Genomic DNA, 86,804 nt, shown 5'->3' on the forward strand with positions numbered 1-86,804 from the left:
TCAACCTTGCGCCATCGTGAAAGGGGGTCCCTTTTGCGCGCCGATAGGGGGTCCCGTTTGCACGCCGATTGACAGCGCTGATAGGGCGCTGAAGGTCCCCGCGACGTATCGGGCTTGCACAGAATCACCGGGACATTGTGGCGCGAGGCCCATGCCGCCGCGATCACGTCCGCGCCCTTGTTCTGGGCAGTCGTCGCCAGCGCCATCGAGGGCACCCGGGCATGGATCGCATCGAGGTAGTCTTCGACCAGCGCAATGTCGGTGAACTGCTGCCCGCCCGAGAACACCACGACCGGACCCGAGGGGGCGAACTGCTCGCGCCGCTGCGCCTTCTGTGCCGCGAGATAATCGCGCGCTTCGATCATCGAGGCGTTGGTCTTCGACGACACCCGCGAGCCGCGGACCGGCGAGAAAGGGCGGCCGGTTTCGACGAGGTAGATCCGTGCGGCATGGTCGCGCATGCATTCCATCGCATCGCGGCATTCGGCAAGGCTGCGGGCCTGCATGGTGAGGTCCTCAAGGTCGGTCGCATAGACCTCGCTCGGGTCGTACTCGCGCAGCTTCTCCTGCAGCCGGTTCGCGAGTCCGTCCTCGCGGTCATCGAGGCGCTTCGCCACGACATGGAAGCTGTTGGCGATGCCCCAGGCGACTTCGCTCGCGAAGTCTTCCATCCGGGTGTCGCGGAACAGGTCGAAGACCGTTGCCAGCATCATTTCGATTGCCGCCTGCGCCACCTCAGGGTCGGGCATTTCGCTGCTGCTCGGTTCGTGCTCGATCGAGAGCTTGGCAAATTCGGTCTGCTCCATGAACGCCCGGGCGTAGTCGGGCGTGGCGACTTCACGCGCATAGTGTTCGGCAAGGTCGGCGAAGTTCGAGAAACGGTCCGTCATGATAACCTCCAAAGGGAATTGTCTCTCATCGGACTGATGAAAGATGCCCATCGGAGGGACGCCGGAGTCAGGCAGTCAGGGACGGCGGCGCGAATGCGCTGCCGCCGCGAAAAGCGGGCGTGGGGGGAGCCGATTTTTGCTCGCAAGACGCCAGTCGCCGCAGGCCAAAATCGGGGGGCACCCGCGATCCTTGACTGCCGCCAATCTCCCAGGCGTCATGCTATGGCGATGCTGATTTCGCTCAGCCACCGAGATGAGAGAGAGATTACGGTTTTGCCCTCGAACCCCCTCGCGGGCGTTCGGGGTTAACCGCAAAACACAGTTCGTCTGCGTCCCGCCATTGCGCACTCGGCAAGGCAGAACTCAGGCTTGAAGCGGGGCGCCCTGGATGCGCCGTCTTCGGCGCGGCCAACACCAAAGACGGACCCCTTGCCGGAGACAGTCAGTCGGCCCGTGGCCCGGTGCATCGCACGGGCTCGGGACGGCGACGGAGGCGGAGGCGAGAGTGCCGGCGGCCCAATGCGAGGAAACTTCGCACCCGCAGGAGCGCAGCCCGTTAGGGCGCGCGGGACCGAGTGCGACAATCCCAACGGGGCCGCTCCATATGATCGGACCGCCGATGCAAGTCGCTCCTGCCGATGATCACCATCACCAATGCCGGAACCACGACGCTGATGATAGGCAGGCAGGCGGTGATGATGATCATGATGGTCATCAGGGAGCCTTTCTGGAGGATATGGTTTGTTAGAAATATGTGTGCTAGTTTCTAACGAAAGGAGCACTCGAATCATGTCCGCCGTGGCCGACAAAATCATGAAGCGCGTTCGCGCGAAGGGGCGGGGGTGGGTCTTCACGCCCAGGCACTTCATCGACTTCGGCACGCGCGGCTCGGTCGACATGGCACTGTCGCGCCTCGCGCAAGCGGGCGAGATTCGCAGGATCGGACGTGGCCTCTACGACTATCCGCGGCTGCACGACAAGCTGGGCGCGCTGACACCGGACGCCGAGATGATCGCGCAGGCCGTATCGGCGCAAAGCGGCGATAAGCTTGCACCCTCAGCCGCTGCGGCGGCGAACAGGCTCGGCCTTTCAACACAAGTGCCGGCGAGAACGAGCTATGCGACGACGGGACGAACCCGCGTGAGCAAGGCCGCAGGCCGCAGTGTTACGCTCAAGCACAGCCGCGCCCCGGTGTTGGGTCATGCCTCGGAGGTTGCCAACGGCGTGGTCCAGTTGCTGGCCGGGCTCGGGCGGGACAAAGTCGATGCCGATGCGATTTCGCAGCTCGCCGCGCGGCTCGACGACAAGGACGTGCAGGCACTGCTCAAGGGCCGCCCGCAAATGCCGGGGTGGATGGGCGATGTCGTACTGAAGATCGGAGCAGCGCATCATGGATGAATTTGCCAGGCGGCCTGCCGATGAACGACGGACGTTCTTTGCCGAAGCAGCTGCGCGCCGCGATCTCACACCGCTCATCGTCGAGAAGGACTTCTGGGTATGCTGGACCCTGCGCCGGCTGATGGGCGCGCCCGAACTCGCCGCGGTCCTGACCTTCAAGGGCGGGACCTCGCTCTCCAAGGCTTTCGGGATCATCAAGCGGTTCTCGGAAGACATCGACCTCACCATCAATCGCACGGCGCCGCTGCTCGGTGAGGTCGCTTCGCCAATGGCGAGCGAGATCAGCGGCAAGGAGCGCGAACGCCGCGGCAAGGCGCTCAGCGCTGCTGCGCAAGAATGGGTCACGACGATCCTGCAGCCGTCGCTCACGCAAGCGATCGAGGAGGCCCTGGGCACCCGCGAGGGCTGGAGCCTTGAGGCCGATCCCGATGACGGGGATCGGCAGACCATCCTGTTCAACTACCCGGCATCCTCGGGTTACGGCCTCGACTACGGCAACGATTATGGCGGGCGCACGGGCTACGTGCAGCCGCGGATCAAGCTCGAATTTGGGGCGAGGGGCGATCCCGAGCCATTCGAGCAGCGCGACATCGTACCCTACGTCGCCGAGGACTTTCCGGGCGAAATGCCTGATGCGGTAACGACTGTGCCGACTTTGGCGCTCGAGAGGACCTACTGGGAGAAGGCGACGATCCTGCATGCGCTGCACCACAGCGGCAAACTAAGGGCAGGTCTCTCGCGCCACTTCTACGACGTGTTCATGCTCGATGCTGCAGGGGTCACTGAGCGGGCATTGGCCGAGCGAGAGCTGCTCTCGCAGGTCGTCAGGAACAAGAGTCTGCTCTTTGCCGATGCCAAGGCCTCTTATGGGACGGCGCAGCTCGGCACATTGCGGCTCTCGGTCACCGACGCAATGCGCGACGAACTCGCGGCCGACTATGCTGCCATGGCGGAAATGTTCATGGAGGAACCGCCAGCCTTCGACGAGTTGGTGTCGCGCCTCGCGGAAATCGAGGAGCGGATCAACGCGGCCGTCTAGCCCGCAGAGGCTGGCGGCAAAGCGATAATGCGGTTGAGGAGACATCCTGGATGGAATTCGACGACCAGATGAGGCGCTTCTTTGGGACCGATGATCTCGGAGCGGTTTCGCCTGAGGCTTTGACCAGCGGCGTCGAGCGAATGCAGGTTGAGTTCGGTCTCGAGACTGACAAGGGCCGCCGGTTCGCGATGTGGTCGCTGCTCTACATGCTGGGTTCCGCGCCGGACCTCGACGTCGCCTTCAAGGACGCGCGCGACCGCGATGCGGCGCGCACATTCATGGACCTGCTCGACCAGGCAAACGACAGGGCAAAAGGTTGAGCAGTGACATCTCTATTTTGCAGAGACCGTCGAGATTGATAATATTTCTTATGTTAAATCAATAACTTAGATGACTTCGGATTAGGCGGCGTCCGCCGATCCGAACGCCACACCGAGCTTCTTGCGCGGACTGGCGACCTTGGGCGCCTTCGCAGGTGCTTCTGGCAAAGCGGCCTTCGGCTTGCGGCCGAGGCCGATCCGGACCGCTAGTTCCTTGCGCTTCGCCGCATAGTCAGGTGCTACCATCGGATAATCGGCCGGAAGGTTCCAGCGCGCGCGGTACTCGGCGGGTGTCATACCGTGGTCAGTGCCAAGGTGACGCTTGAGCATCTTCATCCTGGCGCCGCAGTCGAGACAGGTCACGGCGTCGGGCTTGACCGACGCGCGGACCGAGACTGCGGGGGTGAGCTTTTCCTCGACCGCCTCGGGTGCCTGGCCGAGCGCGGCAAGCGAAGCATAGACCGACTGGATCAGGCCCGGGAGGTCTGCTGCCGAGACCGAATTATTGCTGACATGGGCAGAGACGATGTCGGCAACGTGGTCCAGCAGGGTTTCATCGGCCATGATCGTCAGGCTTCCTCGAATTGGTGATGCCAGACCCTATGGGGCGTCGCGAGGAATTGCCAGTTCATGGACGAGTATTCGCGGGCGCCATGAACAAAAAAATAGGGCCAGCATTGCTGCCGGCCCCGTGAAAGTCTTGGGAGAGGATGCCTGAAAGGCACACTTTATATGGGTCGCACCCTTCCATGCTGCAAGTGCGAAAAGAGCCGGGGCCGTTGAATTTTTCGCACCGGTCAGTGCGAGCGACGAGAGCCAAGGCATAAAAGAGGCGGCCCTGAAATTCAGAGCCGCCGTAAAGTCGAGAACCCTTGGCATTGCTGCGTTCAGGCCCTTCGGGTCGCAGCAACTTGCTGGGATGAATCGAAAATCCGAACTTGTATGGAACCGACATCGCAGCCGAAGGCCCGAAAGGGAGGCGGCAGCGCCGCCTCCCCGGCTCGGCTTAGAGGAAGAGGACTTCCTCGGAGACGATCTCGACCGCGTAGCGCTCGACGCCTTCCCGGTCGGTCCACTTCGAGTAGTGGAGGCGGCCCTGGACCTCGACCAGATCGCCCTTCTTCTTGTGCTTGGCGACCGAAGTGCCGAGGCCATTGAAGGCGGTGATGCGGTGAAACTCGGGGATCGTCTCGGTGTAGCCGGCCTCGTTCTTGACCGTCTTGCCGTCGACCAGCTTGGGCCGGTCGGTGACGAGGGTGAAGGTGGTGATCGCGGTCTCGCCGGCGTGGCGGGTTTCGGGGGCGGACGCGATGCGGCCGATCAGGATGACGAGGTTCTTCATGAGCTTTCTCCGGTGTTGAATTCGGCGGAACCGCCCGCCGATGAACCAGACAGGCGGCGCCGATAGGCCCGGGCCCGCACCGAGCGGCACGCGAGGGAAACCCAAAAGCGAGGAGTGGTGCGGCAAGCCCTGCAAGGGCTTCACGGTCCGCTGCTTTTGGGTTGCGGCCAGGGACTGGCGCCGCAGGGTTCATCGGCAAACGGAGGGCGGTTTCGTCAATTCATGCCGGAAGGGCAGCAAGCTCTGGACACGTCAGCCTTGGCCGCCATTCAGCCCGGCCCCGACCTTGCCCCGCTGCGCATACGCCAACCACACTTTCGCTGGCCGCCGAGCGGCCTCATCGACGGTATTGTCAGAACGAGGCGCACCGCGACTGGCCCCGCCCGCACAACTGCCCCGGCCTCAAACGCGGGTACCGCACCAGTGAAGAGCTCGCGGAGGTCCGAACAGCCGCCCCTCGAAGTGAGCGCTCAGCGCCAGGGCCGCGCGAGCCCCTGCGCGATCAGGTAGTCGCCGGCGTCCACGCCGCCGACCGAGACAGTGGCCAGCGTCCGCCCATATGGATCGGTCCCTTGCCGCTCGATCATAACCCGGCCCCGCGACAGCAGCCGGACGAGCGCCACGCGCGAGGCTTCGCCCGCGGCAAAGTCGCACCAAGCGTAGGACCGGCGCCGGTCCTGGCACTTCGGGCTATCGGGAAGTTCGGGCGCGTCGATATTGGCGATGCGCACGCGCTCGCGGCCGCAACGGATCGTGTCGCCGTCGTGGACCGAAGGCGACAAACACAGGGCGGCGGCAGCGAGGACAACGGGCATAGGGCAGACCCTAGCCGCAGCGCGCCGCAGCGCCAATGCCCCCAACTGTCCGCCCCACACCCTTGGCCCCGATCGTCACCCGCAGGGCCGGCATCCCATGCCGGCGAGCTTGGATGGGCGGCGGTGCGCCAGCACCGACGCGCGCCCTAGCGAGTAGAGCGGGTCGCCCCCAGCCCGCGCGGGGCGCGGGTGCCGGGGTGCCCCTCCTCCGCCTTTACCTCGCCAACCAGCACCAGGTCCGGTATATTTCCGTCATGTCGCGAAGCGCAGGACCGACTGCCGCAGGCAGAACCGTGTCCGAAATCCAAGGAGTCAGAGCGATGGACGATCGAGGGGAAATGCCGAGCGCACTGCAGGTTGCCCGCGCGGTGTCGGTGGTGCTGGGCAAGAAACTAGCCGATCACTCCGCAAGCGAGATCGTGCTGACCCGCGAGGAAGCCGCGCTGTGCCTCGGCCTTGCCGATGGCGTCGTCGAGAACCTCGAGCAAAGCGAGGGCTGAACCCCCTGCCCCAGACCTAGCGGACGTTGAGCCCGAGTTCGCCGAGCAGTTGCCCGGCCTGTTCGCGTGAGATCGTCGCGCCGCGGAACAGCCCCGCGTCAACCAGGCGCAGCCCGCCAAGATCCGTACCGCGCAGGTCCGATCCTTCGAAGCGGGATCCAGCCACCATCGCCTCGCGCAGGCTGCAGTCCTCGAAAACCGCCATCCGGAAGTCGCCCTTGCGCAGGTCGGCGCCGGAAAAGTCGACCCGGCGCAGGGTGTCCTTGCGGAACGAGAACCCGGGCAACTTGGCGCTGACCAGCAGCACTTCCTCGAACTGGACATGCATCGCGCGCGCTTCGGAGAAGTCCGCCCCGGTGAGCTTTGTGCCAATGAACTTCGCCGAGGTCAGCGTCGCGCGCCGCCAGACAGAATTGTTGAAGTCGCCGCCCAAGAACGCGGCTTCGCTGAGATTGGCGCCGATCACGCTCACGAAGGGGGCCCGGCAACCCTGCCAGACCGAGCCTTCAAGCTTTGTCCCGCTGCAATCGGCCTTGCGCAGATTGCAGCGTTCGAACCGCCAGCCCGTCAGGTCGAGCCCGGAAAGGTCAGCGTCCTCAGGTCGCAGTCGACTATGTCCTGCGGCGGGCCGCCGGCCAGCGGGGCGAGATCGGATCGCGTCAGCGTCCGCCCGGAAAGGCCGCGAGGAGAAAACAGATCGTCCATCGCAAGCCCCGTAGCGGGCGAATGGTCTGTATCAACCAGAAACCAGTACCCGCACCTCGCTGGTCCCGCGGCCGGTCGGAGCCACTTCAACCTTGGCGGCAATGCGCTCCTTCAATTCCTCGACGTGGCTGATTACGCCGACGCGGCGCCCCCCAGCGTGCAGGTGTTCGAGCAAAGCGAGGGCCTGCCCCAGGCTTTCCGGATCCAGGGCACCAAAACCTTCATCGATAAACAGGCTCTCGATCCGCATCCCACGCGCCGTCGACATTTCGGCCAGACCTAAGGCAAGCGCCAGACTGACGAGGAAACGTTCGCCACCCGACAGGTTGTGCAGTCCGCGCACTTGCCCCGCCATGTCATTGTCGATGACTTCGATAATCATGTCACCGCCCTCGCCACGCGCCAGGCTGTAGCGCGGCTTCAGATCCGCAAGCCGAGCATTTGCGTGAACAAGCAGGCGATCGAGGGTGAGGCCTTGCGCGAAATTTCGGAACTTCTTGCCAGTCGCGTCCCCGATTAGGCCGTCGAGTGTAAGCCAGACGGTTGCCGCTGAATTTGCGGCCTCAAGGTCTGCGCGCAGGGCGGCAGTGCGAATCCGCACAGCGTCATCTTCGCGCAGCCGCAGTTGCAGCTCACGATGACGCCGGTCTGCGGTTTCGGCATTGTTGCGTGCCACCTGGAGTGCCTCCGTCAGTGCCTGACCAAGGATATCCGGGACCGCGGCCGCCTGATGGCGGGCAAGATCTTCTTGCCGCTGCTCCAGAAGGAGCGCAGCGCTGCTGGCGTCACGATCAATCTGCGCCAGCGCATCGGCTTCGGTATTGAGTACTGCCGATCCGGCTGCCGCAACCTTTGCGACATCCGCTTCGTCGATCGCACCAGCAGCCAGTTCCGCCATCAGAGCTGCGGCTTCACGGGCGATGGCCTCGCCCGCAGAAACTATCTGCTGCTCGGTTTGACGCAAGCGCGCCTGTGTGTCCGACCGAGTTCGTTCTGCCTCGGCACGCCGATCACGAGCCTCATTGCGAGCAGTTTCGAACTCGTGAGCTTCTCGGGCGAGCCTGGCATTTACGTCGCCGACCGCTTCGCCGCCGAGTAGAGCTCGTCTCTGCTCCGCCCTCTGATCCGCTTCGGCCTGAGCTGCCTCATGGGCCTCGCGGGATGTTGCAAGACGTTCCTGCTGCGTCCGCGCGGCAATCAGCATGTCTGAAACCACAGCCCTTGCAGTGGCAACCCGCGCGCCGGCTTCTTGAGCACTCGCAGTTGTCTCCCGCCATTGCCGGCACATGTCGGCAAGCCAGGCTTGGCCGTTTGCAAGGTCAGGCCAATGGCATGTTCCCTTGAGTGCGCGATCGAGCTGGCCCGCAAGCTGGCCAATATCCGAACGCAATATTCCGGCTTCGGCTTCGAGATCGAGATGAGCCTGCTTGCGCTGGTCGAATGCCTCTTTGGCTTTCGACAAATGTTCTTGTGCCTCATCTGCTGCCGCATTCGCGAGACGCTCGGCATTGATCGAATTGTCCCGGCGGGCCCGCGACGCGCGTGCCGCGTCCATAGCATTGTCGAGCGCCAGTCGAGCACTCGCCAAACTCTCGCCCAGATTGCCGGTTTTCACATCAAGTCCGGCTACCGTTGCGGCATCGTCTATCTTTCCACGCAGGTCAGCGACGCGCTGGGTCGCCTCGGCATTCTGGTCTTGCTGCACCTTTGCGTCCGCAATGAGTTCGCGTTGCTGGTCTTCGAGCAGCGTAAACGAAGCCACAAGGCCTGCAGCCTCCTGCTCGCGGTCGGCAACTTCACGTGCGAGAGCCTGTGCCTCCCGGCGCGCGTCTGAAACCTGTTCGCCCAGGACGCCGCTTACCAGCTCAATGTGGTGATCACTCGAACCGCACACGGCACAAGGCTCACCCGGCACAAGGCTTTGACGTAGGCGCAGCGCAGCGTCATCCGCTGCAGTGGCCAAGCGTTCAGCCAACCTCATGGCTTCGCCTGAGCGAGTGATCAGACCGGGAAGTTCATTCGCAATCACCGCCCGGCGAGCAGTGTTGGCCTCAATATCTTCCCTGTTCTTTTGTTGCCGCACGCCGGTTCGCGCAATTGCTGCTGCCGTTTGGCTCGCCGCAGTCGCTGCAGTCGTGGCTTGTTCGATCAGCTGTTCGATCTTGCCCAAGCGGTCACGCTGCTCCGCAAGATTCGCCTCAGTCGTCGTATCCGGAACAGAGCGCTCGGCGGCTTCACGGTCCTGCACGCGCTCCTTGAGCGTGTTCGCGCATTGGATGACCGTGTCTTGTGCAGTGTTCCACGCAGTTTGGGCCTGCAGCAATGCCGCCTCGGCGTCGCCGGATTGTCCCAAAATCTTGGAGAGGCGGGTAGCTTTGGTGGCATGTTCGCCGAAGATTTCGGCAAGCTCATCCTCGCGCCCGGCAATCGCGGCAAGGCTCGCGTTCTCTGCCAGCCAGGTTTTGGAACGCGTCTCCTCTGCCGTAGCCTGATCGAGGGCGTGCTGAGCCTTGGTGTGAGCCTGTTCCGCCTCCTGCGCATTCTGGCCCGCATCGCGAAATGTCGACGCCTGGAGTTCGGCTTGCCGGATTGCTTGCGCGAGCAGCGCATCGAGCTGACTGGCGCGACCGATTTCGTCCTGAAGTACGCGCGTCGCTTCGCGGTGGCGTGCGAGCGCCAGTTCGCTGGCTTGATCATGTGCTTCGGCTTGCTGAACGCGCTCATCATGGCCGGCCAGTTCGGAACGCAAGACGACGAGAGTATGATCAAGCGCTCGTTCGCCTGCTCTCGCGCGCTCCAGTGCCTGCCACTTGGGCGCGAAGACAAATGCAGCCCTATCTCTCAGCAGGGCGGCGCGCCGCGGCAACGCTTCGACTTGCGCATCATGGGCCGTCTTGTGGCTGTCCGCAGCTGTCGCAACCAGCACCGCTAGTTCCTGCCCGCGGCGCTCCCAGCGTTCGGCCTCCTCCAGTTGGCTAAGCGCCGCCCGCAGGTCGGCAAGACCGTCGGCAGCGGCGGCCAGCTCGGCTTCAAGTTCCCCGCGCCCGGCGTCGTCGAGGCCGTTCTGAGCGGCAATATCACGGGTGATAGCAGCGATCTGCTGCTTGTGTTCGCTTGCGCGGGCAAACGCGGCCTTGCCCAGCTCGGCATAGATGCTCGAACCCGTGAGCCGCTCGAGGAGTTCAGCGCGTTCGCGTGCATCAGCTTTCACAAATGCGTCGAAATCGCCCTGCGCCAGGAGCGCAGCCCGGCAGAACTGATCTGCAGTAAGACCAATGACGGCAAGAATGGCAGCTTCGGTCTCGCGGCGGGTTCCGCCTAGCCGCTCGCCATCACCCAGGCGCTCGAAGGCGTGCTCGTCGTTTTTCAAGGTGCCGGTGCGTGCCCGTGCGACAGACCAGCGTGCACGGTAGCGTTGGCCATCCGGCATGGCGAAGTCGACCTCGGCGAAGGCATCGCTTGCACCATGACGCATCAGGGCCCGCGGATCGCGCGGATTGATTCCGTCCCTGCCGATGTTTCCCTGGGCTGGGGCATTGCGCAGTCGTGGCACGTCGCGGAACAGCGCAAGGCAAACTGCGTCAAGGAGCGTGGATTTGCCGGCACCCGTCGGACCGGTGATCGCGAAAATCGGCGAACTGCCAAGCGGCTCAGCCTCGAAGTCGACTTCGAAATCATCGGCGAGGCTCGCCAGGTTGCGGCCACGGATTGCGAGAACGCGCATTAGTCCGTCTCCGCCGAGTTAACCGCCACAAGGAGCTCCTCGAAGGCGCTGGCCAGACTACCGGGCAGATCGGCGCCTGGATGGGCCTTTGCGAACGCCGCGGCGAAGACGTCGGCGGGCAGAAGCTCGTCGAGGTCATCGCCGGTCAACCCCTCGGCCAGATCGGTGGCATCGGCGGCCCGCACTTGCCGAATCCGCGTCAAACGGACCGCTTTGTCCGCGATCGCGGCAAGCACCAGCGCCTGTAAATGGGGATCTGGCCCGTCAACGGCGACCGAGATTTCCAGGAATGGTCGCCGGCCCGGTGGCGTGTCCGGATCAATGACCAGTGCCTCGAGTTCGGCAATGACCGCATCCAGCGAGGCTGCACCATCGGCCGGGACGGTAAGAAAGGGTGCCGGACGCGGAATCGGGACCTCTCGCCAACTGGCCTTGCCGTCCGCGAACTCGACGATTGTTAGCGAATGGCGATAGCCTCGTTCGGTCGCCGAGAGGGGAAAGGGAGAGCCGGCATATCGGACCGGCATTGCCGCGGTAATTGTCTGCGGCCGGTGCAGGTGACCAAGAGCGACATATGCAGCGCGGGGGTCGAACAGGCTGGCTGCTTCAGCTTCCTGGCCGCCCACGACGATGCGGCGTTCGGAAAGTTCGGAAACCTCGCCGCCCGCAACATGCAGGTGGCCGGTCAGGATCAGCGGACGGTCGCCGGCTTCGGCAACGGCCCGGTCCGCTACTTCAGCGTAGAGTGAAGCAAGGCTGTGTTGGCCAAGGTCGCCGGGGCGGCAAAAAGGGATCGCAGCCAGGAGACCTGCGGGTTCCGCGTCGGTTCCGCCAAGTGGAATGAGGAGCGCGTCGATGTCCGGCGCGCCGTTCTGGCGAGGCAGTGCACCGACGAAACGTACGTTCCCGTCCCCAAGCAGTGCGGCAGGAAGGTCGATACGACCCGCACTATCGTGATTGCCGCCAAGGATAATGATTTGAAGATTTGGCCGTCGCTGCGTCGCTGCATTGAGAAAGGTGAAAAGCCGGCGCATCGCAGTGATAGGTGGGTTGGCGACATCATAAACGTCGCCTGTGACCAGCAGAACATCGGCTCCGGTCTCTTCAATCTGCTCAAGAAGCCAAGCCAGGAAAGCGTCGTGCTCATCCTCGCGAGTATGTGCATGCAATTCGTGACCGAGGTGCCAGTCAGACGTGTGGATCAAAGTCAGTGAAGAGCCCATCCGGCAGTTCATCGTCTCGACCCCGGGTATTGGCAAGTGCCAAGGACAATCCAGCCTTTCCACAAAGTCGATGTACTTGCGGGACAATTCAGCGGCCGATAGACTGATCCCAGCGTGCCCATCCGGGGCCGCATCTAACCGAAGGAGATGCGCGAGAGGTCGAACGGGCAGCGTCGATCGCGAGAAATTGGAGCAAGACCCAATGATCCAGCGATACCGTGTGCTCGGCCGCAGCGTGGCCGAAGGCGATGAATTTCAGCCGCTTCTGGCCAAAGCCTACGCGCAAAAGGCCTCGGTCCTGTGCGAATGCCGCAAGGGGACCGACCTGCCGCTCTACATTTCGCACAGGAATGACCGCTACGTGCTGGCGCGCTGGCCAGGCTCGGGTGCGCACCACGCGACCGCCTGCGACCATTACGAGGCGCCCGATTACCTGACCGGCATGGGCCAGGTCCGCGGCGCGGCGATCATCGACGATGAGGCAAGCGGTGAGACCAGCCTCAAGCTCGGTTTTCCGCTCTCGCGAGGGAGCGCCCGGCTCGCGCCAGCGGCACTGACCAACGACAAGCCGACGGTAAAGTCGTCAGGGCAGAAGCTCTCGATGCGCGGCCTGCTCCACGTCCTGTGGGACCGGGCCGAGCTCACCCATTGGCATCCCAAGATGGCAGGCAAGCGCAGCTGGTTCGTCGTGCGGCGCGCGCTGCTCGAGGCAGCCGCGTCGTGCCGGGCAAAGCACGAAGCCCTGCCCCACGTGCTGTTCGTGCCTGAAAGCTTCAGGCTCGAGGACAAGGAGGACATCCGCGCCCGCCGCCGCGCCGCGCTCGAGCGGGTCTACCGCTCGCGCGACGAGATGATGGTCGTCGTCGGAGAGATCAAGGAGATCGTCGCTTCCCACGGCGCGGAGCGGATCGTCCTGCGCCATGTCGGCGACATGCCGTTCGTGATGGACCAGGACATGGCGCGCCGGTTCCACAAGCGGTTCGCGGGCGAACTCGCGCTGTGGCAGGCGCAGCACGGCGCCAAGGGCAAGCAGGACCACCTGGTCATCGCGGGCTCATTCGCGCGGCGGCGCGAAGGCACGTTCGATCTGATCGAAGTGGCGCTGATGCCGGTCACGCCCGAATGGCTGCCCTATGAGACCAGCGACGAGCGCTACCTTCTCACCAAGGCGATCGCCGAGAAGCGGCGGTTCGTGAAGGGCCTGCGGGTCAATCTCGACGTCGACACGCCGATTGCGAGTCTGGTGCTGAAGGACACCGGCGAGGAAGCCTGCGCGGTTCATATCCACGATCGCGACAACGAGGTCGCCGAGCCGCTCGAGGCGTTGCTCGCTGGGCAAGGCGTCGCGCACCGGTTCTGGAAGGAAGGCGAGCCGCTCCCGGCCCGCGTCTCGCGGATCCGGCGAACGTGGGAAGCGCAGGCCGCCGCCTGAGCCCGGCTCAGTCCTCGGCGCGCGGCAGCGGCCGGGTCGGCAGGAGATCAATCCGGCGCGGGCCCGGAGCAGTGGCGCGTAAGGCTTCGAGCCGACCAGGCACTTCGTCCGCGTGCTGGGTGATCTCGATCCGCTGGAGCGAGACGATCGTCCAGACCGCAAGCTCGGGCCGCTCGGTGACGTGGACCGAATAAGCGATCGGCAGCTTCTCGGGGTAGAGCCAGAGCAGCAGGACAGGCAGCGCGGCGAGGTTAGGGCAGCCATCGATCCCCTGCAGCGTCATCACGCCGGTGTCGCGGTCGTAGCGGCAGGTTATCCCGAGCGGCTCGGGATGGCCGACAAGCCCGAGGATGGTCTCCCGCGCCTTGGCGCCGAACACCGCATCGAGTTCGCCCGGCGGCTGCGCGGCCGGGTCGGCGGCGAGATCGGCAAGGAACAGCTCGACCGCAGCGAAACGCGCGGCCTCCTCGCTAGTGCAGGCAAGTTCGAGGGAAAGCATGTGGGACGGCATGGCTCGGGGGCTTTCGCTGGTGCGCGCGCCGCGCCCGGACGGATCATCCGCCGGGACAGACAGAAGAACGGCGCAAACGCGCGGGGTTGAAGGATCAGAGGACGAGGTGGCGCTCGACGTGCGCGCGCTCGCGGGCTCGCTGGAGGTTGTAGACGGGAACGCCGTGCGCCCCGGCAATGCGCAGCGCCTGGCCGGTGCCGCCCGAGGCCTCGCCGTCGGCGGTCCAGCACAGCACGAATTCCGAAGGGCGATCGAGCGTGGGCCCGAGCACCTGGAAGACGTTGCGGGTGTGGAGGTCCTGGACGAAGCGCGAGAGCTCGGCGAAGGCGAGATGGTGCGCGGCGGCGATCTCGCGCGCCCTGCCCCAAAGCTCCGCCCCGAGCGTTCCCACGTGGAAGCTGCTTGCCGAGCCGCGCCAGCCCGGGACCGGCAGGAAGATCTGCGCTGCGCTGCCAGCGCCGCGTTCGAACGCACTGTCGGCACCGATCGCGTGGCCCGAGCGCAAGACGTAGCCGCGCTTCATGAGCGCAAAGGCGGCGCGGGTCATCAGGCCCAGAAACTCGGGCGGCGTCGCGCGCGCGCCGATGCCGGTGTAGGTGCGAAGCATGGTCGGTCTCCCCATAGGAACACCGAAGCCAAGCCCCCTCCCCTCACCGGCCGTCCGCCGGATACCAGTTCAGCACCGGCGGATCAGGTTGGGCGGCATCGAACGCGGCAATCGCGGCGTGCGTGATCCAGCTCGCGGGATCGCGCAGCGCGACATAGGCGCCGTAGAACCGGCCTTGGCACACCACGAACTGAGCGTGGACATCGTCGGTCACGGCTTCGCTGACGAAGAAGCCAGCTGCGCCGCGCAGATGGACCGGCGGGAGCACGCCGAGCATCTCGTCGTGGAACGCTTCGCTCACGCGCGAGAGCGGAAATCGGGCGAGCACGGCGGCGCGTTCCGGGTCGGAAGCCTCGATCATGATTGGTCGCCGCCGACAATCTGGAACGCGGGAATGGTGAGCTCAGCCCGCGCCATCTCGTGCTTGAGGTCGCGCAGCCGGGTGAAGCTCCTGATCCACGACGGGGGAAAGAGAACCCATTCGTCCTCGCTCGCCGTGTAGTCGCGCAAAGGCCCGCTGCCGTCGAACACGACGATCTCGGGAAGGTACGCACCGAGGCAGCCTCCGGACCAGCGGCGAAACGGCAGTCCATGCGTGACGCAGAAGGCGTCGATCTTGGGGATCTGCCCGCCGTTGAGCTCGGTGCCGTAAAGCTCGAGCGGCTCGCCCGTGACGAGCGCCGCGGCATCGAACGGTTCGCCGTCCCATTCGACGCGCAGGTCATAGTCGCCCGCGTGGGCGGCGAAGGCTGCAAGGTGTTCGCGCGGGCATGCGCCGCCGATGGTGATGTGAACGGGAGCGCGGTCGCCCATGGGTCAGGTCCTTTCGCGGGTGTCGTTGATCCGACCCCGCTCAAGTCCCCCTCCCCTCGCGCTCAGCTGCGGCGGGCCGCCCAGCGTTCGGGGGTGCGCTCGACCTCAAGCTCGCTTGAGCATGTCTGGCACAGCGCAAAGGCCTCGGCCGGGGCGCCGGCCAGCCATTGCTCCCAGTCGCTGCGCTCCAGCACGACCGGCATGCGGTCATGGACATCGGCCATCTGGGCGCAGCCATCGACCATCACCATCGAATAGGCCCGGCCCCATTCCACGGTCGGGCGCCAAATGCCGGCGACGGCGAAGATGTCTTCGCCCGCCAGCGAATACCAAGTGCGGGTCATCGCCCCCTTCGCGCCCTCGGCCTCGGCCCAGGCGCTGACCGGGATCAGGCAGCGGCGACGCTCGAAGCTCGCTCGCCAGAATGCGGTGCCAAGCTTGTCCTCACGCGCGTTGTTGACCGGCTTGGGTTTCAGTATCTGCCCGCTCTTGCCCTTGAGCGCGAGCGGAAAGCCCCAGGTCATGACGCGGGCCTCGGCCTCTGCGACGACGAGGCCGGGATAACCCGGATAGACCTCTGCGGCGAAGTTGGCGCCCTCGCCTACCCGCGCGCCGAACAGATGGGCGATCTCCGCGGTTGCCTTGGTCATGCGGTAGAGGTTGCACATGTCCCGATGCTCGGTTGGACGGTGGTCCGTGTCAATCGCCCGGCCGCGCTTCTTGCAAATAAGTTCTCTCTATGTTCCATTGTCCGCATGGAACGAATCGATACGTCTGCTGTCGCGCATGCGATCCTCGACGCCCCGGGCTGGGCGCGCGTAGGGATCACCGCCCCGAGTTCATGCCTGCGCGAGGACGCCGCGCTCGAACTGGCGCGGGTGATTGCCGATGCGGTTACCGCGCCTGCCGGCGAGACGCTCGAGGCGCAGACCTCGGTTCCGCTCTGACCCGAGCGAACCCGGGTCACCCGGCAGGCAAGTCCAGCAGCGGCACCAGCTGCGGGTCGAGCGCAAATCCCAGACGGCGGGCCAAGTCAGCGGCGTGTTGGAAGTCGGCCGCCCTGACATGCAGCGAGCGCGCGAGATCAGCGAGGCTCTCGCCCGGGCGCGGCGCTGACAGGGCATGGAGTTGGCCGCAGGTCTCGGTCACCGCGAACGGCCAGGTCATGGCGATCGCCACCACCTGTTCGGCCAGCACGATCAGGGTGTCTCCGGTCTCAATCGCCTCGTCGCACTGCGAGGCGTCATAGGCATTGCCGGTGCTCGCGAAGGCGTGGTGGCGCCGGGTCTCGAACGCGAAACGTTCGCTGTCGGTCTGCATGATGATGGTCTCCAAGGGGCCCCAGGCAAATGAAGAGGCGGAACGCCGGGCGGGGGGCAGGCCGGCGTTCCGCCTCGGGCCGCGCGGGGGGCGATTGCGCGGCCTTCCACGGGGACGGGGACCCGCGGTTGGGTCCCCGTCAGTGGAGTGGATGGTCGATCAGGCGTCGACGAGGGGCGGCAGCGCGCCTTCGTGTTCCGCGCCGTCCTTGGCCGAGGCGCGGCCGCGCTTGCCCGGAGGGGTCGCGGTGCTGTCGCCCAGGCCATCGTCGTGGCGGGCTTCGCCGGCCTGCTCGCCAGCGCGGTCGTTGCCGCTGACATCGTCGGCGCCGAACATGTCGCTCTCGCCGTATTCGGCCGAGCCGAGCTGGCTGCTGCGGCGGCGCGGACGCTGCCAGGCCACCGCCATCGTGCCATCCTCGCGCGGGAAGGCGGCGATGTAGAGCGGCTGCGCCATCGACGGGTCGTCGATCTTGCCCTGGTAGAAGCTCTCGCCGGTCGAGTTCGAGGACAGTTCGAACAGTGCGCCGACGATCACCCAGCGGCGCTGGTCGTTGAGCGCGACGATCTCGTACTTGGGCGCGCGCGGGTTGCTGGAAGTCACCGGCCGGAGGCCGATGGTGCGGGTGATGGTGAGCGTTTCGACGGAGCCGATCAGCTGGCCGTTGGCGTTCTTGCGGATTTCACCGATGTTCATGGACTGTCTCCTGGTAGGATCGATTGCGACCGAACCCCTTGTCCGGTCACTCTCTTCCCACCCCCCTTCCCTCCCGGCCGTCAGGCCGAAACTGCGGGCTTTGCCCGCAGTGTGATGTTGTTCAACCGCCGAGACAAATCCGGAGAACCACCGCTGCTGAATTGCTCTCTTCCCATAGGCCCACTATTGCTCAGGCAATTGGAACAGGGAGCCGAATTAAATGCCAACGCTGTCGTGGTTAACGCGCGAAAAGGACGTGAAGAGCGCGGATGCCGTGGCTTATCGGCTGCTGGAGCGGGACGACGCGCTATCCTTCGGTGATCCTGCTTCCGGCAACATGCTGATCCAGGGCGACAACCTGGAGGCGTTGAAAAGCCTGCTGCCCTATTACCGGGGGCAGGTGAAGTGCATCTATATCGATCCGCCCTACAACACCCGGTCGGCGTTCGAGCATTACGACGACAATCTGGAGCACAGCCAGTGGCTGGCGATGATCTGGCCTCGCCTGGTGCTGTTGCGCGAGTTGTTGGCCGAAGATGGCAGCATCTGGGTGTCGATCGACGACAACGAGGGACATTACCTCAAGGTCATCATGGATGAGGTGTTTGGGCGGCGGAATTTCATCGCCTCCAATATCTGGCAAAAGCGATATTCCCGTGAAAACCGGGAAGCTATTGGCGATGTGCACGAATACTTGATGGTCTATGCCAAGTCGCCAGAAGCGTTCAAGGCATCGCGGAATCGTATCCCGCTGGATGAGCAGCAGGCCAAGATTTACAAGAATCCAGACAATTCGAAAGAGACTGACCCGGCCAAGCGTTGGCGCGGCTTGCCAATGACGGCGCAGGGGTTTCGTCCCAATCAGATGTACGTGATCACGGCACCTAACGGGACACAGCATCGTCCACCGGAGGGGCGTTGCTGGTCCATGATCGAGCCCGAGTTTGAAAAGCTGAAGGCCCGCGGACGTATTTACTGGGGCAAAGACGGTAAGGCCCAGCCTAGCGTCATTCGCTATCTCTCAGAGGTAGAAGGGTTGGTTCCTTGGACCTGGTGGCCCCACACCGAAGTCGGCCACACCGATGAAAGCAAAAAGGAATGTAACGCTTTGTTCGGTGCAGATGTGAGCTTCGGCACACCGAAGCCCGAGCGACTGCTTGAGCGTATCTTACACATTGCCACTAACCCCGGTGACCTTGTGCTCGACAGTTTCCTGGGTTCCGGTACGACTGCGGCAGTTGCCCATAAAATGGGTCGCCGCTGGATCGGCGTCGAAATGGGCGATCACGCCGTCACGCACTGCGCGCCGCGCCTGAAGAAAGTGGTCGAGGGCGAACAGGGGGGCATTTCCCAGGCGGTGAGCTGGCAGGGAGGCGGCGGCTTTGCTTTCAATCGGCTTGGCGAGGCGGTGTTCGACGAAGACGGCGCGATCAATCCCGGGGTATCCTTCGCGCCGCTAGCCGCCCACATCTGGTTCGCGGAAACCGGACAGCCGATGGCAAGCCCCCATTCCGGGCCGTTTTTGGGCAGCCATGAAGGCCACGGCTATGCCCTGCTCTACAACGGTATCCTGGGCGACAAGAGCGTGTCCGGCGGCAACGTGCTGACCCGCAAGACGCTGGCCATGATCCGCACTTCTGCAGGAGACTTTGCCGGGCCCATGACCGTCCATGGCGAAGCCTCCCGGCTTTCCCCCGAAACGCTGAAGGCAGAGGGCATCGTGTTCAAGCAGACCCCCTATGACGTGAGGGCCCGCTGATGCAGCTCAAGCAATATCAGACCGATACGCTGGGCGTGCTGCGCCGCTTCTTCGAAGATGCACGGCTGCGCGGGCCGAAGGCAGCCTATGAGGCGATCACGCAGGAGCCGGAGCAGGCCAGGCGCCTGCGCGGCTATGGCGGCAAGTATGAGCCGCTGCTGGGGCAGGAAGAAATGCCCTATGTCTGCCTGCGCCTGCCCACTGGCGGCGGCAAGACGTTGCTGGGCGCGCACGCCATTGGCGTCGCCAAGGATGCCTGGATCGAGCAGGATTTCCCGCTGGTCCTGTGGCTGGTGCCGACCAACATGATCCGCACCCAGACGGCAGAAGCGCTTAACAATCCGAAGCACCCCTATCGCCGCGCGCTGGACGACCAGTTCGGTGGGCGCGTGCGGATTTTCGACATTGGCGATTTTACCCGCATCCGCCCGCACGACCTTGCGGCCAACTGCTGCGTCGTCGTCGGCACGTTGCAGACCTTGCGGGTGGAAAGCACCGACGGCCGCAAGGTCTACGCCCATCATGAAGAGCTGGAGCCGCTGTTCAGCGAGGTGCCTCGGCGCAGTGCCGGGCTGGAGACTCTGGGGCCGGATGTTGCCACCAAGGTTGGGGGCCATCCAGACGACATCCGCTTCAGCTTCGCCAACCTGTGCCATCTGCGCCAACCGCTGATGATCGTGGACGAGGCGCACAAGGCCGTCACCGGCCTGTCCCGCACGGTCCAGGAACGCGTGAACCCCTGCGCCATCGTGGAATTCACCGCCACGCCCCATAGGAAGAGCAACATCCTCCATTCAGTCAGCGCGCTGGAGCTGAAAGACGCGCAGATGATCAAGCTGCCGGTACGGCTTGAAGAGCATGAAACATGGGAGGGCGCAGTTACCGGCGCGATCATGAAGCGCGCCGAACTGGCGGAAGAAGCGGCGAGGGACCGGGTGGGCTACATCCGCCCGATCGTGCTGTTCCAGGCCGAGGATAGGAACCGCGAAGTGACCGTCGACGTGCTGCGGCAGCACCTGATCGACACGCACCATATCGATCCCAGGGCCATTGCCGTCGCCACCGGCGATCAGCGCGAACTGGACGGGATCGACCTGTTCAAGCCCGATTGCCCGATCGAATACGTCATCACGGTGGAAGCGCTGAAGGAAGGTTGGGACTGCTCCTTCGCTTATGTCTTCTGCTCGGTCGCCAACATCAAAAGCTCCACCGACGCGGAGCAGCTGCTCGGCCGCGTTCTGCGCATGCCCTATGCCACGCGGCGCAAGGCCGCAGTGCTTAACAAGGCCTATGCCAACCTCGTCTCGAAGTCGTTTGCCGAGGCGGCGAATACGCTGCGGGACCGCCTGGTCGAGATGGGCTTCGAAGAAAGCGAAGCCGAGGCGAACATCGAGGCCGGCCAGGGTTCGCTAGACGAGGGCCTGTGGGGCGAGAAGCGGCGCCCCAAGCCGACCGCCCGGATCGAGGTCGATGCATCGCCGGATGTGCTGGCCGTAGTAAAGGCCGCTGCGCCCGAAAAGGTGAAGATCGAAGCAGCTCCGGGTGGATCGCCTGTGATCACCGTAACGGGTTTCCTGCGGCAGGCGGAAAAGGATGTGATCTACGCCGCCCTGCCGGAAAAGGCGGCAAACGTGGTTCGCGAGGCCATTGCGCAGCACGAGCTGGAGCATGCTCACAACGCCTCTCCGGCTGAGAAGGGTGAGGAATTCGTCGTGCCTCGCCTGATGGCAGCCGTGCAGGGAGAGTTGGTTTTCGCTGATGCTGATGTTCTGGGCGAATATTTCGAATGGTCGCTGGCGGATCATTCGGCGCGGCTGAGCAAGGCGGAATTTGATGTGCGCGACACGTCAGAAGCTTTCGAGATCGACCTCGATGGCGATCACCTGCTCGTCCGGCATAGTGATCAATCTGATCAGTTGATGCTCGACGTGCCAGTCGATGGCTGGACGGCGGGCGGCCTCGTCAACCTGCTCGCTAAACAGGTACGGCAGGCGGACAGAGCGATCAGCCATGGTGAAATGGTAGCCTGGCTGAGCGACGTGGTTGCCTTCCTCACCGGCCCGCGCGGGATCCCGCTCGCCGCTCTGATGCGTTGCCGGTTCATCCTGGCCCGCAAACTGCGCGAGAAAATCGCGGCAATCCGGGCCGAGGTGCGGAAGGGCGTTTATCAAAAATGTCTTTTCGCTCCGGATGCAAAGCCCGAACTGTCGTTCGAGAACGGCTTCTGGTTCCACGAAGGCATGTTTGCAGGCGTACCGTGCTACCGTGGCACGAAATGGCGGTTCAGCAATCACTATCTGGGCTGGGATCGCGTCCCCGCATTTGACGGCAAGGACGATGGCGAGGAGTTCAAGGCTGCGCAGCAACTCGACAGCATTTCGGAGGTGGCGTTCTGGGTACGGAACGTCGCCAAGCACCCCGACGCGTTTTGGCTTCCGTTAGCCGGTGGGCGCACCTATCCCGATTTCATCGCGAAGCTCAAAGACGGTCGATTGCTCGTGGTCGAGTACAAAGGCGAACACCTCGTCGCCGATTCAAACGCAAAGAGGGCCATCGGAGAGCTTTGGCAAAACGCGAGCAATAACTCTGGGATCTATGTCTTTGCCGAGAAGGAAAGGGAGGGAATGACAGTAAAGCAGCAGATTTTGGCGGCGATCGGTTAGACTGGATTGCGGCAAGTCGGCCGGCTCGTTGGACACTCCGGAAAGGCTCCTCTCAGCATCGCAATCCGGGAGCGCGGACGTTTTTGCCAACGTTCCTACCAATCAGCTAGGCACACTAATTCCGGTCGCGCCAACGCAAATATGAGGCACTTGAGTCACTATTTGCGCTTCATCCCGCCGCCCAATTTGCCTACACACGGCGCAGGGGAGCTAGACATTGAGCTTGCACAATTGCCCACCACCAAAGGCTGCGCTGGCACGATGGCTTAAAGACTATCCAAGCGAGATCGACAATTACGGTCACCTTTTGCTTGAGCAAGATTGTGACTGCGACGATGATCTGATCGCCGATTTCGTGACCTATTTTGAATCCGCGCATGCAGATGCGCGCGCATTTTTTCACGAACAGATGGGCATCGAGCTTCACCCCGATGTGGATGGCCCCGCAGCGCATATCACTTATCCCACTTGCCTACCGCCGATAACGCGACGTGGCCTGTTCGGTGAAGTCATGGCCGGCATGCTTACCGAACATTACGATTATGTCGGTTGCCATGACTGGACGATCCCGGTCTTCCTGTTCCGCTACCATGAAGATGCCGAGGCCTATCTGTTCGCCCTTGTCCGCGATCCCGAACGGAAGCGCGAAGTCTATGGCCGTCGCGGATCGGACTTCCTCGCGCTCGCGCTAAACGACGCAGGTGAGATCGAGCGGTTTATCGCTGGCGAGGCGAAATGGCGGAAAAAGCTCCAGCCATCTGTCGTTGCCGAGCTCATGTACGGAAAGAAAAAGAAGAACCCCGAGACCAACGAACTCGAGCATGACGGCAAGGGGATCTGGTTCCAAATTAATCGCGACATTCCCGCGCCGCATGGCCTTCGACAGCTCCAGCGACTGCTTCGCGAAATCGATCCGGACGGCTATTCGGCAGCAATTGCGACTCTCGATCGAGTACTGGTCGCCCGCAATGCCCAACCGCTCCCCCGCACCAACCTCATCCTGATTTCAGGTGGGGATGTGCCGAGCCGGGAGGCGACCCACTCGCTAATACCTTGGGACGCGGTGCCAGAGGACTACACTGCGACGCACGACCTGCAGGTGGTCGAACTAATCCTCAAAGATGGCGATAAACTGATCGACGGCGTCTATAACGCCCTCTGGCCAATCTGATGCCGGCGCACGATCCCCAACGTCTAGAAATCGCGAACGGAGCCCGCATCGGGCTCGCGCTCGAAAACGAGATATCGGCCAACCAGGCACGCTCCTATGTCCGCTGCCTTCAGATCGGCTGGCAGGTCGATACGATCGGCTGGAACAATGCCGACTCGGAAGCCCAGTTGGCAGATGCACGCAGCCTGTTGCAAGCCGCCGAGATCTTCGCCGAAATCGAAGGCCATGACGCTCCGCGCGCGATCGACTGTTATCGGCGTGCCGGCGAAATCCTCGAATGGCTGGCGCGCTCCGCTGACGCTATCAGGAAGATCGCCCCGATCGAATTGCTGGCCGGCGCGGCGTTTCAGCTGGGCGGCTTGCCCGCCATGGCGTCGGGACTGCTGGGTCAACTCGATCTCGAAGAGGAGGGGGCTCGCCTGTTCGCGGACTTTTTCCGCGCCGATTTCGACGCCGTGCTTGTCCATGCGATGGCGTTTTGGGACCAGAACGGCGATTTGACCGATGTTGGGTCTTCGCGCCAAATCCTGGAGCAGGCCGAAGACGATCGACTGTCCTGGTATTTCACGGTCGAACTGGTCCGTGCGCTCGGTCTCTACGCGGATTCGATTAGGCGGGGTGATGATGGCCGCCTCGCCAAAGCCGCCGCCAAGCTCAAGGCACTCGACGCCATGGCCGTACGCACATTCAGCGACGATGTGGCGCTGCTGGTCAGCCTGTTACGGCAGGTCGGCGAGCGTTTCGCCAACGCCAGCATTTATCGTTCGGTCCGCGCCCTTGGCGAACTCAATGTCGAGCGCATGCCGCGCATGCTCGCGTTCGCGCGCGACCAATTCTCACGCGGTCGCGGTATCCTCTGGTCGTCGCAGCGTGCCGGCCTCACGCGCCTGCTCGAAAACTCCTCCTTTGCGCTCTGCACACCCACCGGCTCGGGCAAGACGCTCGTTGCCAATCTCGGCTTGGTGAAGGAACTGCTGCTGCGCGATCATGGCGAGGTCGTGCCGCTCGCGCTCTACCTCGTGCCGTCGCGCGCGCTCGCCGGGGAAGTCGAGGCCAAGCTGACCGCCGAACTTGGCCGCGATCTCATCATTACAGGCCTTTATGGCGGCGCCGACTGGGGCATCACAGATTATTGGCTGAATGCCGACCGGCCTACGGTGCTGATCGCCACCGTCGAAAAGGCCGATGCGCTCATGCGCTATCTCGCGCCCCTGCTGCTCAGCCGGCTGAAGCTGCTGATCGTCGACGAGGCCCACCAGGTACTCCCCGAAGATACCGAAAGCGGCCGGAGCGACTTCGCCGATCACAGCAGCCGGTCGTTGCGGCTCGAGAGTTTCGTCGCCCGATTGCTCACGCAGGCCCCCGACATCACACGGATCGCCTTGACCGCAGTCGCAGGCGGTGCCGCCGGGCCCGTCGCGCGGTGGATGGAAGGGCATGGCGAGGCCGCTGCGATCGGAACACGCTATCGCAGCACCCGGCAGGTTATCGGCGTTCTCGAAACCGCATCGGAACGGCGCAGCACCATGTTGCTCGAACTGATGAACGGCCGTCCGCTTTATGTGCAGGGTCGGGACGCACCGGTGTATCTCAACCTGACGATCCCGCCGATGGCGCAGTTGCCGGCGCAGATGCGCTCGAGCCTCAACCGCTTCAACCAGGTCACCGTCTTGTGGACCGCGCTCCACCTTGCCGCGACCGATCGCCGCATCCTGATCTCGCTCGCGCAGGAACCCGAGCAGACGATGGGCTGGTATGTCCAGTCGTTCGCTCTCCCGGCCTGGCAAGGGCTCCCGGCTTTCGTGCCGCCGGAAGGCATGGGCGGCGCGCTGTTTGCCGAGGCGCGGGCCGCCTGCGTCGATTATTGTGGGCCGGAGTCCTACGAAGTGACGCTGCTCGATCGCGGCATCGCGACCAGCCACGGCCAGATGCCGCAGCGCCTACGCCGCTTGATGGTGGCGCTGATCGACGAAAAGATCTGCCCGATCACGGTCGCAACCGCCACGCTCACCGAAGGCGTGAACCTGCCGTTCGACATCATCTTCGTGACCTCGCTCAAGCGCAGCGCCTACGATAACGTCAAGCAGGAGCCGATCATCACGCCCTACACCCCGGCCGAGTTCCGCAACCTCGCCGGTCGTGCCGGACGCCCGGGCGCGACACGGGGCATGGAGGGTCTGACGCTGATCGCGTTGCCAACCACCATCGCTACCACCGCAAATGGGCAGAAACAGACCCAGCGCAACCAGATGGACGCCCTGCGTGAGGATTATGACGCCCTGCGTGAAAAGCTCCGGCTCGATGAACTGGCTGGCGACGCAACGCTCAGTCCGCTCGCCATGCTGCTCCAGGAGTTGCGCGACAAGGCGCGGGTCTATTTTGGGCATTTGACCGACGAGGGCTTTCTTGACTGGCTGGAACAGGTCAAGCCGGGCGAAGTCAGCGATGATGCCGGAACCGGCGCGAGCGGCGGATTAGCGCGATTGGCAGACACCGTCGACGAACTCGATGCTTTCGTCATGACCGCGCTGGAGGAACTGAGCCTCCTCAATCCTGCGCTCGACGGCGCGCAGGCCGAGGCCAAGCTCGCGATGCTGTGGCAAAAAACCTTCACTGTCGCTGCCGCTGCGCAAGAGGCCTGGCTCGAACTGGCGATCGTGCGGCGTGGACGCGCGATCGTCGAGGATATCTATCCCGATGCCGACGAACGGCGGCGCCTCTATCAATATGGCTTCTCGCCCTATGTCGGGCGACGTTTTGAAGCGATTGCGCCGGAACTTGGTGATCTCTTGGCGGCGGCCGTTGATTATGGCACCGAGACACCAGCCCAGCGCCTAGCGCGGTTCGAGACGTTGGGTGAATTGCTGAAGGAGGATCGCGGCTTCGGATTCCGCGTCCGCGACACCGTCACCGACCAGACCATCCTCGATAACTGGACCGACGTTCTTGGCTGGTGGATGCGCGGTCCCGAGGGGGCCGTGCCCGCCGCCGGTGAACTACGGGCGCGACAGCGCTTCGTCGCCGATAATCTCGAATTTCGTCTGGGGGTCGCGATCGGTGCGGTCGTCGCTCAGAAATGGACCGCAGGTGCCGGTGATCCGCTGGCGGTTCCCTCGCTTGCCGACTGGAAAGAGACTACCGGTCTCCCCTGGTTCGGCTTCTGGGCACGCGAGCTGCTGCGCTGGGGAACGCTCGATCCCTTCGTTGCCTTCGCGTTGGCGCAGTGGCGAGCCAAGACGCGCGAGGATGCCGAAGCACTGAGGCCCTTATTCGAGGATTGGCTAGGCAACGAGGTCGACGCACCGACCTCCGAAGACCTGATCGACCCCCAGCAGTTTCTGGCCTGGGAACGGAGTCTGCCTGCCCGCGAACGGGTGCGCGCCGAGGCCGTGCCGGAGGAAGCCGAGCTGACGGGGACGACCGGCGCCATGAAACGCTACAATGTCCTGCCGATGGCCGGTGCGGACGAAGTCATCTGGCTCGACGCGTCTGGTTACGAGCTTGCCCGGTCGCCTGACGAGTTTGGACTGTATGACCGGTCGGATCTTGCTAATGATTACGTACTCGATGCCGAGGGGCAGGCTACAGTACGCCGCGTATTCGCCCGCTACGGGCGTAGATGATCCCCTCGGCAATGTCTGCGTTTGAGCTAAAAGCTTCAAGCTTGGAGCGCTCTACATGTAGAAGCTGTAACGAGGAGCAATCTCCTGACCATCGGGGACGTACTTTAACACCTCGCCCACTTGCTTCGCGGCAGCGATCGTGATGGGCAGGCCGTTGTCGAACTGGGTGTTGTTCCAATTCATCTTCGTCAAGGCCAGCATCTCAGCCGCCACATGTTGTAGCGGCTGGCCCAGCGCCTGGCACCGTAGCATCAGTGGTCTAGGGACATACATGCCAGGATACGTCCTAAAGAACTCGACGCTGCCACGGGTGTAGAGGAGGGCCTGGTCCTTCTCGAAGCGGAGCAGCGATCCTCGCAACGGCGGATACACACCGAGCCGGTAGAGTCGTGTCATCGACTTCTGCACCCAGATCAGGTCGGCATAGTCGATGTTGCGCTCGTCGATTGCCTTGTGGAAGCCGGCCAACTCATTCCGATCGAACCGCGATGTCTTATGAAGCACGACTCGCGCCGGATAGTGGCCGTGCTGCTGTCGGAACACCTTAAGAGAGTTGCGGAGCAGTTCGTAGGCGTCTTCGGCTGTGAGATGCGGCCGTCGATCCTCCTCGCTCTCCACCATACGACCGCCACGTAGGATCAGACCCTCGCCACGCTCGTCGAACATCTGTGCGGTGCTGGTATGGACATGCTCGCCATCGATCGAGCGGTAGAAGCTGAGCCCGACAAACGATGTCCGCAATTGTCGCGCATCCCGAGCGAGTCGCCAAGGTAGCCCTCCCGCCTTGTAGTAGATTGCGGTCAACAGATTCCAAGCAATCGTGGCCGGGTCTTGCGTCCGGCGGTCACTGTTCTCTTTCAGCTTGCGCGGGATTTTGTAGGCTGGATCGAAGGTCGTGGGCCACAGAAGCTGGATCGGCAGATGTAGCCGCATGCAGGACGCCTTCAGCATACCCCGAAAGTCGAGTTCGGGACCACTTTCGTCCGGACCTTCCTCATCGTTCTCAGACGAAGTCGCCGCTCTGGCGTTATAGGTCCGCTGGATTATCTCGACCGGCAACGCGACCAGTACTACATCCGGCTTCATCGTCCGCTCGGAAAGCACGCCGATCTCGTCGGCGATGCTCTCCACGACGGCCCTTGTCATTTCCCGCTGCCCCGGAATGGCAGCCAGCCTCGCGATCTCCTTTGGCGGCAGAACGCGCTGGAGTTCGTCCGAAGTGACGAACTCGCACCGGAACGCTTCCTCGAAAGACAGGCCAGGGAAGGCCGGAAATAGGTTGGGTTGGCGGCTGGCCTTGGCCTCGAACCCGGATCGACAGCTCTCCAGCCAGCGGGCGGTGCCTTCGACGGTCTCGGCGCTTCCGACGATGCCAACCTTGATGCGCTTCGGCGCGCCTTCCATGCCGGCATCGAACGGACCGTAGTCCATCAGGCCAAACCTGATATCGACATGCCGCATCGCCCCGCCGAACTCGAGGGGCGGATCGGTTAGGTGGCTCAACTTCACGAGGCCGCTTCCGCCTGTGCCCAGTCGAACAGCGGGGAGTCCGGGTCACCCTCCTGCGACTTCCAGAGATCATCAGGAACGCCGACCTCGAGGCACAGCGGATCGAGCGCCGAGAAGCCGAGGAACGGATACTGGTCGGCGTAGAGCGTTGCCGCGCCATGGGTGGTGAGAAAGTGCCTCCACATCACAAACTGTCCCATGACCGCCGCGTTGTTCTCGAGTTCTTTGATCTTCTTCAGCCGCTCTCCCCCGAAAAGCTTATCAGGTTTGTAGCCGTCCCTCGTGAAATGGTAGGTCGGCGTAATCTCCGCATACCACTTGCTTCCAAGCCTGGTGAACCGGTGAAGGAACGCCGAGTGCCGGAAGTAGGCAGGCTGCGTGGGGTCGTCGCGCCGCTTCCCGTATCGCTTTACGACGTCCCGTGGAACGAAGCTCTTCAGGCGCTTGTAGGCATATCGGAGCTTGTCGCGGTCGCGGGGCTTTCGGAAGTAGTACGCACCGCTTTCGCGGTCATGCCAGAGCGTGGACTGAACGAACCGCCCCATGGCCCGGTTCATTAGCGCCACGAAGTCGCGCTGCCGATCCTCGTCCTCGCTATCCGCCCACTCGTCGGAGCCGAACTCCTCCATCGCTTCCGCTTGGCACAGCTTGTTCCAAGGCCAGCGGTCCAAGTCATGGAAGGAAAGTACAGATTTGCTCCGCACGATCCACTCTCCGCCAGCATCGGGATCGATCTCGCGGAGCGCCGCACCGAAGCTCTTGTCTGTGGCATGGTCTGTGGGAGCCCAGTATAGCGTCTTGCCGAACGAAACCCCAAGGAGGTTAACCAGCAAGTCTTCCTGGATGCGCGTACTCGGGGCGACCGCGCCTGGCGCAGTAGCGAGCGCAATTGCCGCTATAGCCTGTTTCGCGTTGCGGTCGAACACGTCGTTGTTTTTGTCGAAGACGACCTTCCGCGCCTTCAGCCGTTCGGGGTCCCTGAACCACTCCTTGATCGATTTCCAGTAGGCAGTGCCGCGCTCCGGCAAGACGACGATGAGCAGAACCGGGGCAGTGCCGTGCAGCCAGTAGGAGATATCGTTCTCGGAGCACGGGATCTCGAAGCTGTCATCGGTCTCCGCCTGAAGACGCTGGCGCTCGGTCGATTTGCCTTGGACCTGCAGCAGGAGATTGCCGACCACCTCCGTTTGTTCGTCCCGAAGCTCGATGTAGCCGTCGATGCCGGCCTCGACGCCGCCGGTCGGGTAGAAGACGTAACCCATCGCATGGACCACGCCGTCAATGTGAGCCATACCGCGCTGGCCTATGATGTCGCTTCGACCGATCTTCTTCATGCTTTCTCCGCTGGAAGCATATGTTCACTTTAGGTTCTTTTTCGAGTCCTGAAACGCAGAAGGTCTATGCTATGCACAGTTACGGCGATAGCGAACCGAAAGGAGCGCCAACAGCTTAGCGACCGCAATGGCAGCAACATCAGCCGAAGTCGGCTAGGTCGCAACCTGTTCTGAAACATGGTACTGGTTGGAAATTCTCGCCACCTTGTTTGCGCTCAATACGCCGCATGCCGCCGCACATTAAACTTGGCAGCGGAGCAGATCAGTCGCTAATTGATGGCGACCGTGCCAGCAGTTCGGCCATCAGCCGGCTGATCGGCGCTTCTGGGTTATGCGGCTCGGCGAGCCTGTCGAGGTGTAATCTCGCAGCCAGATCATCCGGTATTTCCGCAAGTGTGCGGGCGATGCCGATGAGCCCCTTGGAACTGGTTATGTCGCGAAGGCTCGTTCCGCGCCTAAACCGAATTGCAGGCTCGCGGGCCGAATCAGGTCCGCCGAACGCCATGACGAAGTAGGTGTCGAGCCCGGCATCCCACCCAACCGCTACTTCGAACAAATCCGCACGATGGGTCAGCGGCTTCAGCGAATATCGGCTCATCGCGTCACCAGTCGCTCGCCAGCATTACGGTCACGACGCGGAAGCTCTGCTGTGCGTCCCAAGGCGTCTCCGATCCCCAGGCGAACGTGCCATCGTTGGCGTAGACATCGACCTTCCAGAAAATCTTGTGCCCCTGATGCTCGACCACACCGAAATCGCGTTCGCCATGCGGATCGTTGCCGGGATCGATCGGCGTCTCATTGATCAACCGCCGCAGCGCGCACTGGCCCATCATCAGGTTGAACTGCCGCGTATCCGGATCAGGGTCCTCGCCAGCGAGAATATCCGCGAGCGCCCGCGTGAACACGGTTTTCGAGGTCACAAGCGATCCCGCACGGGCCGCATCGTTGAGCGCCGCAATCTCGGCGGTGCGGTCGGTGTCGGCAGGGGCCGTCGTAGCAAGTTGGGTCATCAAACTCTCCTTTGCAATGATCGACCGATGCGCTCCCCCTCCCCTCCGCCTGCTGGTTGACGGCGCTTGAGCGTTCACGCTACGTTCTTTCTCGAAAGGAACTTTGCGATGCCCATCGGCGCCCACACCGACCATTTCGATCTCGACATCGAGCTGCGCGACGCCTCGTGCGACTTGAACGTGCTGCCTGCTCGCCGGGCCATTGCGGCACTCTGCATCGGGGTCGGGGTCGATGACGCCTACTTCTCGGTGCGCGAACTGCGCGAAGCGGTGTCGCTCGTGCATGAGAACGCGCCGGGCGGGCGGGCCAAGCTCGCCGCGATCCTCAGCAACTCGTGCGACGATTTCCAGCGGGCGATCTACTTCTGCCTCGCCGGGCGCGGCGTCGTCGAGATGGCCGATGCGATGGATTGGCTGCTGGCGATGCTGAAAGCGCGCGGTCGCACCGCGGCGTGGCTCAGCCGCTCGCGGGTGCGCCGCAAGGATCTGGTCTCGCCCTATGTCGCCGAGGCACCCGACGGGCCGGTCGTCTCGGCCAGCGCAGACTTCGAACTCGGGCAATCGTGGTTCGTCGAGCGCGGCCCGGAGCCCTACTGAACCTCGGGCTCGTCATCATTGCAGGTGACGACCCGAGAGACGGTGCGCCCCGGCGTGGCCTTGCTCGCCAGCACCACCCGGAACGGCTGCAGCGGGTTTCCTGTCTTCACCACGGCCGTGTCGGTCGCGATATGCTCGGCAACGCGGGTGGCCACGCGGTTGGCATTCTCGATGCTGCACAGACGCCCGCGTTTAAGTGAGCGTTCGGGGGCGGGTTCGTCGGACATGGTGGCACTGGCCTTCTGCTCGTTCACGACGCTGATGGCGCAGCGGGAGGCGGAACGATCGTCCAGGCGCGGCTCATCAGCCTGCTGATCTTGACCCCCATCCCGTCACTGACACGGCGCAGCACGGTTTTCTTGCCAGACTGGACCACCCGGAAGCTGCGTTCGCTCTGCCCGTCGGTGAACATGAGCGGCTCGGCCAGAACCAACATATCGCCGGGCCTGGGCTTGCGGCGCGAGGTCAATGCGAGCCGCGCCCGGCAAGCCTCACGCCAGTTCGCGGCGTGTTCGTTGCCGGGAGGTCCGAGCAGATCGAGGATCGAGGCCGGGCAATCGTAGTGATAAGGGCCCATCGTTTCCGTGAGGTCCTTGTACCCGAACTCCTCGCCGCTACGCGCGCCGGGGTTCCATTTGACCAGGCAGATGATGGCGAAGGTCTCCTTGGGTCCCTCGGCGTCGTAACTCTGGCAAGCGGCGTAGTAGGCGCCCGAACGAACCGTCGACTTGAGCACCCGCAATCCCGTCTCACGGCCCTTGTCGGGGTCGGGCGGATAGGTGCATTGGTTGTCGAAATAGGCCTTCGGCGTGGCGAACGGCGACATCCCGCCCCGTGACATGAACAGCCAACCCATGGGGTTTTCTCCTAGAGCAGCGATTGCTCGCGCGGGTTGATGGAAAGGCCGGTCTCGCGAACGACCAGTGAGCGGAAGGTCTGCGGGGCGGCGAGCACGGCGATGTCGCAGAAGTGGTTGCGGTCCCCGAGGTAGTCCTGGCGTCCCTTGCAGCGGCGGAACATGACCTCGCGGCCCGGACGGATGCAGGGGATCGAGACCTGAACATAGATCTCGTCGCCATGAAGCGTGATCTCGCCCGAGACGGCGGGCCCCGCAAAATTGCTGCGCAGGTCGAACTGGTCGGGATCGAGTCCGAGGTGCCGCGCCGCGACCCGGAGTGCCGAACGGGCCTCGCGGTGGAAGGCGCGCTTGGCTTCGGGATCGTAACCAATTCCGCGACGCGCGAGCGCAACCAGCGCAGGCTTGGACTTCAATTCGTCGATCCTGGCGATGCACTGGCGGCGCAGCGCAGTGTCTTCGGTGAAGGTCTCGTCGGGGGCATGGCCAAGCGCCAGACGGCCGACATGGCGGGCGAGCAGGATGATGGCGGGATCGCGGGCCGGATCGACGCCGGCATTGCGCGCATCCTGCATGGCGTCGACCACGGCCTGGGTTGCGGTCGGTATCGTTGCGAGGCCGTCGGGCTGCAGCGCGCGGCGATAGCGAAAGTCGAGATCGTAGTTCATGGTGGGGGTCTCCTTCGCGCCTCATGGCGCGCCGGGTCCTCACCCCCTCCCCTTCCCGCTCACGCCGCGAGTGGGCACCGATCATCGTCAGGCCGCCTCCTTGAGTTCGCCCGCCAGTGCCGGATCGAACTGGCGCAGCCACTTGACCGCCTGCTCGGCCTTGGCGGCTGCGTGGATGATCGCGGTCTTGTCCCCGCGCAGGATCTTCATCCAGTGATGGATGTAGGAGGCGTGGCTGTCATGGAGTTCGTTGGGCAGGCCGTATTCGGCGCACAGCGTCGCCTGACAGAGTGAGGCGACATATCCTGACAGTCCAGCCCTAATCTGACTTCCGACGCCAATTTTCCGGACGCGTGTCATGCCGCCAACTCCTCGGGCTGGGGTTGCTGGGCGTGCATCCAGTCGGCAGCGGCCTGTGCCTTGCTGGCGGCGGTGAAAATGGCGCGAGGGTCGTCCTTCAGCACGCGCAACCACGATGCCACGTATGCGGCATGATCGGCGCGCGGATGATGGGCAATCCCGAGGTCGGCGAGCACGAACGAAGCTGTCAGTTCGGCGCAGATCTCCTCGATCGCCAGGCTGTCGCGCTTGAACCTCTCGGCAAAATTGCGGTCGAGCCTGTGCTTTGCGCCCGTGGCGTGGCCAGCTTCGTGCAGAAGGGTGCCCATCTGGGCCGATGCATCCCGAAACGCGGAAAAGGTTGGCATGAAGATGTGATCGAGATCGATCCGGTAGTGCGCATCGTAGGTGCCTTCGGTGATAGGAATCTTCAGAGCCGCGACGAATGCCTCGGCATGTTCGAACCGCTCGCTCTCGGGCAATACCGCGACAGGAGCGGGTTCATAGCCCTCGACCTGTGCGAGGTTAAACACGGTGAAGGCCCGGGCGAACATGCGACCGGGTCCGGCTTCGCCATCATCATGATCGTCATCGGCGCGCGATGCGGCCTGCTTCCAGAAAACGACAGTCGTTCCGCGCTCGCCTTTGCGAACCTGAGCACCAAGCGCGGCCCACTGCCGATAGGTTCCCCAAAGGCCACTGGAGTAGCTGCTGGCTTCAGCGGCAATCCAGAGCGCCAGCACGTTCACGCCGCGATAGCGACGGCGGGAGGTGACGTTCTGCGGACGGGTCGTGGCAGCGCCATCATGGTGCCAGGGCATGCGCCAGTCGCCGGCACCGACTTCGATGGCAGAGACAATCTCGGAGGTAATGCGCGAATAGACGTCGGCACGCGGCGTCGCGGGGTGGGATCGGGACATGGCGGGTCTCCATGGCGGGCGGAGGGAAACTCTCTTCCGCTCCTTCAGCCCGTCACCCGCTACACGCCTCCTCTACCTCTCCCGCCCCGCCTGTGGCGGGGCAAATGCTGCTATTGGATGAACCAGCGCCCATGAATGGCGGCGCGTCAATGCCCCATCGGCATCCCGCCAGTCTTCGCGGGCCGCGGGGCAAGCCAGATGAGACACGCGGCAAAGATGAGGATGGCGGTGGTCGCCCAGAAGGTATGGATGAGCGCCATGGTTGTCGCTTCCAGGTCGACCATATTGCTGAGAACTTGCCGTACCTGGTCTGGCGGGAAGCCGAGTCCCGCAAGGCTTGCCTGCGCCGCTTCCGGCTGCAGGACTGCCACCGCATCGCTGCGCGCGAGGCGCTGGGTATCTCCCCAGTAGGAGAGTGTGATCGAGGTCGCCACGGCGGTCGCAATCGTGCGCATGAAGCTTTGAAGGCCGGCAGCCGATGCCACCTCGTTCTCGTCAACCGTGTTGAGCGTCAAGGTCATGAGCGGGAGCATCATGAAGGTGACGCCGAGTCCCTGAACGAACTGCGGCAGACTGAGGGTCCAGAAGTCCGAATCCGTCGTCCAGGTCGTGCGCAGGAGGGCCATCGCTGCGATCCAGGCAACGCCGCCTGAAACGAGGAGACGCGGGTCGAGACGGCTCATCAGATAGGCCACAAGCGGCGCGGTGATCAGTCCGCCCATGGCCGAAAACGATGAGGACAGGCCGGCGGCGGTCGCCGGAAATCCGAGCCAGGCCTGCTGCCATTGGGGAACAATGACAAATCCCGCAAAGTAGCCTGCGAAGGCGAGCGACAGCACCGTGAGGGCGACGCTGAAGCCCCGGTGGCGGAGCACCCGCAAGTCGACAATCGGGTGATCTTCGCCCAGTTCCCAGATCACGAACAGCAGGAAGCCGACAAACGAAGCGATCGACAGCGCCACGATCATCGGATCGGCGAACCAATCATGGTTGCGGCCAAGGTCGAGCACGAGTTGCAGGCAGCCGACCCAGAGGACCAGCAAGCCAAGGCCTACGAAGTCGATGGGCAGGATCTGTCGCTCGGTCTCGATCGGCCTGAGCAGGGCAAATCCCACGACGATGCACAAAATTGCAACCGGTACGTTGATCAGGAAGATCCAGTGCCAGGAAAAATTGTCTGTGAGATAGCCACCGATCATCGGGCCGACGGCGGGGCCCATCAGCAGGGTGACCGACCACAATCCCATCGCCATATTGCGCTTCTCGGGCGGAAAAACACTGAGAAGCAAGGTTTGCGACATCGGCATCAGGAAGGCGCCGAAGATTCCCTGACCGATCCGGCTCGCGACCAGCATACCCATTGTAACGGATATGCCGCAGAGAAAGGAGCAGATGCCGAACCCGACCATGCTGAGCAGGAAAGTGCGCACCGACCCGAAGCGACCGGCGATCCATCCGGTCAAGGGGACGCAGATCGCCTCGGCGACCGCATAGGAAGTGATGATCCAGGCGCCTTGTTCGAGCGTGATACCGAGATTGCCCGCGACGTGCGGGATCGAGACGTTGGCGATGGTCAGGTCGAGGATGACCATGAAATTGGCCAAAGCCAGCACCAGGCCTGCGACCAGTTGCCGCGACGGGGCGATCCCCGCGCTTGAGCGTGAGGGTTCGCTCATTGCAGGTCACTGGCCCGAGACATCGATCTCGACTTCCATCGACAGCCCGACGCGCAAAGGGTGCTGACGCAGTTCGGCAGGATCGAGTTCGATCCGCACCGGCAGGCGCTGAACGGTCTTGATCCAGTTCCCGGTCGCGTTCTGCGCGGGAATGATCGCCATCGACGAGCCGGTCCCGCCGGCGAGGCCGGTGACCTTGCCGTGATAGACGACAACGCCGCCGTAGAGATCGGACTTGAGGGTCACAGCCATGCCGGGGCGAACGCGCCCCAGTTGACCTTCCTTGAAGTTGGCATCGACGTAGAGCTTGTCGATCGGTACGATGGTCATGATCGTCTGGCCGGGGCTCAGGCGCTGGCCGACCTGGATTTGCAGGCGGCTCACCACCCCGGAGACCGGTGCTCGGATCTCGGTACGCTGGAGATCAAGCAAAGCCGCGTCAAGTCGGGCCCTGGCCGCCTGAACCGCTGGATCGGTGTCCACGCTGGAGCCGCGCACCAGGGCATCGTTGGCGGCGAGTTGCCCTTGTGCAACCCGGCGGGCTGAAACGACTTCCGAGATGCCGCCACGTGCTGCTTCAAGCGCAGCACTTGCCGCGGCATAGGCTTTGCGCGCCTGTGTCAGTTCCTCGCCCGAGATCGCGCCGCTGGCAATGACGGCCTCCCGGCGCTGCAAATCGATCCTTGCCTTTTCGAATTCCGCCTGCGCGGTGCGAAGCCGTGCCTGGGCCTGGACGAGACCGGCGCTTGAGGTATCGATCTGGGCCGATAGCGCGCTGTTGGTCGCAACGGTCTGGCCGAATTTGCGGCGAGCAGCGGCAAGATCGGCTTCAGCCTGCGCGACGGCGATCCTGGCATTGGCCTGATCGAGCCGGACCAGGACGTCCCCGGCCTTCACCTGCTGCGTATCTTCGACGAGCACCTCGATGGCCGATCCTGCGACCAGCGGGGTGACCTGCGCCATACGCGCGTTCACATAGGCGTTGTCGGTGCTGACATAGTTGCGGGCGACCAACACATACCACGCACCCCAGGCAAGCGCCGCGATTGCCAGCGCGATGCCCAGGCGCTTGAGCCACATCGTCCGGCGGGTCTTGCGAAAGGCGGACCGTTCCGGATCGACTTCGGCAGCTTGTGTCGCGGTATCGCTCATTGGTCGGTCTGTCCTGATGATTGGGTAGTGGCCGCGCCGAACCCGCCGCCTAGTGCGCGGATCAACGCAAGCGTCGCGCCGCGTTGGTATGTCTCAAGGCCGATGACGGCGAGGCGAAGATCCTGCACGCCGCGTTCGCTCGCGAGCACGTCGAGATAGCTGGCAAGCCCGGCCTCGTAGCGTGTGCGCACCAGGCCGAGTGCATCTTCGTTGGCGGCCAGTGCGGTGCGGGCCGCGCTCAGTCGCTTGTCCGCCGCGTCGCGCTGGGTAACCGCGTCGGCGACCTGCTGGTAGGCGGTGACCACGGTCTGGTTGTAGTTCGCAACGGCCTCATCATAGGCCGCCTCGGCACTGCCATATTGCGCTTTCAGTGCACCGCCCTGAAAGATCGGCAGGCTGATTGCCGGGCCGACGCTTCCAAACAACGAGCCGGAATCGACGAGGTTGCCAAGCCCCAGCGCCTGCAGGCCAATCAGCGCCCTGAGGTTGATCGATGGAAAGAATCCGGCCCGCGCGACCTTGACCCGGCTCGCGGCGGCCTCGACCCGCTCGCGCGCGGCGACGATATCGGGACGCCGGCCGAGCAGGTCGGTGGTGATACCGGCGGGAACCCCGCCGGGCGTTGAAGGCGCCAGTGGCGGACGGGTGATCGACTGCCCCCGATCGGGGCCAGCACCCAGGAGCGCGGCCAGCTGATTGCGCCGGATGCCGATGTTCTCGTCAACTGCGGCCAGATCCTGCTCTGCTCCGGCGACCTCGGCATCGGCACGGCGCAGGCTGGCGAGGTTGTCGAGCCCGTTGCGCTGGCGCTGGACGACAATGTCGCGCATCGCCTGGCGGTTGGCGAGCGTGGCTGCGGCGTTGTCGCGCTCGCGGTAATGGCGACCGAGTTCTGCGTAGGCGGCGGTTATCGCGACCGACAGCACCAGGCGGGCCTGCGCCGCATCGACCACCGCCGCGCGAGCATCCGAAGTCGCTGCAGCAAAGGCGGCGCGGTTGCGCCCCCACAGGTCGAGGTCGAAGCCGAAGCTCAGCGACGTTTGCCCGTAATCCTTCCAGCCATCGGGTAAGAACTGGGCAGGGATGCCGTTGTTGCCGCTCTGGCGGCGCAGGCCGCCTTCGGCCTCGGCACCGATCGAGGGGAGCCGCGCGGCTCCGATCCGCTGCGCCTCGGCTTCGGCGCGCCTGACCCGCGCCATTGCCACAGCGACCTGCGGCGAATTGGCGAGGCCCTCCTCGATCAGCGCGGTCAGTTGCGGATCGCCCGCCAAGCGCCACCATTGGTCGGGCGGCCAGGCCGTGTTGCCACGCGCGGCGAGCGTCTGGCCCGCCTCGATTGTCTCGGCAGTGCGCAACGCGGGCCGGGTTCCGGGATGGGGAACCGGGACGCACGCGGCCAGAGCCAGCACCGACGCTGCGCCGCTATAGATTCGGAACCTAGCCGACATAGGCACCCCGCCCGCTGGCCAGCAATCGCCCTTCGGCATCCTCGATGCGGGTCTCCGCGACACTGATCTGCTTGCCCAGCTTGACCACCCGCCCAATCGCACGCAGCGGTCCCGAGGTGGCGGGGCGGTGGAAATCGACCCGCATGTCGGAAGTAGCCCGCGCCGATCCGCCGAGCGCGTTGATCGTGTAAAGCCCGGTCAGGTCGATCAGCGCGGAAAGGATGCCGCCATGCGCCGATCCGATCATCGGGTTGGAGACGATCTCGTCGCGCCACGGCATTTCAAGGATCAGCGCCTCGTCTGTCAGTTCGGCGATATCCAGCCCCAGCCATTGGTGAAATGGCGCAATGTGCAACATCGTGCGGAGCTGTTCGAGGTCCATTCTTGGTGGTCGCTCGCTCATGCCGCACACTCCTTGCCGTGCGTCCGCACAAGGAAATCGAGGATCGCGTCGCCAAAGGCGTCGTTCTGGTCGCCGACCACCATATGCGTCGCATCGGCGATGTCGCTGTAGGCGGCATGCGGCACGAGCGCGCGGAAATGCGCCACGGCCTCGGGCGACACCAGATCGCTCGATCCGCCCCGGATCAGGTGGACCGGAAGCGCAAGCTGCGACGCGGCTTCGCCCAATTCGGTGCGCCCGAAGTCGCTGCTGTCGCCGCGCTCGGCATGGCGGCGCATGATGCCGTCGATGAACGCTGGGTCCCAATGCCAGTAATAGCGTCCGTCGCCCTTCTGCCGCAGATAATGGGCAAGGCCGGACGAAGCCTTGCGGCTCGGGCGATGGGGGAGATATTCAGAGATCACCCGCGCCGCTTCCTCGGGCGAAGCAAAGCCCTCGCGGGCATGGGCGGCCATGAAGCCGACCACCCGCGTCACCCCGCCCGCTTCCATTTGCGGGGTGATGTCCACCAAGGTCAGAGACGCGAAGCTGCTAGGCGCAACCTCGCCTTCGGCCATGATCCCGGCAAGCCCGCCAAGCGACGCTCCGATCAGCGCGGGTTTGCGGTCGAGCGAACCGGCAATCGCAATCAGGTCGCCCGCGAAATCGACAATGTCATAGGCTCCGTCATCGGCCCAGGCGCTGTCGCCATGCCCGCGCAGATCGAGCGCGATGGCGCGGAAGCCGTGATCGGCCAGCATCGTCGTCACCCGCTTCCACGCCCGCTTGGTCTGCCCGCCGCCGTGGGCGAGCAGCACCGGCATACCCTGCTCGGGGCCTTCGATCAGGGCGGCGATGGCATGGCCGGAATGGCCGGACAGGGTGACGGGCGGATTCGACATGCTTCTATCTTACTGTATGATGCCTTACAGTAAAGGCTGTCCTTTTGGCCAATCGGAAGCTATGAGCCGTGACATGGCGAACACGTCCGACCAGCAGAGCTACCTCACCGAGGCCGATGGGCTGGTGTTCCTGGTTGAGGAGGTTCCGCGCAAGCTGCGCCGCGTGTTCGATTCCTCAACCGCGAAGTTCGGGCTGACCCGAACCCAATGGCGCGCTCTCGCCTATATCTTCCGCACCCCCGGTCTGACCCAGACCGAGCTGGCCAAATGCCTCGAACTGGAACGCGCCAGCGTCGGTCACGTCATCGACCAACTCGAAAAGGCGGATTACGTCGAGCGCCGGGCTGTGGAAGGCAATCGGCGGGTGTGGACCTTGCACCTGCGTCCCAAGGCGGTCGGCATCCTGCCCGCGCTCAGAGCGGAAGCCGATGTGGTCTATGAACGGTTGCTCGCCGGCATATCGGGCGATGAAGTTGCCGTGTTCAAGCGACTTCTGGCCACCATGTCCGCCAATCTGTAACCTTCACGCTGGCTGCGGCCGCCAGCTGGAATGTCGACGCCGCAAGACCAGGACGGCTTCCCCTGGACGCTTGCGGGGGATTATCAGCCTTACTTCGCTTCGGGACCGATCTGCGACAGGATCCCTTCTATCCTTGCCACCTCGGCCTGAAGCGTCACCCGTTGCGGTTCTGGAAGCCGCTTCTCGCGCAGCAACAGCCGCGCCTCGTCAACTCCGCACTGCCAGGCCGGGCGATGCCGTTCGGCAATACAGGCATTGGGGCAGCGGACCGGCTCGCACATGGCGATCATTGGTCCGGTCGCACCCGGTTCCGAAATGCGGTTGAGGCACAGGGCAGTTGCCGGATCAAAGAAGCAATCGGCCAGCGGGCCGACATGCAATGTCCGCGCGAGACTGCCGAGCATCGTGCGCAGGCGTGGCCGGTCGGCAATCATGGAGGGTAGCGGCGCCAACTCGTGGCCAACAGTATCGAGTGCGGCTCGGATCCTGTTCGCGGCAGGTCCGCCAAGGCGCGCACCACCTTGCCGCTCGTCGAAGTAGACGAGGATATCGTCGATCTGGCCAAGCGCGCGCTGGGCTTCGATCTCTCCCCGAAATCCGGACCGGCTGCTGCCGGCATAGCCTTCGAACGCCGCAACGCTGGCGTGCTTGTACTGGATCATACCGGCAATCGTCCCAAAGGGCCGGTTGGCGATGTGCCAGGCGATGGTCCGGCGAAACTGGCGTGTGGTCAGACGCCAGGGCGCGCCATTGGGGCCGGCAGGAATGATCGGTGCCTGCGCCGTTCCGAACCGGTCGTTGAGATGATCGCGAAACCGGTTGAGTTGCCGGACGATCTCGGCAGAAACGTGCGTCTTGGTGTTGGCCCGGAGCGCGAGAACCGGCCACAAGGTCGTTGTCCCGCGCGCTTGCCCCGCCCGCGCGGAAAGCCGTTCGAGGACGGCGATGGCTTCGGCAACAGGTGCGATAGTGACCCACTCGGTCTCCTCGCCGCCGCCGCGCTTGCCCTTGTAAGCGGTGGACTTGATGCGATGCCGCAAGATCGCACCGTCTTCTGCTCTGGTGATGGACAGGCATCCCCGCTCCATCGCCTGGATCTCGCTGTCCCGCATGCCTGACAGATAGGCACAAACGACGTAGGCTGCCGACTGCAGCATGACCTCTTCGAGAGCCAGGACCTTGGCATCGAAACGGGTGCGCCAGGGCAGGCCAGTATCGGGATCGGCCGAAATGGGCGTATCCATCCCGCCGATCTCGGTGCCGAGTTCTGCGATGGCAGCGGCGATGAGGTCCGGCGCCCCGGTGCTCAGGCCAAGGTGCATGGCAGGTTCGGCCTGCGCGTCGATGCCGGCGTGAAGGTGGATCAGATGATAGTTGATCGGCGGCGTGACTTCGCCGGTTTGCGGATCGATCCGCGTTGTGCCGTTGTGTGGGGTGGTCCAGATCGGAATCCCGCGCCCTTGCCGCCGCAAGGCGGCTATATGGGTGTTGAGGCGTTGGCGTTGCCGCGACCGTCGATCCGCGTGATCAAGATCTGCCTCAGCGGCAACCAGACGGTCACGCGTTGCTTCGAGGCGATCGAGTTCGGCACGTGCGGCAAGGATATCTCCTGCATGATAGGTCACATAGCGCAGCGACCAGGCGAGCAGCGGCGTCATGATCGCTTCCGGAATGCGTGGCGTCCGGTTCTCTCCGGCGATATGCTTTGCTCCCGCCACGGAAAACGGGCTGCGCCCGGGCCATGGCTCAAAGGATAGGCGTGCGGTCGTCAGGTGGTGCCGCAACTCGTGCAGATCGAAGATTATCCGCAGCAGCGCTGCCGCGGCAACCGGACGCAGCCCGGCAAGGCGCAAAGAGCGGGCATAGCGATCGGCCAAGGTCTGATCGACCCGGCCGAGATCGAAACGACCCAGTTCGGTCTTCACGAAGTCAAAAAAGCGCAAGATCCGGTTGGCCTCGCCGCGCAGCCCTGCCGGCTCAAGCCGTGAACGGTGGCCGGGCAGATCGACATTGAGCCGTGCATGGAGAATCTGGCGCAGGGCGCCGGCGATGGATGGGTCTTCGATGCCGTCGAAATGTACCGTGACATGGCAGCGCCGGGCGTTGTCGCGAAAGACGCCGGGAGCCAGATCCCAGACTGGATCGCCATATCGCGAGATATGTGCGCGATCGAAGCCGGGCCGCAGCGGTGCGGACAGGAGCACCGGGAGGACATCTCGGTCATCGCGCGCCTCCGCCAGAAGCTGGAGAGCGGTCATGCACGGGCCTCGGGCGGCAGGTAAACCGTGGGAGGTTCGGTCGTGACCTGCGCCCGGGCCCTTGCCACCACATCGTCGCCGAAGGCGGGCAGTATCTGCCGAACGATGCGGTCACGGGCATGGCCGAACTTGGCTGCCCACTCGGCCGCGCTCAAACCGGCTCGCTGATCGTCGACGAAGGAGAGGAATGCGAGGACGGCGGGCAGCTTGCGCGCGGTGATGACCGCGTTGCGACAATCGAGGCAACCCCAGAACGGCGTGGGGCACGCGGTACCGGCGGATGCAAAGGGACTGGAATAGAAGTTGCCGCAGCTGGCGAGCCAGACGTCCTGTTCGCCGTCGAGAAGTGCGCGCGAGACGCCTTCATCTTCCGGAGCGGGGCTCGCCAACTCGCCGCGCAGACGCTCCTCGTCGGGAGGAGGAAGTATCCTTGGACCGGTCAGCGCTTCTTCGAGGGCGTCCGCCACGGTCTGCTCGTGCAGCGGTCTGAGTGCCGGAATATCGGCGTAGTGCCGTGCCGCGATCTCGACGGTATGGCCAACGGCGAAGCGGGCCATGTGCCCTTCGGTCTTGAGGTACCACAGGGCCTTGTGGGTCTTGCGTAGTTGCGAGAGGCGCAGATAGAGCGGGCTGCCGGCATCATCGACAATGCCGTGACGCAGCGTCCAGGCGTCGATCGTCATGCGTGGATGGCGGATACCGGCGGTGATCTCGTTGGTCTGATAATAGACCCAGAGGTTGTCGCTGGAATTATGCACCCTGGCCTTGGCGGAGAGTGCGATGATCCGCCGGATCAGGCCGCCCGGTGTCGATGAACCGCCATCACGGACCCGGATGGTCTTGTGCTCGGCACCGTGGGCACGAAGCTTGGTATAGGCGATATCGACGGTACCGCCCGAAGCATTGCGCAGGCAGTCGATGGTGAGCGACTTGCAGCACTCCAGCTCAAGCCCCGTCTCCAGCGAGAGCAGAACGAGAAGCGGCACGACGTCGTGTGCGGTAAGGTAGTGAGCAGCATGGAGGCTCAGGTTGAACCTTGCGCCGCTCAGTTCGCGGATCCACCGCAGCTTATACAGGCTCTGACATGCGGGATCACGGTGGTGCAGCACGCCGCGCGCTTCGATGGCAGCGTGGGCTTGGCGGTAAGCGCCTTCGATCTCCGGCACCTCGTCGAAACGCGGCCCCGACCGCAAGCGCGCCTCGATCGCAACAAGATCGGCGCGTGCCGCATCGCGGAGTTGGCGAGCGACGTAGGGGCTATAGGCATCGCGTGGACGCGGGCGAACGTGGGGGTGCGAGCTGACATAGCGCAGCCGTTCCCGCAAGCCAGGTTCGACAAGCGCAGGGCTATCGGCCGCAATGCGGCGAAGGACGGAGACGACCTTGGCGACATAGGTCGGCGCGTGTGTCCGCGACTTGCCCTGGGCGGCGAGCCATCGCTCGAACCCGTCGATATGGTCGGCGCGAAGGTCTGCCGGGCCGTTGATCCGTTCGCCTGTCCCGGCAAGGTAGGCAAAGAAGCTCGGTAACTGCGTCACGTATGTCTTGATCGACGAACGCACCAAGATGGGGCCGCGCGGAGCAACCAGCATGAACAGGCCCCGTGCAAAGGCAAGAGCCAGGCCTCGTGGCCGCAAGCTGGTGAAATCCACGAGCAACTCGCCGCCGTATGGCGGATCGATCATGAAGCGCAGCGTGCTGATCTGCGACCATGGATCGGCCTCGGGCGCAGTCGCGGCGGCCTCGAAACTGACCTTGCGCCCTTTGCGTGGAGCAGCGGTCATGATGGAAGATAGCCCGGTACGAGTGCCAACAGCTCTTCGACCGCAGCATCGACGGTATCGGCGCGCTTGGCGAGGTGATCGAGATAGATCGAGGTCGTGGCGAGGCTTGAATGGCCGAGCAATCGCTGGACCTGCTGAAGCGGATCGCCGACCAACTGGCGATAACCTTCCATGGCGCCCACCGGTGCTGCCGCCTCGGCAAGGCGGCGCTGGATCAGCATGGCCAGCATGTGGACCGCGAACGAATGCCTGAGCTGATGGGGGCTGACCCGGACGGGGATGCCGGCATCCATGGAGCGGCGGCTCGCCCGCGCGAAGATCGCTTCCCACGAGTTGGGAAGCACGGGATGCCCGACCTCGGTCAGCCAGAGCACCGCTGCTTCGCAGGGCGTGCCATCGTCAGCGCAAATAACAAGCCTTGCGCGTTCATCCGGTGTGACGACCTCCATGTCCATCGTGCCACCGCCAACCAGCTGCAATGCGCGCGGCCCGAATGAGGGGCGGTGTATGAAGATCGGGCGGTCGATGGCTTCCCAGCCACGGCGCCTTGCGAACTTGGCGACGGCTGCGGCTCGCTCCACGGCGATATAGGCGTCAAACATCGGCAACAAACGGCGCGGCAGCAATATGCCACGCCCCCTGTCCCCCTTGGTGAGTGCCGCCGGAAGTTCGACCCGCCGCTGCCGTTCTGCGCGGGCATCGCCAACCGGAATCTCGGCAGCGAGCAGGTGGGATGCCTCTTCCAGGCGCAGGCCGGTGGTGACCAGCAGATCGGCGAACAGCGCATTGCGCGCGCCATTGCGGTCACGTGCTCCAGGACGCTCGGTTCCCTCTACGGTCAGGCCACGCAGGCCGACCTCGCGGAAGGCGCGGTAATCGGTGAGATCGATGAAGCGGACATCGGACCGACGGGCCGCGCGTTCATAGGCGTCGTTGCGGCCCGTGACGGCCGCTCGACGCCCTCCGTGCGAACTTCGCCAGACCTGACGGTGGGTAAATGGTGTGCGCTCGATCAGGCCTTCCCGCTCGGCCCATCGATAAAGCTTGTCGAGCGAGGCAACCGCCCGGTTCCACGTCGACGCCGAAACCCGGAACTCAGCGTCACTACGCCGACGTGCCTGATGATACGCACCGACATCATCGGTATCGGCTTGCCAGACAGACTTGCCGCGCGCGGAGGCGAGGAAGCGAACCCAGACCAGGACATCATAACCGTGGGCGCGCAGCGAATGGCGCGAACGCGCCCCGTTCAACGGCAGATCGAGGAAGTAGCGGTCGAGGTCTGGATCGTAGATCTCTCCACCTCGCAAGATTACCGGGATGTAGGAGTCCAGGCCATCCGCTGCCCGGCGTTCCTGAATGACGATCAGCGTCTCTGAAGTATCCACAGCTTGCCAGTCCCTCCCCCGGACCCCCTCCCGACTCCAGATCGCGCACGTTGCGCGCCTGCGGGACGGTGGCCATCAGGCCGGACTACGCCAGCTTATGGATAGCGCTTCATCCGGCCTGATGACCCCCTGCGTTGTGCCAAGAACATACCGTTCAATGGAGCGTCAGGCACGGTGCAGACTGTCCAGATAAGGCAACGATTTCCTCGAAGGCATAGGCGTCATCGCCGAAGCGCTTGCCGAACTGGCGGTTGAGTCGCTTGGTTGCACCGGTGGCGTGGCCGAGTTCATGGCAGCGGGTCGAGAAATATGCCTCGATCGAGTGGAACGCGGAAGGGGCCGGCAGGGTGACCGTATCGGTCCCGGGCGAATAGTGCGCGCTGTCGCCGCCATGGACGACGCGGATCGGGATCGCCTCGAGAAAGTCGCGCACCCCGGCCGACAGCTTGCCGATCGCCGTCGGGTCGGGAGGCTCGGGGTAGTAGTGCCCGGGCAGCCCATCGATTTGCGAGGTATTGAAGACGTGGTTCCACTTCATGAACCGGATCGTCTTCTCGGTGGCCTCGCCGGTCAGGCGATCGGTGTCGGTCTTGCGGGCCGAGGAGTAGAACACGCTGAACGAGCCGCACTCACCCTTGCGAACGTGACCACCAAGTTCGAGCGCCTGCCGGAAGGTCATCCAGTAGGCGCTGGTGTATCCACGGCTTTCGGCAACGGCCCAGAGGTAGAAGGTGTTGATCCCCGAATAGCTGATCCCGTTGTGGCGCAGGGGGCGGGTGCTGGTCGCCGACCACGGCTTGAGCCACGGCGCGGTGCCGGCGGCGATCTTTTCGAGGATCAGGTCGGTGATGACCTGGGCAACGTCGGGTTTGGGATGGCGGGTCATTGGCTTTGGCCCTCCCCGGCATCGACAAGCTGGAGGTGTGAGCCTTCCCGCGACCAGGTGAGGCTCAGCGTCCGGCCATGCGGAATGCGCCAGGCGATCCGGTCGGCGAATGCCATGCGGATGCCGGCCAGGATCGCGGCGTCCTCGCCTTCCAGGATAGCATGGGCGCTTACGGCCGCGTCGTGCCGGAAGCGGGTTTCCTGGGTGTCGTAGCTGTCGGCATCGGAATCGTCCGAGGGCGAGAACACCGCATCGATGATGAGGTCGGTGAGATCGTCCGGGCTCAATTCCGAATTCTGAGTCAACGCGATCCGAGCGTTGTCGGGATCGCCCCAGCTATCGTCGTTTTCCTGGATGGCGAAGTCGGTCTCGATGTCGAGGCGGCGACCATGCTGATCGGTGAGTTCGAGCCGGATGGCGTCGGGCCGTAGGGTCAGTGCCTCATCGCCATCCGCAGGCGCGGCGCCATCATGCGTGAAGCATTCGCCGGTGCGCACGAAACACCGGATCGCGTCGTACCAAGGGTAGCCGATGAACTTGGTGATCGGCTCGTAGAAGGCCAGCGGTTCCGGGCCAGCCAATTTGTGCGGTTCATCGGCAGCGGAGCGGCGCAGGGCGCGGCCGAAGGTCACGGCATCGAACGAGTCCGTGTCGTCGTAGATCGCCGCGCCCGGCTCGAGTTCGGCGAAGCGCGGTACTTCGCGGTAATCGTCTCGGGCCAGCGTCGGCCACCATAGCGGCAGTTGCCGGGCCGCTGGCGGAAAATCCTCGCAGTAGAACCGCGCCTCGAGCCAGTTCTCGAAGCTCAGCCGGTGCAGCGGCTCGGCGTAGATGACCGAGAAGATAGCCCGGCGGCACAGCGCGACAAGGTGGTCGAGGGCGGCGTTGCGGTACACTTCCTTGCGGGCGGGCAGGACGAGCACAAGGTCCGGCGCGTCGGCGATATCGACCTGGACGCTCCACTGGGTGTGGTGAACCTCCTTGATCACCGGAAACGCGTGCTTGAGCGTGACCCCGTGGAAATTGAGCGTGGCGACGTGCGGCGAATGCCGGTCGCGGAACACCCCGATCCGGTAGCCGTCCTGCTCGATGACCCGGTAGGCATCGGCGAGGAAATCGGCTCGAGCGAGATCCTTGCCGTTGTAGGTCACTGGCAAGGGGAAGAAGCGCGCCGCCGCTTCGATCGTGCGCTCGAGCTTGCCGTCGGGCCCGGGTGGAAAGTGAAAGGCGATTGTCGTGCCGCGCGGCCCATCCCGGGGGAGCACATCGATGTCGGCCTCGCCGGTCCAGGCATCGCCTGCGATCGCCAACGTGAACGCGCCCGCCGCACTGGTGGAACTGACCACAGTATCGAGCCCGGCCAGGCTGAAGAAGCCCATGCCGGCGGGATCTTCGCGGGCGCGGCACTCCCCGGGCCAATCGGATTGCCCGAGCGAGACGAGATCGACCGGATCGGCAATGCCGGCGCCGTCATCGACGACAGTGATCAGGCAGGCGTCCTCGAGGTGTTCGGCGCTCACGGCAACCCGCGTTGCGCCGGCGCGGCGCGCGTTCTGGAAGAGCTCGTTGAAGATGTCGTCGAGGGTTCCGTTAAAGATACGGGTCACCTTGGAAATGGCCTCGGGTGAGACCCGGGCGCGCAATTTGGTGAGAGCAGTCATGCAACATGTCCTGGATGCGTCGCGGTGCAGCCGCAGGCACGAACGGCCTGCGGCTGCGTGGCGGTAGTGGGATGGTTCAAGCGTCGACGGGTTCGGCAGCATCGGCGGGCAGTTCCGCGCCGGACTCCATCGCCTCGCCAACGTCGTCATCGTCGGCCTCGCCTTCGGGCTCTGCTTCGACCCCAGCATCGGTCGGCACCTGCTCGTCCTCGGCCCCGCTGGCTGCAATCTCCCGGAACCGCATGGCTTCGGGCACCCAGGCGAGTGCCGCTTCCTTGACCTCGGGCGCCACAATGGTCTCGCCAGCGAACAGCTTCTCGCAGGATGCCGAAAGGTCACCCTTCTTCGAGCCCATGAAACTGGCCGCCATGGTCGGCCCGCCGACCTCGCTGACGTGGGCGAGCAGCGTCTGCTTGCTCACTCGGTCGAAGTAGTTGGCCGAGGTCGGCCGCCAGTGACTGGCGACGTTGATGCCCATCAGCGCGGCGAGATGATCATGGAGGTCGATCGGCTCGGGGCCGGACTGGCCGGCCTTCTTGTCGATCCCCATGCTCGCTTCGAGCGTCTTGGCCATGCACCAGGCAAGCCAGCTCGCCTTGGCATCGTCGTCGAGCGCGCTGAACGCGGCGAACCGGTCAACCGTGTGGCGATGCTCGGTCCATGAGAGATCGAGCGTCTCGCGCATGTCGGCCATCAGGGTGTGCGCCGGGCTGTCCGGGTAATTGGCGAGATAGAGCGAAGGTGACGGCGCGCGCAGCGTGGTGCCGAGTGCCTGCGCACTGTAGAGCGCGCGCGAATCCGCGATGGCGAAGATCAGGTAATCGAGCGCGATCGCCGGGTTCGAGGCGAGGTTGATCGCGAGAATGTCGCGGCGCTGGACGGCCAGTTCCTCGACCAGCTTCTGCGACAGCGGCTTGGGTGCCGAAGTGGCGCCTGCGCCCTCCCCTGCCCCACTCTCCGCACCGCCCGGCGCATCGGCAGCCCCGCGCGATTTGCGCTTCTCGAGCGGCTTGTCGCTGTAGAGCCCGCTTGCAACGACCGGCTCGCCGTCGGGGCCGATGACCACGAAGCAGCCGACATTCGCCTTCATCTCTTCGGGGATCACCGGCGGCTTGTCGTGAAGCGCATCGCAGGCATTGGTCGCGGCGTCCCAGCGTTCCTGGAACTCGGCAGCAGCCGCTTCGTCGTCCTCATCGAGCGTTTCGCTCTCGCCTTCGAGCGCCGAGATCGTCTCCATGAGGTGGTCGGCTTCAGCCTGCTCTTCCTCGGTCAGCGGTGCGGGTTCGAGGTGGACCTGGTGGAGGTCTTCTGTCGCGCTGTAAGTGACACGGGTCTCGAGGATCGGCCGCACCCAGGCGTAGCCCGAGGTCTCGGCGACCTGGGTCGCAAAGGCCTGGAGCTTCTCGCCGGCAATGCGCTGGGCGATCTCGGCGTCGATCCAGGTCTCGCCGCCATCTTCGGTGAAGAGGTCGCGCTCGATCCGGCCGCCGGCCGCAAGGTAATCGGCCTCGCTCGCGAGCTTCGCCATCGGCGAGGACGAGCGCACCGCGCTGTGGGTGATCATCCGGCGGATGGAATCGGCCTGGTTGCCCTGCCAGGAGTTCGAGAGCTCGTTCCACACCAGCATCTGGCGGTCGTGATTGGGCGTCGTCGCATAGGCCTTGGCGACGTCGAGCGTGATCTTGCCTTCCTCGAGCGCGGCGAAGATCGGATCGGCAAGATCGGCGAGGCGCAACCGGCCTTCGATGAACCGGCGGGTGCGGCCGAACCGCTTGGCGATGGCATCGAGGTCACTGCCCTCATTGACGAAGTGCTTGTACGCCCGGATCTCGTCGGTCGGGGTCATGTCGAGGCGGATGACGTTCTCGATGAGCGAGAGCTCGGACTGCTCGGCGGCATCGATGTCGAGCACGCGGCAGGCGACGGGATGATCCTTGGGGAGCTTGCCCGCGCTAGCCAAGAAGTTCAGCGCGCGCAGGCGGCGACCACCGGCAGTCACGTCGAACATGCCCCGCTTTTTGGCCGGAGCTACGATCAGGTTCTGGAGGAGGCCCTTGGCCTCGATGTTGGCGGCGAGTTCCTCGATGAAGAGGTTGCTGTCGTTCTTGCGCACATTGGCCCCGGACAAGCGCAGCTTGCCAAGCGGGATCATCTCGATGTCGTTCATTGGGGGTGCTCCTCAAAGCTGGATTGACCGAGCCCATCGGCTCACCCCTTCCAGCCCCCCTCCCCTTCGACACTTCAGGCCCTCGACATTTCAGGAACGGCACGGGTCGGTCCGTGCGACAGGATTTCCCCTGATCGAAAGCCCATGAGGCATAGAAACTGGCCTTATGCCTCATAATGAGCTATTGGGTGAGTTATAGAAGCAGGATCAATGCCTCATGAAATGGAACTGGCAGCAGCCGGACTGGCCCAATTTTCGCTGGAACAGCGAAGCATTGGCCGCGCTTGAGGCCCGTTTCCTGCAACAGTCCGGGGTGATGATCGGGGTGGTGAAACACCTCGGTGACGAGGACCGCACCAGCGTGGTGCTCGACGTGATGACCGACGAAGCGATGAAGACTTCGCAGATTGAAGGCGAACTGCTCAATCGCGACAGCGTCCAGTCATCGCTGCGCCGCGAGTTCGGTCTCGAAACCGAGGCTCGCCGGATTCCGCCCGCCGAACGCGGCATCGCGGAAATGATGATGGCGCTTTACCGGGATTTCGCTGCACCGCTGACCGAAGAGGTATTGGGCGACTGGCATCGCCTGGTTTTGAGTGGCCGCAGGGACATCGACGTCGTTGGCCGTTACCGCGAGCACGAAGACGCGATGCAGGTCGTCTCGGGCGCGTTGCACAAGCCCACCGTGCATTTCGAGGCGCCGCCGTCGCGCGAGATGGCAATGGAAATGGCGCGGTTCCTCGAATGGTTCGAGGCCACCGGCCCGGGCGGCAAAACCCCGCTTCCTGGCCTCACCCGATCGGGCCTTGCGCATCTCTACTTCGTGACGATCCATCCATTCGAGGACGGCAACGGCCGCATCGGGCGTGCGATTGCGGAAAAAGCGCTGTCGCAGGCAATCGGTCAGCCAAGCCTGATCGCGTTGTCGCAGACCATCCAGCGACGGCGCTCGGCCTATTACGACGCGCTCGAAGCGGCGAACAAGGCAAACGAGATCTCGGACTGGCTCGCCTATTGGGCCGAAACCGTCCTCGAAGCACAGACCCACAGCCTGGCGCTGATCGACTTCCTGCTCGAGAAGACGCGGTTCCACGACCGGTATCGGGGCAAGCTCAACGCGCGGCAGGAGAAAGTCGTCGCGCGCATGTTCCGCGAGGGGATCGAAGGCTTCAAGGGCGGGCTCAGTGCGGCCAACTACATTACGATCGCCGACACCTCACGTGCGACCGCGACCCGCGATCTTCAGGAACTGGTCGCGCTCGGCGCCATGGGTCAGACAGGAACGCTCAGGTACGCACGCTATCACCTGATCCTCGATTCCGCAGCCGGCACCGGCCCAACCATCAATCAGGTGTGACAGGCTGGCCGGTCATCGCCTGCAGAATGCCCTCGGCCTTGTCGGTCGGAATGAACACGCGGGTCTTGTAGGCGATGATCTCGGTGAAGCAGCCGAGCCCCTTGAGTTCCGGGATGCGCGCCGCTTCAGCACCGACGATCTCGATCCGCCGCGACCCGTTCACGCGTGACGTGCGGACAGTGAAGTTGAGCGGATGCGGCGCTTTCCACGTGCCCCCACCAAGAATGGCTTGGGCGATCTTCGTCGGGTCGGTCTGCGCCTTGCGTGAGACGCCAAGCTTTTCGAGCGTCACATCGACATAGAGATCATGGACGTGCCGACCGAGCCAGGACGTGCCGGTCTTGTCGACGATGCGATTGACCGTCAGGTCCTCCTTGGGAAGCGCGCCCCAGATGGGCAGCAGCAGCCCTGTGGCGAGGAACACGGTCTCGGTCACCAGCTGGTTCTCGTCGGCGGCGTATTCCGCTTCCCACAGCGCAGCGAACTCGGCCTTGGACACTGGCTCCCAGGCGGTCTCGTCCAGCCTGGCCGCGAGAATGTATTCGCTCCGCAGCGGGCGGACGAGTTCGAACCGGCGGATGAGTTCGCCCTCCTCGTCCATATGCGAGGGTGCTGGGATCGCGAGTGCAACCTTCCCCGACTTGGCGTTGCGCAGGAACAGCGGCTTGTCCTCGTAGCTCGCGATCTTCAGCACCCGTTCGAGCGTGAGCAGCTTGCGCCGCTGGGTCAGCGACAGTTCCAAGAGGTGCGAGGTGGCCCCCGTCACCGGATCGGTGCGGATCACCGTGTCCGACAGGACCTCGCAGGTCTCGGCTGAGACGGTCTCGACGCCGATATCGAAGGTCCCGGCTTCCTTGGCTGCCGAGACCCGGGTTTCGACAAGGGTCAGGAACTCGTCGAACACCGCATTCTGCACCGCGATCTTCATCGCCAGGATGCGATTGAGCCAGCGCTGGATCGGCGGCAGGTCCTCGCGCAGGATCCCGTTCTGATCGGTCAGCTCCAGCCCGCTCATGGCCTGGAATTCCTTGAGCGAGGTGCTCTTGAGCTTTCCGGTCGCCAGCAGCCCATACCAGTCGTGCAGCGCGTGCTTGGCATAGGCGCTCTCAAGGTTGTCCGAGGCATCGAACATCCCCTGCCCGCCGGTCTGGCGCTGGCCGCGGGTGAGCGCGCCAAGTGCATCGAGCCGCCGCGCGATCGTGCTGGTGAACCGCGCCTCGCCCTTGCAGTCGGTGGTGACGGGACGAAACAGCGGCGGACAGGCCTGGTGGGTGCGATGCGTTCGCCCCAACCCCTGGATTGCGCGGTCGGCGCGCCAGCCCGGCTCGAGCAGGAAATGGACCCGGCGTTGCTGGTTCTTGGCGTCCAGGCTCGCATGGTAGCTGCGGCCTGTGCCGCCGGCATCGGAGAACACCAGGATGCGCTTGGCGCCGGTCATGAACGCGGTGGTTTCTGCAAGGTTGGTGCGCGGGGAACGGCTTTCGAGGCGCTGCTGGCCAGAGCCGTCGCGGACCAGGCGCTTGGACCGCCCGGTGACCTCGGCAACGGCGCTGACCCCGTAATGCTCGAGCAGGGCGTCGAGTGCGGTCGGGATCGGCGGCATGGCGCAGATATGCTCGATCAGCTGCTCACGCGCAGCCTCGGCCTGCGGGTTGTGAACGGGGTTGCCGGCTTGGTCCCACATCGGCCGTGAGCGAACGTCTCCGAGGTCATCGACGTATTCTTCCATCTGGCGGGTCGGGAAGGCCCGGGTGAGGTAGTCCACGATCGCCTCCCTCGGCGACAGGTCCAGTTCCAGCGCCTCACGCTCCTCAGGATCGAGCTCATTGAGCCGCCGATTGAGGATCGATTCTGCCGTGCTGACGAGCTGGACCACCACGCTTTCATCCTGGGCGAGGTGCTCGTCGATCGCCGGGTAGATCGACGGCAACTTCAGCGAGAGCAGCACCTGCGCGAAGAAACGTTGCTTGGTTCCCTCGAACCGGCTGCGCGCGGCTGCCTTGGCGCCGCTGTTGAGGGTACGGTTCTCGAGACCATCAACCACGCCGGTCAATTCGAGCGCTGCCTCGAGGTTCTGGTGGATGATCGTCCAGGCTTCGCAATAGGTGTCGTAGATCGCGATCTGGTCGTGGCTGAGGTCGTGGCGCAGGATGTCGTACTCGATTCCCGCGAAGCTGAGTGCGCGGGCAAGATAGAGCCCCGAGGCCTTGAGATCGCGTGCGACCAGTTCCATAGCCGCAATGCCGCCGTCGCGGATTTCCGAGATGAACTGCTCGCGGTTCGCAAAGGCCGTGCCGGGACCCCAAAGTCCAAGCCGCACCGCATAGGCGAGGTTGTTGACGTCCGATGCTCCCGTGGCCGAGGCGTAAAGCACCCGGGCGCGCGGCAGGGTGTTCTGCAGCAGCACCCCGGCAATCCCCTGGAGCGAGCCCTGCTTCTGGCCGCCCGCTGCCTGCCTGGTCGCCCCTTCCCCTCCCGCAACGCCGCCCATTTCATGGGCCTCGTCGAACACGATCACGCCCTCAAAGTCTGGACCGGCCCAGCGCACGATCTGGTCGAGCCGGGTATCCTCGACCCGGGCCGAGCGCAGCGTCCCGTAGGGGACGAACAGGATGCCTTCCGGCGCGGTGATCTCCTCGCCGATCTTCCAACGTGCAAGGTCGATGATGTCCGACGGCAGCCCGCCGATCGCCGTCCAATCGCGCTGGGCGTCTTCGAGCAGCGGTGCGTTCTTCGAAATCCAGATGTGGCGGCGATTGCCCTTGAGCCACTGGTCGAGGATGCAGGCCGCCGCCTGCCTACCCTTCCCCGCCCCGGTGCCGTCGCCGAGGAAGAACCCTGTGCGGTAAAGCTGACCCTCGGGATCTTCCTTGAGCGCCACTGCGCCCTCAGTCTGGGTAAACCGGCCATGGAGGTCGCGGCTCCAGGCTTCGCCGGCGTAGATCACAGTCTCGAGTTGGGCCGCCGAGAGCAGCCGGGCGGTGACCGTGCGTTCGGGCAGGCACGGAACGTAGTGGGGCTTCGGCGCTGCGATCGACGCCATGGCGGCGGATTCAACGAGGTGGGTCGGATGTTCGCCCGCTTCGGGAATGACCACGCGCGACGGGCGATAGTCGGCGTAGACACCGCGCTGCTCGCCCATCGCCGCAGCCTCATCGAGAACCTGGTAGGCGACCGGGCGGACCTCGTTAGTCTGCGGCGCGCGCACGATCACCGGCCTAGCCGGGCCGCTCTTCACTGATCGGAACAGGCTGAGTTTGGGGCGTGTTGCTGCTGCCGTCGCAGTTTCGCGCAGGGCTGCGCGTGACGGAACTTGGCCGATCGCTGCGAAGAGTTCGCTGACCGAGGCTCGGTTGATCGTAGAGACCGAGATATCGCCCGGCACCTTGTCGATCACCAGCAAGCGCACGGCGATGCCGGTGCCGTGCTTGGCATAACCGCCTTTATCGAGCCTAAGCGACAGCACGACGCGTGCGCCTTCGAGGGTGCGGCGGAACACTTCGCCTTCCTGCGCCGACGGGGCGAACCAGTCGGGCATGATTGCCACCACACGGCCGCCGGGCAGCAAGTGGTCGAGCGCGGCACGCAGGTGCCTAGCCGCGGTATTCTGGTCCTCGCCGCGTGACTGCGAGATAGAGAACGGCGGGTTCATCACGATCACGCTCGGCCGCTCGGTGCCAGCAAGCAGCGCAGCGATCTTGGCCCCGTCGTGGCGGTAGACGGCTGCGCCCGGGAACAGACCTTCGAGAAGGACAGAGCGGGTCTCTTCAAGTTCGTTGAGCAGGCACTGCTTGACCGTGCCCTTCGCCAGCGAAGCGATGATCCCGGTGCCTGCGCTCGGCTCCAGGAAGACGTCGTCGATGCCGAGGCGCGCCATATGGACGGCAAGGCAAGCCAGCGCTGGCGGCGTCGAGAATTGCTGGAACGCGATCTGCTCTTCGCTGCGCACCGTGTGGGTCGGCAATTCCCGCGCAAGTGCCTCTAACGTGCTGATCGCATCACCAGCGTCCATCCGGCTTACAAGTTCCGGAATTGCCATGGCCAGAGCCACTTCGAGCGCCTCGAAGCTTTCACGCTGAGTCCAGGCGCCGGCCGCATCGCTGGCGCCCGCGCTTTCGGTCATGGCCAGGGTGAGCGCGGCCCGATCGATGGGAATGGCGAGCAGCAGCTTGGCGGCAAGAGTGCGCGCAGCGCCGAGAATGGCGCTGCTGCGTGAGATCGTAGCGGTCATGGAGGTCTCCGGGAGATATGTGAGGTCTGCTGCCGACCGGCGGCACATCCCCTGCAGCCCCCCTCCCCTCATCGCTTCAGGAGCTGCGCCCAGTCATTCATGGCACCCGGTGGCCATTCCGTGTCGATGGCGAGGCCGGGTCGTACCAAAGCTTCACGTGCTCTCGCTTCTGCCCGACGGCCTTCCTGGTCGTTGTCTGCGAGCAGGATCACCCGCTCGACGCTTGTCGGAAGCTCGACTTGGTGGAAGCGCTTGGCGCCCATGCTGGCCCATGCCTGGATGCCGGTAAGCGAAGTGTATGCCGCTGAGGTTTCGAAGCCTTCGCACAGGCCAATCGTTTTGCCGGGCGGCCCGTTCGTCCAGGCCGCGCCGATCGCGCGTCCGAGTACGAGTTTGTCGGAGTAGCCAGCGCTCACTGGATCGAGGAAAATCCGCTGAATTGCGGCGATCTCGCCCGCTTTACGCATCGCGACGAGCAAAGCGGGCTCAAATTCGACCAGCCTTCCCTGACCTCTCGGACAACGCGGATGATAGCGCAGGTCGTCAAGCGGAGCCCAGATGTTGCGGATCTCCCGGACATACCGTTCGGCCAAGGTGCCCTCGATTGGCCGCCCTGCCTGCCATATGGCGAGATGGGCCGATGGCTGGCGAGCCTGTCGACCTAATGTCTCGGCAGGTCCGATGCTTGGCAGGTCGGCGAGACTGCGTAGCGCACGGAGAACATCGGTCGCATCGCAACCGGCGTGGCATGTCACGAGGATGCCGCGATCGCCTTGCCTGATTGCAAGTGAGGGGGTTCGGTCTGCATGGGACGGGCAACGACACATCGCGGTGTTGCCTGACCACTTGCCACCGAGACGGGCGACGAGTGCGCGGAGACCTGACGTGGGATGATTGCTGACAAAGGGCATAATCACCCAGCTCAGCCCTACTCCCCTCCCCTGTAGCTGATTGCGTGTTCCGTGCTCTCCGAATGGGCCTCCATTTCGAAGACGCGAATCGGCATCTGATCCTTCAAAAATCATTTTATCAACGCCGCTGCTTGCAGCGGAAGGATTCTTGATTCTAAGGATTCAGATTCAGGGAGCTAGAACCGTAGTATTTCCAAGCTCTTACGACCAATTAGCTGACCAGACGGGGGAGTTTGCCTGACCTGGTGGGGGGTGCAGCCTGACCCGTCGGGGGAACTCACCTGACCGGTTGGGGCCATCCTGACCCCTTGGGGGTGCCAGCGGAGCTTGCGTTCCATACTCTTACGACGCGAGTATCTGAATCGCGAAGAGGTCGAAATCAAGGCGAATTTCCGATTTCAACCGGGGGTATGCCGACTCGCTGGATTTCGTGGCTTTGTCATGCGTTCGGCAGCCATTCTATCCTGACCTTTTGGGGGTGGTCCTCGCCTAACTATCCTGACCTGACTTGACGAAAGAGGTCAGGTCAGGCAGCAAGCAGGCTCCGAGAATCACGCTCTGAACGAAATATGGCATGGAAAGTGAAGCTGGCCAAATAGCCGAAGCTACTGATGAGGCAGTGGAGGAAGTTACTCCTGGCCGAGCCATGCGCGTTGCTGCAGCTCTGAAGGCGAAAGGCGGAGATGAGTTCGCGAAGCCGGGTAGCATCATCGAAATCAAGTTCGTCAAAGGTGAATCGCTCAGTCTTACGGCGTCTCGGCTACTCGCCCTGATGATCTTAACTGCGGGAGGAGATGCTTGGGAAGATCGGCCACACCGCATCCGCAAAGCAGACATCCGCCGCGGGCATAAGGGCAATGAGCGGATCACCGACATGCTCCAGGAATTGCACCGAACGCTCTTCGCGGTTGATGACAAGTCCTGGCGTGGGAAAAAGGCGACGCTGCTGTTCTCATTAATCTCCCGGTCTCGCGAGGAAACGGAGGAAGAAGGCGGCGAAGCAGGGTGGATCGAGTGGGAGTTCACGCCTGATGCGCGCAAGCTGATCCAGGCATCAGAGACTTACGCCGTACTCAATCGGCAGGCAGTGCTCGGCTTCCGGTCGAATTATGCGCTCAAACTGTACGAACTGGGAGCTCTTCGATTGCATCGTCGTCAGGCGACTTGGCGGGGCGATATGCAGGCGCTTCGAGCAGCTCTTGGTATTCCTCCAGAGGTCTACACCGACTTCGCTCAGCTTCGCAGAAAGGTCCTCGAAAAGGCCAAGTCGGAGATCGACCAATTGGCGCACTTCCGCGTCGAGTGGCGCGAGATACGACAAGGCAGAACCGTTACCGAACTTGAGTTCCGGTTTGAGCCAAAGGGTGCGCCCGAGGTTATCGAGACTGTCGATGAACTGGATCGCCATTCCGCTGGCCGCCAAGCGCGCCGGGAGGGGTCAGTTGAAAGCATCTCCGTGGGGCAGGGGGCTATTCCGGCACCGCGCAAGGCAGTTGCACGCAGTAAGCCCGCAGAGGTCACCTTTCCGAGGGGTTCGCTGCGTTATGGTGAACACGAGTCCGAGTTCCTCTCGATCGGCCGGCAGTATGGCGGTGGTTGGGATGTGGATATGATGGCGGATGGCTTTCGCGCTCAGTTGGGTGAGAGACTGGAAAAGCTCCGTGGGGCAAAGCTGGCCGCTGCGTGGAAGGGGTTTTGCGAAGGGTGGGTTAATCGTCGCGGCCGACCGCAATGAGATGAAATTGCACGCGTGCAATTTTGGCATCCCCCACCGAGTCAGGTTAGAGCCCGCTAGGCGCAATATGACCCCTTTCTGATGCTTTCACTTTCGAAATTTCCGAATTTCTTGACCCAAAAGCGCAAGTGAGTGTAGCACCCGCTCAGTTGCGAAAGGTGGGCATGTGTCAAACGGACTTCAGATTGAGGAAGCGGAACGCCTGGTGTCGGTCGCGACGTTAGCCAGTCGGACCTCGTCGGTGCTCGAAAAGCTGCGGGATTCTGCCCGGAGCGCCCGATCTGATGATCGCCGCGAACCGACCTTCACGATCGGCAAGGCTGCGGAGCTCGTGGGTAGAACCCCAGCTGCAATTCGCGACGCCGAGAAAGACGGTCGGCTTCCCGAGCCTGCAAGGACCGACAACAACCGGCGCGAGCGATACACGCTGGCTCAACTGAACGATATGCGCGGGGTCTTCGGGACGAGGCCTTATCGGACGCCGGACGATCCATGCTGTGTCGTCGCGGTCCAGAACTTCAAGGGCGGCGTTGGCAAGTCCACTGTCGCGGTGCATTTGGCCCAGTATCTCGCCATTCGAGGGTACCGCGTCGCTCTGGTAGACTGCGACAGCCAGGCATCAGCAACAACGCTTTTCGGCTACGTCCCTGATCTCGATCTGACTGAGGATGACACCCTATACCCGTTCCTTCGCGAAGGCGAACGTTCGTCCCTCGACTACGCACTCCGCAAAACACATTTCGACGGGTTGGAGCTGATCCCGGCAAACCTCCGTCTGTTCAATTCCGAGTACGAACTCGCTGCGCGGATGGCCCAAGGCAATGCCTCCCTTCTCGACCGATTGAAGGAGGGCATCGAAAGCATCTCGGATCGTTTTGACGTTATCGTGATGGATCCTCCGCCGGCCCTGGGCGCGATCTCGCTCTCGGTGCTGCGCGCGGCGAATTCGCTGGTGGTACCGGTGCCGCCAACCGTCATGGATTTCTCATCGACGGCAGCATTCCTCTCGATGTTGGACGAGACCATCGAGCAGCTTGCCGACCGTGGTCTCGCGCCGGAGCTGAATTTTCTCCGCTTCGTTGCGTCAAAGGTCGACGAGAATAAGTCGATGCAAAAGGAGCTGATACAGCTGATGCGGACGCTGTTCGGGCATACAATGGTCCGAACGCCACTCAAGGATTCTGCCGAGATCGATAATGCAACTGCGCGATTAATGACGGTCTATGAGCTCGATGGCCCTGCTACGAGCTCGGCTGTGCGTAATCGGTGCCTGAACTATCTTGATGGCGTGAACGCTGAGATCGAAGTCGATATCCGATCGATGTGGCCTAGTCATCACAAGCGCCTTCGCCAGGAGGCGTTGGCATGAAAACCGGGAATTGCACGCGTGCAATTTGCCGCGGAAATCGCGCCGGTCCGAAAAATTGCATGCGTGCAATTCAGCTGACGGGAGGGTCGCATGAGTAAGAAAAACAGCGGTTTTGCGGCTGATTTGGCGGCAGGAATCGACCTGACGGACGCTGCAGCGGCTCCCCGCCGATCGAGTATTGCATCGAATGTGCTTACCGGGCGGTCGAACCGCCTGGCTGACTTAGCGTCCGGAGCGATTGTAAATCGGACCCATGAACTTGTGGATCCTGCCAGATGCCGGATGTGGGCGGGCCATAATCGCGACTACGCCCTGCTGAACGAAGAACGGTGTTCGGATCTCATTGAAAGCATCAAGGCCCAAGGCCGGCAGGAAATCCCCGCTATTGTTCGCCGCCTATCCGGTGATGAAGAGTACGACTTCGAGGTTATCTGCGGCGCGCGGCGGCATTGGTCGATCAGCTGGCTCAGGTCTCATAACTACCCTGACTTCAAATTCCTCGTCGATGTACGAGAGATCGGAGACGAAGAGGCGTTCCGCCTGGCCGACATCGAGAACCGCGCCAGGGACGATCTTACGGACCTTGAAAGGGCGAGGGACTATCTGCGCGCGCTAACAGCCTATTATGACGGCCGCCAGAAAACGATGGCCGAGCGCTTGAAGGTGTCGGAAAGCTGGCTCACGCGATATCTTGATCTTGCCCGCCTTCCAGAAGAACTGACCAGGGCCTTTGCCGATCCGCAGGAGCTCGGCATTCGCAACGCGATCGCTCTCAAAGCTCTTTTGAAACCAGAGGAACGCAGGGAACGTGCCTTCCGCGAGGCTGCGCGCCTGGCGGAAGAGCGCGAGGCAACCGGACAGTCGATGCCGGTAATTGATGTGATCAAAGCACTGTCCTTGGCTGTTGACCCCCCCAAGAAGTCAGGATCCCCCAAAAAGTCAGGAAAGGCTGAAACGGTTGCGAGCGCGAGTGGCAAGCCGGTGCTTCGGATTGAGGGGGCTGATCGCAAAGGCATTCGCCTCACTCTGCTGAGCAAAGGGGGAGCGACCCGCCAAGAAGCGGAAGAGGCGGTGCGCGCAGTTTTGGATCAATACTGGACCTAAGTTTGCCATCTCCGCGGTGGGGACAGCAACAAATCGCCTGCGTGAATCAGTCGGACTCGACTGATTCAAAATTCCCGTTGGATCGCAGCAATCCCGCTGCGGCATTCATGTGCGCATGGATAGCCTGACCCACGGGAGTTTCATCTGGCTCGAAGCGGTTTGTGCGGAGCGCAACGTCGCCCGGCGCTACACCGTCGCGCTGAGCCGTGATCTGTTCGGGGCCTCAATCGTCGAGTTCGCCTGGGGCCGCATCGGGACAAAGGGGCAGGGGAGGGCGATCTCGTTTGCCGACGAGAACGCGGCCGCCCACTTTGCCCGCCAATTGCTGCGCCGTAGAGCCAGTGCCCCCAAACGCATTGGCGTGCCCTACCGCGAGGTTTTATTGGCGCCGTAGGGCGCCTCAGGAGGCCCTGGGAGGCGTTTTGGGGGCCAGGGCATGGTCACCGGGGCGCAATAGCGCCAGATCGGCCTTGTCGAGCGCCGTAGCGGCCTGTGAGGCGGTGCGGCGGGTCACACCGAGTGCGCGGGCGAGTTCGGCGCGGGTGAGGGGGCCTAACCCGCTAATCAGCTGCCACACCGCGGGTGCCTGCGACGAGGCGTAGAGCCCGGCCAAGCGTTCGTCCCCGAGCGCGAGCGCAGTGCGCACCGCCGCGAGGTCGGTTGCTACGTCGGCGGCCGCAGCGCCGATCGCCTCGGCCAGCAGCGCGGGGAGGGGCCTTTCAGGTTCAGCGCGGAACAAGCTGCGCGGGGCAAGCCCGGCCAGCGCCAGCGGCGCGGCACCGAGCCCGAACACATGCGGCCGCATCGCCGCGGCGAGCGAGGCCGCCCAGGCGCTGCCGCGCGCCGCGAAACGCTGGAACACCTTGCCTTCGATCATCACCTCCTCGCTGCCGAGCTCGAGGAAATCGATCTCGTCTTCGCGCAGCTGCTCGAGCCACTCTTCCAGCGTCGCCAACGGATCGCGCGCCGGCAGCAGGGCATCGAGCCGTTCGAGTGCTCGGTCGGCCGGCTCGAATGCGCTGGAGAAGCTCTCGGTCGCGCCCTTGGCGGCGAGCGCGAGCCGCGCGGCCCGGGCGAGGGGAGGGGGGCCGCGCCTCCCGATCCACGAGAGAAAATCCCGCCGCTCCTCGGCGTACCACGAGCGGGTCAGCTCGGCCGCTTCTGGCCCGGGATTGTGCTCAGGGCCTTGGTTTTCCTGAGGAAAGTCACGAACATGCACCCGCCACAACCGCCGCAATGAGGCCAGCGCCAACCCTTCTCCTACCTCCGCGCCGAGAAACGGCAGCGCCCCCTCGAGCCGCGCGAGGACCAGTTGCCACGGGGGAGGGGAGGAGGCCATGACCCCAATAATATAGGAACGGCTGAAAAAGTATACTTAGCTTTGACGGCTGTTTGGGGTGCCTGTCACTGTCCGATAACGGCCCTTCACGGGCTCTACTTTCTTTGGTCTCCATTCGCTCACGCAAGCTCAAAACCCGCAGAACTTCCCCGTTCATGGGCTCTAGCCATAAACCCGAAAAGTTTATATCTAACGGGGGCAACCGTTCATTTGCAGGCATTCTATGATATGTGAAAAATGGCCCTGATTGGTTACGCCCGCGTTTCCACGGAGGAGCAGGACACCTCGGCACAGCAGGATGCGTTGCGCGGGCAGGGCTGCTCGATGATCTTTGAAGACAAGGCGAGCGGTGCCAGCAAGGAGAGGCCAAACTTGGCCCGCGCGCTGCAGCGAGTTGGATCGGGCGATACCCTGCTGGTCGTCCGCATCGATCGCCTTGCGCGCTCGCTTGCCCACCTGCTGGAGATTGTCGAGGCATTGCGAGCCAAGGGCGCTTACTTCCGCTCGATCAACGATCCAATCGACACCTCGAGTGCGCAGGGCATGCTGATGACCCAGATGTTGGGCGCGTTCGCGGAATTCGAGCGGGCGCTCATACGGGAACGAACACGAGCGGGGATCAAGGCTGCCGTGGCAAGAGGTGCCAAACCCGGCAACCCGAAGATGCGGATGCGCGATCCTGCAGCAATCGCGGAGATCAAATTCAGCCACAATCAGCGCCATCTCAACGAACTTATCGACGAGAGACATCGCTGGTTGCCGACTGTGGAGCGGCTCCGGCCGCATCTTCCCTGGGCCCTGGTCCTGCGGCAGGTCCGCGCAATCACACCTCCTGTCCGCTCGTTTAGCGAGCGCACGCTCTCGAAGGCCTGCCGGAACCTGGTTCGTGCCGGTTACGCGGATCCCTCCATCCTTGAAGCGGCGCCCCGCTTGCCGCCTGATACCCGCGTAGCACGGCTGGTTGCTGATCGCCTTAACACCCACCCCGATTCCACGCTTCGGGAGATCGCGTCTTGGCTGTCGCGAGACCTGCGGGAGCCAACTCCGCGCGGGGGATTATCGTGGTCACCCGAGGGCGTCAGGCGCGTCATTGCGCAGGCGCGGGACCAAAAGCTGCTGGCTCCCGTTGCGCATTTGTAATTGCTGCCCGCTGATTTCTGCGCCGCTCTATTGATGCTTCGGCAAAAGTGGATTGGCAGACTATCGGAAGGGTGACCGCGCAAATGTTTGCCGCGATTCAACTGCGTGGAGGAGTGCTCCCAAGTGGCCTAAATGTCGGGTCTTGCTTTTACCTCAACGGTGATCCTGGCGACGTCGCTGACATCGGCAACCTGAAGGCGGGCACCAAAGCTTCCTGAGCGGTGACGCACGCCCATCATGGGCATTGAAGAATCGGCCTTCCCAAGGAGAAGGCCCGTGGTCCCAAGGGCTTCAACATGGATATGGTTGCTTCTGGCTCCATTGCCGCGACGGCGGACCAGGCCCCAAATTTCAATTCCGCGTTTGCCTTGATAGGCGTGCGCCCATTGCAGCGTGTAGCGGTCACTTGAAGTCCTGGTGACGGGCACGCTGAGTTCCGGTCCCATTGCACAGCCACAAACAAACGCCAGTGCGCTCACCCCGGCCGCTATCCTGAGAATGTTGCGGTTCATATCCAGTCCTTTTGGCACATGGGTCATCACATCAATTCCTCCAGAACTAGAAGGCCGAGAAATCCGACGAAAAACATCGACGATATGAGGGGGGTGTCTGGCTTCTCGTGGGCCTCGACCAGGAGTTCTTCGGTCACAAGGTAGAGTAAGGCCATCAGACCGAAGCTGAGAAAGCCTGTGATGATGATGGGTGGAAGCTCCGCGACTGGCGTCGCCATGAAAGTCCCCACAGGCAGCAGCAAGCCTAGCCCGATGGCGATTAGCAGGGTCCTGCCCCGAGACATTCGGCTTTCCTGCAATTCCGAGGTTACCGAAAGCCCCAGAAACAGCACTTCGAGCGTAAGTGCTATGGTGAGGAGGACGCCGGCCTTTGCGCCCGCAATGAAGGCAAGGCCGAGGACAAGACCGTCGATGAAGATGTCTATACCGGTGGCACTCAACATAGCGAAAGGGCCAGATGCCCGTTCCTCCAGCGCCTTGATTGCAAGCATGACGCCCACCCCCAGTGCCCCGCCAATCAGGGTGGCCACGGGCGAGGCGTCGTGCTTGATCTGCGGCAGGATTTCGACGGCGGCGGCCGCAAAGACCACGCCAGCAGCAAAGTGCTGAGTGGCGCTGACGAGCGCAGGACCTGGCCTGCGCCATAGTGCCACAAGCGCGCCGAAAATCACGGCTGCGAGCGGGATGAGCGTATATAAGACAGCCTGCATGTCAGGTATCTCTGCCGTGGTCGCGGTAGGCGAGAAGTCGCAGCGCATTGAACACCACGACCAGCGTTGACCCCTCGTGCATTGCAACGGCAGGACCAATACCCAGACCAAGGATGGTCGCTGGGACGAGCAGAGCGACCACACTGAGGCTGACGAACACATTCTGACGGATGATTGATCGGGTCTGGCGACTGAGGTCGACAGCGAATGGCAGGTGCGCCAGATCGTCCGCCATCAGTGCCACGTCGGCGGTCTCCAGCGCAACGTCCGACCCCGCCGCGCCCATGGCGATGCTGACCGTCGCACTGGCCATTGCCGGCGCATCATTGACCCCGTCCCCGACCATTGCGACGCGCGCCTTGGCTCGCAGTTTGTGGATCGCAGTGACCTTGTCTTCAGGCATGAGGTCACCCCATGCCTCGTCGATCCCGACCTGGCTGGCGACGGCCTCTGCCACGCGCTGGTGATCCCCGGACAGCATGACCATTCGGCGGATGCCTATCCCTCGCAAGCGCTCCAGAGCCTCGCGTGCGCCGGTCCGGGGCGTGTCCAACAGACCGATCGCGCCGAGATCTGTATCCCCCTTGCGAACCACCATCGTCGTGTAGCCACCGCGACGGAGTTTCTCGATCGCTTCCGCTACGGTGCTGGACAACGGAGCGATGCCGTCCGCTCCGAACATCTCGGCCTTGCCGATCAGCACCCGCTCGTCATCCACCATGGCGGAAACACCCCGGCCGATCAGGCTTTCGATGTCGGTCGCCTGCGGCACTGTCCGTCCACCGATGCGCTCCTTTCCATCGCGCGCGATCGCCTGGGCCAAAGGATGATCGCTTAGGCTTTCAACCGCGACTGCGATTGCGAGAAGGTGGTCTTCATCGACGCCTGGCGCCGCGATGATCTCCTGAATGCGCGGTTCGCCCCTGGTAAGGGTTCCTGTCTTGTCGAAGGCAATCGCATCGAGCGATCCGAGCAGTTCGAGCGGCGCCCCGCCCTTGACGAGTACGCCGCCGCGCGCCGCTCTTGCCACGCCGGATAGCACGGCACTCGGTGTAGCGATGGCAAGTGCGCAGGGACTGGCTGCGACCAGCACTGCCATGGCCCGGTAGAAGCTGTCGCGGAACGGCTCGTCGACTATTACCCAGGCGAACAGCAGGAGACCAGACAGGCCAAGCACGGCCGGGACGAAGAAGCGCTCGAAACGGTCGGTGAACCGCTGCGTCGGGGACTTCTGGGTTTCGGCCTCGCTGACCAGCTTGACGACCTTTGCAAGCGTGCTCTCGCTGGCGATCCGCGTCACTTCGATCTCGATCGCCCCGCTGCCGTTGATGGTGCCGGCAAAGACCCGGTATGCCGCATCAAGGCGTTCTGGATTGGCGCGTGCCGCCGCATCGTCCATGACCGCGCGCTTGTCGACCGGCATGCTCTCGCCGGTGACCGGCGCCTGGTTGACCGACGTCGTGCCCTTGACCAGGAAGCCGTCAGCAGGAATGCGCTCGTCCGGTTTGACCACGACGATATCGCCGATGGCGAGTTCCTCGACCGGAACCTCGGCCGTCTCGCTGTCGCTGCGTCTGACAGTTGCGGTCCGTGGCGCGAGTTTGGCCAATGCCTCGATCGCCCGCTTCGCGCGGCCCATCGCATAATGCTCGAGCGCATGTCCCATGCTGAACAGGAAGAGAAGGAGCGCGCCTTCCGCCCAGGCCCCCAACGCGGCCGCGCCGGCTGCCGCCACCAGCATGAGCGTGTCGATTTCGAAGCGGCGGGCCTTGAGGTTCTCCAGGGCCTCGCGAAGCGTGAAGAACCCGCCTAGCCCGTAAGCGGCGAGGTAAAACGCAAGCGGAATCGAGGCCGCCAAGCTTGTGCCGAATTTCTCGATTCCGAACCCGAGGCCGAGCATGAGGCCGCATCCGAGCGCGAAGACCAGCTCGGTCCAGGGACCGAACAGGCCGCCATGATCGTGCTCACCGGTCGCATGGTCATGCCCGGCGTGTTCATCTGGTCCTTGCGGTGCAGTGCGCAGGCGCATTGCCTCCAGCACTCGCGCGATGGCGGCATCGTCGATCAGGTCACGGTCGAATTCGACGCGGACGACCCCGGCAGGGCTGATGCCGGACTCGATCACACCGGAGGTTCCGGCCAGTCGCTCGCTTTGTCTGCGCGCCTCGCGTAGATGCATCGTGCGGGCCAGATCGAGCACCACATGGCCGAAGCGCGAGGAAATTTCGGCGCCCGCGGCTTCGACCGCCGAGCGGACCCGCGGCAGGTCGAGCCGCCCACGATCGAAGTGGACGCACAGGAGCGGAACCTTGCCCTCGCCCACCTTGATATGGGCTTCCTCGACGCCGTCGCGGGCCCGGAGGACTGCCAGCAGACGCTCCACGCACCGGTCTGCCACATCGCGGACTTCGGGAAGGACGAGCGGCAGGTCGAATCTGGTCTTTTCAATCATTGGCGCCGTCCGGATTGTCGCGACCTAAGGCACCCGCCAACACCTCGACGGCTTCGAGGGTGACCAGGCCGATGCCGGGGACATCGACGATCTCCGCCGCGAAGGCTCGCAGCCGATCTTCGGCGTCTACGATCTCGACGAGGAGGGCGCGGTCGCTTTCGAGGACGTGTCGCTTGTGAAGATGGGCCGACCGACCGAAGCCGATCAGGGCTTCGAGAACCGTCGCGCCCGCGAGCCTGCGCTCGCGGGCCAGCGAGGCGACATATTCGAAGACCTTGCGGTCGCCGATATAGGCGGCTTCGTCGGTATAGATTCTGAGTAGCTTGACGGACTGGTCCATGGCGTCTTCCTTCACTGTGCCGGGGCTTCGATTGGCTGTGGTTCGAACTGACCTTCATCGCCGTTGGCGTCGTTGCGTCCGAGCACGACCCTGGCGATGGCAGGGAGAACCAGCAGGGTCAGGATGGTCGCGGCGACGAGCCCGCCGATGACTGTCGTCGCCAGCGGCTTTTGCACCTCGGCGCCGGTGCCGTGTGCAAGGGCCATCGGCACGAAGCCGATCGCGGGGACAAACCCGGTCATGATCACGGCGCGCATCTTGTCGATCATGCCTTCCCGGATCGCTTCGACCAGAGGTCGTCCATCCTCGATCCTTTCGCGGATGGCGGTCATCACGACGAGCCCATTGAGCACGGCGACGCCGGCAAGGCAGATGAAGCCGACCGCCGCCGAAACCGAGAAGGCAATCCCTGTCAGCATCAGCGTGAACACCCCGCCCGCCAGACCCAGTGGGACCGCGAGGAAGACCGCCGACGCGCGCCGCAGGGTGCCGAGCGCCATGAACAGTAGGACGAAGACCGCCGCGAAGCAGAGCGGGACGACGATCGAGAGGCGCTGCGATGCCGCCTGAAGGTTCTGGAACTGGCCGCCCCATTCCAGATAATAGCCGGCCGGCAGCTTTACCCCGGCAACCTTGGCCTGAGCTTCGGCGACGAAGGAACCGGCATCGCGGCCCTGGAGGTTGGCCTGGATCACGACGCGGCGCTTGCCGTTCTCGCGCGTGATCTGGTTCAGGCCTTCGGTGAAGCGGATCTGCGCCACCTGGCTCAGCGGCACCGAGCGGCGCGCCTGCCCCTCCTGCGCAGGCAGCATTACCGGCAGGGCCATGACTTCGTCGAGACTGGCGCGCGTGGTGTCGGGTACGCGCACCGCGATCTCGAACCGGCGGTCGCCCTCGAACAGCAGCCCGGATTCTCGGCCGCCCATGGCTGCCGCGACCGTATCGGCCACTTCCTCGACGGTGAGGCCGTACCGGGCGATCGCTGCACGATCGAAGCGGACGTCGAGCGTCGGCGCCCCGCCGGTCTGGTCGGCCTTGACGCTCGACGCGCCCGGGATGGATTGAAGCACCCGAACAATCTCGTTTGCCGCTTGCGACATCTTGTCGAGATCATCGCCATAGAGCTTGATCGCGACATCGCCGCGCACACCGGCGATCAGTTCGTTGAAACGCAACTGGATCGGCTGACTGACTTCATAGAGCTGACCAATCTGGCCGTTTGCAGCCTTCTCGACCCGTTCCACCACATCCGGCTTGCCCTCGACGCCGGCGGGCCATTGGTCCTGTGGCTTGAGGATTACGAAGCCGTCTGAAATATTGCCGGGCATGGGATCGGTCGCAACCTCGGCGGTGCCGGTCTTGGAAAACATGAGCGCGACTTCGGGAAGGCGGGTGACAGCCGTCTCGACACCGCGCTGCATGGTGAGCGATTGTTCGAGGCTGACCGACGGAACCCTGGTCGATGCGAGGGCGAGGTTCTTCTCATCGAGCTGCGGTATGAATTCCGAACCGAGGAAGCCGAACGCGGGCACCGCGGCGAGGAAGAAGGCGAGGCCCGCTGCAATGAACCGCCAGGGGCGTTCGAGCGACCGGTCGAGTAGCGGCAGGTAGCGTTCCTTGGCCTTGCGGATCAGCCAGACTTCTTTTTCGGCCACCTTGCCCCGGATCAGCAGGGCGATGAGCGCTGGAACCAGCGTGATCGCAAGAACGAAGGCTGCAACCAGCGCGAGCATGATGGTGATCGCCATCGGCGAGAAGGTCTTGCCCTCTACGCCGGTGAACATGAGCAGCGGGGCAAAGGCGAGCAGGATGATTGCCTGGCCGAAGACGGTCGGCTTGATCATCTCCTGGCTTGCGCGCAGTGTCTCCTCGAGGCGCTCGCGCAGGCTTAGCAGCCTGCCCTCGTGCTCCTGCCGGTGCGCGAGGCGCGCGAGGCAGTTCTCGATGATGATCACGGCGCCATCGACGATCAGACCAAAGTCGAGTGCGCCGAGGCTCATGAGATTGCCGGGTACACCAACGATGTTCATGCCCGTCGCCATCATCAGGAAGGAGAACGGGATGACGAGCACCGCGATGATCGCGGCACGCCAATTGCCGAGAAGCAGGAACAGCGCAGCCGCGACCAGCAGTGCGCCTTCGGCGAGATTGCGCTCGACGGTCGCGACGGTGGCGTTCACGAGTTTCGCGCGGTCGAGAACGACATCGACCTTAATGCCTGGCGGCAGGGTCTTTGCCACCTGCGCCAGCTTGTCCCCGACTCCCTCGGCGACGACGCGGCTGTTTTCGCCGATTAGCATGAGCGCGGTCCCGACGACGGCTTCGCGGCCGTTCATGCTGGCGGCGCCTGTGCGCAGGTCGCCGCCGATGCGGACGTTGGCAATCTGACCTACGGAAATCGGCACACCTGCGCGCGAAGCGACGACGGCATTACGGATTTCATCGACCGAACGGATGCGCGCATCTGCGCGCACGAGATAGGCCTCGCCGCCGCGATTGAAGTAATTGGCCCCGACAGCGAGATTGGCGGCTTCGAGAGCCTTGGCGAGTTCGCTGTAGGAAATACCGAAGCTGGTCAGCTTTACAGGATCGGGCTCGACGACGAAGGTCTTGGCGTAGCCGCCGATCGAATCGACACCGGCCACACCGCGCACGCTCTTGAGTTGCGGCGCAATAATCCAGTCCTGCACGGTGCGCAGATATCCGGCTTTGGCCACCTCGTCGGTGAGCATCTGCCCCTCAGGCGTCAGATAGCTGCCGTCGGGCTGCCAGCCTGGCTGGCCTGCAACCCGGCGTGCGCCCTTCCCGTCGGGATTGGCGTAGCCGACGGTATACATGACCACTTCGCCAAGGCCGGTTGTGACCGGACCGATCTGTGGCTGGACACCCGCAGGCAGTTTCTCTCCAGCTTGGGTGAGGCGCTCGCCGACCTGCTGCCGGGCAAAATAGAGATCGGTTGAATCGGTGAAAATAGCTGTGACCTGGCTAAACCCGTTGCGTGACAGCGAGCGTGTCGTTTCGAGGCCGGGAATTCCTGCGAGCGCGGTTTCGATCGGATAGGTTACGAGCTTTTCCATCTCGACCGGCGAGAGGCCAGGGTCGATGGTATTGATCTGAACCTGGTTGTTGGTGATGTCAGGCACGGCATCGATAGGGAGCCGGGTAAGCTGCCACAGACCGATTCCGGCGACGGCGAGAAAGAACAGCACCATCGCCCAGCGCATGCGGACGGACAGCGCCATGAGACTTGCGATCATGACCTATTCCTCCTCGCCAGCGCCCTTGCCGAGTTCGGCCTTGAGCAGGAAAGCATTCTTGGTGGCGACAAGCTGGCCGGGCTTCAGTCCCGACAGCACTTCCACTCTCCCGGCGCTTCGCTGGCCGATCGTCACGGTTTGGGCGCGGAAGCCTTGGCTGGTGCGGACGAAAACCGCATCCTTGCCGTCGACCGACTGGAGCGCATCTTCGGGTATGACGATGGCGTTGCTGGGAGCGCCGACACTGGGATAGAGGCGAACGCGCACACCGAGGCCTGGCTGTAGTTTTCCGCCAGCCACGTCGACGACTGCCGTCGCAGCGCGCGTTTCCCCGTTGAGCGTGGGGGTGACAGCGCGAACGCGGCCTTCCACGGACTTGCCGTCCGGCAGTTCGATGACTGTCCGGTCGCCTGCCGCCAATCGTGCCATATCAGATGGACCGACCGCTACTTCCACCTGTATCCGGCGCGGATCGGCAACGCGGAACAGCTCGGCCTCCGGCTGCACATATGCGCCGAGCACGATTGTCGCAGCCGTGACCTTGCCGGAAATCGGACTGGCGACCACAGTGCCGCGACCATCACTGGTGACGTTGGCCGCGCCCGCGGCAGCCTGGGCGCGCCGCGCTTCGGCAGCAGCTGCGGCGGCTTCGGCCTGCGCGGCTTCATATTCGGCGCGCGCCGTGACCTTCTGCTCGTAAAGATACCTTTCCCTGGCGAGGTTCTGTTGGGCCAGCCTCGCGCGCGCCGCTGCGGCCGTGCGTTCGGCGGCGATCTGGCCGGCATCCCGGCTCTCGACGATCGCCAACGGCTCGCCTGCCGACACCGGATCGCCAAGTCGTTTGAACACGCGCGTGACCGCGCCGCCGGCCCGAGCGGTCACCAGTGCCTCGCCGGTTGGCGACGGCACGACCATCCCCTGACCGACGATTTCCGACCCGAGGCCACCGACGCGAATTTCCTCCACGCCAATGCCCGCGTTGCCGATGGCCTCGGCCGACAAGGTCAGCATGCCGTGCGGCGCTTCGGCTTCGCCCTTGGCTGGCTGTTCTGTCGAAGCGGCGGTTTCCCCGGTCCACCGGGCGACCATAAATCCGCCGCCGGCAGCAAGGATGAGCGCGCCGGCGACCCCGGCGACAAGGCGTTTGTCTTCAAAATTCATTGGAATTCTCCAGATGCTTCAGGACGAGCGGCGCCGGACACGGCGCTCCGCGATCGTCGGAAATGAAAGGGGGCGGCGTCATTGCCCGGCTCGCAGGTCCGGAGCAGGTTCCACCAGACGAGCCAGTCTGGCCTGGGCGCTGCGGTAGGCCACCAGCGCATCCACATAGGCTGAACGGGTCTCGGCAAGAGTGCGCTGCGCCTCGATCAGGTCGAGCTGGCCGAACTTGCCGTTGGCGTAACCAATCGCCGCGATGCGGGCGGCTTCGAAGGCCGCGGCAAGACCGGGTCCACCAGCTGCTTTGGCACTCGCCGCAGCATTTGCCACCTCGGCCTGCGCCGACGCGATCTCCTGTTCGGTTTCGACGAGTACGAGACGGCCCCGGGCTTCGGATGCGGATTCTAGCGCCGTCGCCTGATCGAGCGCCGCCTTGCCGCCATTGAACAGCGGAAACGGAATCGAGACCCCGAAAATTGCGGCAGTGTCGTTCGATGCCGATAGTCTTCGGGCACCGGCGCTCAGGGTGATGTCAGGCACCCGCTGCGACCGGGCGAGCCTGACCTGTGCAGAGGCAATCGAAAGGTCTCCCGCCGCTGCCGCAAACGCGAGGGTGCCTTCCGCGCTGACCGGCATGGCCGGACCATAATCATCGACGCGCTCGAACCAGCTGCGGTCCAGCGGCCCGGTAACCGGCCGGCCGATCAGGCGAGCGAGATTGGCACGGGCAACGCCGGCTTCGCGCTTGAATTTTTCGAGCGCGACATCGGCGTTGATGCGCAGCACGTCGGCGCGCTGTTGCTCGATAGGCGAGGCGGCGCCAGCAGTGACGCGCGCACTCGCGGCCCGGAAACCGACCGCGGCGAAGTCCGCCTCCTGCTGGGCGATTTCGACGCGGCGTTCTGCCGCGATGGCGGCCAGATAGGCCTCCGTCACCCGCAGCTTGAGATCCGCCGCAGCAATCGCCGCCTCGATGCGCGTCCTGCCGGTCTGGGCATCGGCAACCGCAATGCGCGCCGAACGCTTACCGCCGAGTTCGATCGGCAGGGCCAGTGCAGTCGTGGTTTCGGCGCTCTGCGTTCCCTTGAATTCGCCGGTGCCGCCGACATTCTCGACCTGAACCTGAACTTCCGGGTTCGGCCGCAGTCCTGCCACTTTTCGCCCGGCCTCGGCGGCACGAAGCTCGGCGGCGGCCGCATCCAGGCTGGGGGAGGCGGCGCCGGCCGCGGTCAGCGCCTGTTCCAGCGTGAACGTGGAGGCGGGCGCCGGAGTGACAGCCGTCTCCGGGGCTTTGTCGGCGGGGGCCTGCGCAAGCACGTGCTGCCCGCTCGAAGCGAGCAGCACGGCCATCAGTACATACCGCCGCATCTCAAGCGGCCCCTGCTGAAGGGCGGGTAGCAGGGGCGGCATGGCCGCCAGCGGTCAATGGGGCCGAATTCGGCCTGGCGCTATGTCGCGCCCGGGGCGCAAACGCGCCCGACAGAGTCTTTTGCATGAAGTTGCATCCTGAAAATCACCAGACAAGGCGCCAGCGCGGGCACAGGTTGGGGATCTCAGGCTGCAGGGGGCTCGGTAGGCGGAGCGGACGCGAGCGAAACCAGAGGGCGGACAACGATAGGGTTCAGCGCCTGGCCCGAACGCATGGACGCCAGTGACACAACATCCGCATCGACTGGTACCGCAAGGCTGCAATGATGATGAACCAGCGCGTGACAGGGAACGCCGCCATTCTGCGAATGGTTCTCGCCGCCCACAGCATCCACGTGGCTGTCCGCCGAATAGAGCGCTACAGCGTGGTCAGGAAATACCTGTTCGGCATGTGATGTTTCGGGCGCAGCGAGACTGCCGAACAATACGGCAAACAACAGCAGAAAAGAAACAAGCGGCGACCGCATGGCTTTGCGGCTAGCAGCAAGTCCCAATTTCGGCAAGCGCCGGCTCAACGATCGGCTGCAAGTCATGCAATCGCCGTTCGCATATCGGCGCGCGCATGCCGTACGATTTGCAGGCCTCCACTGATCCCGAGGCCAGCCATGATGAGTGCGACGAAGATATCGGGAAGTCGGCTGCCGGTCCAAAGCACAGCGAGACCAGCTCCAATTACAAGACAATTGTTGATCGCATCGTTGCGTGAACAGATCCACACGGAGCGCATGTTCGCATCACCAGTGCGGTAGCGATAGAGCATCAGCGCAACCCCGAGGTTGACCGCGAGCGCCAGCACCCCGACCGCGCCCATCGCATAGGGCTCCGGATGGCTTCCATGAATTAGCCCCCATAGGGCCGAACCCAGAACGGCGAACCCGAACAGCAGGATGGTCAGGCCCTTTACGAGTGCCGCGCGGGCACGCCAGGAGAGGGCCAGTCCGGCAACGCCGAGACTGATCGCATAGTTGGCGGAGTCTCCGAGGAAATCGAGGGCGTCGCCTTGCAGGGCGCGCGAACCGGCAAGGAAACCGGCCACCCCTTCGACCACGAACATCGCGGCGTTGAGCCCGAGCGCGATCCAGAGAATCCGCCGCCAGCGCGCATCGTTGAGCGTTTCCTTGCTGCCACAGGCGTTGGCGCAACAGCTGTCCGACATGGCTCCGCCTCTCCCTTGGTTTTCCGAGTCGGCATACTATATACACCCTGTAGCAACTACAGGGTCAAGGAATGAAAATTGGCGAACTCGCTGCCGCGACTGCGACGAAAGTCGAGACGGTCCGCTATTATGAGAAGGTTGGACTGTTGCCCTCTCCAGCACGATCGTCGGCCAATTACCGTAGCTACGGCAGCGAGCATTTGGCCCGGCTGTCGTTCATCCGCCGCGCCCGTGATCTCGGCTTCTCGCTGGAAGCCGTGCGCGAGTTGCTCACGCTCGCGGATGATCGAACCCGGTCGTGCGAGGCGGTGGATGGTATCGCCCGTACACATCTGGCGGAGGTCGATCGCAAGATTGCCGATCTGTCCGCTTTGCGCCTCGAACTCGGCCAAGTGCTCGACAGTTGCAGCCGCGATACGATCGCCGATTGCAAGATCATCGATGCTCTCGCGCCAAGACTCCAGTCGGCACCAGAAATGACCGATTATTGACTTTGCGTAGATGTAATGTGCTATGGAGCACCTTGTGAAACGCTTGTTCTCCCTGCTGCTGCTTGCAGGAGCACTGCTTGGCCTTTTGGGCCAGGAGGCCGCGTTCGCGCACATCATGCCGGTTGTAAAAGTCGAGCAGGTGTCCACGTCTGCCGGGCAGATGAGCGCCGATTGCGCGCAGATGATGGGCCTCGCCAAGCAGCAGCAACAGCCCGAGAAGCCTTGCCAGGGCATGACCCCCGATTGCATCGCAAAGATGGGTTGTGCGGTGCCTCTGGCACTGATCCCGCCGCTCGGTTTCGCTGCCGCGCCGCAGTTCCGTGCGGCGTCTCCACCGCAAATGCCTGTCGCCGCGCTGATCGGCCGCGACATTGGCCCAGAACCCGAACCACCCGCAACCCTTGGCTGAACTTCATGGCGCACCTCGAGCATGTCTGCTCGCCCGCGCGCCTCCTTCAAGTTCAACCAAGGACTATTTCCATGAAGACGATTATCACGCTCGCCGCTGCCGTGGCGGCCCTCGCCACCGCATCTGTTGCTTCCGCCCATGAGCCAGCAGGCGGTCATTGGGAATGGCGCAGCCAGCCTTCGTTCGGACCCAAGTCGACCGTGCCTTCGCGCACGCGCGTCTGGGTAATGGACAGCGGGTCCACGATGGCCAATTGCGACTGCTCGATGATGAAGGCGGATGCGTCCGGCTGCATGATGGACATGTCCGGCAAGGTCCGGGCGCCGTCGGCCGGCTAAGGCGATTGCCTGGCCGATAGCCGATAATAAACACGGCCGGGCGCGCGGCGCCGGCGGAGTTGCCCCCTTCGCCGGCGTCGCGTCAGTCCAGGGCCTTCATCGAGCATCGGCCTGGTGATCTCCGAACGGGAGATTCCCATGCGATTGATTATTCTCGTGCCGCTGCTTGCGGCGGTGCCCGGTGCGGCGCTGGCCGAGCCACTGACCTTCGATGCAGCGATCGAGCGTGCCACGCGCGATGCGCCGTCGATCCAGGCGGGCGCAGCAGGCGTCGAGGCCAGACGCTCGGCCGCCATCGCCGCGGGCCGCCTGCCCGATCCCACGCTCAATGTGGGCCTCGACAACTTTCCCGTTTCCGGCCCGCCCGCGTTCAGCTTCACGCGCGAAAGCATGACGATGACGCGGATCGGGGTCGAACAGCCGTTTCCCAATCCCGCCAAGCGCAGCGCGCAGCGCACCCGCGCTGCTGCCGACATCGGCATGGCCGAGGGCGAGTTGGCGGTCGAAACTCAGAATGTCCGGCTCGAGACGGCACTGGCGTGGATCGATCTCTACTACGCCAAGCGGCGACTGGCGCAGTTGCAACTGCTCGACATGACCCTGGGCGAACTTCAATCGACCGTTTCGGCCCGTCTCGCATCGGGTTCTGCGCGTCCGGCCGCTGCGCTCGAACCAGAGCAGTTACGTGCCGCCATCAATGACCGGCGCAGCGAACTTGCTGCCGACGTTGTCCGGGCGAAGGCGCGGTTGGCCCGCTTCACAGGCGATCCCGATGCCGATGTCGTGGGCGATCCGCCGATGCCGGAAATGGACAAGGCAAGCCTGATCGCGGGCATTCCGCTGCTGCCGCGCCTCAAGGCTCTCGATGCCGCCGTCAGCGGCGCAGAAGCCGACACCGGCCTTGCGCGCGCTGACAAGCACCCGGACTGGCGGGTTAGCGCGAGCTACGGTCGCCGCGATCCCGCCTATGGCGACATGGTCTCGGTGGGGGTGAGCATCGACCTGCCGTTCTTCACCAAGCGACGGCAAGATCCGAAGATCGCGGCGAGCCTCAGCGGCGAGACGCAGGCGCGGCTGACGCGCACCGCTGCTGAACGCGAAGTTCTGGCATCACTCGAGGGCGATCTCGCCGATCACGAGATGCACATGGCCAGGCTCGAAAACGCCCGAAAGGTGCTGGTGCCGCTCGCCAAGCGCCGGGCCGAGCTCGACATGGCGAGCTACGCGGCGGGCAAGCTCGATCTCGGCAGCGCGCTGCTGTCGTCGCTCGCCCTCGCCGAAGCCGAAGTCGATGCGCTGTCGCGCGAAGCGGATGTCGCGCGTGACGCAGTGCGGATCAATTTTACCTATGGAGGAGTTCGGCCATGACGCTGGACAGGAAGAATGCTGCGCGCTGGGGCGCAGGTGCGCTGGCTCTGGCCTTGGTTGCAGGCGGCGGAGGTTACTGGCTGGGGCAGCGAGGCGGTACGCCTGCAACGGTAGCCGGGTCGGAACCTGCGGGGCGCAAGGTGCTCTACTGGTACGACCCGATGGTGCCGGCCGAGCACTACGACAATCCCAATTCGCTCTCGTCGATGGGGATGAAGACGATCCCCAAATACGCCGAGGCTGCGCCGGACACCGGGCCAGGCGTGAGCGTGGATGCAGCCGCGAAACAGAGCCTCGGGATGCGTGTGGTAGCGGCGGAGATGGGCTCGTTGCCCTCGGGCCTCACGGTCACCGGTGCCATCGACTTCAACCAGCGCGACGTGGCGATTGTCCAGGCGCGCTCGGGCGGTTTCGTCAGCAGAGTCTATGCGCGCGCGCCGGGAGATGTGATTGGCGCGGGTGCTCCCATCGCCGATCTGCAACTGCCCGAATGGGGCGGCGCGCAAGGCGAGTTCCTTGCGGTGAAACGGCTCGGTAGGCCTGATCTCACCGCCGCCGCGCGCCAGCGGCTGCGGCTGATGGGCATGTCCGACGCGCTGATCAGTGAAGTCGAGCGCTCAGGCCGGACCAATGGCACGGTGACGATCCGCTCGCCCATCGCGGGCGTGATCCAGACGCTCGACGTGCGCACGGGCATGACGCTCGCAGCGGGGCAGGGCCTTGCGCAGGTCAGCGGCATCGGCACGGTCTGGCTCAACGCCGCTGTGCCCGAAGCGCAGGCCGGGCTGGTGCGCATTGGGCAGAGCGCAAGCGCCACGCTTGCTGCCTTCCCCGGTGAAAGCTTCGCCGGACGAGTTACCGCAGTCCTACCGACCGCGCAGGCCGACAGCCGCACGCTAACCGTGCGCACCGAACTCGCAAATCGTAGCGGACGCTTGCGCCCCGGCATGTTTGCTCAGGTCGCCTTTGCCAGCGACGGCAAGCCTGCGCTATTGGTGCCGAGCGAAGCGGTGATCCGCACTGGCGCGCGGACGCTGGTCATGCTCGCACTGCCCGATGGCCGCTACCGTCCGGCCGAGATCCGCACCGGGCGGGAGGGCGGCGGCAAGACCGAAGTGCTTGCCGGATTGGCCGCACGTGAGAAAGTCGTCGCCTCGGGCCAGTTCCTGCTCGATTCCGAAGCGAGCCTGACCGGCGTCGCGGCACGCCCGATCGGGGGTGACAAGTGATTGCCGCGATCATCCGCGCCTCGGTTCGGGCACGCAATCTGGTCATCGCAGCCGCGCTGGTGCTCACCGCGATCGGCGTCGCGGCGGTGCGGACTACGCCGGTCGATGCCCTGCCCGACCTGTCGGACGTGCAGGTCATCATCCGCACCTCGTGGCCGGGACAGGCGCCGCAGATTGTCGAGAACCAGGTCACTACGCCGGTCGCCTCGACCATGCTCTCGGTCCCCGGTGCGCGGGTGGTGCGCGGCTATTCGTTCACCGGCGACAGCTTCGTCTACGTCCTGTTCGACGACGGCACCGATCTTTACTGGGCGCGCAGCCGGGTGCTCGAATACCTGAGCCAGGTGCAGAGCCGCCTGCCCGAAGGGGCGAGATCTTCGCTAGGTCCCGATGCCACCGGAGTGGGATGGATCTATGAATACGCGCTGGTCGACAAGACCGGGCGGCACGATCTGGCGCAATTGCGGTCCTTACAGGACTGGTTCCTGCGTTATGAACTCAAAACCGTGCCCGGCGTCGCCGAAGTCGCCAGCATCGGCGGCATGGTCAGGGAATACCAGGTCGTCGTCGATCCGGCAAAGCTCGCGGCCTATGGGGTCACCGGCGAGGATGTCGCCGAGGCGCTCAAGCGCGCAAACCAGGAAACCGGCGGATCGAGCGTCGAGATGGCGGGCGCCGAATATACCGTGCGCGCCAGTGGCTATCTCAAATCGCTCGACGACTTTCGCGCCGTGCCGATCCGCACTGCAGCCGGCGGCGTGCCTGTAACACTGGGCGATGTCGCCACGGTCCAGCTCGGCCCTGAAATGCGGCGCGGGATTGCCGAACTCAACGGTGAGGGCGAAGTCGCCGGCGGTGTCATCGTCATGCGCCAGGGTCAGAATGCCCGCGCGGTGATCGAAGGGTTGCGCGGCAAGCTCGACGAACTCCAGAAGAGCCTGCCCCCCGGCGTCGAACTGGTCACCACCTATGACCGTTCCGGCCTGATCGACCGCGCGGTAGAGAATCTTACGGGCAAGTTGTTCGAAGAGTTCCTGATCGTCGCCCTCGTCTGCGCGCTGTTCCTGTGGCACGCGCGATCGGCCTTGGTCGCAATCCTGACCCTTCCGCTCGGCATCCTGATCGCCTTCATCGTCATGCGCGTGCAGGGGCTCAACGCCAACATCCTGTCCTTGGGCGGGATTGCGATCGCCATCGGCGCGATGGTCGATGCGGCCGTCGTCATGATCGAGAACGCCCACAAGCATCTCGAGCGCTGGCGACACGATCACGAGGACAGCGAGCCCGATCCGGGCACTCGTTGGAAGCTCATCACCGCAGCGGCTGCCGAGGTCGGCCCCGCCCTGTTCCTCAGCCTCCTGATCATCACCTTCTCGTTCCTGCCGATCTTCACACTGCAAGGACAGGAAGGCCGCCTGTTCGCGCCGTTGGCCTTCACGAAGACCTATGCGATGGCGGCCGCCGCCTTCCTCTCGATAACGCTGATCCCTGTACTGATGGGGCTGCTGATCAAAGGCAGGATACCGAGCGAGGAGGCTAACCCGCTTAACCGCTGGCTCACGCGCCTCTATCGCCCATTGATCGACTGGGTGCTGGTGCGGCCGAAACAAACCCTGCTGGTCGCCGGGCTGGTGTTCGCCAGCAGCCTGTGGCCGGTCAGCCAAATCGGAGGCGAATTTCTGCCGCAGATGAACGAGGGCGATCTGCTCTACATGCCCTCGGCACTGCCAGGGCTTTCGGCGGCCGAGGCGGGCCGTCTACTCCAGCAGACCGACCGCATGATCAAGACCGTGCCCGAAGTCGAGAGCGTGTTCGGCAAGGCCGGCCGCGCCGACAGCGCGACCGATCCCGCACCGCTCGAAATGTTCGAGACCACGATCCGGTTCAAACCGCGCGACCAGTGGCGTCCCGGTATGACCCCCGAAAAGCTGCGCGATGAACTGGATGCCAGGGTGAAGGTGCCTGGCCTTGCCAATTTCTGGATACCGCCGATCCGCAACCGTATCGACATGCTGGCGACCGGGATCAAGAGTCCGATCGGAATCAAGGTCGCGGGCGCGAACCTTGCCGAGATCGACCGCACTGCCAAGCAAATCGAGGGCGTAGTGAAAGCCGTCCCCGGCGTCTCGTCCGCCATCGCCGAACGGCTCACCGGCGGTCGCTATATCGACGTCGATGTCAACCGCGCCGCCGCAGGTCGTTACGGCCTAAATGTCGCCGACGTTCAGGCGGTGGTCTCAGGCATGATCGGCGGCGAATCAGTCGGTCAAACGGTCGAAGGGCTGGCGCGCTATCCGATCAGCGTGCGCTACCCGCGCGAGCTGCGCGATAGCGTCGATAAGCTGGCTGCCCTGCCGATCCTGACCCCCTCGCGCCAACAGATCACACTGGGCACCGTCGCCAGCGTCCGCATCAGCGACGGCCCGCCGATGTTTAGAAGCGAGAACGGCCGGCCCGTTACATGGATCTACGTCGATGGACGCGGCAGCGACATGCAGACATTGGTCGGTGACATCAATAAAGCGATCACCACCAATGTCGCCCTCCCGCCCGGCGTCAGCATTTCCTATACCGGCCAGTACGAGTTCCTGGTGCGCGCCAAGGAACGGATGAAGCTGGTGATCCCGGTGACGTTGGCGATCATCTTTGTGCTACTCTACCTCACCTTCCGCCGCTGGGACGAGGCGCTGCTGATCATGGGCACGCTGCCGTTCGCGCTCACCGGCGGTCTGTGGCTGCTCTGGTGGCTGGGCTACAACCAGTCGGTCGCCACCGCGGTCGGGTTTATCGCGCTCGCCGGCGTCGCCGCCGAGTTCGGCGTGGTGATGCTGATCTACCTCAAGCAGGCATTGGAAGCGCAAACTGACGGCGATGTCATCAATGCCGTGCGCGAAGGCGCGCTGCTGCGCGTACGACCCAAGGCTATGACCGTCGCGGTGATCCTCGCCGGTCTGCTCCCGGTGCTCATGGGCAGCGGCGCCGGTTCGGAGGTCATGAGCCGGATCGCCGCGCCCATGGTCGGGGGCATGCTCACCGCGCCGCTGTTCTCGATGCTCGTCATCCCGGCGGCCTACCTCTTGATGCGCCGCCGTTCCCAATCCCAAGTTCAATCCGAAGGAGAAGTGAAGTGAAGAAGACCCTGATCATTGCATCCAGCTTGGCGCTCGTGACCTCTCTGACCGCCTGCCAGAAGAAGGCCGAAGTTCCAGAACCCGCGCCGAGCGCCAGCATGATGTCCGGCAAGATGGCGAACATGCCAATGGCCGGTGCCATGAAGCACGGCATGGCGGCCGGTACAGTCACCGCGATCGACGCCGCCAAGGGCACGATCACGCTCGATCACGGGGCGATGAGCGGCCTCGGCTGGCCTGCCATGACGATGGGGTTTGCTGCGAAGCCGGAACAGCTCTCCGGCATCAAGGTCGGCGACAAAGTCGACTTCGAGATCGACTGGGACGGCAAGGCAGGGACGGTGACGAGGATCGCCAAATCCAAGTGAACGAAGGAGACCCCGCAGCCTTTCCGGTCGCCGGGTCTCCTTCACTCCAATTGGCGCTCAACTGTATTACCATCCTGGCCCTGCGAGAGTCATCCGCCCTGCTTGTCAGGCGGCGCCTTCCATCATTCCTATACGGCTGAGCTCGCTCGTGAGCACATGCCGGTCCATCGCCTCAAACGGCAGTTCGAGCAAAGCGCGAACGCGCATTTCGAGCCAGCACCAGGTCTGTTCGAAGGCGGCGTCGACTTCAGCCTCGTTGCCTTCGACGTCGGCGGGATCGGGCAAGCCCCAGTGCGCCTTGAGCGGCGCGCCCATGAAAACCGGGCAGGCTTCGCCTGCAGCATTACCGCAGACGGTGATGGCCAGATCGATCGGCGGCGCATCTGCTCCGGTGAATTCGTGCCAGCTCTTCGAGCGGAAGGGAGCGGTATCGATACCCTTGCGGGCCAGCAGGCGAAGTGCTCCCGGATGGGGAACGCCCTTTGGCTTGCTTCCAGCACTATAGGCAACGAGGCGCCCTGCGCCGAGCAAGCCGAGGATTGCCTCGCCCAGGATCGAACGCGCGGAATTTCCGGTGCAGAGGACCAAGACGCTAAAGGGGCGGTCGGACATTGCGGAACCTCAAGCTAGAAAAAGGTGAAACGCGGGAGTGGACGGGCCGATGGCTCATACCCTCGCGCCGTCAGGCAGAAACGTCGCCTGACGCAGCGATTGACGCCAGGATCGGCGTACAGGCGATCACCGGACGGTCTGCATCGACCCGCTCGGAATAACGGTCGACCAACTGGTCACCGTGGGGCCGCAGGAGCACCGTGAACCGGACCAGTTCCTCGCAGACGTCGACGATCCGGTCGTAGTAGCTCGAAGGCTTCATCCGGCCAGCCTCGTCGAATTCCTCGTAGGCCTTGGCGACGCTCGACTGGTTGGGGATGGTGAACATCCGCATCCAGCGGCCTAGGATCCGCAGGGTGTTGACCGAGTTGAACGATTGCGAGCCCGCGCTGACCTGCATCACCGCAAGTGTACGGCCTTGCGTTGGCCGCAGGCCCTTCATCGCCAGGGGCAAATGGTCGATCTGGGTCTTCATGATCCCAGTGATCTGGCCGTGGCGCTCCGGGCTGCACCAGACCTGAGCTTCTGACCACAGCGAGTGTTCGCGCAGTTCATGCACTGCGGGATGATCATCACCGGCGACCTGATCGGGCAAGGGCATGTCGGAAGGGTCGAAAATCCGGGTGTCGCAGCCGAAGAATTGCAGCAGGCGAGCCGCTTCCTCGACGACGAGACGCGAATAGGACCGCTCGCGCAGCGAGCCGTAGAGCAGCAGGATGCGGGGGCGCGGCTCTTGTTCGCCAAGGCCGAGCGCCGGTTGACGGTGGGCGTATTCAGGCTTGAGCGCCGGCAGGTGATCAGGCTCGCTCAGCACCCGTAGGCGTGAGAAGGTCGGCTCGGTCATCGTTATACCCCCGCCTGCACGGTCGCAGGGAACCAGCGCCGCCCGAACCAGAAGGCGACATTGACCAGCAGGATCAGCACCGGAACCTCGACCAGCGGACCGATCACCGCGGCGAAGGCCACCGGCGAGGCAAGGCCGAAGGCGGCGATGGCGACGGCAATGGCAAGCTCGAAATTGTTGCCTGCGGCGGTGAAGGCAACGGCGGTGGTGCGCGGATAGTCCGCTTCGATCAGCTTGCCCATGAAGAAGCTGATCGAGAACTGGATCACGAAGTAGATCGTCAGCGGAATGGCAATGCGCAGGGTGTCGCCCGGCAGTGTGACGATCTCGTTGCCCTTGAGGCTGAACATCGCGATGATCGTGAACAGCAGCGCGATCAGCGTGACCGGTCCGATCTTCGCCAGGAAGGTGCCTTCGTACCAGGTATTGCCCTTGGCTGCCGTCAGCCACTTGCGGGTCAGGAACCCGGCGAGGAACGGTATGCCGAGATAGATCAGCACGGCTTGGGCGATGGTCCAGAAGCTGACCTGGATGACGCTGCCTTCAAGCCCGAACAGCGGCGGCAGGAAGGCGAGAAAGAACCAGGCGTAGATGCTGAAGAACAGGATCTGGAAGATCGAGTTGAACGCGACCAGCGCGGCGACATACTGGTTGTCGCCCTTGGCGAGCTGGTTCCAGACGATGACCATCGCAATACAGCGGGCAAGGCCGATCAGGATCAGACCGGTCATGTATTCTGGTTTGTCGCTGAGGAAGGTGACCGCCAGCGCGAACATCAGCACCGGGCCGATGATCCAGTTCTGGATGAGCGAGATCGCCAATACGCGCTTGTCCTCGAACACGCGCGGCAGCTCCTCGTAGCGTACCCGCGCCAGCGGCGGGTACATCATCAGTACGAGGCCAATAGCGATGGGAATGTTGGTGGTTCCCCATGACAGGCTGTCGATCGCCTTGGGCAGACCGGGAAAGGTGGAGCCAAGCCCGACCCCGAGCGCCATGGCGAGGAAGATCCACAAAGTGAGATAACGGTCGAGGAACGAGAGGCGTTCGCGTTTGGCCGGTGCGGTCATTGGCAGGTTTCCTTGCTCAAGCGCTGACACGATTGCCGGCGGCATCGATCACCTGTTCGCCGTCTTCCTTGGAGAAAGCAGCCTGCTGCGCCGCTGGGATGAGGTCGAGGACTGCCTCGGAAGGACGGCACAGCCTCACCCCGAGCGGGGAGACGACGATCGGGCGGTTGATCAGGATCGGAAGCTCCATCATCGCATCGACCAGCTGGGCATCGCTTAGCTCGGGATTATCGAGGCCGAGTTCGGCAAAGGGCGTTCCCTTCTCGCGCAGCAGGGCGCGAGCGCCGATCCCTGCTCGTTCGATCAGGCTCTCGAGCAGCGGGCGTGAGGGCGGAGTCTTCAGGTACTCGATGACGTGCGGCTCGATCCCCGCATTGCGGATCATCGCCAGCGCATTGCGCGACGTGCCGCATTCGGGGTTGTGGTAGATGACGATATCGCTGGTCATGACGCGGCTCCCGGGCTCGCGCCTTCCGCGCGGCCGATCTCCGAAAGGTGGTTGATCAGTGCCATCGCCTCGATGCTGCCGTGAGGCAGAGCGAGAAACAGGCTGATACGGTTGGAGAGATACCGGAGTGCCTGGAGGAAGGCCTGCTTCTGGTCTTCCCCGGAGACGGCGGCCGGATCCTCGATGCCCCAGTGCGCGGAAACGGGCTTGCCCGGCCAGACAGGGCAGGTCTCGCCGGCGGCATCGTCGCACACGGTGAAGATGAAATCGAACTGCGGCGCGTCGGGACCAGCAAACTCGTCCCAGCTTTTCGAGCGGGCGTGGCTGGTGTCGTAGCCCATGCCTTCGAGCAACGAGAGGGCCATCGGATGGACTTCGCCGCGTGGTTGGCTGCCGGCACTCCAGGCTCGGAACCGGCCCTTGCCGAGCTTGTTCATCTGTGCCTCGGCCAGAATCGAGCGCGCGCTGTTGCCGGTGCACAGAAACAGGACGTTGTAGATATTCTCGGTCATTGCGGCTCTCATGTGTGGCCAGCGCCGTCGGCTTCAGGCTTCTTCCTCGCAGCAGGCCTTGAGCGCGATGTTGGCGAGCGGAGCGCAGATCTCCGCTGAAGCAGCACAGCAATCCTCGATCAGGAACCCGAGCAGATCGGTAACGCTGCCGTACTGGACGGTGTAGATCACCGACTTGCCCTCGCGCCGGCTGTCGATCAGGCCGGCATGGCTGAGGATATTGAGACTGCCCGACAAGGTGTTGGGCGGGATGCCGAGCCGCCGGGCGATTTCTCCGGCGGCCAGGCCCTGACTGCCCGCTTGGACCAGCATTCGGAACGCACTCAGGCGTCCCTCGTGGGCCAGGGCGGACAGTTTGGCGACAGCGGGCTTGGTTTCCATGTTTCCGCGATAATAGAATTGATCGCGGCGGTAAAGTTCAGCGCGTCTTGCGCTTCAGTTCGAAGCTACCGAACGAGCTGCGATTGAACGCCTTCTCGCAGGCGCCTTCGGCCGCACCGGTAAAGGGGCAGGCCCAATCGGCACCGGTCAGCGTGACTGTGACCGGTCCGGCGCCGCTTGCCTTGTAATTGCAAGTCGCACGGCGGACGCGGCTGAGGGCAAGCGTATCGCGGCCCGGCTCAAGATAGCGGGTTTGTTCGTCGCCCGAAGTCGGCGTGATCTGGCACCAGACTTCATATTTGCCTTCACCGCTCGTCTTGAGGCTTGCCTCCGGGGCTGGGGTCTGGGCGACAGCGAGGGCAGGTGAGGCGGCGGCCAGCAGGGCCAAGGCATACTTAAGGTTCACGGCGATCTCCCCGACGTTGATTCGTCGTTTCGGAAATACACGAAATGAAGATTCGAGAAAGCCATTTTGTGCGGACTGGAAAACCTCCACTGGCGATGCCGGGATCGGTCTTCGCTGATATGGATCCAGTCCTGACCATTGGCTTGCGCCAAAACGGTGCCGTTTTGAATAAGCGGGACTGGCCAATGCAGGGTGCGATCCAGTTGGCCCGCTAATGCCGGATCGCAGACTTACGCTGATTTGGCAGCCATACTCAGCGCCCTGTCATGTGCATTCGCTGCAGCGAGATCGCCTTCGAGTTGGTTGACACCGGCTTGCAGGTTTGTTTGATTGGCTCTGCGCAAACCCATCGGAACAGTACGCCAGGCCAAGGGTGTATTGTGATGTTTACCAAGTTTCGATTGGCAGCACTGCTCACGCTGCTTTGTGTGCCGTCGGTTCAGGCTCGCGAAGCCGCGTTGACAAACTTCAACGATTTTGGGCTCAATGACAAATCCAAGGATGCGTCGACCTTTCCTATTGGCGCTGCATTGCGGCATCATCTTGAAGCCTTGGGGCAAAATACCGATGGAACTGACCCTCAGAATCCACAAGAATTCTTCGAGCTATCTGCCGAACCCCACTTGCGCTCTGCATGCCCTGGCAGCGGTTATTCTCCCACGTGGTGGTTGAAACCTGAAGTTGAGATACGCCGTGCAGCCCACTTTACAACGATGGCATTGACCGCTTGCGAGTTCGGAATTCCCACCAATCTTCTCGACGCCGTGATTTCCCAGGAATCCGGCTACAAAGGCTGGGCGATGAGCCCAGCAGGGGCCATGGGCATGATGCAGATCATGCCTGGCACGGCCAAGTCGTTGGGCCTCGCCAATCCTTGGGACAGTCTCGCCAACATGCGTGCTGGGGCCCGCTATTGTGGATCGGCGTGCAAAAAGGACCCCGTTAGCGGGGTGATCGGCGTCTAAAAGGGACCCCTCATTTCGATGGTTT

The 86,804-nt window shown here is 63.8% G+C and carries 78 protein-coding genes and 2 pseudogenes; 26 read left to right on the forward strand and 54 right to left on the reverse strand.

From position 1 onward, the window contains the following. Together AC3WLD_RS16085 and AC3WLD_RS16090 are read right to left on the reverse strand one after the other, a co-directional pair. Positions 1-890 (reverse strand): DUF2493 domain-containing protein (locus tag AC3WLD_RS16085; RefSeq protein ID WP_492557989.1); only part of this gene is annotated, 890 nt, incomplete at its 3' end. Positions 891-1,446: 556 nt separating this feature from the next. Then, the gene (locus AC3WLD_RS16090) at positions 1,447-1,605 is read right to left on the reverse strand and encodes a hypothetical protein (RefSeq protein WP_492557990.1); all 159 of its coding nucleotides are present in this window, start codon (positions 1,603-1,605) and stop codon (positions 1,447-1,449) included. A gap of 74 nt (positions 1,606-1,679) precedes the next feature. Here AC3WLD_RS16090 and AC3WLD_RS16095 point away from each other — a divergent pair, with 74 nt between their 5' ends. From AC3WLD_RS16095 to AC3WLD_RS16105, 3 genes are read left to right on the forward strand one after another with little or no spacing between them, the layout of a single operon-like run. Continuing rightward, positions 1,680-2,288: a DUF6088 family protein gene (locus tag AC3WLD_RS16095; RefSeq protein WP_492557991.1), complete on the forward strand. Its 609-nt coding sequence runs from the start codon at positions 1,680-1,682 to the stop codon at positions 2,286-2,288. Next, positions 2,281-3,327 (forward strand): nucleotidyl transferase AbiEii/AbiGii toxin family protein, encoded by a 1,047-nt coding sequence (locus AC3WLD_RS16100; RefSeq protein ID WP_492557992.1) that lies wholly within the window; start codon positions 2,281-2,283, stop codon positions 3,325-3,327. The genes AC3WLD_RS16095 and AC3WLD_RS16100 overlap by 8 nt, the downstream gene beginning before the upstream one ends. 50 nt (positions 3,328-3,377) lie before the next feature. After that, entirely contained in the window at positions 3,378-3,647 is a 270-nt protein-coding gene (locus AC3WLD_RS16105) for a hypothetical protein (protein ID WP_492557993.1), read from the forward strand. 81 nt (positions 3,648-3,728) lie between these two features. Here the strand turns inward: AC3WLD_RS16105 and AC3WLD_RS16110 are convergent, their stop codons facing one another. The 3 genes from AC3WLD_RS16110 to AC3WLD_RS16120 form a co-directional block, all read right to left on the reverse strand. Next, the gene (locus AC3WLD_RS16110; protein WP_492557994.1) at positions 3,729-4,211 is read right to left on the reverse strand and encodes a Ros/MucR family transcriptional regulator; all 483 of its coding nucleotides are present in this window, start codon (positions 4,209-4,211) and stop codon (positions 3,729-3,731) included. 442 nt (positions 4,212-4,653) lie between these two features. Further along, on the reverse strand, positions 4,654-4,989 hold the full coding sequence (locus AC3WLD_RS16115) for a single-stranded DNA-binding protein (protein WP_492557995.1): 336 nt from the start codon (positions 4,987-4,989) through the stop codon (positions 4,654-4,656). Between the two features lie 470 nt (positions 4,990-5,459). Then, a complete protein-coding gene (locus AC3WLD_RS16120) occupies positions 5,460-5,804 on the reverse strand; it encodes a thermonuclease family protein (RefSeq protein WP_293680351.1) in 345 nt (114 codons plus the stop codon). A gap of 320 nt (positions 5,805-6,124) precedes the next feature. Here AC3WLD_RS16120 and AC3WLD_RS16125 point away from each other — a divergent pair, with 320 nt between their 5' ends. Beyond that, the gene (locus AC3WLD_RS16125) at positions 6,125-6,304 is read left to right on the forward strand and encodes a hypothetical protein (protein WP_492557996.1); all 180 of its coding nucleotides are present in this window, start codon (positions 6,125-6,127) and stop codon (positions 6,302-6,304) included. Positions 6,305-6,320: 16 nt separating this feature from the next. On the opposite strand, the pseudogene AC3WLD_RS16130 reads toward AC3WLD_RS16125, so the two are convergent. From AC3WLD_RS16130 to AC3WLD_RS16140, 3 genes and pseudogenes are all read right to left on the reverse strand, one after another. After that, positions 6,321-7,009, reverse strand: a pseudogene (locus tag AC3WLD_RS16130) (pentapeptide repeat-containing protein). Between the two features lie 31 nt (positions 7,010-7,040). Further along, on the reverse strand, positions 7,041-10,733 hold the full coding sequence (locus AC3WLD_RS16135; protein WP_492557997.1) for an AAA family ATPase: 3,693 nt from the start codon (positions 10,731-10,733) through the stop codon (positions 7,041-7,043). Further along, positions 10,733-11,956 carry an exonuclease SbcCD subunit D C-terminal domain-containing protein gene (locus AC3WLD_RS16140; protein ID WP_492557998.1) on the reverse strand — a complete coding sequence of 408 codons (1,224 nt, stop codon included), beginning with the start codon at positions 11,954-11,956 and terminating at the stop codon, positions 10,733-10,735. The genes AC3WLD_RS16135 and AC3WLD_RS16140 overlap by 1 nt, the downstream gene beginning before the upstream one ends. Positions 11,957-12,158: 202 nt before the next feature. On the opposite strand from AC3WLD_RS16140, the gene AC3WLD_RS16145 reads away from it, so the two are divergent. Further along, on the forward strand, positions 12,159-13,388 hold the full coding sequence (locus tag AC3WLD_RS16145) for a DUF1173 domain-containing protein (protein ID WP_492557999.1): 1,230 nt from the start codon (positions 12,159-12,161) through the stop codon (positions 13,386-13,388). A 7-nt stretch (positions 13,389-13,395) separates the two neighbouring features. Here AC3WLD_RS16145 and AC3WLD_RS16150 read toward each other — a convergent pair whose 3' ends face one another. From AC3WLD_RS16150 to AC3WLD_RS16170, 5 genes are all read right to left on the reverse strand, one after another. Further along, a complete protein-coding gene (locus AC3WLD_RS16150) occupies positions 13,396-13,887 on the reverse strand; it encodes a hypothetical protein (RefSeq protein WP_492558000.1) in 492 nt (163 codons plus the stop codon). A 106-nt stretch (positions 13,888-13,993) separates the two neighbouring features. Then, positions 13,994-14,506, reverse strand: coding sequence for a hypothetical protein (locus AC3WLD_RS16155; protein WP_492558001.1), 513 nt, complete (start codon positions 14,504-14,506; stop codon positions 13,994-13,996). 43 nt (positions 14,507-14,549) lie between these two features. Beyond that, a complete protein-coding gene (locus AC3WLD_RS16160) occupies positions 14,550-14,867 on the reverse strand; it encodes a hypothetical protein (RefSeq protein WP_492558002.1) in 318 nt (105 codons plus the stop codon). Continuing rightward, positions 14,864-15,319 (reverse strand): hypothetical protein, encoded by a 456-nt coding sequence (locus AC3WLD_RS16165; RefSeq protein WP_492558003.1) that lies wholly within the window; start codon positions 15,317-15,319, stop codon positions 14,864-14,866. The genes AC3WLD_RS16160 and AC3WLD_RS16165 overlap by 4 nt, the downstream gene beginning before the upstream one ends. Positions 15,320-15,381: 62 nt before the next feature. Next, positions 15,382-15,987 (reverse strand): SOS response-associated peptidase, encoded by a 606-nt coding sequence (locus tag AC3WLD_RS16170; RefSeq protein ID WP_492558004.1) that lies wholly within the window; start codon positions 15,985-15,987, stop codon positions 15,382-15,384. 87 nt (positions 15,988-16,074) lie between these two features. On the opposite strand from AC3WLD_RS16170, the gene AC3WLD_RS16175 reads away from it, so the two are divergent. Next, the gene (locus AC3WLD_RS16175) at positions 16,075-16,266 is read left to right on the forward strand and encodes a DUF6771 family protein (RefSeq protein WP_492558005.1); all 192 of its coding nucleotides are present in this window, start codon (positions 16,075-16,077) and stop codon (positions 16,264-16,266) included. 16 nt (positions 16,267-16,282) lie between these two features. On the opposite strand, the gene AC3WLD_RS16180 is transcribed toward AC3WLD_RS16175, so the two are convergent. After that, on the reverse strand, positions 16,283-16,654 hold the full coding sequence (locus AC3WLD_RS16180) for a hypothetical protein (protein WP_492558006.1): 372 nt from the start codon (positions 16,652-16,654) through the stop codon (positions 16,283-16,285). Positions 16,655-16,798: 144 nt separating this feature from the next. Then, positions 16,799-17,335 (reverse strand): DUF736 domain-containing protein, encoded by a 537-nt coding sequence (locus AC3WLD_RS16185; protein ID WP_293680316.1) that lies wholly within the window; start codon positions 17,333-17,335, stop codon positions 16,799-16,801. Between the two features lie 220 nt (positions 17,336-17,555). Here AC3WLD_RS16185 and AC3WLD_RS16190 point away from each other — a divergent pair, with 220 nt between their 5' ends. The 4 genes from AC3WLD_RS16190 (at position 17,556) to AC3WLD_RS16205 (ending at position 26,551) form a co-directional block, all read left to right on the forward strand. Next, positions 17,556-19,094 carry a site-specific DNA-methyltransferase gene (locus tag AC3WLD_RS16190; RefSeq protein ID WP_492558007.1) on the forward strand — a complete coding sequence of 513 codons (1,539 nt, stop codon included), beginning with the start codon at positions 17,556-17,558 and terminating at the stop codon, positions 19,092-19,094. After that, entirely contained in the window at positions 19,094-21,757 is a 2,664-nt protein-coding gene (locus AC3WLD_RS16195; protein ID WP_492558008.1) for a DEAD/DEAH box helicase, read from the forward strand. The genes AC3WLD_RS16190 and AC3WLD_RS16195 overlap by 1 nt, the downstream gene beginning before the upstream one ends. 217 nt (positions 21,758-21,974) lie before the next feature. Beyond that, positions 21,975-22,928, forward strand: a complete 954-nt coding sequence (locus AC3WLD_RS16200; RefSeq protein ID WP_492558009.1) for an aminotransferase — start codon at positions 21,975-21,977, stop codon at positions 22,926-22,928. Further along, positions 22,928-26,551, forward strand: a complete 3,624-nt coding sequence (locus tag AC3WLD_RS16205; protein WP_492558010.1) for a DEAD/DEAH box helicase — start codon at positions 22,928-22,930, stop codon at positions 26,549-26,551. Before AC3WLD_RS16200 ends, AC3WLD_RS16205 begins: the two co-directional genes overlap by 1 nt. 51 nt (positions 26,552-26,602) lie before the next feature. On the opposite strand, the gene AC3WLD_RS16210 is transcribed toward AC3WLD_RS16205, so the two are convergent. From AC3WLD_RS16210 to AC3WLD_RS16225, 4 genes are all read right to left on the reverse strand, one after another. Beyond that, positions 26,603-28,060 carry an argonaute/piwi family protein gene (locus AC3WLD_RS16210; protein WP_492558011.1) on the reverse strand — a complete coding sequence of 486 codons (1,458 nt, stop codon included), beginning with the start codon at positions 28,058-28,060 and terminating at the stop codon, positions 26,603-26,605. After that, entirely contained in the window at positions 28,057-29,394 is a 1,338-nt protein-coding gene (locus tag AC3WLD_RS16215) for a DUF4365 domain-containing protein (protein ID WP_492558012.1), read from the reverse strand. The genes AC3WLD_RS16210 and AC3WLD_RS16215 overlap by 4 nt, the downstream gene beginning before the upstream one ends. A 262-nt stretch (positions 29,395-29,656) precedes the next feature. Beyond that, positions 29,657-29,992: a hypothetical protein gene (locus AC3WLD_RS16220; protein WP_492558013.1), complete on the reverse strand. Its 336-nt coding sequence runs from the start codon at positions 29,990-29,992 to the stop codon at positions 29,657-29,659. A 4-nt stretch (positions 29,993-29,996) separates the two neighbouring features. Further along, complete coding sequence (locus AC3WLD_RS16225; protein ID WP_492558014.1) at positions 29,997-30,404, reverse strand: DUF3768 domain-containing protein; 408 nt, start codon at positions 30,402-30,404, stop codon at positions 29,997-29,999. Positions 30,405-30,512: 108 nt separating this feature from the next. Here AC3WLD_RS16225 and AC3WLD_RS16230 point away from each other — a divergent pair, with 108 nt between their 5' ends. Then, complete coding sequence (locus AC3WLD_RS16230; RefSeq protein WP_492558015.1) at positions 30,513-31,001, forward strand: hypothetical protein; 489 nt, start codon at positions 30,513-30,515, stop codon at positions 30,999-31,001. Here the strand turns inward: AC3WLD_RS16230 and AC3WLD_RS16235 are convergent. The 10 genes and pseudogenes from AC3WLD_RS16235 to AC3WLD_RS16280 form a co-directional block, all read right to left on the reverse strand. Then, positions 30,995-31,228 carry a hypothetical protein gene (locus tag AC3WLD_RS16235; protein WP_492558063.1) on the reverse strand — a complete coding sequence of 78 codons (234 nt, stop codon included), beginning with the start codon at positions 31,226-31,228 and terminating at the stop codon, positions 30,995-30,997. The genes AC3WLD_RS16230 and AC3WLD_RS16235 overlap by 7 nt on opposite strands. A gap of 23 nt (positions 31,229-31,251) precedes the next feature. Continuing rightward, entirely contained in the window at positions 31,252-31,857 is a 606-nt protein-coding gene (locus tag AC3WLD_RS16240; protein ID WP_492558016.1) for a DUF6927 domain-containing protein, read from the reverse strand. A gap of 11 nt (positions 31,858-31,868) precedes the next feature. Continuing rightward, on the reverse strand, positions 31,869-32,525 hold the full coding sequence (locus tag AC3WLD_RS16245; RefSeq protein ID WP_492558017.1) for a hypothetical protein: 657 nt from the start codon (positions 32,523-32,525) through the stop codon (positions 31,869-31,871). A gap of 87 nt (positions 32,526-32,612) precedes the next feature. Next, a pseudogene (locus AC3WLD_RS16250) lies at positions 32,613-32,825 on the reverse strand (zincin-like metallopeptidase domain-containing protein); the annotation flags it as partial. A 56-nt stretch (positions 32,826-32,881) separates the two neighbouring features. Then, a complete protein-coding gene (locus tag AC3WLD_RS16255; protein WP_492558018.1) occupies positions 32,882-33,784 on the reverse strand; it encodes an ArdC family protein in 903 nt (300 codons plus the stop codon). Between the two features lie 146 nt (positions 33,785-33,930). Continuing rightward, positions 33,931-35,460, reverse strand: a complete 1,530-nt coding sequence (locus tag AC3WLD_RS16260; RefSeq protein WP_492558019.1) for a DHA2 family efflux MFS transporter permease subunit — start codon at positions 35,458-35,460, stop codon at positions 33,931-33,933. 6 nt (positions 35,461-35,466) lie between these two features. Continuing rightward, the gene (locus AC3WLD_RS16265; protein ID WP_492558020.1) at positions 35,467-36,612 is read right to left on the reverse strand and encodes an EmrA/EmrK family multidrug efflux transporter periplasmic adaptor subunit; all 1,146 of its coding nucleotides are present in this window, start codon (positions 36,610-36,612) and stop codon (positions 35,467-35,469) included. Next, positions 36,609-38,060 (reverse strand): efflux transporter outer membrane subunit, encoded by a 1,452-nt coding sequence (locus AC3WLD_RS16270; protein ID WP_492558021.1) that lies wholly within the window; start codon positions 38,058-38,060, stop codon positions 36,609-36,611. The genes AC3WLD_RS16265 and AC3WLD_RS16270 overlap by 4 nt, the downstream gene beginning before the upstream one ends. Next, positions 38,050-38,463: a hotdog fold thioesterase gene (locus AC3WLD_RS16275; protein ID WP_492558022.1), complete on the reverse strand. Its 414-nt coding sequence runs from the start codon at positions 38,461-38,463 to the stop codon at positions 38,050-38,052. Before AC3WLD_RS16275 ends, AC3WLD_RS16270 begins: the two co-directional genes overlap by 11 nt. Then, entirely contained in the window at positions 38,460-39,344 is an 885-nt protein-coding gene (locus tag AC3WLD_RS16280; RefSeq protein ID WP_492558023.1) for an alpha/beta fold hydrolase, read from the reverse strand. Before AC3WLD_RS16280 ends, AC3WLD_RS16275 begins: the two co-directional genes overlap by 4 nt. 73 nt (positions 39,345-39,417) lie before the next feature. Between AC3WLD_RS16280 and AC3WLD_RS16285 the strand changes: the two genes are divergently transcribed. Next, the gene (locus AC3WLD_RS16285) at positions 39,418-39,864 is read left to right on the forward strand and encodes a MarR family winged helix-turn-helix transcriptional regulator (protein WP_492558024.1); all 447 of its coding nucleotides are present in this window, start codon (positions 39,418-39,420) and stop codon (positions 39,862-39,864) included. An 89-nt stretch (positions 39,865-39,953) separates the two neighbouring features. On the opposite strand, the gene AC3WLD_RS16290 is transcribed toward AC3WLD_RS16285, so the two are convergent. The 6 genes from AC3WLD_RS16290 to AC3WLD_RS16315 all read right to left on the reverse strand — a co-directional run bounded on the left by AC3WLD_RS16290 (position 39,954) and on the right by AC3WLD_RS16315 (position 50,008). Continuing rightward, entirely contained in the window at positions 39,954-42,122 is a 2,169-nt protein-coding gene (locus AC3WLD_RS16290; protein WP_492558025.1) for a site-specific integrase, read from the reverse strand. Then, positions 42,119-43,906: a site-specific integrase gene (locus tag AC3WLD_RS16295; protein WP_492558026.1), complete on the reverse strand. Its 1,788-nt coding sequence runs from the start codon at positions 43,904-43,906 to the stop codon at positions 42,119-42,121. The genes AC3WLD_RS16290 and AC3WLD_RS16295 overlap by 4 nt, the downstream gene beginning before the upstream one ends. Beyond that, positions 43,903-45,294 carry a tyrosine-type recombinase/integrase gene (locus AC3WLD_RS16300; protein ID WP_492558027.1) on the reverse strand — a complete coding sequence of 464 codons (1,392 nt, stop codon included), beginning with the start codon at positions 45,292-45,294 and terminating at the stop codon, positions 43,903-43,905. The genes AC3WLD_RS16295 and AC3WLD_RS16300 overlap by 4 nt, the downstream gene beginning before the upstream one ends. Before the next feature lie 154 nt (positions 45,295-45,448). Continuing rightward, the gene (locus tag AC3WLD_RS16305) at positions 45,449-46,180 is read right to left on the reverse strand and encodes an ArdC family protein (RefSeq protein WP_492558028.1); all 732 of its coding nucleotides are present in this window, start codon (positions 46,178-46,180) and stop codon (positions 45,449-45,451) included. Further along, positions 46,177-47,787: an ATP-binding protein gene (locus tag AC3WLD_RS16310; RefSeq protein WP_492558029.1), complete on the reverse strand. Its 1,611-nt coding sequence runs from the start codon at positions 47,785-47,787 to the stop codon at positions 46,177-46,179. The genes AC3WLD_RS16305 and AC3WLD_RS16310 overlap by 4 nt, the downstream gene beginning before the upstream one ends. 130 nt (positions 47,788-47,917) lie before the next feature. After that, a complete protein-coding gene (locus AC3WLD_RS16315) occupies positions 47,918-50,008 on the reverse strand; it encodes a ParB/RepB/Spo0J family partition protein (RefSeq protein WP_492558030.1) in 2,091 nt (696 codons plus the stop codon). 217 nt (positions 50,009-50,225) lie between these two features. On the opposite strand from AC3WLD_RS16315, the gene AC3WLD_RS16320 reads away from it, so the two are divergent. Continuing rightward, positions 50,226-51,365: a Fic family protein gene (locus AC3WLD_RS16320; protein ID WP_492558031.1), complete on the forward strand. Its 1,140-nt coding sequence runs from the start codon at positions 50,226-50,228 to the stop codon at positions 51,363-51,365. Here AC3WLD_RS16320 and AC3WLD_RS16325 read toward each other — a convergent pair. Further along, positions 51,352-55,596 carry a strawberry notch-like NTP hydrolase domain-containing protein gene (locus AC3WLD_RS16325; protein WP_492558032.1) on the reverse strand — a complete coding sequence of 1,415 codons (4,245 nt, stop codon included), beginning with the start codon at positions 55,594-55,596 and terminating at the stop codon, positions 51,352-51,354. The two genes, AC3WLD_RS16320 and AC3WLD_RS16325, sit on opposite strands and share 14 nt — an antisense overlap. Before the next feature lie 68 nt (positions 55,597-55,664). Continuing rightward, positions 55,665-56,189: a DUF7146 domain-containing protein gene (locus AC3WLD_RS16330; RefSeq protein WP_492558033.1), complete on the reverse strand. Its 525-nt coding sequence runs from the start codon at positions 56,187-56,189 to the stop codon at positions 55,665-55,667. Between the two features lie 892 nt (positions 56,190-57,081). Between AC3WLD_RS16330 and AC3WLD_RS16335 the strand changes: the two genes are divergently transcribed. The 4 genes from AC3WLD_RS16335 to AC3WLD_RS16350 all read left to right on the forward strand — a co-directional run bounded on the left by AC3WLD_RS16335 (position 57,082) and on the right by AC3WLD_RS16350 (position 61,109). Beyond that, positions 57,082-58,242 carry a replication initiation protein gene (locus tag AC3WLD_RS16335; protein WP_492558034.1) on the forward strand — a complete coding sequence of 387 codons (1,161 nt, stop codon included), beginning with the start codon at positions 57,082-57,084 and terminating at the stop codon, positions 58,240-58,242. 166 nt (positions 58,243-58,408) lie between these two features. Beyond that, on the forward strand, positions 58,409-59,611 hold the full coding sequence (locus AC3WLD_RS16340; RefSeq protein WP_492558035.1) for an AAA family ATPase: 1,203 nt from the start codon (positions 58,409-58,411) through the stop codon (positions 59,609-59,611). A 90-nt stretch (positions 59,612-59,701) separates the two neighbouring features. After that, positions 59,702-60,715, forward strand: a complete 1,014-nt coding sequence (locus tag AC3WLD_RS16345; RefSeq protein ID WP_492558036.1) for a ParB/RepB/Spo0J family partition protein — start codon at positions 59,702-59,704, stop codon at positions 60,713-60,715. 115 nt (positions 60,716-60,830) lie between these two features. Then, positions 60,831-61,109: a WGR domain-containing protein gene (locus AC3WLD_RS16350; protein WP_492558037.1), complete on the forward strand. Its 279-nt coding sequence runs from the start codon at positions 60,831-60,833 to the stop codon at positions 61,107-61,109. 6 nt (positions 61,110-61,115) lie between these two features. Here AC3WLD_RS16350 and AC3WLD_RS16355 read toward each other — a convergent pair whose 3' ends face one another. Further along, positions 61,116-61,967 carry a hypothetical protein gene (locus AC3WLD_RS16355; protein ID WP_492558038.1) on the reverse strand — a complete coding sequence of 284 codons (852 nt, stop codon included), beginning with the start codon at positions 61,965-61,967 and terminating at the stop codon, positions 61,116-61,118. 324 nt (positions 61,968-62,291) lie between these two features. Here AC3WLD_RS16355 and AC3WLD_RS16360 point away from each other — a divergent pair, with 324 nt between their 5' ends. Then, positions 62,292-63,194 carry a recombinase family protein gene (locus tag AC3WLD_RS16360; protein WP_492558039.1) on the forward strand — a complete coding sequence of 301 codons (903 nt, stop codon included), beginning with the start codon at positions 62,292-62,294 and terminating at the stop codon, positions 63,192-63,194. Between the two features lie 128 nt (positions 63,195-63,322). Here the strand turns inward: AC3WLD_RS16360 and AC3WLD_RS16365 are convergent, their stop codons facing one another. The 9 genes from AC3WLD_RS16365 to AC3WLD_RS16405 form a co-directional block, all read right to left on the reverse strand. After that, on the reverse strand, positions 63,323-63,733 hold the full coding sequence (locus AC3WLD_RS16365) for a hypothetical protein (protein WP_492558040.1): 411 nt from the start codon (positions 63,731-63,733) through the stop codon (positions 63,323-63,325). Next, positions 63,733-64,416: a ZIP family metal transporter gene (locus AC3WLD_RS16370; protein WP_492558064.1), complete on the reverse strand. Its 684-nt coding sequence runs from the start codon at positions 64,414-64,416 to the stop codon at positions 63,733-63,735. Before AC3WLD_RS16370 ends, AC3WLD_RS16365 begins: the two co-directional genes overlap by 1 nt. A gap of 1 nt (position 64,417) precedes the next feature. Further along, on the reverse strand, positions 64,418-66,868 hold the full coding sequence (locus AC3WLD_RS16375; protein ID WP_492558041.1) for a heavy metal translocating P-type ATPase: 2,451 nt from the start codon (positions 66,866-66,868) through the stop codon (positions 64,418-64,420). Beyond that, on the reverse strand, positions 66,861-67,208 hold the full coding sequence (locus AC3WLD_RS16380) for a DUF190 domain-containing protein (protein ID WP_492558042.1): 348 nt from the start codon (positions 67,206-67,208) through the stop codon (positions 66,861-66,863). The genes AC3WLD_RS16375 and AC3WLD_RS16380 overlap by 8 nt, the downstream gene beginning before the upstream one ends. 11 nt (positions 67,209-67,219) lie before the next feature. Further along, positions 67,220-70,465, reverse strand: a complete 3,246-nt coding sequence (locus AC3WLD_RS16385) for an efflux RND transporter permease subunit (RefSeq protein WP_492558043.1) — start codon at positions 70,463-70,465, stop codon at positions 67,220-67,222. Between the two features lie 3 nt (positions 70,466-70,468). Next, complete coding sequence (locus tag AC3WLD_RS16390; protein WP_492558044.1) at positions 70,469-71,626, reverse strand: efflux RND transporter periplasmic adaptor subunit; 1,158 nt, start codon at positions 71,624-71,626, stop codon at positions 70,469-70,471. A gap of 78 nt (positions 71,627-71,704) precedes the next feature. Then, the gene (locus tag AC3WLD_RS16395; RefSeq protein WP_492558045.1) at positions 71,705-72,973 is read right to left on the reverse strand and encodes a TolC family protein; all 1,269 of its coding nucleotides are present in this window, start codon (positions 72,971-72,973) and stop codon (positions 71,705-71,707) included. Between the two features lie 203 nt (positions 72,974-73,176). Further along, entirely contained in the window at positions 73,177-73,518 is a 342-nt protein-coding gene (locus tag AC3WLD_RS16400) for a hypothetical protein (RefSeq protein ID WP_492558046.1), read from the reverse strand. 62 nt (positions 73,519-73,580) lie between these two features. Beyond that, positions 73,581-74,207 carry a cation efflux transmembrane domain-containing protein gene (locus AC3WLD_RS16405; protein WP_492558047.1) on the reverse strand — a complete coding sequence of 209 codons (627 nt, stop codon included), beginning with the start codon at positions 74,205-74,207 and terminating at the stop codon, positions 73,581-73,583. A gap of 71 nt (positions 74,208-74,278) precedes the next feature. On the opposite strand from AC3WLD_RS16405, the gene AC3WLD_RS16410 reads away from it, so the two are divergent. From AC3WLD_RS16410 to AC3WLD_RS16440, 7 genes are all read left to right on the forward strand, one after another. Next, positions 74,279-74,698: a MerR family transcriptional regulator gene (locus tag AC3WLD_RS16410; RefSeq protein ID WP_492558048.1), complete on the forward strand. Its 420-nt coding sequence runs from the start codon at positions 74,279-74,281 to the stop codon at positions 74,696-74,698. 34 nt (positions 74,699-74,732) lie between these two features. Further along, positions 74,733-75,107, forward strand: coding sequence for a hypothetical protein (locus AC3WLD_RS16415; RefSeq protein WP_492558049.1), 375 nt, complete (start codon positions 74,733-74,735; stop codon positions 75,105-75,107). Between the two features lie 71 nt (positions 75,108-75,178). Then, positions 75,179-75,445: a hypothetical protein gene (locus tag AC3WLD_RS16420; protein WP_492558050.1), complete on the forward strand. Its 267-nt coding sequence runs from the start codon at positions 75,179-75,181 to the stop codon at positions 75,443-75,445. A 138-nt stretch (positions 75,446-75,583) separates the two neighbouring features. After that, positions 75,584-76,813, forward strand: coding sequence for a TolC family protein (locus tag AC3WLD_RS16425; RefSeq protein WP_492558051.1), 1,230 nt, complete (start codon positions 75,584-75,586; stop codon positions 76,811-76,813). Continuing rightward, complete coding sequence (locus AC3WLD_RS16430) at positions 76,810-78,042, forward strand: efflux RND transporter periplasmic adaptor subunit (protein WP_492558052.1); 1,233 nt, start codon at positions 76,810-76,812, stop codon at positions 78,040-78,042. Before AC3WLD_RS16425 ends, AC3WLD_RS16430 begins: the two co-directional genes overlap by 4 nt. Next, positions 78,039-81,173 carry an efflux RND transporter permease subunit gene (locus AC3WLD_RS16435; RefSeq protein ID WP_492558053.1) on the forward strand — a complete coding sequence of 1,045 codons (3,135 nt, stop codon included), beginning with the start codon at positions 78,039-78,041 and terminating at the stop codon, positions 81,171-81,173. Before AC3WLD_RS16430 ends, AC3WLD_RS16435 begins: the two co-directional genes overlap by 4 nt. Then, positions 81,170-81,541 carry a copper-binding protein gene (locus AC3WLD_RS16440; RefSeq protein ID WP_492558054.1) on the forward strand — a complete coding sequence of 124 codons (372 nt, stop codon included), beginning with the start codon at positions 81,170-81,172 and terminating at the stop codon, positions 81,539-81,541. Before AC3WLD_RS16435 ends, AC3WLD_RS16440 begins: the two co-directional genes overlap by 4 nt. Positions 81,542-81,646: 105 nt before the next feature. Here AC3WLD_RS16440 and AC3WLD_RS16445 read toward each other — a convergent pair whose 3' ends face one another. From AC3WLD_RS16445 to AC3WLD_RS16475, 7 genes are all read right to left on the reverse strand, one after another. Next, positions 81,647-82,153, reverse strand: a complete 507-nt coding sequence (locus tag AC3WLD_RS16445; RefSeq protein WP_492558055.1) for an arsenate reductase ArsC — start codon at positions 82,151-82,153, stop codon at positions 81,647-81,649. Between the two features lie 70 nt (positions 82,154-82,223). Next, complete coding sequence (arsH, locus tag AC3WLD_RS16450) at positions 82,224-82,997, reverse strand: arsenical resistance protein ArsH (RefSeq protein WP_492558056.1); 774 nt, start codon at positions 82,995-82,997, stop codon at positions 82,224-82,226. A 2-nt stretch (positions 82,998-82,999) separates the two neighbouring features. Next, complete coding sequence (gene arsB, locus AC3WLD_RS16455) at positions 83,000-84,067, reverse strand: ACR3 family arsenite efflux transporter (RefSeq protein WP_492558057.1); 1,068 nt, start codon at positions 84,065-84,067, stop codon at positions 83,000-83,002. A gap of 16 nt (positions 84,068-84,083) precedes the next feature. Continuing rightward, positions 84,084-84,515 carry an arsenate reductase (glutaredoxin) gene (gene arsC / locus AC3WLD_RS16460; RefSeq protein ID WP_492558058.1) on the reverse strand — a complete coding sequence of 144 codons (432 nt, stop codon included), beginning with the start codon at positions 84,513-84,515 and terminating at the stop codon, positions 84,084-84,086. Continuing rightward, complete coding sequence (locus AC3WLD_RS16465; protein ID WP_492558059.1) at positions 84,512-85,027, reverse strand: arsenate reductase ArsC; 516 nt, start codon at positions 85,025-85,027, stop codon at positions 84,512-84,514. Before AC3WLD_RS16465 ends, arsC begins: the two co-directional genes overlap by 4 nt. 33 nt (positions 85,028-85,060) lie before the next feature. After that, complete coding sequence (locus AC3WLD_RS16470) at positions 85,061-85,408, reverse strand: ArsR/SmtB family transcription factor (protein WP_492558060.1); 348 nt, start codon at positions 85,406-85,408, stop codon at positions 85,061-85,063. 37 nt (positions 85,409-85,445) lie between these two features. Then, entirely contained in the window at positions 85,446-85,904 is a 459-nt protein-coding gene (locus AC3WLD_RS16475) for a hypothetical protein (protein ID WP_492558061.1), read from the reverse strand. Between the two features lie 293 nt (positions 85,905-86,197). Here AC3WLD_RS16475 and AC3WLD_RS16480 point away from each other — a divergent pair, with 293 nt between their 5' ends. After that, positions 86,198-86,779 (forward strand): transglycosylase SLT domain-containing protein, encoded by a 582-nt coding sequence (locus AC3WLD_RS16480; protein WP_492558062.1) that lies wholly within the window; start codon positions 86,198-86,200, stop codon positions 86,777-86,779. The last annotated feature ends 25 nt before the right edge of the window (positions 86,780-86,804 follow it).

The sequence above is a fragment of the Novosphingobium sp. FW305-C-111 genome (assembly GCF_058783565.1).

Bases quoted from the DNA above. Each gene is read 5' to 3' on its own strand.
- AC3WLD_RS16090 (WP_492557990.1), bottom strand. From the start codon at position 1,605: ATGACCATCATGATCATCATCACCGCCTGCCTGCCTATCATCAGCGTC.
- AC3WLD_RS16095 (WP_492557991.1), top strand. From the start codon at position 1,680: ATGTCCGCCGTGGCCGACAAAATCATGAAGCGCGTTCGCGCGAAGGGG.
- AC3WLD_RS16100 (WP_492557992.1), top strand. From the start codon at position 2,281: ATGGATGAATTTGCCAGGCGGCCTGCCGATGAACGACGGACGTTCTTT.
- AC3WLD_RS16105 (WP_492557993.1), top strand. From the start codon at position 3,378: ATGGAATTCGACGACCAGATGAGGCGCTTCTTTGGGACCGATGATCTC.
- AC3WLD_RS16110 (WP_492557994.1), bottom strand. From the start codon at position 4,211: ATGGCCGATGAAACCCTGCTGGACCACGTTGCCGACATCGTCTCTGCC.
- AC3WLD_RS16115 (WP_492557995.1), bottom strand. From the start codon at position 4,989: ATGAAGAACCTCGTCATCCTGATCGGCCGCATCGCGTCCGCCCCCGAA.
- AC3WLD_RS16120 (WP_293680351.1), bottom strand. From the start codon at position 5,804: ATGCCCGTTGTCCTCGCTGCCGCCGCCCTGTGTTTGTCGCCTTCGGTC.
- AC3WLD_RS16125 (WP_492557996.1), top strand. From the start codon at position 6,125: ATGGACGATCGAGGGGAAATGCCGAGCGCACTGCAGGTTGCCCGCGCG.
- AC3WLD_RS16135 (WP_492557997.1), bottom strand. From the start codon at position 10,733: ATGCGCGTTCTCGCAATCCGTGGCCGCAACCTGGCGAGCCTCGCCGAT.
- AC3WLD_RS16140 (WP_492557998.1), bottom strand. From the start codon at position 11,956: ATGGGCTCTTCACTGACTTTGATCCACACGTCTGACTGGCACCTCGGT.
- AC3WLD_RS16145 (WP_492557999.1), top strand. From the start codon at position 12,159: ATGATCCAGCGATACCGTGTGCTCGGCCGCAGCGTGGCCGAAGGCGAT.
- AC3WLD_RS16150 (WP_492558000.1), bottom strand. From the start codon at position 13,887: ATGCTTTCCCTCGAACTTGCCTGCACTAGCGAGGAGGCCGCGCGTTTC.
- AC3WLD_RS16155 (WP_492558001.1), bottom strand. From the start codon at position 14,506: ATGCTTCGCACCTACACCGGCATCGGCGCGCGCGCGACGCCGCCCGAG.
- AC3WLD_RS16160 (WP_492558002.1), bottom strand. From the start codon at position 14,867: ATGATCGAGGCTTCCGACCCGGAACGCGCCGCCGTGCTCGCCCGATTT.
- AC3WLD_RS16165 (WP_492558003.1), bottom strand. From the start codon at position 15,319: ATGGGCGACCGCGCTCCCGTTCACATCACCATCGGCGGCGCATGCCCG.
- AC3WLD_RS16170 (WP_492558004.1), bottom strand. From the start codon at position 15,987: ATGTGCAACCTCTACCGCATGACCAAGGCAACCGCGGAGATCGCCCAT.
- AC3WLD_RS16175 (WP_492558005.1), top strand. From the start codon at position 16,075: ATGGAACGAATCGATACGTCTGCTGTCGCGCATGCGATCCTCGACGCC.
- AC3WLD_RS16185 (WP_293680316.1), bottom strand. From the start codon at position 17,335: ATGAACATCGGTGAAATCCGCAAGAACGCCAACGGCCAGCTGATCGGC.
- AC3WLD_RS16190 (WP_492558007.1), top strand. From the start codon at position 17,556: ATGCCAACGCTGTCGTGGTTAACGCGCGAAAAGGACGTGAAGAGCGCG.
- AC3WLD_RS16195 (WP_492558008.1), top strand. From the start codon at position 19,094: ATGCAGCTCAAGCAATATCAGACCGATACGCTGGGCGTGCTGCGCCGC.
- AC3WLD_RS16205 (WP_492558010.1), top strand. From the start codon at position 22,928: ATGCCGGCGCACGATCCCCAACGTCTAGAAATCGCGAACGGAGCCCGC.
- AC3WLD_RS16215 (WP_492558012.1), bottom strand. From the start codon at position 29,394: ATGAAGAAGATCGGTCGAAGCGACATCATAGGCCAGCGCGGTATGGCT.
- AC3WLD_RS16220 (WP_492558013.1), bottom strand. From the start codon at position 29,992: ATGAGCCGATATTCGCTGAAGCCGCTGACCCATCGTGCGGATTTGTTC.
- AC3WLD_RS16225 (WP_492558014.1), bottom strand. From the start codon at position 30,404: ATGACCCAACTTGCTACGACGGCCCCTGCCGACACCGACCGCACCGCC.
- AC3WLD_RS16230 (WP_492558015.1), top strand. From the start codon at position 30,513: ATGCCCATCGGCGCCCACACCGACCATTTCGATCTCGACATCGAGCTG.
- AC3WLD_RS16235 (WP_492558063.1), bottom strand. From the start codon at position 31,228: ATGTCCGACGAACCCGCCCCCGAACGCTCACTTAAACGCGGGCGTCTG.
- AC3WLD_RS16240 (WP_492558016.1), bottom strand. From the start codon at position 31,857: ATGGGTTGGCTGTTCATGTCACGGGGCGGGATGTCGCCGTTCGCCACG.
- AC3WLD_RS16245 (WP_492558017.1), bottom strand. From the start codon at position 32,525: ATGAACTACGATCTCGACTTTCGCTATCGCCGCGCGCTGCAGCCCGAC.
- AC3WLD_RS16255 (WP_492558018.1), bottom strand. From the start codon at position 33,784: ATGTCCCGATCCCACCCCGCGACGCCGCGTGCCGACGTCTATTCGCGC.
- AC3WLD_RS16260 (WP_492558019.1), bottom strand. From the start codon at position 35,460: ATGAGCGAACCCTCACGCTCAAGCGCGGGGATCGCCCCGTCGCGGCAA.
- AC3WLD_RS16265 (WP_492558020.1), bottom strand. From the start codon at position 36,612: ATGAGCGATACCGCGACACAAGCTGCCGAAGTCGATCCGGAACGGTCC.
- AC3WLD_RS16270 (WP_492558021.1), bottom strand. From the start codon at position 38,060: ATGTCGGCTAGGTTCCGAATCTATAGCGGCGCAGCGTCGGTGCTGGCT.
- AC3WLD_RS16275 (WP_492558022.1), bottom strand. From the start codon at position 38,463: ATGAGCGAGCGACCACCAAGAATGGACCTCGAACAGCTCCGCACGATG.
- AC3WLD_RS16280 (WP_492558023.1), bottom strand. From the start codon at position 39,344: ATGTCGAATCCGCCCGTCACCCTGTCCGGCCATTCCGGCCATGCCATC.
- AC3WLD_RS16285 (WP_492558024.1), top strand. From the start codon at position 39,418: ATGGCGAACACGTCCGACCAGCAGAGCTACCTCACCGAGGCCGATGGG.
- AC3WLD_RS16290 (WP_492558025.1), bottom strand. From the start codon at position 42,122: ATGACCGCTCTCCAGCTTCTGGCGGAGGCGCGCGATGACCGAGATGTC.
- AC3WLD_RS16295 (WP_492558026.1), bottom strand. From the start codon at position 43,906: ATGACCGCTGCTCCACGCAAAGGGCGCAAGGTCAGTTTCGAGGCCGCC.
- AC3WLD_RS16305 (WP_492558028.1), bottom strand. From the start codon at position 46,180: ATGACCCGCCATCCCAAACCCGACGTTGCCCAGGTCATCACCGACCTG.
- AC3WLD_RS16315 (WP_492558030.1), bottom strand. From the start codon at position 50,008: ATGAACGACATCGAGATGATCCCGCTTGGCAAGCTGCGCTTGTCCGGG.
- AC3WLD_RS16320 (WP_492558031.1), top strand. From the start codon at position 50,226: ATGAAATGGAACTGGCAGCAGCCGGACTGGCCCAATTTTCGCTGGAAC.
- AC3WLD_RS16325 (WP_492558032.1), bottom strand. From the start codon at position 55,596: ATGACCGCTACGATCTCACGCAGCAGCGCCATTCTCGGCGCTGCGCGC.
- AC3WLD_RS16335 (WP_492558034.1), top strand. From the start codon at position 57,082: ATGGAAAGTGAAGCTGGCCAAATAGCCGAAGCTACTGATGAGGCAGTG.
- AC3WLD_RS16345 (WP_492558036.1), top strand. From the start codon at position 59,702: ATGAGTAAGAAAAACAGCGGTTTTGCGGCTGATTTGGCGGCAGGAATC.
- AC3WLD_RS16350 (WP_492558037.1), top strand. From the start codon at position 60,831: ATGGATAGCCTGACCCACGGGAGTTTCATCTGGCTCGAAGCGGTTTGT.
- AC3WLD_RS16360 (WP_492558039.1), top strand. From the start codon at position 62,292: ATGGCCCTGATTGGTTACGCCCGCGTTTCCACGGAGGAGCAGGACACC.
- AC3WLD_RS16365 (WP_492558040.1), bottom strand. From the start codon at position 63,733: ATGACCCATGTGCCAAAAGGACTGGATATGAACCGCAACATTCTCAGG.
- AC3WLD_RS16370 (WP_492558064.1), bottom strand. From the start codon at position 64,416: ATGCAGGCTGTCTTATATACGCTCATCCCGCTCGCAGCCGTGATTTTC.
- AC3WLD_RS16375 (WP_492558041.1), bottom strand. From the start codon at position 66,868: ATGATTGAAAAGACCAGATTCGACCTGCCGCTCGTCCTTCCCGAAGTC.
- AC3WLD_RS16380 (WP_492558042.1), bottom strand. From the start codon at position 67,208: ATGGACCAGTCCGTCAAGCTACTCAGAATCTATACCGACGAAGCCGCC.
- AC3WLD_RS16385 (WP_492558043.1), bottom strand. From the start codon at position 70,465: ATGATCGCAAGTCTCATGGCGCTGTCCGTCCGCATGCGCTGGGCGATG.
- AC3WLD_RS16390 (WP_492558044.1), bottom strand. From the start codon at position 71,626: ATGAATTTTGAAGACAAACGCCTTGTCGCCGGGGTCGCCGGCGCGCTC.
- AC3WLD_RS16395 (WP_492558045.1), bottom strand. From the start codon at position 72,973: ATGGCCGTGCTGCTCGCTTCGAGCGGGCAGCACGTGCTTGCGCAGGCC.
- AC3WLD_RS16400 (WP_492558046.1), bottom strand. From the start codon at position 73,518: ATGCGGTCGCCGCTTGTTTCTTTTCTGCTGTTGTTTGCCGTATTGTTC.
- AC3WLD_RS16405 (WP_492558047.1), bottom strand. From the start codon at position 74,207: ATGTCGGACAGCTGTTGCGCCAACGCCTGTGGCAGCAAGGAAACGCTC.
- AC3WLD_RS16410 (WP_492558048.1), top strand. From the start codon at position 74,279: ATGAAAATTGGCGAACTCGCTGCCGCGACTGCGACGAAAGTCGAGACG.
- AC3WLD_RS16420 (WP_492558050.1), top strand. From the start codon at position 75,179: ATGAAGACGATTATCACGCTCGCCGCTGCCGTGGCGGCCCTCGCCACC.
- AC3WLD_RS16425 (WP_492558051.1), top strand. From the start codon at position 75,584: ATGCGATTGATTATTCTCGTGCCGCTGCTTGCGGCGGTGCCCGGTGCG.
- AC3WLD_RS16430 (WP_492558052.1), top strand. From the start codon at position 76,810: ATGACGCTGGACAGGAAGAATGCTGCGCGCTGGGGCGCAGGTGCGCTG.
- AC3WLD_RS16445 (WP_492558055.1), bottom strand. From the start codon at position 82,153: ATGTCCGACCGCCCCTTTAGCGTCTTGGTCCTCTGCACCGGAAATTCC.
- arsH (WP_492558056.1), bottom strand. From the start codon at position 82,997: ATGACCGAGCCGACCTTCTCACGCCTACGGGTGCTGAGCGAGCCTGAT.
- arsB (WP_492558057.1), bottom strand. From the start codon at position 84,067: ATGACCGCACCGGCCAAACGCGAACGCCTCTCGTTCCTCGACCGTTAT.
- arsC (WP_492558058.1), bottom strand. From the start codon at position 84,515: ATGACCAGCGATATCGTCATCTACCACAACCCCGAATGCGGCACGTCG.
- AC3WLD_RS16465 (WP_492558059.1), bottom strand. From the start codon at position 85,027: ATGACCGAGAATATCTACAACGTCCTGTTTCTGTGCACCGGCAACAGC.
- AC3WLD_RS16470 (WP_492558060.1), bottom strand. From the start codon at position 85,408: ATGGAAACCAAGCCCGCTGTCGCCAAACTGTCCGCCCTGGCCCACGAG.
- AC3WLD_RS16480 (WP_492558062.1), top strand. From the start codon at position 86,198: ATGTTTACCAAGTTTCGATTGGCAGCACTGCTCACGCTGCTTTGTGTG.